The 113,936-nt window shown below is 48.8% G+C and carries 117 protein-coding genes, 5 pseudogenes and 1 other annotated feature (2 of these 123 running past the window's edge); of the genes and pseudogenes, 50 read left to right on the top strand and 72 right to left on the bottom strand.

The window, feature by feature from the left end; all coding sequences use genetic code 11:
* The 11 genes from btuD to thrS all read right to left on the bottom strand — a co-directional run.
* A protein-coding gene (gene btuD / locus OGY01_RS22520; RefSeq protein WP_225760838.1) for a vitamin B12 ABC transporter ATP-binding protein BtuD crosses the window boundary here: on the bottom strand, nt 1-412 show its 5' portion. Its footprint begins 338 nt before the window's first position; 412 of the gene's 750 nt are visible here — the first part of the coding sequence; its start codon is at nt 410-412; its stop codon lies beyond the left edge, outside the window.
* Nucleotides 412-963 (bottom strand): glutathione peroxidase, encoded by a 552-nt coding sequence (locus OGY01_RS22515; protein WP_048221591.1) that lies wholly within the window; start codon nt 961-963, stop codon nt 412-414. Before OGY01_RS22515 ends, btuD begins: the two co-directional genes overlap by 1 nt.
* A gap of 74 nt (nt 964-1,037) precedes the next feature.
* A complete protein-coding gene (btuC, locus tag OGY01_RS22510; protein WP_045442126.1) occupies nt 1,038-2,018 on the bottom strand; it encodes a vitamin B12 ABC transporter permease BtuC in 981 nt (326 codons plus the stop codon).
* Nucleotides 2,019-2,240: 222 nt separating this feature from the next.
* Nucleotides 2,241-2,540, bottom strand: coding sequence for an integration host factor subunit alpha (gene ihfA / locus OGY01_RS22505; protein ID WP_003030571.1), 300 nt, complete (start codon nt 2,538-2,540; stop codon nt 2,241-2,243).
* A 4-nt stretch (nt 2,541-2,544) separates the two neighbouring features.
* The gene (gene pheT / locus OGY01_RS22500) at nt 2,545-4,932 is read right to left on the bottom strand and encodes a phenylalanine--tRNA ligase subunit beta (protein ID WP_286493737.1); all 2,388 of its coding nucleotides are present in this window, start codon (nt 4,930-4,932) and stop codon (nt 2,545-2,547) included.
* 15 nt (nt 4,933-4,947) lie between these two features.
* Nucleotides 4,948-5,931 (bottom strand): phenylalanine--tRNA ligase subunit alpha, encoded by a 984-nt coding sequence (gene pheS / locus OGY01_RS22495; protein WP_045442121.1) that lies wholly within the window; start codon nt 5,929-5,931, stop codon nt 4,948-4,950.
* A 165-nt stretch (nt 5,932-6,096) separates the two neighbouring features.
* Nucleotides 6,097-6,221 (bottom strand) — a sequence feature (Phe leader region).
* A complete protein-coding gene (pheM, locus tag OGY01_RS22490) occupies nt 6,172-6,216 on the bottom strand; it encodes a pheST operon leader peptide PheM (protein ID WP_001386830.1) in 45 nt (14 codons plus the stop codon). (Overlaps the previous feature by 45 nt.)
* A 120-nt stretch (nt 6,222-6,341) precedes the next feature.
* A complete protein-coding gene (gene rplT / locus OGY01_RS22485) occupies nt 6,342-6,698 on the bottom strand; it encodes a 50S ribosomal protein L20 (RefSeq protein ID WP_045442118.1) in 357 nt (118 codons plus the stop codon).
* 55 nt (nt 6,699-6,753) lie between these two features.
* A complete protein-coding gene (gene rpmI / locus OGY01_RS22480; protein WP_003030583.1) occupies nt 6,754-6,951 on the bottom strand; it encodes a 50S ribosomal protein L35 in 198 nt (65 codons plus the stop codon).
* Nucleotides 6,952-7,047: 96 nt separating this feature from the next.
* The gene (infC, locus tag OGY01_RS22475) at nt 7,048-7,590 is read right to left on the bottom strand and encodes a translation initiation factor IF-3 (RefSeq protein WP_071828920.1); all 543 of its coding nucleotides are present in this window, start codon (nt 7,588-7,590) and stop codon (nt 7,048-7,050) included.
* A gap of 3 nt (nt 7,591-7,593) precedes the next feature.
* Nucleotides 7,594-9,522 (bottom strand): threonine--tRNA ligase, encoded by a 1,929-nt coding sequence (thrS, locus tag OGY01_RS22470; RefSeq protein ID WP_045442112.1) that lies wholly within the window; start codon nt 9,520-9,522, stop codon nt 7,594-7,596.
* A 305-nt stretch (nt 9,523-9,827) separates the two neighbouring features.
* Between thrS and yniD the strand changes: the two genes are divergently transcribed.
* Nucleotides 9,828-9,935, top strand: coding sequence for a small membrane protein YniD (yniD, locus tag OGY01_RS22465; RefSeq protein ID WP_136345516.1), 108 nt, complete (start codon nt 9,828-9,830; stop codon nt 9,933-9,935).
* 132 nt (nt 9,936-10,067) lie between these two features.
* Here yniD and OGY01_RS22460 read toward each other — a convergent pair whose 3' ends face one another.
* Nucleotides 10,068-10,826: a DUF481 domain-containing protein gene (locus OGY01_RS22460; RefSeq protein WP_045442110.1), complete on the bottom strand. Its 759-nt coding sequence runs from the start codon at nt 10,824-10,826 to the stop codon at nt 10,068-10,070.
* A gap of 287 nt (nt 10,827-11,113) precedes the next feature.
* On the opposite strand from OGY01_RS22460, the gene pfkB reads away from it, so the two are divergent.
* Both pfkB and OGY01_RS22450 read left to right on the top strand, forming a co-directional pair.
* Nucleotides 11,114-12,043, top strand: a complete 930-nt coding sequence (gene pfkB / locus OGY01_RS22455) for a 6-phosphofructokinase II (protein WP_045442107.1) — start codon at nt 11,114-11,116, stop codon at nt 12,041-12,043.
* Nucleotides 12,044-12,313: 270 nt separating this feature from the next.
* On the top strand, nt 12,314-13,174 hold the full coding sequence (locus tag OGY01_RS22450) for a fructosamine kinase family protein (RefSeq protein ID WP_048221595.1): 861 nt from the start codon (nt 12,314-12,316) through the stop codon (nt 13,172-13,174).
* Nucleotides 13,175-13,249: 75 nt separating this feature from the next.
* Here the strand turns inward: OGY01_RS22450 and OGY01_RS22445 are convergent, their stop codons facing one another.
* Nucleotides 13,250-13,786: a YniB family protein gene (locus OGY01_RS22445; RefSeq protein ID WP_048221596.1), complete on the bottom strand. Its 537-nt coding sequence runs from the start codon at nt 13,784-13,786 to the stop codon at nt 13,250-13,252.
* A gap of 169 nt (nt 13,787-13,955) precedes the next feature.
* Here OGY01_RS22445 and hxpB point away from each other — a divergent pair, with 169 nt between their 5' ends.
* The 3 genes from hxpB to tcyP all read left to right on the top strand — a co-directional run bounded on the left by hxpB (nt 13,956) and on the right by tcyP (nt 16,896).
* Nucleotides 13,956-14,624 carry a hexitol phosphatase HxpB gene (gene hxpB, locus OGY01_RS22440; RefSeq protein ID WP_286493736.1) on the top strand — a complete coding sequence of 223 codons (669 nt, stop codon included), beginning with the start codon at nt 13,956-13,958 and terminating at the stop codon, nt 14,622-14,624.
* Between the two features lie 145 nt (nt 14,625-14,769).
* Entirely contained in the window at nt 14,770-15,369 is a 600-nt protein-coding gene (locus OGY01_RS22435; protein WP_136345517.1) for a metal-dependent hydrolase, read from the top strand.
* Nucleotides 15,370-15,504: 135 nt separating this feature from the next.
* A complete protein-coding gene (tcyP, locus tag OGY01_RS22430) occupies nt 15,505-16,896 on the top strand; it encodes a cystine/sulfocysteine:cation symporter (protein ID WP_048221597.1) in 1,392 nt (463 codons plus the stop codon).
* A gap of 64 nt (nt 16,897-16,960) precedes the next feature.
* On the opposite strand, the gene cedA is transcribed toward tcyP, so the two are convergent.
* The 8 genes from cedA to osmE all read right to left on the bottom strand — a co-directional run bounded on the left by cedA (nt 16,961) and on the right by osmE (nt 23,300).
* Nucleotides 16,961-17,224 (bottom strand): cell division activator CedA, encoded by a 264-nt coding sequence (gene cedA, locus OGY01_RS22425; protein ID WP_071667549.1) that lies wholly within the window; start codon nt 17,222-17,224, stop codon nt 16,961-16,963.
* A gap of 166 nt (nt 17,225-17,390) precedes the next feature.
* Nucleotides 17,391-18,149, bottom strand: a complete 759-nt coding sequence (gene chbG / locus OGY01_RS22420) for a chitin disaccharide deacetylase (RefSeq protein ID WP_286493735.1) — start codon at nt 18,147-18,149, stop codon at nt 17,391-17,393.
* A gap of 12 nt (nt 18,150-18,161) precedes the next feature.
* Nucleotides 18,162-19,517 carry a 6-phospho-beta-glucosidase gene (locus OGY01_RS22415; RefSeq protein ID WP_286493734.1) on the bottom strand — a complete coding sequence of 452 codons (1,356 nt, stop codon included), beginning with the start codon at nt 19,515-19,517 and terminating at the stop codon, nt 18,162-18,164.
* 122 nt (nt 19,518-19,639) lie between these two features.
* The gene (gene chbR / locus OGY01_RS22410) at nt 19,640-20,482 is read right to left on the bottom strand and encodes a transcriptional regulator ChbR (RefSeq protein WP_136345518.1); all 843 of its coding nucleotides are present in this window, start codon (nt 20,480-20,482) and stop codon (nt 19,640-19,642) included.
* A gap of 10 nt (nt 20,483-20,492) precedes the next feature.
* On the bottom strand, nt 20,493-20,840 hold the full coding sequence (gene chbA / locus OGY01_RS22405; protein ID WP_045442078.1) for a PTS N,N'-diacetylchitobiose transporter subunit IIA: 348 nt from the start codon (nt 20,838-20,840) through the stop codon (nt 20,493-20,495).
* Between the two features lie 54 nt (nt 20,841-20,894).
* Complete coding sequence (gene chbC, locus OGY01_RS22400) at nt 20,895-22,253, bottom strand: PTS N,N'-diacetylchitobiose transporter subunit IIC (protein ID WP_045442068.1); 1,359 nt, start codon at nt 22,251-22,253, stop codon at nt 20,895-20,897.
* A gap of 86 nt (nt 22,254-22,339) precedes the next feature.
* Nucleotides 22,340-22,660 carry a PTS N,N'-diacetylchitobiose transporter subunit IIB gene (chbB, locus tag OGY01_RS22395; protein WP_003832547.1) on the bottom strand — a complete coding sequence of 107 codons (321 nt, stop codon included), beginning with the start codon at nt 22,658-22,660 and terminating at the stop codon, nt 22,340-22,342.
* Between the two features lie 298 nt (nt 22,661-22,958).
* Complete coding sequence (gene osmE / locus OGY01_RS22390) at nt 22,959-23,300, bottom strand: osmotically-inducible lipoprotein OsmE (protein WP_045442064.1); 342 nt, start codon at nt 23,298-23,300, stop codon at nt 22,959-22,961.
* A gap of 336 nt (nt 23,301-23,636) precedes the next feature.
* Here osmE and nadE point away from each other — a divergent pair, with 336 nt between their 5' ends.
* Nucleotides 23,637-24,467, top strand: coding sequence for an NAD(+) synthase (gene nadE / locus OGY01_RS22385; RefSeq protein ID WP_048221600.1), 831 nt, complete (start codon nt 23,637-23,639; stop codon nt 24,465-24,467).
* A gap of 139 nt (nt 24,468-24,606) precedes the next feature.
* The gene (cho, locus tag OGY01_RS22380) at nt 24,607-25,494 is read left to right on the top strand and encodes an excinuclease Cho (RefSeq protein ID WP_286493733.1); all 888 of its coding nucleotides are present in this window, start codon (nt 24,607-24,609) and stop codon (nt 25,492-25,494) included.
* Here cho and ves read toward each other — a convergent pair.
* The 7 genes from ves to astC form a co-directional block, all read right to left on the bottom strand.
* A complete protein-coding gene (ves, locus tag OGY01_RS22375) occupies nt 25,454-26,029 on the bottom strand; it encodes an environmental stress-induced protein Ves (RefSeq protein ID WP_045442055.1) in 576 nt (191 codons plus the stop codon). The genes cho and ves overlap by 41 nt on opposite strands.
* Nucleotides 26,030-26,371: 342 nt before the next feature.
* Nucleotides 26,372-26,857 (bottom strand): ATP-independent periplasmic protein-refolding chaperone Spy, encoded by a 486-nt coding sequence (gene spy / locus OGY01_RS22370; RefSeq protein WP_136345519.1) that lies wholly within the window; start codon nt 26,855-26,857, stop codon nt 26,372-26,374.
* A 366-nt stretch (nt 26,858-27,223) separates the two neighbouring features.
* Nucleotides 27,224-28,189 (bottom strand): succinylglutamate desuccinylase, encoded by a 966-nt coding sequence (gene astE, locus OGY01_RS22365; RefSeq protein ID WP_286493732.1) that lies wholly within the window; start codon nt 28,187-28,189, stop codon nt 27,224-27,226.
* Between the two features lie 3 nt (nt 28,190-28,192).
* Nucleotides 28,193-29,524 carry an N-succinylarginine dihydrolase gene (gene astB, locus OGY01_RS22360; RefSeq protein ID WP_286493731.1) on the bottom strand — a complete coding sequence of 444 codons (1,332 nt, stop codon included), beginning with the start codon at nt 29,522-29,524 and terminating at the stop codon, nt 28,193-28,195.
* Nucleotides 29,521-30,999: a succinylglutamate-semialdehyde dehydrogenase gene (gene astD, locus OGY01_RS22355; protein ID WP_286493730.1), complete on the bottom strand. Its 1,479-nt coding sequence runs from the start codon at nt 30,997-30,999 to the stop codon at nt 29,521-29,523. The genes astB and astD overlap by 4 nt, the downstream gene beginning before the upstream one ends.
* Entirely contained in the window at nt 30,996-32,030 is a 1,035-nt protein-coding gene (astA, locus tag OGY01_RS22350; protein WP_045442043.1) for an arginine N-succinyltransferase, read from the bottom strand. Before astA ends, astD begins: the two co-directional genes overlap by 4 nt.
* Entirely contained in the window at nt 32,027-33,247 is a 1,221-nt protein-coding gene (gene astC / locus OGY01_RS22345; protein WP_286493729.1) for a succinylornithine/acetylornithine transaminase, read from the bottom strand. The genes astA and astC overlap by 4 nt, the downstream gene beginning before the upstream one ends.
* Before the next feature lie 444 nt (nt 33,248-33,691).
* On the opposite strand from astC, the gene xthA reads away from it, so the two are divergent.
* The 7 genes from xthA to OGY01_RS22310 all read left to right on the top strand — a co-directional run bounded on the left by xthA (nt 33,692) and on the right by OGY01_RS22310 (nt 40,824).
* Nucleotides 33,692-34,498 (top strand): exodeoxyribonuclease III, encoded by an 807-nt coding sequence (gene xthA / locus OGY01_RS22340; RefSeq protein ID WP_045442034.1) that lies wholly within the window; start codon nt 33,692-33,694, stop codon nt 34,496-34,498.
* Nucleotides 34,499-34,708: 210 nt separating this feature from the next.
* Nucleotides 34,709-35,380 carry a TVP38/TMEM64 family protein gene (locus OGY01_RS22335; RefSeq protein WP_286493806.1) on the top strand — a complete coding sequence of 224 codons (672 nt, stop codon included), beginning with the start codon at nt 34,709-34,711 and terminating at the stop codon, nt 35,378-35,380.
* Nucleotides 35,380-36,087 (top strand): TVP38/TMEM64 family protein, encoded by a 708-nt coding sequence (locus OGY01_RS22330; protein WP_413814480.1) that lies wholly within the window; start codon nt 35,380-35,382, stop codon nt 36,085-36,087. Before OGY01_RS22335 ends, OGY01_RS22330 begins: the two co-directional genes overlap by 1 nt.
* A gap of 32 nt (nt 36,088-36,119) precedes the next feature.
* Complete coding sequence (locus OGY01_RS22325) at nt 36,120-37,289, top strand: ABC transporter substrate-binding protein (protein ID WP_286493727.1); 1,170 nt, start codon at nt 36,120-36,122, stop codon at nt 37,287-37,289.
* Nucleotides 37,262-38,797 carry an ABC transporter permease family protein gene (locus tag OGY01_RS22320; RefSeq protein ID WP_286493725.1) on the top strand — a complete coding sequence of 512 codons (1,536 nt, stop codon included), beginning with the start codon at nt 37,262-37,264 and terminating at the stop codon, nt 38,795-38,797. The genes OGY01_RS22325 and OGY01_RS22320 overlap by 28 nt, the downstream gene beginning before the upstream one ends.
* On the top strand, nt 38,797-39,429 hold the full coding sequence (locus tag OGY01_RS22315) for an ATP-binding cassette domain-containing protein (RefSeq protein WP_286493723.1): 633 nt from the start codon (nt 38,797-38,799) through the stop codon (nt 39,427-39,429). Before OGY01_RS22320 ends, OGY01_RS22315 begins: the two co-directional genes overlap by 1 nt.
* Before the next feature lie 87 nt (nt 39,430-39,516).
* Nucleotides 39,517-40,824 (top strand): sulfurtransferase, encoded by a 1,308-nt coding sequence (locus OGY01_RS22310; protein ID WP_048222712.1) that lies wholly within the window; start codon nt 39,517-39,519, stop codon nt 40,822-40,824.
* A 7-nt stretch (nt 40,825-40,831) separates the two neighbouring features.
* Here OGY01_RS22310 and OGY01_RS22305 read toward each other — a convergent pair whose 3' ends face one another.
* Together OGY01_RS22305 and OGY01_RS22300 are read right to left on the bottom strand one after the other, a co-directional pair.
* On the bottom strand, nt 40,832-41,455 hold the full coding sequence (locus OGY01_RS22305; RefSeq protein WP_045442017.1) for a CDP-alcohol phosphatidyltransferase family protein: 624 nt from the start codon (nt 41,453-41,455) through the stop codon (nt 40,832-40,834).
* Nucleotides 41,448-42,017, bottom strand: coding sequence for a carboxymuconolactone decarboxylase family protein (locus tag OGY01_RS22300; protein ID WP_045442014.1), 570 nt, complete (start codon nt 42,015-42,017; stop codon nt 41,448-41,450). The genes OGY01_RS22305 and OGY01_RS22300 overlap by 8 nt, the downstream gene beginning before the upstream one ends.
* Before the next feature lie 76 nt (nt 42,018-42,093).
* Between OGY01_RS22300 and OGY01_RS22295 the strand changes: the two genes are divergently transcribed.
* Entirely contained in the window at nt 42,094-42,510 is a 417-nt protein-coding gene (locus tag OGY01_RS22295; protein ID WP_286493804.1) for a pyrimidine (deoxy)nucleoside triphosphate diphosphatase, read from the top strand.
* On the opposite strand, the gene OGY01_RS22290 is transcribed toward OGY01_RS22295, so the two are convergent.
* Nucleotides 42,470-42,745 carry a YnjH family protein gene (locus tag OGY01_RS22290; protein WP_045442011.1) on the bottom strand — a complete coding sequence of 92 codons (276 nt, stop codon included), beginning with the start codon at nt 42,743-42,745 and terminating at the stop codon, nt 42,470-42,472. The two genes, OGY01_RS22295 and OGY01_RS22290, sit on opposite strands and share 41 nt — an antisense overlap.
* Before the next feature lie 237 nt (nt 42,746-42,982).
* Here OGY01_RS22290 and gdhA point away from each other — a divergent pair, with 237 nt between their 5' ends.
* The gene (gene gdhA / locus OGY01_RS22285) at nt 42,983-44,326 is read left to right on the top strand and encodes an NADP-specific glutamate dehydrogenase (protein ID WP_045442009.1); all 1,344 of its coding nucleotides are present in this window, start codon (nt 42,983-42,985) and stop codon (nt 44,324-44,326) included.
* Between the two features lie 39 nt (nt 44,327-44,365).
* Here gdhA and topB read toward each other — a convergent pair whose 3' ends face one another.
* From topB to OGY01_RS22270, 3 genes are all read right to left on the bottom strand, one after another.
* Nucleotides 44,366-46,315 (bottom strand): DNA topoisomerase III, encoded by a 1,950-nt coding sequence (gene topB / locus OGY01_RS22280; RefSeq protein ID WP_045442006.1) that lies wholly within the window; start codon nt 46,313-46,315, stop codon nt 44,366-44,368.
* Nucleotides 46,316-46,319: 4 nt separating this feature from the next.
* Complete coding sequence (selD, locus tag OGY01_RS22275) at nt 46,320-47,363, bottom strand: selenide, water dikinase SelD (protein ID WP_045442004.1); 1,044 nt, start codon at nt 47,361-47,363, stop codon at nt 46,320-46,322.
* A 116-nt stretch (nt 47,364-47,479) separates the two neighbouring features.
* Nucleotides 47,480-48,031, bottom strand: a complete 552-nt coding sequence (locus OGY01_RS22270; protein ID WP_048221610.1) for an NAD(P)H nitroreductase — start codon at nt 48,029-48,031, stop codon at nt 47,480-47,482.
* A gap of 175 nt (nt 48,032-48,206) precedes the next feature.
* Here OGY01_RS22270 and sppA point away from each other — a divergent pair, with 175 nt between their 5' ends.
* From sppA to yajD, 5 genes are all read left to right on the top strand, one after another.
* Nucleotides 48,207-50,063 (top strand): signal peptide peptidase SppA, encoded by a 1,857-nt coding sequence (sppA, locus tag OGY01_RS22265; RefSeq protein ID WP_286493721.1) that lies wholly within the window; start codon nt 48,207-48,209, stop codon nt 50,061-50,063.
* Nucleotides 50,064-50,120: 57 nt separating this feature from the next.
* Nucleotides 50,121-51,137, top strand: a complete 1,017-nt coding sequence (gene ansA / locus OGY01_RS22260) for an asparaginase (protein WP_048221612.1) — start codon at nt 50,121-50,123, stop codon at nt 51,135-51,137.
* Between the two features lie 14 nt (nt 51,138-51,151).
* Entirely contained in the window at nt 51,152-51,790 is a 639-nt protein-coding gene (gene pncA, locus OGY01_RS22255) for a bifunctional nicotinamidase/pyrazinamidase (RefSeq protein WP_370637081.1), read from the top strand.
* Between the two features lie 232 nt (nt 51,791-52,022).
* Nucleotides 52,023-53,276: a chitinase ChiD gene (chiD, locus tag OGY01_RS22250; protein ID WP_286493720.1), complete on the top strand. Its 1,254-nt coding sequence runs from the start codon at nt 52,023-52,025 to the stop codon at nt 53,274-53,276.
* Nucleotides 53,277-53,373: 97 nt separating this feature from the next.
* The gene (yajD, locus tag OGY01_RS22245) at nt 53,374-53,718 is read left to right on the top strand and encodes an HNH nuclease YajD (RefSeq protein WP_003832478.1); all 345 of its coding nucleotides are present in this window, start codon (nt 53,374-53,376) and stop codon (nt 53,716-53,718) included.
* A gap of 43 nt (nt 53,719-53,761) precedes the next feature.
* Here the strand turns inward: yajD and OGY01_RS22240 are convergent, their stop codons facing one another.
* Together OGY01_RS22240 and msrB are read right to left on the bottom strand one after the other, a co-directional pair.
* On the bottom strand, nt 53,762-54,037 hold the full coding sequence (locus OGY01_RS22240) for a YeaC family protein (protein WP_045441989.1): 276 nt from the start codon (nt 54,035-54,037) through the stop codon (nt 53,762-53,764).
* 41 nt (nt 54,038-54,078) lie between these two features.
* Complete coding sequence (gene msrB / locus OGY01_RS22235; protein WP_286493718.1) at nt 54,079-54,492, bottom strand: peptide-methionine (R)-S-oxide reductase MsrB; 414 nt, start codon at nt 54,490-54,492, stop codon at nt 54,079-54,081.
* Nucleotides 54,493-54,833: 341 nt separating this feature from the next.
* Between msrB and gapA the strand changes: the two genes are divergently transcribed.
* Nucleotides 54,834-55,829: a glyceraldehyde-3-phosphate dehydrogenase gene (gene gapA / locus OGY01_RS22230; protein WP_045441983.1), complete on the top strand. Its 996-nt coding sequence runs from the start codon at nt 54,834-54,836 to the stop codon at nt 55,827-55,829.
* A 268-nt stretch (nt 55,830-56,097) separates the two neighbouring features.
* Complete coding sequence (locus OGY01_RS22225; protein WP_045441980.1) at nt 56,098-56,982, top strand: D-hexose-6-phosphate mutarotase; 885 nt, start codon at nt 56,098-56,100, stop codon at nt 56,980-56,982.
* A 58-nt stretch (nt 56,983-57,040) separates the two neighbouring features.
* Here OGY01_RS22225 and OGY01_RS22220 read toward each other — a convergent pair whose 3' ends face one another.
* Nucleotides 57,041-57,895: an aldo/keto reductase gene (locus tag OGY01_RS22220; protein WP_045441977.1), complete on the bottom strand. Its 855-nt coding sequence runs from the start codon at nt 57,893-57,895 to the stop codon at nt 57,041-57,043.
* A gap of 291 nt (nt 57,896-58,186) precedes the next feature.
* On the bottom strand, nt 58,187-58,930 hold the full coding sequence (locus OGY01_RS22215; RefSeq protein ID WP_045441974.1) for a MipA/OmpV family protein: 744 nt from the start codon (nt 58,928-58,930) through the stop codon (nt 58,187-58,189).
* A 433-nt stretch (nt 58,931-59,363) separates the two neighbouring features.
* On the opposite strand from OGY01_RS22215, the gene yeaG reads away from it, so the two are divergent.
* Nucleotides 59,364-61,298 carry a protein kinase YeaG gene (yeaG, locus tag OGY01_RS22210; protein WP_045441971.1) on the top strand — a complete coding sequence of 645 codons (1,935 nt, stop codon included), beginning with the start codon at nt 59,364-59,366 and terminating at the stop codon, nt 61,296-61,298.
* 123 nt (nt 61,299-61,421) lie between these two features.
* Entirely contained in the window at nt 61,422-62,705 is a 1,284-nt protein-coding gene (locus OGY01_RS22205; protein ID WP_045441968.1) for a YeaH/YhbH family protein, read from the top strand.
* Nucleotides 62,706-62,744: 39 nt separating this feature from the next.
* Here the strand turns inward: OGY01_RS22205 and OGY01_RS22200 are convergent, their stop codons facing one another.
* On the bottom strand, nt 62,745-63,515 hold the full coding sequence (locus tag OGY01_RS22200; protein WP_045441965.1) for a class I SAM-dependent methyltransferase: 771 nt from the start codon (nt 63,513-63,515) through the stop codon (nt 62,745-62,747).
* A gap of 175 nt (nt 63,516-63,690) precedes the next feature.
* Here OGY01_RS22200 and dgcJ point away from each other — a divergent pair, with 175 nt between their 5' ends.
* From dgcJ to OGY01_RS22185, 3 genes are all read left to right on the top strand, one after another.
* Nucleotides 63,691-65,181, top strand: coding sequence for a diguanylate cyclase DgcJ (dgcJ, locus tag OGY01_RS22195; protein WP_045441963.1), 1,491 nt, complete (start codon nt 63,691-63,693; stop codon nt 65,179-65,181).
* A gap of 45 nt (nt 65,182-65,226) precedes the next feature.
* Nucleotides 65,227-65,730 (top strand): YbaK/prolyl-tRNA synthetase associated domain-containing protein, encoded by a 504-nt coding sequence (locus OGY01_RS22190; RefSeq protein ID WP_045441960.1) that lies wholly within the window; start codon nt 65,227-65,229, stop codon nt 65,728-65,730.
* Between the two features lie 148 nt (nt 65,731-65,878).
* Entirely contained in the window at nt 65,879-66,325 is a 447-nt protein-coding gene (locus tag OGY01_RS22185; RefSeq protein WP_045441958.1) for a DUF441 domain-containing protein, read from the top strand.
* Here OGY01_RS22185 and OGY01_RS22180 read toward each other — a convergent pair.
* Nucleotides 66,254-67,100: pseudogene (locus OGY01_RS22180) on the bottom strand (AraC family transcriptional regulator). The gene OGY01_RS22185 and the pseudogene OGY01_RS22180 overlap by 72 nt on opposite strands.
* A gap of 99 nt (nt 67,101-67,199) precedes the next feature.
* Between OGY01_RS22180 and OGY01_RS22175 the strand changes: the two are divergent.
* Nucleotides 67,200-68,387 (top strand): CynX/NimT family MFS transporter, encoded by a 1,188-nt coding sequence (locus tag OGY01_RS22175; protein ID WP_045441954.1) that lies wholly within the window; start codon nt 67,200-67,202, stop codon nt 68,385-68,387.
* Nucleotides 68,388-68,423: 36 nt separating this feature from the next.
* On the opposite strand, the gene OGY01_RS22170 is transcribed toward OGY01_RS22175, so the two are convergent.
* Nucleotides 68,424-69,131: a CTP synthase C-terminal region-related (seleno)protein gene (locus tag OGY01_RS22170; RefSeq protein WP_286493717.1), complete on the bottom strand. Its 708-nt coding sequence runs from the start codon at nt 69,129-69,131 to the stop codon at nt 68,424-68,426.
* Between the two features lie 210 nt (nt 69,132-69,341).
* Between OGY01_RS22170 and OGY01_RS22165 the strand changes: the two genes are divergently transcribed.
* A complete protein-coding gene (locus OGY01_RS22165; protein ID WP_045441950.1) occupies nt 69,342-69,689 on the top strand; it encodes a DUF488 domain-containing protein in 348 nt (115 codons plus the stop codon).
* A gap of 7 nt (nt 69,690-69,696) precedes the next feature.
* Here the strand turns inward: OGY01_RS22165 and OGY01_RS22160 are convergent, their stop codons facing one another.
* On the bottom strand, nt 69,697-69,945 hold the full coding sequence (locus OGY01_RS22160; protein WP_045441944.1) for a putative hemolysin: 249 nt from the start codon (nt 69,943-69,945) through the stop codon (nt 69,697-69,699).
* Nucleotides 69,946-70,132: 187 nt separating this feature from the next.
* Here OGY01_RS22160 and OGY01_RS22155 point away from each other — a divergent pair, with 187 nt between their 5' ends.
* Genes OGY01_RS22155 through yoaJ form a run of 3 tightly spaced genes read left to right on the top strand, consistent with a single transcriptional unit; the run spans nt 70,133 to nt 71,381 of the window.
* Nucleotides 70,133-71,158: a sensor domain-containing diguanylate cyclase gene (locus OGY01_RS22155; RefSeq protein ID WP_286493716.1), complete on the top strand. Its 1,026-nt coding sequence runs from the start codon at nt 70,133-70,135 to the stop codon at nt 71,156-71,158.
* Between the two features lie 47 nt (nt 71,159-71,205).
* The gene (locus OGY01_RS22150) at nt 71,206-71,307 is read left to right on the top strand and encodes a YoaK family small membrane protein (RefSeq protein WP_144243066.1); all 102 of its coding nucleotides are present in this window, start codon (nt 71,206-71,208) and stop codon (nt 71,305-71,307) included.
* Complete coding sequence (yoaJ, locus tag OGY01_RS22145) at nt 71,307-71,381, top strand: protein YoaJ (RefSeq protein ID WP_099530266.1); 75 nt, start codon at nt 71,307-71,309, stop codon at nt 71,379-71,381. The genes OGY01_RS22150 and yoaJ overlap by 1 nt, the downstream gene beginning before the upstream one ends.
* Nucleotides 71,382-71,430: 49 nt before the next feature.
* On the opposite strand, the gene OGY01_RS22140 is transcribed toward yoaJ, so the two are convergent.
* Nucleotides 71,431-71,679, bottom strand: a complete 249-nt coding sequence (locus tag OGY01_RS22140) for a GlsB/YeaQ/YmgE family stress response membrane protein (protein ID WP_045441938.1) — start codon at nt 71,677-71,679, stop codon at nt 71,431-71,433.
* Between the two features lie 360 nt (nt 71,680-72,039).
* Here OGY01_RS22140 and fdhF point away from each other — a divergent pair, with 360 nt between their 5' ends.
* A complete protein-coding gene (gene fdhF / locus OGY01_RS22135; protein ID WP_286493714.1) occupies nt 72,040-74,187 on the top strand; it encodes a formate dehydrogenase subunit alpha in 2,148 nt (715 codons plus the stop codon).
* A 54-nt stretch (nt 74,188-74,241) separates the two neighbouring features.
* Here fdhF and OGY01_RS22130 read toward each other — a convergent pair whose 3' ends face one another.
* The 4 genes from OGY01_RS22130 to leuE all read right to left on the bottom strand — a co-directional run bounded on the left by OGY01_RS22130 (nt 74,242) and on the right by leuE (nt 76,475).
* On the bottom strand, nt 74,242-74,886 hold the full coding sequence (locus tag OGY01_RS22130) for a hypothetical protein (protein ID WP_045441932.1): 645 nt from the start codon (nt 74,884-74,886) through the stop codon (nt 74,242-74,244).
* Between the two features lie 226 nt (nt 74,887-75,112).
* Nucleotides 75,113-75,295, bottom strand: a complete 183-nt coding sequence (locus OGY01_RS22125) for a DUF1869 domain-containing protein (protein WP_045441929.1) — start codon at nt 75,293-75,295, stop codon at nt 75,113-75,115.
* A gap of 3 nt (nt 75,296-75,298) precedes the next feature.
* Nucleotides 75,299-75,661 (bottom strand): DUF1971 domain-containing protein YeaR, encoded by a 363-nt coding sequence (gene yeaR, locus OGY01_RS22120; protein ID WP_045441926.1) that lies wholly within the window; start codon nt 75,659-75,661, stop codon nt 75,299-75,301.
* A gap of 175 nt (nt 75,662-75,836) precedes the next feature.
* A complete protein-coding gene (leuE, locus tag OGY01_RS22115) occupies nt 75,837-76,475 on the bottom strand; it encodes a leucine efflux protein LeuE (RefSeq protein ID WP_045441923.1) in 639 nt (212 codons plus the stop codon).
* A 250-nt stretch (nt 76,476-76,725) separates the two neighbouring features.
* On the opposite strand from leuE, the gene ycaC reads away from it, so the two are divergent.
* Entirely contained in the window at nt 76,726-77,352 is a 627-nt protein-coding gene (gene ycaC / locus OGY01_RS22110; RefSeq protein ID WP_045441920.1) for an isochorismate family cysteine hydrolase YcaC, read from the top strand.
* 70 nt (nt 77,353-77,422) lie between these two features.
* Here ycaC and zinT read toward each other — a convergent pair whose 3' ends face one another.
* The 7 genes from zinT to OGY01_RS22075 form a co-directional block, all read right to left on the bottom strand.
* The gene (gene zinT / locus OGY01_RS22105) at nt 77,423-78,067 is read right to left on the bottom strand and encodes a metal-binding protein ZinT (RefSeq protein WP_502873423.1); all 645 of its coding nucleotides are present in this window, start codon (nt 78,065-78,067) and stop codon (nt 77,423-77,425) included.
* Between the two features lie 83 nt (nt 78,068-78,150).
* Entirely contained in the window at nt 78,151-78,660 is a 510-nt protein-coding gene (locus OGY01_RS22100; protein WP_404842361.1) for a phospholipase D family nuclease, read from the bottom strand.
* Between the two features lie 59 nt (nt 78,661-78,719).
* Complete coding sequence (locus OGY01_RS22095) at nt 78,720-79,325, bottom strand: ATP-binding cassette domain-containing protein (RefSeq protein WP_200011563.1); 606 nt, start codon at nt 79,323-79,325, stop codon at nt 78,720-78,722.
* On the bottom strand, nt 79,309-80,103 hold the full coding sequence (locus OGY01_RS22090) for an ATP-binding cassette domain-containing protein (RefSeq protein ID WP_200011552.1): 795 nt from the start codon (nt 80,101-80,103) through the stop codon (nt 79,309-79,311). Before OGY01_RS22090 ends, OGY01_RS22095 begins: the two co-directional genes overlap by 17 nt.
* Nucleotides 80,097-80,909 (bottom strand): ABC transporter permease, encoded by an 813-nt coding sequence (locus OGY01_RS22085; RefSeq protein ID WP_286493710.1) that lies wholly within the window; start codon nt 80,907-80,909, stop codon nt 80,097-80,099. Before OGY01_RS22085 ends, OGY01_RS22090 begins: the two co-directional genes overlap by 7 nt.
* Nucleotides 80,899-81,873, bottom strand: coding sequence for an ABC transporter permease (locus OGY01_RS22080; protein WP_286493708.1), 975 nt, complete (start codon nt 81,871-81,873; stop codon nt 80,899-80,901). The genes OGY01_RS22085 and OGY01_RS22080 overlap by 11 nt, the downstream gene beginning before the upstream one ends.
* Nucleotides 81,873-83,459, bottom strand: coding sequence for an ABC transporter substrate-binding protein (locus OGY01_RS22075; protein ID WP_286493706.1), 1,587 nt, complete (start codon nt 83,457-83,459; stop codon nt 81,873-81,875). The genes OGY01_RS22080 and OGY01_RS22075 overlap by 1 nt, the downstream gene beginning before the upstream one ends.
* 434 nt (nt 83,460-83,893) lie before the next feature.
* On the opposite strand from OGY01_RS22075, the gene OGY01_RS22070 reads away from it, so the two are divergent.
* Entirely contained in the window at nt 83,894-85,981 is a 2,088-nt protein-coding gene (locus OGY01_RS22070) for a TonB-dependent receptor (protein WP_048221626.1), read from the top strand.
* 88 nt (nt 85,982-86,069) lie between these two features.
* Here the strand turns inward: OGY01_RS22070 and OGY01_RS22065 are convergent, their stop codons facing one another.
* The 10 genes and pseudogenes from OGY01_RS22065 to OGY01_RS22025 form a co-directional block, all read right to left on the bottom strand.
* The gene (locus OGY01_RS22065) at nt 86,070-86,372 is read right to left on the bottom strand and encodes a putative quinol monooxygenase (protein ID WP_045441902.1); all 303 of its coding nucleotides are present in this window, start codon (nt 86,370-86,372) and stop codon (nt 86,070-86,072) included.
* Between the two features lie 178 nt (nt 86,373-86,550).
* Nucleotides 86,551-86,724, bottom strand: coding sequence for a GnsA/GnsB family addiction module toxin (locus OGY01_RS22060; RefSeq protein WP_045441900.1), 174 nt, complete (start codon nt 86,722-86,724; stop codon nt 86,551-86,553).
* Between the two features lie 332 nt (nt 86,725-87,056).
* A complete protein-coding gene (locus OGY01_RS22055) occupies nt 87,057-87,284 on the bottom strand; it encodes a hypothetical protein (protein WP_045441897.1) in 228 nt (75 codons plus the stop codon).
* Nucleotides 87,285-87,361: 77 nt separating this feature from the next.
* A complete protein-coding gene (gene ymcF, locus OGY01_RS22050) occupies nt 87,362-87,550 on the bottom strand; it encodes a cold shock small protein YmcF (protein WP_071829076.1) in 189 nt (62 codons plus the stop codon).
* Nucleotides 87,551-87,560: 10 nt separating this feature from the next.
* Nucleotides 87,561-87,773 carry a transcription antiterminator/RNA stability regulator CspE gene (gene cspE, locus OGY01_RS22045; protein ID WP_045441895.1) on the bottom strand — a complete coding sequence of 71 codons (213 nt, stop codon included), beginning with the start codon at nt 87,771-87,773 and terminating at the stop codon, nt 87,561-87,563.
* 494 nt (nt 87,774-88,267) lie between these two features.
* The gene (locus OGY01_RS22040) at nt 88,268-88,522 is read right to left on the bottom strand and encodes a membrane lipoprotein lipid attachment site-containing protein (protein ID WP_045441892.1); all 255 of its coding nucleotides are present in this window, start codon (nt 88,520-88,522) and stop codon (nt 88,268-88,270) included.
* A 24-nt stretch (nt 88,523-88,546) separates the two neighbouring features.
* Nucleotides 88,547-88,927 carry a hypothetical protein gene (locus OGY01_RS22035; RefSeq protein ID WP_045441890.1) on the bottom strand — a complete coding sequence of 127 codons (381 nt, stop codon included), beginning with the start codon at nt 88,925-88,927 and terminating at the stop codon, nt 88,547-88,549.
* A 728-nt stretch (nt 88,928-89,655) separates the two neighbouring features.
* A pseudogene (locus OGY01_RS23820) lies at nt 89,656-89,769 on the bottom strand (hypothetical protein); the annotation flags it as partial.
* A 133-nt stretch (nt 89,770-89,902) separates the two neighbouring features.
* Nucleotides 89,903-90,619, bottom strand: a complete 717-nt coding sequence (locus OGY01_RS22030; RefSeq protein WP_045441888.1) for a YebC/PmpR family DNA-binding transcriptional regulator — start codon at nt 90,617-90,619, stop codon at nt 89,903-89,905.
* A gap of 313 nt (nt 90,620-90,932) precedes the next feature.
* Nucleotides 90,933-91,874 (bottom strand): LysR family transcriptional regulator, encoded by a 942-nt coding sequence (locus tag OGY01_RS22025; protein ID WP_045441878.1) that lies wholly within the window; start codon nt 91,872-91,874, stop codon nt 90,933-90,935.
* A 136-nt stretch (nt 91,875-92,010) separates the two neighbouring features.
* Between OGY01_RS22025 and OGY01_RS22020 the strand changes: the two genes are divergently transcribed.
* Nucleotides 92,011-93,441, top strand: coding sequence for an aspartate ammonia-lyase (locus tag OGY01_RS22020; protein ID WP_045441875.1), 1,431 nt, complete (start codon nt 92,011-92,013; stop codon nt 93,439-93,441).
* A 107-nt stretch (nt 93,442-93,548) separates the two neighbouring features.
* Nucleotides 93,549-94,847, top strand: a complete 1,299-nt coding sequence (locus tag OGY01_RS22015; RefSeq protein ID WP_286493705.1) for an anaerobic C4-dicarboxylate transporter — start codon at nt 93,549-93,551, stop codon at nt 94,845-94,847.
* Nucleotides 94,848-95,179: 332 nt separating this feature from the next.
* Here OGY01_RS22015 and OGY01_RS23815 read toward each other — a convergent pair.
* Nucleotides 95,180-95,335 (bottom strand): annotated as a pseudogene (locus tag OGY01_RS23815) (NADP-dependent isocitrate dehydrogenase); the annotation flags it as partial.
* A gap of 404 nt (nt 95,336-95,739) precedes the next feature.
* Nucleotides 95,740-96,720 carry a Rossmann-fold NAD(P)-binding domain-containing protein gene (locus OGY01_RS22005; RefSeq protein ID WP_156184445.1) on the bottom strand — a complete coding sequence of 327 codons (981 nt, stop codon included), beginning with the start codon at nt 96,718-96,720 and terminating at the stop codon, nt 95,740-95,742.
* A 98-nt stretch (nt 96,721-96,818) separates the two neighbouring features.
* Here OGY01_RS22005 and OGY01_RS22000 point away from each other — a divergent pair, with 98 nt between their 5' ends.
* Nucleotides 96,819-97,706, top strand: a complete 888-nt coding sequence (locus OGY01_RS22000; RefSeq protein ID WP_045441863.1) for a LysR family transcriptional regulator — start codon at nt 96,819-96,821, stop codon at nt 97,704-97,706.
* Nucleotides 97,707-98,015: 309 nt separating this feature from the next.
* On the opposite strand, the pseudogene OGY01_RS21995 reads toward OGY01_RS22000, so the two are convergent.
* The 3 genes and pseudogenes from OGY01_RS21995 to OGY01_RS21985 form a co-directional block, all read right to left on the bottom strand.
* Nucleotides 98,016-98,189 (bottom strand): annotated as a pseudogene (locus OGY01_RS21995) (isocitrate/isopropylmalate family dehydrogenase); the annotation flags it as partial.
* A 550-nt stretch (nt 98,190-98,739) separates the two neighbouring features.
* Nucleotides 98,740-99,375, bottom strand: coding sequence for a transglycosylase domain-containing protein (locus OGY01_RS21990; protein WP_286493704.1), 636 nt, complete (start codon nt 99,373-99,375; stop codon nt 98,740-98,742).
* A complete protein-coding gene (locus OGY01_RS21985) occupies nt 99,354-99,902 on the bottom strand; it encodes a hypothetical protein (RefSeq protein ID WP_286493703.1) in 549 nt (182 codons plus the stop codon). The genes OGY01_RS21990 and OGY01_RS21985 overlap by 22 nt, the downstream gene beginning before the upstream one ends.
* 531 nt (nt 99,903-100,433) lie before the next feature.
* Between OGY01_RS21985 and OGY01_RS21980 the strand changes: the two are divergent.
* Nucleotides 100,434-101,225 (top strand): annotated as a pseudogene (locus OGY01_RS21980) (tyrosine-type recombinase/integrase); the annotation flags it as partial.
* Nucleotides 101,226-101,271: 46 nt separating this feature from the next.
* Here OGY01_RS21980 and OGY01_RS21975 read toward each other — a convergent pair.
* The gene (locus OGY01_RS21975) at nt 101,272-102,234 is read right to left on the bottom strand and encodes a hypothetical protein (protein WP_286493702.1); all 963 of its coding nucleotides are present in this window, start codon (nt 102,232-102,234) and stop codon (nt 101,272-101,274) included.
* Between the two features lie 258 nt (nt 102,235-102,492).
* Nucleotides 102,493-103,743, bottom strand: coding sequence for an NADP-dependent isocitrate dehydrogenase (icd, locus tag OGY01_RS21970; RefSeq protein WP_198904455.1), 1,251 nt, complete (start codon nt 103,741-103,743; stop codon nt 102,493-102,495).
* 201 nt (nt 103,744-103,944) lie between these two features.
* Here icd and rluE point away from each other — a divergent pair, with 201 nt between their 5' ends.
* The 9 genes from rluE (at nt 103,945) to roxA (ending at nt 112,750) form a co-directional block, all read left to right on the top strand.
* Nucleotides 103,945-104,568 carry a 23S rRNA pseudouridine(2457) synthase RluE gene (rluE, locus tag OGY01_RS21965; RefSeq protein ID WP_286493701.1) on the top strand — a complete coding sequence of 208 codons (624 nt, stop codon included), beginning with the start codon at nt 103,945-103,947 and terminating at the stop codon, nt 104,566-104,568.
* A gap of 43 nt (nt 104,569-104,611) precedes the next feature.
* Complete coding sequence (locus OGY01_RS21960) at nt 104,612-105,541, top strand: hypothetical protein (protein WP_286493700.1); 930 nt, start codon at nt 104,612-104,614, stop codon at nt 105,539-105,541.
* A 10-nt stretch (nt 105,542-105,551) separates the two neighbouring features.
* Entirely contained in the window at nt 105,552-106,013 is a 462-nt protein-coding gene (locus OGY01_RS21955) for an NUDIX hydrolase (RefSeq protein WP_225760774.1), read from the top strand.
* A gap of 53 nt (nt 106,014-106,066) precedes the next feature.
* The gene (gene mnmA / locus OGY01_RS21950) at nt 106,067-107,173 is read left to right on the top strand and encodes a tRNA 2-thiouridine(34) synthase MnmA (RefSeq protein ID WP_045441850.1); all 1,107 of its coding nucleotides are present in this window, start codon (nt 106,067-106,069) and stop codon (nt 107,171-107,173) included.
* A 35-nt stretch (nt 107,174-107,208) separates the two neighbouring features.
* Nucleotides 107,209-107,850, top strand: a complete 642-nt coding sequence (gene hflD, locus OGY01_RS21945) for a high frequency lysogenization protein HflD (RefSeq protein ID WP_045449571.1) — start codon at nt 107,209-107,211, stop codon at nt 107,848-107,850.
* A gap of 3 nt (nt 107,851-107,853) precedes the next feature.
* Nucleotides 107,854-109,224, top strand: coding sequence for an adenylosuccinate lyase (purB, locus tag OGY01_RS21940; RefSeq protein ID WP_045441847.1), 1,371 nt, complete (start codon nt 107,854-107,856; stop codon nt 109,222-109,224).
* Between the two features lie 181 nt (nt 109,225-109,405).
* Nucleotides 109,406-110,077: a two-component system response regulator PhoP gene (gene phoP, locus OGY01_RS21935; RefSeq protein WP_045449570.1), complete on the top strand. Its 672-nt coding sequence runs from the start codon at nt 109,406-109,408 to the stop codon at nt 110,075-110,077.
* On the top strand, nt 110,077-111,540 hold the full coding sequence (gene phoQ, locus OGY01_RS21930) for a two-component system sensor histidine kinase PhoQ (protein ID WP_045441845.1): 1,464 nt from the start codon (nt 110,077-110,079) through the stop codon (nt 111,538-111,540). Before phoP ends, phoQ begins: the two co-directional genes overlap by 1 nt.
* Nucleotides 111,541-111,628: 88 nt before the next feature.
* On the top strand, nt 111,629-112,750 hold the full coding sequence (gene roxA, locus OGY01_RS21925) for a [50S ribosomal protein L16]-arginine 3-hydroxylase (protein ID WP_286493699.1): 1,122 nt from the start codon (nt 111,629-111,631) through the stop codon (nt 112,748-112,750).
* A 56-nt stretch (nt 112,751-112,806) separates the two neighbouring features.
* Here the strand turns inward: roxA and pepT are convergent, their stop codons facing one another.
* Nucleotides 112,807-113,936, bottom strand: partial view of a peptidase T gene (pepT, locus tag OGY01_RS21920; RefSeq protein ID WP_045441840.1) — the 3' portion only. 97 nt of this gene lie beyond the right edge of the window; only the last 1,130 of its 1,227 coding nucleotides appear in the window; its start codon lies off the right edge, out of view — the gene reads right to left on this strand; its stop codon occupies nt 112,807-112,809.

Here is a 113,936-nt window from a genome sequence, read left to right as displayed (position 1 = left end):
CAAGACGCACGCGCTGCCATTCACCACCTGAAAGCTGGTTAACACCGCGTCCTAACTTATCTCCCAGTCCAAGCGCATCTGCTATCTCTTGTAACTGGTCAGTACGCGATTTGTCGGGCTGATGCAGCGTCAGAAAATGCCAGACCGGCATCGCAAACGGCGGGTTTTGTTGCTGCGCAAGATAAGCGCGGTATCGCGCCAGTTTTGCTGCGGGCCAGTCATCAAGCGCCATATCACCAAAGGTGATGGTTCCCTCTCCACTGGTTAAACCCGCCATACGCGCCAATAACGTGCTCTTACCGGCACCGTTTGGCCCCACTAAGTGCAGGATCTCCCCCGCTCTTACTTCACCGGATAGTGGGCCGAGCCGGGTCGATTCCGCCACATCCTGTAGCTGCATCAATAGAGACATTATTTTGCCAGCGCCGTCTTAATACTTTGCACAAGGACCGGATCATCAGGCTTCATATCCGGTGAAAAACGGTGCAGCACCTGTCCATCTCGCCCGACTAAAAACTTCTCAAAATTCCACAGGACATCGCCCGGGTGGAGCAGAGCGCGGCCTTTACTCACCATACGCGCCAAAAAACTGCTGTCAGCAGGTGCAGTAGCTGTCGGTATAGCGTCAATCAGCTTCTGATACAGCGGATGGCGCGCTTTGCCATTGACGTCGATCTTACTGAACATTGGGAAAGTAACGCCCCACGTGGTCGTGCACCAGGTCTTAATTTCTTCTTCGCTGCCAGGCTCCTGCCCAAGAAACTGATTGCAGGGAAAACCCAGTACGGTGAATCCCTGTTCATGCCAGGCTTTCTGGAGATTCTCCAGTTGCTCATACTGCGGCGTTAATCCACATTTCGAAGCAACATTGACAATTAATAACACTTTTCCGGCATACGCCTGCAATGTGATAACTTCCCCATCGATGGTCGTCACTTCTGTATTGAAAATAGTATTTTGCATAGCCTCTCCAGAACAACAGGTGGATAGTAAGCGTTCAATTTTCAGTTTTTAATCATAGACCGAACTGGGGCATTCTAGCGCCCGGACTTTAACAATAGCCAGATGAAAACAGGCGCCCCCATGGTGGCTGTCACTACGCCGATAGGCAGCTCGGCTGAAGCCAGCACCAAACGAGCAACAACATCCGCTAGCAGTAACGCTATCGCCCCTGCCAGCGCGCAGCCAGGCAGTAAAACACGGTGATCGGTCAGCCCACACAGTCGCAGAATATGAGGGATGACAAGCCCGATAAAACCAATCGCGCCGGCAAGCGCCACGCTGACACCCACCATCCAGCCTGTCGCGACCACCAGCAGGTTACGCCAGAACCATAAAGGCAGTCCCAGTTGTCGCGCAGAAGTCTCGCCCAGCGCCAGCATATTCATTGGCTGCGACTGACAGCAAATCCACAGCAAAACAGGGAGCAATGCAATCATCAGCCAGGTCTGTTGCCAGTCTACGCCGCCGAAGCCCCCCATCATCCAGTACATGAGCTGGCGCAGGTCAAAAGAGGTGGAAAAGTAGATAGCCCATGTCATCAGTGCACTACAGATAATACCCAGCGCCACGCCCGCAAGCAGCAGACGACTGGTGGACAGATGACGACGGGCAAAACGCAGAAGAATGAGCGTGATAATCAACGCCCCCGCAATCGCACATAAGCCCAATGCCCATCCAGGAAGCTGCCCCTGCCCCAGTAACACCGCAGCAATTAGCCCAACCCCTGCACCGTTAGACACACCCAGTAAGCCTGGCTCCGCGAGCGGGTTTTCAAATAGCGCCTGCATCACCGCGCCGGATAGCGCCAGCGCAGCACCTACCAGTAAAACAGCAAGCGTGCGGGGAAGCCGAATCTGCCAGACAAACAGATCGCCACGAGCGCTAAACCAATCGCCGGGAGCGATCCATTGTTCTCCTGCGCACAAGCTTAGAATTGTTGCCAGCAACATCAGTACTGACAGAGACAGTATCCAGCGCACATTTCGTCGCTGTTGTTGATGAGCGAAAGTCAGCATGTTTTCCATTCTGCTGAAAAAAGATGGGGATGATTCTACGGTGCCGATTCGGCAGTGGAAAGGAAAAAGGCCGCATAGCGGCCTTTTTAGTTATACGCGTCATCCTTTATGCCGCTTCTTTGGTAGCTACGTTCAGCCCCCCGGTCACATAGCACGCTATGCTTCCGGGGTTTCCTCACCTGTCACCGCGATGCAGCACAAATAATCTAGCGTATAGTTAAATTACTCTTCTTTGGGCGTTGCGTTTTCGACCCGACTCTTTAACTTCTGCCCGGGTCTGAAGGTCACCACGCGCCGTGCTGTAATGGGAATATCTTCGCCCGTTTTCGGGTTACGGCCCGGACGTTGATTCTTATCACGCAGATCGAAGTTACCAAAACCAGAGAGTTTTACCTGCTCACCATTTTCCAGAGCACGACGGATCTCTTCGAAAAACAGCTCGACCAGTTCTTTGGCATCCCGCTTGCTAAGCCCAAGCTTATCAAACAGATATTCTGACATTTCAGCTTTTGTAAGCGCCATAGGTTCAATCCCTCAATGATGCCTGGAATCGCTCTTTTAATGCCTCTACACATTTGGCAACGGTAGCGGCAATCTCCTCTTCTTCAAGTGTACGGCTGGTATCCTGAAGGATCAGGCTGATAGCGAGGCTCTTATAACCCTCCGCAACACCCTTACCGCGGTACACGTCAAACAAGTTTACGCCAACTACCTGATTTACGCCAACTTTCTTACATTCGGATAAAATATCCGCAGCGGGAACGTTTTCTGCCACAACGACTGCGATGTCACGGCGGTTCGCCGGGAAGCGAGAAATTTCACGCGCTTGAGGCACCACGCGGTCTGCGAGCTTATTCCACTCCAGTTCAAACACCAGAGTGCGACCGTTCAGATCCAGTTTACGTTCCAGCTCAGGATGAACAACCCCAATGAAACCAATACGTTCACCTTTCAGATAAATCGCCGCAGACTGACCCGGATGCAGAGCTGAATTGGCTTCAGCTTTAAACTGAATGTCACCCAACTTGCCGGTCAGGTCGAGAACCGCTTCCAGATCACCTTTTAGATCATAGAAATCAACAGTCTCTTTTGCCAGGTTCCAGTGTTCATCATAGCGGTTACCGCAGATAACGCCTGCCAGCATCAGATCCTGACGGATCCCCAGGTTAGCCTGTGTATCGGGAACAAAACGTAAACCCGTTTCGAAAATACGTACGCGGTTCTGCTGGCGATTCTGGTTATAAACTACCGTTGACAGCAGCCCCGTCCACAGCGACAGACGCATTGCCGACATATCAATAGAGATTGGGCTTGGCAGCAGTAGTGCTTCTTCGCCTGGGTGCAGCAGTGACTGGATTTTCGGATCAACAAAGCTATAGGTGATAACTTCCTGGTAGCCTTTGTCATTCAACATGGTTTTAACACGTTTCAGGGATAAATCCGCTTCGCGGTGTGTACCCATGACCAGACCCGCCTGAATTGGCATATTCGGGATATTGTCATAACCGTATACGCGAGCAATTTCTTCGACCAGGTCTTCTTCGATTGAAATATCGAAACGCCAGCTCGGCGCTACCGCTTTCCACTCACCCTGACCCTCTGTCACTTCACAGCCCAGACGACGCAGAATATCGCTCACCTGCTCATCAGCAATATGGTGTCCGATCAGACGATCCAGTTTGCTACGACGCAGAGTAATGGTTGCACGCTCTGGCAGAGTGGCTTCGTTTGTAACATCGATAACCGGGCCAGCTTCCCCACCGCAGATATCAATCAGCAGGCGCGTAGCACGCTCCATCGCTTTGTACTGCAGTGCCGGATCGACACCACGCTCATAGCGGTGAGAGGCATCGGTGTGCAGACCGTGACGACGTGCTCGACCGGTAATTGACAGCGGGCTGAAAAACGCACATTCCAGCAGAACGTTTTGCGTTTCGTCATTCACGCCAGAGTGTTCACCACCAAAAATACCACCCATTGCCAGCGCTTTATTGTGGTCAGCGATGACCAGCGTATCCGCATTCAGTTTCGCTTCGGAGCCGTCCAGCAATACCAGGGTTTCCCCCTCTTTTGCCATACGCACCACAATTCCGCCCTCGATGCGATCTTTGTCGAATGCGTGCATCGGCTGACCCAGTTCAAGCAGCACATAGTTGGTTACATCAACCACGGCATCAATGGAACGGATCCCGCAACGGCGCAGTTTCTCTTTCATCCACAACGGCGTTGGCGCTTTAACGTTAATGCCTTTTACCACACGGCCAAGATAGCGTGGGCACGCTTCAACAGCTTCGACGGTAATTGGCAGTGTGTCGTTAATGGTTGCAGCAACCGGCGCGATTTCTGGCTCTACCAGAGGAGCTTTGTTCAGTACAGCGACATCACGCGCCACACCGATGATGCCTAAGCAGTCTGCACGGTTCGGCGTTACGCTAATTTCGATAGTGTTATCATCAAGCTTCAGGTATTCACGGATATCAGTACCAATCGGTGCATCCGCAGGCAGCTCGATAATACCGTTATGATCGTCAGAAATACCCAGCTCAGAGAAAGAGCACAACATCCCTTCTGACGGTTCACCACGCAGCTTCGCGGCTTTGATTTTGAAATCACCCGGCAAAACGGCGCCAATAGTAGCCACCGCGACTTTCAGCCCCTGGCGGCAGTTAGGTGCGCCACAGACGATATCAAGCAGACGCTCACCGCCTACATTCACCTTTGTGACGCGCAGTTTATCTGCGTTAGGGTGCTGACCGCACTCAACTACTTCACCAACGACAACGCCGTTAAATTCACCAGCGACGGCGTCAACGCCATCGACTTCCAGACCAGCCATAGTGATTTGGTTTGACAACGCATCGCTATCAATCGCCGGGTTAACCCATTCGCGTAACCACAGTTCACTGAATTTCATTGTTTTATCCTGCCTTTATTTAAACTGTTTGAGGAAACGCAGATCGTTTTCAAAGAAAGAACGCAGATCGGTCACGCCGTAACGCAGCATGGTCAGACGTTCCATACCCATGCCAAATGCAAAGCCAGAGTAAATCTCCGGATCAATGCCCACATTACGCAGCACATTCGGGTGGACCATACCGCAACCCAGCACTTCCAGCCATTTGCCGTTTTTACCCATTACATCGACTTCCGCAGAAGGCTCCGTGAACGGGAAGTAGGACGGACGGAAACGAACCTGAAGATCCTCTTCAAAGAAGTTACGCAGGAAATCGTGCAGCGTACCTTTCAGGTTGGTGAAGTTAATATTGGTATCAACAATCAGCCCTTCCATCTGATGGAACATTGGCGTGTGCGTCTGATCGTAGTCGTTACGATACACTCGGCCCGGAGCGATAATACGGATTGGTGGCTGTTTTTCTTTCATGGTACGGATCTGCACGCCAGAGGTCTGGGTACGCAGCAGACGCGTGGCGTCAAACCAGAAAGTGTCGTGGTCAGCGCGCGCCGGGTGATGGCCAGGAATATTCAGGGCATCGAAGTTATGATAGTCGTCTTCGATTTCCGGCCCCGTCGCCACGGTAAAGCCCAGCTCACCGAAGAAACTTTCAATACGATCAATAGTACGCGTTACCGGGTGCAGCCCGCCGTTTTCGATACGACGCCCTGGAAGGGAGATATCGATGGTTTCTTCAGCCAGACGTGCATTCAGCGCTGCATTTTCTAAATCAGCTTTACGCGCGTTTAGCGCCTGCTGTACTTGTTCTTTTGCTTCGTTGATAACCGCACCTGCTGCCGGACGCTCTTCTGGCGGCAGTTCGCGCAGGGTAGTCATTTGAAGGGTCAGGTGCCCTTTCTTGCCCAAATATTCGACGCGGACATTGTCTAACGCGGCAACATCTGAAGCCTGGTTTATGGCGGCCGTTGCACTGGCAACCAGCTCTGCGAGATGTGACATGGTTTTCCTCGTTATGTGGCGATATTCATTAGTCGCACGTATATACACAAAATCATTCAACTTGCATCAAGGCTGCAAGAGAGCAAATCCTCAGAAGCGTACATAGGTACGTGACTGAGATAAACGAATGCAGCCAACGCAAAGGCAGCGTGAAGGATGACGTGTATAAAAAAAGCCTCCACCAGGGAGGCTTTTAGGCGCTGTTTTCCGTTTCTTCTTTCACGCGCTAGCCTCCTGGAATCAGGTGCTAAAGTAAAAAAAGAAGCGGAAAATAGCAGCATTCATGCTTGCGTTACCTTGTGTGGTAAAAACCGTACAACCTTTATTGAAAAGGCTTACGGGTAAATTGTCAACCAATTGATTGGATTACAAATAAAAGAGAGGGAGCCAGGCTCCCTCTTTTCACCGGCTTATGCCAGAGCTGCTTTCGCTTTTTCGACCAGAGCGGAGAACGCTACTTTGTCGAATACTGCGATGTCAGCCAGGATCTTACGGTCGATTTCAACAGAGGCTTTTTTCAGGCCGTTGATGAATTTGCTGTAAGAAATACCGTTCTGACGTGCTGCTGCGTTGATACGCGCAATCCACAGTTGACGGAACTGACGCTTTTTCTGACGACGGTCACGATAAGCGTACTGACCAGCTTTGATAACAGCCTGGAAGGCAACGCGGTATACGCGAGAACGCGCACCGTAGTAGCCTTTAGCTTGTTTCAAAATTTTCTTGTGACGTGCACGGGCAACTACACCACGTTTTACGCGAGCCATATGTGCTCTCCTGTATCTATATTCTTAGTAAAAAAATTAATTAAACGTTAACGGCTTATGCGTACGGCAGGCACGCGATAACCAGACCCAGATCGCCTTTAGAAACGAGGCCTTTTGGACGCAGGTGACGTTTACGCTTAGTAGATTTTTTGGTCAGAATATGACGCAGGTTTGCGTGCTTACGCTTAAATCCACCACCACCGGTTTTTTTGAAGCGCTTAGCAGCACCGCGTACGGTCTTAATTTTCGGCATTTTAATAACTTCCACTTCGCATTGTTAATAAACGAAACGTAGGCGAACAACGGCTGTGGAACCCGTAGGCTCCACAGACATTGCTACTTGAAGGCCTTACTGTTTCTTCTTAGGAGCGAGCACCATGATCATCTGGCGGCCTTCGATCTTCGTAGGGAAGGATTCGACTACTGCCAGTTCACTCAGATCGTCACGGACGCGCGTCAGCACTTCCATACCGATCTGTTGGTGGGCCATCTCACGACCGCGGAAACGCAGCGTGATCTTAGCCTTATCGCCATCTTCCAGAAAGCGTACCAGGCTGCGGAGTTTTACCTGGTAATCGCCATCGTCGGTGCCAGGACGGAATTTAATTTCCTTAACCTGGATAACTTTTTGCTTTTTCTTCTGTTCCTTAGAAGACTTACTCTTTTCATAAAGGAACTTGCCGTAGTCCATAATACGACAAACTGGCGGTTCGGCGTTAGGGCTGATTTCAACTAAATCTACTCCAGCTTCTTCAGCTTTTTCGATAGCTTCTCTCAGACTCACAATACCCAAAGCTTCGCCTTCCAGACCTGTTAAGCGAACTTCCAGGGCGCGAATCTCGCCATTGATACGATTCGGACGTGCCGTTTGAACTCGTTTTCCGCCTTTAATACCTTATTCCTCCAGTTGTTGAAGACTGCGGCTGCGAATCTCTTGTTGCAGCTTCTCGATAACTTCATTTACGTCCAGGCTGCCCAAGTCTTTGCCACGACGGGTACGCACGGCAACTTTGCCTGCTTCTACCTCTTTGTCGCCACAGACCAACATGTAAGGGACACGACGTAAAGTGTGCTCGCGGATTTTAAAGCCTATCTTCTCATTTCTCAAGTCTGCTTTTACACGAATACCCGCATTTTGTAGTTTCTGCGTTAATTCGTTAACGTATTCAGACTGCGAATCGGTAATGTTCATGACCACAACCTGAACTGGCGCAAGCCAAGTCGGGAAGAAGCCAGCGAACTCTTCAGTCAGGATACCGATAAAACGTTCCATCGACCCAAGAATTGCGCGGTGAATCATAACCGGCACCTGACGCTCGTTGTTTTCGCCAACATAAGAGGCGCTCAGACGGGACGGCAGGGAGAAGTCCAGCTGTACAGTACCGCACTGCCATGCACGATCGAGGCAGTCATACAGGGTAAATTCAATTTTCGGACCGTAGAATGCGCCCTCACCCAGTTGATATTCAAACGGGATGTTGTTTTCTTCCAGCGCAACGGCTAAGTCCGCTTCAGCACGGTCCCACATTTCATCGCTACCGATACGTTTTTCGGGGCGAGTGGACAGTTTGACGACGATTTTCTCGAAGCCAAAAGTGCTATACATATCGTAGACCATACGGATGCAGGCGTTAACTTCATCACGGATCTGCTCTTCAGTACAGAAGATGTGTGCATCATCCTGCGTGAAACCACGTACACGCATCAGACCGTGCAGCGCACCAGATGGTTCGTTACGGTGGCAGCTACCAAACTCAGCCATACGCAGCGGCAGGTCACGATAGGATTTCAGACCTTGATTGAAGATCTGTACATGACCTGGGCAGTTCATTGGCTTGATGCAGTATTCACGGTTCTCAGAAGAGGTAGTGAACATCGCATCTTTGTAGTTGTCCCAGTGTCCTGTTTTTTCCCACAGTACACGGTCCATCATAAACGGACCTTTAACTTCCTGATACTGGTATTCTTTCAGTTTCGAACGAACAAAGACTTCCAGTTCACGGAAAATAGTCCAACCATCGTTATGCCAGAACACCATACCCGGTGCTTCTTCCTGCATATGATACAGGTCAAGCTGCTTACCAATTTTACGGTGGTCGCGTTTGGCCGCTTCTTCCAGACGTTGCAGGTAGGCGCTCAGGGCTTTTTTATCTGCCCATGCAGTACCATAAATACGCTGCAGCATCTTGTTGTTGCTATCACCGCGCCAGTACGCCCCAGCGGTCTTCATCAGTTTAAAGTGATGGCAGAAACGCATATTTGGCACGTGCGGGCCACGGCACATATCGACATATTCTTCATGATGGTACAAGCCTGGCTTGTCATCATGGGCGATGTTTTCATCAAGAATAGAGACTTTGTAGGTCTCGCCACGCTTCACGAACGTTTCACGCGCTTCGTACCAGCTGACTTTCTTCTTAATGACATCGTAGTTCTTCTCAGCGAGCTCGTGCATCCGCTTTTCGAGCGCGTCGACGTCTTCCTGAGTTAACGTACGGTCAAGATCGATATCGTAGTAAAAACCGTTGTCAACAACCGGTCCGATCGCCATTTTGGTGTGCGGCCAGAGTTGTTTGATCGCGTGCCCTAACAGGTGCGCACAGGAGTGACGAATGATCTCCAGACCTTCTTCATCCTTAGCGGTGATGATAGAGAGCTTCGCATCATGTTCAATCAGATCGGAAGCATCAACCAGTTCACCATTTACACGGCCTGCGATGGTGGCTTTCGCCAGACCTGGACCGATGTCCAGCGCAACATCCATGGGGCTTACAGCGTGGTCGTAATGGCGTTGGCTGCCATCAGGAAGAGTAATAACAGGCATGTTATATCCTTATTTGCAGTGGTGACCCACACGTAAGATCACATACAAAGTTTCAATATTTAAAATTACCAAAAAGGTGTGGGCTGATTCCCGCTTCACTCTGCGAAATATGTCACGTATCACCGGACTGGCAACAACGTAACCTACACCCGCTTTTTGATAACACCGTCTGACAGTGTACACGGCATTACGAGCCGTTCAAAGCAGCAATCAACGCGCCATCTATGATTTAAATCAATTCACTGACGACCTGCAGCCTTTGTTACACTGTGCAGTAATAGTCTGATCTGAGCAGGAAAAGAACCATGCCAACAAATCGCTCTGCAAAAAAACACTGGAAAATGGTTGTGGTATTGCTCGTAATTTGTGCGGCAATGTTGATGTTACGCTGGGCGGCAATAATTTGGGGCTAGTTTGAAAAACGTTACTGACATTCGCCAGGCGTTTTCATTTTTTTATAAGTTAAAGTAGAAAGTATATTTAAAGAGTCATTACGCTCAATAATAAAAAGAAAAGCCAGGTCATTTAATTGACCTGGCCTATTACTACATACGATAGCCGAGAGAAACAGTTGTACGACGATCGGTATGTTCCGGCGCTGTTGCCGGCGGTTCAGAGTTCCAGGTAACGTTATAAGCCACCTTCAACCCGAAGTGTTCATTGATAGCAACATTTAAGGCTGATTCAGAGTTGAGCGTTGTATCATCAGCACCAAACACCGATACACCCTGAGTAAACTTGGTGTTGTCCGTCATCTGCCACGCATAGGCGCCAGACGCATAACCCAACGGCTGAGTTTCAGTCTTACCGTCAGTGTGCTCGTCATAGCGTACGCCAGGACCAAATTCAAAACGGAAGCTATGCACCGGTCCACTGAGGAACTGACGACCATAACCTGCGGTCAGCACGTCACGCTCATGATAGCCGTTATAACGGTCTGTCAACCAGCTCGCCTGCCCAAACAAGTAATCATAGTCGGTCATGTTGAAACGGCTACGACCGCCCGCGGCATATTTCTCCGAAGAGCGCTCATCATTCGAGGAGGTATTGCTGGCATTACCCCACAGAGACCACGCCGTGGTTTCACCGTACCAGGTCATGGTGGTATCTGCAGTTAAAGAAGAACTTTTTGTGTTGCCTGACTGGGCGAGGTATCCCGCGTTCAGGTTACCTTCAAAAGGTTTTTTCGCGCTGGAAGGGTCATCCATGACAGTAAAAACGGAATCATCGGCGGCGGCATGCATTGACGCAAACACGCACCCCGTCAGCACGAATGCTGCGGGTACTGTCTTCAAAAGCTTCATTTATAAAGAGTCCGTACAACAAAAAAAGAGACCATTACGGTCTCGGAAACTTTCATATGGATCAATGACAAAAGACCCAGGAAAGGTAACAAATTATAAAAAGACTCGAATAACATAGCAATATATTCTTATTTCATTTTTTGAATAAGAGCGTTCTTAAACCATAATTTTATTTATATATAAATAGAGGGATAATTTTAAATAAAGATGCGATAAATCATGTTGTTAATTGCTTCACTTTCGTGACGTTAAGTGCCAGACTGAGGTCAGCCTAACAGGAGGTAAAGATGGTACGTATCTATACGTTAACACTCGCGCCCTCTCTCGATAGCGCAACGATCACCCCACAAATCTACCCCGAAGGTAAACTTCGCTGCACCTCGCCAGTTTTTGAACCTGGTGGTGGCGGCATCAATGTGGCTCGCGCCATCGCGCATCTTGGCGGTAGCGCAACAGCGATTTTCCCGGCTGGCGGCGCCACTGGTGAACACCTGGTGTCGTTACTCGCTGATGAAAATGTTCCAGTATCGACGATAGAAGCCAAAGACTGGACCCGACAAAATCTTCATGTCCATGTGGAGTCCAGCGGCGAACAATATCGTTTTGTTATGCCCGGCGCTGCGCTCACTGATGACGAATTTCACCAGCTTCAGGATCAGGTACTGGAAATTGAATCAGGTGCGCTACTGGTCATTAGCGGTAGCCTGCCCCCCGGTGTAAAACTTGAGAAATTAACCCGACTGGTCACCACGGCACAAAAGCAGGGTATCCGTTGCATCATCGATAGCTCCGGTGACGCACTAACAGCGGCGTTAGCTATTGGCAATATCGAACTGGTCAAACCCAATCTTAAAGAACTGAGCGCCCTGGTTAATCGTGAACTCACGCAGCCTGATGATGTCCGTAAAGCCGCACAGGAAATAGTGCAAAGTGGTAAAGCCCATCGCGTAGTGGTCTCTCTTGGCCCACAAGGGGCATTAGGCGTTGATCGTGAAACCTGCGTTCAGGTGGTTCCGCCTCCGGTGAAAAGTCAAAGTACCGTTGGCGCGGGCGACAGTATGGTCGGCGCCATGACGCTTAAACTGGCTGAAAACGCGCCATTTGAGGATATTGTTCGTTTTGGCGTAGCTGCAGGCAGCGCAGCGACGCTAAATCAGGGCACACGACTGTGCTCTTTAAACGATGCGCAAAAAATATATTCGTATCTTTCTCAATGATAGCCCTCTCCCCCTTATAGAAAATAAGGGGGATTTACCCACAAAGCTGTCAGCATACGTGTTATACGTCTATGATAAAAAATCACGTGATTACAAAGAAGTGAATCACGTGAAGCCGAAAGTCGCCCTATCTCAGGGAGGTGTGGAAGAACGACAAACATTAAGTGCCTTTCCAGTAATGACGCGTTCAGGGTGTGCGTCAGTTCGTGTTTTTTTTCCGCATTATTGCGCTAACCTTATGATCTGGCAGACAACATGGGGAGAGACATCATGTGGCAGGCAATCAGTCGTCTTTTAAGCGAGCAATTAGGTGAAGGCGAAATCGAGCTGCGTAATGAACTGCCTGGCGGAGAGATCCACGCCGCATGGCATTTACGCTATGCGGGGCGCGATTTTTTCGTCAAATGCGATGAAAGGGAGCTATTATCCGGCTTTACGGCGGAAGCCGATCAACTGGAACTGCTCTCCCGGAGTAATACTGTTTCAGTCCCAAAAGTCTGGGCGGTAGGTGCAGACAGAGACTACAGTTTTCTGGTGATGGATTTCCTTCCTCCGCGCCCACTTGATGCTCACAACGCCTTTATTCTGGGACAACAGCTGGCACATCTGCATGAATGGAGCGATCAACCGCAGTTCGGTCTCGACTTCGATAACGCACTCTCCACCACTCCGCAACCCAATACCTGGCAACGTCGCTGGTCAACCTTTTTTGCAGAACAACGTATTGGCTGGCAACTGGAACTGGCCGCTGAAAAAGGCATTGCGTTTGGCAACATTGACGCAATTGTAGAACATGTTCAACAGCGACTCTCCTCACATCAGCCGCAGCCCTCACTGCTACATGGCGATCTTTGGTCAGGAAACTGTGCTCTCGGCCCCAACGGCCCTTACATTTTTGATCCCGCCTGTTATTGGGGGGACAGAGAATGCGATCTGGCGATGCTGCCGTTACATACCGATCAACCGCCGCAGATTTATGATGGCTATCAGTCTGTCTCGCCTTTGCCGCTGGATTTTCTGGATCGTCAGCCCATCTACCAGTTGTACACGCTGCTCAACCGGGCGATTTTGTTCGGTGGTCAGCATCTTGTAGTCGCGCAAAAAGCGATGGAACGGTTACTGGCTGCTTAAAACAATTGCCTGTTGGCACTCTGCTTATCAGGCCTACAGTCCCACGCCAGAACTGTAGGCCTGATAAGACATTACTTACAAAAAGCCCAGTAACGAAAAGAAGAAATAGCCGATTACGATGACAATCACCGGCAAAATATAGAGCGGGAAGATTTGTAGAAAGATCGTATGGTGCGGTACGACAATACGCGATTCAATTTGCTCACGTGACAGCCCCTCACTTCCTTTAGCCTGTTCCAGAATCAGTTGGTCTTCAACGCCTTCACGCAGAAAGCGCGCCTGGCGGCTCATCCTGGCACCAGAATCCTGCAACGCCAGGCCGATAAAGATAAGAATAAAAATTAGCCAGAAAACGAGGTTCATGCCGCTTTGAAAATCTGGCGTCGGCGAGTTATACCAAAACACATTAAGAAATGGTGTATTCACCCGCATCATGTCAATCATAACGTGAGCAAAATCGAGCATTACGGCGTTAATGCCTTCCTGTTTTTCACTGTGCGCATACATAAACTTCAGTACTGAAACCAGCGTTGAAATCAGCGCCGGGATAAAGATTATCCACCCCACCAGCCTTTTCAAGACAGCAATGCGTCCAGCTTGTTGATACGTCATGAGTTCCCCTTGATTAAGACGTGTCATTTTGGCCTAAGTTTACCCGTTGATAACTGTTTTCGCCTGATCTTTAAAGGCGATATAATAAAGGATTAGCCATAATGAACGCTTAGAGCGAGTTCAGTTACGCTCTTAATCCCGCTGTTTAATTCTCAAAGGAGAGGTTGTGATGTCAACCCCGCGTCAAATTCTTGCTGCAATTTTCGATATGGATGGATTACTGGTCGATTCAGAGCCACTCTGGGATCAGGCCGAACTGGATGTCATCGCAAGTTTAGGCGTAGATATCACTCGCCGCCATGAGCTTCCGGATACACTGGGATTGCGTATCGACATGGTTGTTGATCTCTGGTTTGCCCAGCAACCATGGAACGGCCCCTCACGCCAGGAAGTCACGGATCGTATCATCACCCGGGCTATTTCGCTGGTTGAAGAGACCCGGCCTCTGTTACCCGGCGTACGTGAAGCTGTCGCGCTGTGTAAATCCCAGGGGCTGCTGGTTGGGCTTGCGTCTGCCTCACCGCTGCACATGCTGGAAAAAGTGCTGGCAATGTTTGATCTCCGCGACAGCTTCGATGCGCTGGCCTCTGCTGAAAAACTGCCCTACAGCAAACCGCATCCCCAGGTTTACCTCGACTGCGCAACCAAGCTGGGCGTTGATCCATTATGCTGTGTGGCACTGGAAGACTCCGTGAACGGCATGATCGCCTCCAGAGCGGCACGAATGCGCTCCATTGTCGTACCGGCGCATGAGAATCAGGACGATCCGCGATTTGTTCTTGCCGACGTCAAACTGACATCACTGACCGAACTTACCGCCGTGCATCTGCACGAGTAATCATCCAACGGGCAATGGCAGCATTGCCCGCAGATTGTCGATCGTGTTCCAGCGCACGCTGAGAGCATAATTGTGACAAAGGGTTACAACGTCACCTCTTCCGCCTACTGTATAAAACCCCTATACTGTATGAATTGACAGTTTATTGGGTTTTATCATGACGGCGGAAGGCCACCTTCTTTTTTCTATAGCCTGTGCGGTATTTGCCAAAAATGCCGAGCTGACGCCCGTTCTCGCTCAGGGTGACTGGTGGCATATTGTTCCTTCAGCAATTTTGACGTGCCTGCTGCCCGATATTGATCATCCTAAATCTCTGCTTGGTCAGCGTCTGAAATGGATATCAAAACCTATTGCCCGGGCGTTTGGCCACCGTGGATTTACACACAGCCTGCTGGCAGTCTTTGCACTGTTGACAACATTTTATCTGAAAGTACCCGATACCTGGATAATCCCGGCTGATGCATTACAAGGGATGGTACTTGGTTATCTCAGCCACATTGTGGCGGATATGTTGACGCCCGCCGGTGTTCCCCTGCTCTGGCCTTGCCGTTGGCGCTTTCGCTTGCCGATCCTCGTGCCGCAAAAAGGTAATCAACTGGAGCGTTTTTTATGCATGGCGCTGTTCGCATGGTCTATCTGGATGCCACAAACAATGCCAGAGAATAGTGCCGTACGCTGGTCATCGCAGATGATTAACACGCTGCAAATGCAATTTAATCGGTTTATAAAACACCAGGCTGATTAATAATTCAGCCAAAATGTCATTTCGGAATAAACAATTCCATTTGAATATAAGAGGCACATCACAGATTCTGCTAATCTTGCGCCAACAGAATCACTGTAGCACGGTGATATATATAAAAAGATCAGGAGAACGGGGATGAACTTTCCATTAATCGCGAACATTATCGTGTTCGCCATACTGCTGTTACTGCTGGCGCAAACCCGTCACAAACAGTGGAGTCTGGCCAAAAAAGTACTGGTTGGTCTTGTCATGGGCGTGGTTTTTGGCCTTGCCCTGCACACCATCTACGGCTCTGACAGCCAGGTGCTGAAAGATTCCGTACAGTGGTTCAACATTGTCGGCAATGGCTATGTCCAACTACTGCAAATGATTGTTATGCCGCTGGTGTTTGCCTCTATCCTTAGCGCCGTTGCACGTCTGCATAACGCTTCCCAACTGGGTAAAATTAGCTTCCTGACTATCGGAACGTTATTGTTTACCACGCTGATAGCTGCTCTGGTGGGGGTGCTGGTCACCAACCTGTTCGGCCTGACGGCAGAAGGTCTGGTGCAGGGCGGTGCTGAAACCGCACGTCTGAACGCCATTGAAACCAATTATGCTGGCAAAGTCGCTGACCTCAGCGTTCCGCAACTGGTGCTGTCGTTCATCCCGAAAAACCCGTTTGCCGATCTGACCGGTGCTAACCCGACTTCGATTATCAGCGTGGTTATTTTCGCGGCATTCCTCGGTGTTGCAGCGCTTAAACTGCTGAAAGATGATGCCCCGAAAGGCGAACGAGTATTAACCGCTATCGATACCTTGCAAAGCTGGGTGATGAAACTGGTTCGTCTGGTTATGCAACTGACGCCGTACGGTGTGCTGGCACTGATGACCAAAGTCGTTGCGGGTTCAAACCTGCAGGACATCATTAAGCTCGGTAGCTTTGTCGTGGCCTCTTATCTCGGCCTGGGTATTATGTTCGTGGTTCACGGTATCCTGCTGGGCATTAACGGTGTTAGCCCACTGAAATATTTCCGTAAAGTCTGGCCTGTACTGACTTTCGCATTCACCAGCCGTTCCAGCGCCGCGTCTATTCCGCTGAACGTTGAAGCACAAACTCGTCGTCTGGGTGTACCGGAGTCCATTGCAAGCTTTGCGGCTTCTTTTGGCGCAACGATTGGGCAAAACGGTTGTGCCGGCCTGTATCCTGCCATGCTGGCCGTGATGGTTGCACCGACTGTCGGTATTAATCCGCTGGATCCAATATGGATTGCGACGCTGGTAGGTATCGTCACCGTCAGCTCCGCAGGTGTGGCTGGTGTGGGCGGTGGCGCAACCTTTGCCGCGCTGATTGTGCTGCCTGCGATGGGCCTGCCGGTGACACTGGTCGCTCTGCTGATCTCCGTTGAACCACTGATCGATATGGGCCGTACCGCGTTGAACGTCAGCGGTTCCATGACCGCCGGTACGCTCACCAGCCAATGGCTGAAGCAAACCGATAAAACGATTCTGGATAACGACGATAATGCCGAACTGGCACACCGCTAACCCTGTTGCCTGAAATGTAAAAAACCGCCGGAGAGTAATGCTCCGGCGGTTTTTTTATGTCCGGTTAATCGCTCAGTTCATTTTCCTGGCGAACCTGGTTCGCCCAGCGTTGTGCCGACTCCGGCACTGTAAACGCAGGCGACCGTTGAAACGCCTCCCCCATTAAGACAAAAGCGACATATTTCCCGCGCAGTATCCATACGTCACGAAACGCATCCATTTTGATCGCATGTTCAGGTGGTGCAGGCTCCACACGCGGAACATAGCTGATAACCGGACGATTTTGTTGGCGAAGAGGTTTCATAATCAGTTGCTTCACTAAAGACAAATTCTAAAAAACTGAAAAGCGCTATCTTAGCTGATTTTCTTATCGGGCGTTGTAAAAACAGTTTGTTCGCTAAAATAATGGCAAATCGAGGATTACGGGCAGGTTGCCGGGGCTGGAATGATAGACAAAAAAAGTGCGGCGCATCTCAGCGCCGCAAACTCAGGAATTACACGTTCAGAAAACTGCCAAGACGATAACCGCGCTCCGCAATAGCATATTTCAATGACGAAGACGTCAGCACATCGAGTTCAGTTAAACGGGGGTAACAATAGGCGCTTTGCCGAATAATATTATCGATAAAGGCCGGATGACACATCACTTCCAGCGAAGACTCCCCTCTTTCAGCAGATGCATCCAGAGCCTGTAAAAACAGCGCCTCAGAGATAGTTTCGCCATAAAACTCGCTGCTGAACCCCTGGGGGGTACGCAACGTTACCGGTATGTCAGACGCCTGAATCACCGTCTGGCGATCAATACGCAGCGCAATGCCCCGTTGCGCTGCGAAATTAGCTACGATTGGGAAGATCTGCGGGAACATATGCACATGGTGGTGACTATCCAGATGCGTCGGCTCCCGCCCAAACAGGTTAATAAAACGCTGATACTGAGCGGTCAGCTCTTGTGAAATTTCATCCCGCGGCAAAGTATCTTCCTCAGCCATCTGCCAGATCCATTTCCCCAAAAGCCCGTCACGAGTCAACCCCGGCATAAGCGTCAACGGTTTTCCCAGCGTCAGAACAAAGTGCATTCCCACAGCCAGTTCGGGTAAATCGCGGCTGAGCTGCTCCGCGTGGTTAATCGCTTCGCCATTGACCAGCGCCGTTGTCGAGGTCACAACACCATTGCGACAGGCTTCCACAATGCCGTAGTTTTGTCCTTTACTCAGGCCAAAATCATCAGCATTAACTATCAGTACGCGTTCCATAGCCAACCTCGATTAATGTTGTTCGCTTTTGAGTTTCTCGATACAACCGGCAAAGTTAGGCAGCCATTTCTCGTGTGCGAGAATTAATTCCCGAGCCAGAATTTCGGCATCATGGTCAGAATGTACTAATGGACTAAGGTTTAGCGCCAACAGCACATCATTCATCTCACCACTCAGCGCCGCCTGACTCGCCGCCACTTCAAAGCCTTTAATGGTATAGATAAGGCCGAGGACTTTCTCGTCAAAATGGGTAATTCTCGGGTGCGGTGTCGCACCGTTACGTCCCAGCGTACAGGTCATTTCAACCGCCCAGTCTGCGGGAATATTATCGACATGCCCATGATGAGGGATGTTGACATAGTGCTCGGTCTGTTTGTCGTTGTAGATGGCGTTAATCACTTCGCAAGCCGCATCGGAGTAATAGGCCCCACCGCGCTGCTCAAGCTCCTTCGGCTTAACATTCAGCTCAGGGTTTTTGTAGAGTTCAAACAGCTGTTTCTCAACTTTCTGCACCACCTGAGCACGTGCACCGCCCTTATAGTATTCACCCATTTCAATCGCCAGCATCTCTTTTGGCTTGAAGTAATACAGCAAGTAAGAGCAAGGTAAGAGTTTCAGTGAGCGAATCAGTCCTTCGCTAAACGGCAGATCGAAAATGTTCTTCACCGAAGAGGCTTTAAGCTGACCAGAAGCCACGCCGTCCAGAAGTTCATCAAAACGCGACTCCCCATTCACCAGTACGTCTTTAATAAAGACCATATGATTCAGGCCAAACAGATCGATGGATAAATCATCGCTCTCTTTCAGCGCCAGCACATCGCTGATAAACATTTTCATGCCGATGGGAATATTACACACGCCAATAAATTTCTTGAAATTAGTGTGGCGATAAACCGCTTCAGTCACCATCCCGGCCGGGTTAGTAAAGTTAATCACCCATGCGTTCGGACACAGTTCCTCCACATCCTTCACGATGTCAAAAATGACCGGAATAGTACGTAAACCTTTAAACAGGCCGCCAGCACCGTTAGTTTCCTGTCCCAGATAACCATGACTTAACGGAATTCGCTCATCCTTTTCGCGCGCTTTCAACTGACCAACTCGCAGCTGTGTTGTGACAAAATCAGCGTCTTTCAGGGCTTCACGGCGATCCAGCGTTTTATACAGCTTCATCGGCACGCCAGCTTTGTCGATCATTCGCTGGCACAGGTCAAAAATAATATCCAGCTTCTCTTTTCCACCATCGACATCCACCAGCCATAGTTCAGAAACCGGCAATTCATGATAACGCTTAATAAAGCCTTCAAGTAACTCAGGAGTGTAGCTGCTTCCGCCACCAATAGTGACGACTTTTAATTTCTGATTCATAATTTCTCCCTTCAGTGTAAAAACACTGACGTGTATTACGCCCTGCCCGTTCGTCAGGAATAACGCGGCAGTCCCGGCATTATTTAGGGCAAGCGTTAAAATTAGTAATTGATGAATATTATTTACTGATTAAATTCAGTTAATTTCTTTCGATAGCTATTAGGTGTAAACGACGTCAGTTTTTTAAACGTTTTAATAAACAGGCTAGGACTGCTGTAACCAGACTCATATGCAATATCGGTTACCGAGTAGTTAGTCATCTCCAGCTGTTTCTTAGCAAAGTTAATGCGGATTTCATTAATAATCTGCATAGGTGTTTTACTGTAAAAACGCTGGGTAGCGCGGGTCAGATACTCCTGAGACTTTGCGGACAGGCGAACCATGTTTTCCAGCGCGTTTTCACTAAACTGCCTTTTGTCATGCATAGTCTCCACGGTGGTTTTAAGCCATTGTGGAATATCATCCAGCACTTGCTCTTCACGATGATGCCGTAACCGATTAATAATATAGAAGGTGACCACTTCTACAAATTCATCCAGACCACTCTCGCGAAAATTCAACGATGCAATAACCGTTTCAATGTAGGTGAGAAATGAGTTATTAGCCCGATACACCTGTGAAGCAACAAAACAAAACGGTAATAAAGGATGATAATGCTGTTCGAAAAAACGTTTACTAATACCGACGTTAAGGATCCGTGTCGCGCCGAAATCATAGAAACTTTGGTGATGCGATCCCAGAGGGATAAAAACAAAATCTCCACGTTCGAGCAGTACGCGCTTCCCGTTGATTTCCTGATAATAACGCCCGGTTAATACCAGGGTAAATTCGTAGTAATCGTGCTGATGCAGTCCACTGATACTCTCAGTTTTGTTATAGATAAACACATGGAAATTTTTGCCATTAAAAAGCTGCTGCTCATAGACGGTCTTGATTTCCGGTGCGTTAATCTGTAGTTGCATCATGCACTCCTCACTATTTCAGCTTCTCGTGAAGCTCAATCAGTTCTGTAATCAATTCGCGCGCCAGCATTGACGTCATCAGATGATCTTGCGCGTGAACCAGAACCAGGCTGACCTTCATTTTACCTTCACCCTGATCGCCTTCAATCAGTTTCGTTTGTACGAGATGCGCCTCGTTAAGCGCCATGCGAGACTGTTCCATCATCGTCTTCGCCGACTCAAAATCCCCCTGCTTGGCCATTTTGAGCGCACCATATGCCAGACTACGGGCCTGACCTGAATTGATGATAAGTCCCATCACCACTTCTTCCAGCTCTTCAGCCTCTGACGGCGTACCTACGATGTTTTCGATATCCAACATACTCTTTTCCTCTGGTTCAGTCCGGCATGCCTGGGTAGACATGCCGGATTAAATTTAGAATTTCAATGCGTTAGCGATATCTTCTTCGCTTTCTTCCTGGTCAATAACGTTCTGCGCTTTGTTGGCAACAACCACGAAAGGCAGATACACCAGCGTTGCAATCCCAAGGTTGAACAGTGCGACTAACAACGCGGCGACGCTGCCGTTAGTGTTGAAGAAAGCACCCAACCCGGTTGGCATGGTCCACGGTGCAATATTGGTAACCGGTGGAATAATGCCTGTGTAATAGGCGGCCAACATAATCGCTGCCAGAATTGGTTGAACCAGAATGAACGGGATAAACATCACCGGGTTCATGATAATTGGCAGGCCGAACAGGATAGGCTCGTTAATCTGGAAGATGCCTGACGGCAGTGCCAGTTTTGCCACCTGACGATAGTCCGGACGGCGGGATGCCAGGAAGATAGCAATAATCAGACCCAGCGTTGCTCCGCTACCCCCAAGGAAAATATAGGAGTCAAGCATTGGCTTTGCCCAGACATGGAACGTTTTACCGGCTTCCAGTGCAGCGTCGACAGAACCAAACTGCTGGTAAATCGCGATGTTTTCCAGCGCCCATGGCGTCATGATACCGCTATCCAACGCAGTCAGCGCCAGTGAACCGTGAATACCAAAGAACCACAGCAGCGGGACAAAAATCACGTAGGCCCAGCCCACCACGCTGCCCAGTGATGCCAGCGGAGTAGAAATTGAGTCCATGATGATCTGGTGGAAGTTCGTGCCGAAAGTCGTCAACGCCCAGGCAATAATCCCCATAACGGAGAGGATAAGAAAGCCCGGTATCAATGCAGAGAATGAGCGCGAAACGGATGTCGGCACGCTATCAGGTAATTTAATCACCCAATTACGACGGACAACAAAGGTAAACATTTCCGCGACAACCAAACCGATAATAATACCGGATATAATATTCGCACCACCCAACCAGTTTGCACCAACGGCATAGGCTTCGCCCACGCTATATGGAGTTACGGTCATAAATGCTGCAACAGATAACAGTCCGGCCGCCAGTGAATCGACTTTGCGTTCTTCCGCTAGCGCCATACCTATAAAGAATGGCGCCATCAATGACATAATACCCAGCGTACCGTTATAGACGTTTCCACCAATGCCTTTTAAACTATTGAGACTCTCAATAGTAGAAGCATCAAGCCGAATGCCCATTGAATAAAAAAAGGACCCCTCCCCAAAGCTCAGGAAAACGTTATTTATTAATACAAACATGGCCCCTGCGAGGGTTAACGGCATTAAACGAATAAAACCGTTTTTGATTGCATTAACGTGTGGCTGCTTTCCAATTTTTACAGCAAAAGGAAGGAGTACCTTTTCAAGTGAAGCAATAGCGTTACTCATAGAAAAATACCCTTAAATACCGCAATAAAAAATTGCGGTGAATGTTAATGAAATAACTCTTTGACGGGAAAATTAAAATAAAATAATTAATTTGCTGCGGCTTTTTTAATTGCTGCAACAGCAGCTTTAAGCACGCCTAAACCATCGACTTTGCCATACAACAGCGAGTCAATCACTTCAACAGGCTTGTTTGGTAACAAACGCTGAATTTCGGGTAACATATAAGCAATTTGTGGGCCTAATAAAACGACATCGGCCACGGGACCTTTTTCTCCGGCCAGCGTTTCAGGAAACGCTTCAATAATAACCGGTACTTCGTATTTTTCAGCCTGCGCGCGCATTTTCGATACTAGCAAGGAAGTCGACATGCCCGCAGAACAAAACAGATAAATGTGTTTCTTTTCCATAAAAACGATCCTCATATGCGATTATCTGTCAACCAGACAGTCCGCAAGCCATAACCTGCATCCATGCTCTGGGTAACTTGCGTCAGCTAAATTACTTTTTTAGGTGGCTGAAATGAGTATACGGGATTGCACTGGAGGATGGTATTTCCTTGACCAACAAAATTGCTTCTCCTTGACCTGTCGTTATGACACCCCTCACATTTCGGGCAAATAATTCGCGACAATAATTAAGATCGCTAGAGACAAAAAAACCGGCGCGATGGCCGGTTCTCCAGAACGCACAGGCAATATACAGTTGTTACTTCTTCGCCGCCTGTGGGTCTGTGTCGTACTCTGCACATGTCTGATAGCCAGAATTAATCACGTGTCCAGTATCATCCAATGCAACAAAATAGGTCTCAGCTTTACCATCTCGTTGACCCAGGATGTAAGTCTGACAAGTTCCACGCGCATGAATCATGCTCACTTCAGATGAAGGCTTACCAGCAATCTGCGCAACCTGCGCCCGGCTCATCCCTTTCTTCACATCTTTCACCACGGGCTGGACAAATTGGTCTTTCGTACGGTCGTAGGCCGTACAACCTGCCAGCATAGTCATTACCGCCGCTGCACCCAGAATTCCTGTTAGATTCTTGTTCATTTTTTCTTCCTCTTGTTGGTACACAATATCATTCAAAATACATCGAAGCGGCAACTGAGCAAATCTTCAGGAGCTTACATCAGTAAGTGACTGAGGTGAGCAAAGGCAGCCAGCAAAGAGACGATTTGAATGATGCCGTATATTTCAGCGTGTTATATAAGCCTGGAGCACAACAACTCATTTTTCAAGCTGACAGTTGATACTTAAGCCCTTTCGGAAAATTCTATTAAAACAAAATGATGTTATATCCGGCCGCATCCCTTGTCGTTTGGGCGTCAACGCGTTAGCTTTAACACATCATTATTTTTGATCATTTTATTTTTCGGAGGGGGTTAAATGACTCTGCAACAAGAGATAATCCAGGCGCTTGGCGCCAAACCGCACATTAATGCAGAAGAGGAAATTCGCCGCAGCGTGGATTTTCTGAAATCGTACCTGCAAACCTACCCCTTTCTGAAATCACTGGTGTTAGGGATTAGCGGTGGCCAGGACTCAACCCTGGCCGGAAAATTATGCCAAATGGCGATTTCTGAACTGCGTGAAGAAACCGGCAACGACGCACTGCAGTTTATTGCCGTTCGTCTGCCTTACGGCGTTCAGGCCGATGAACAGGACTGCCAGGATGCGATAGCATTCATCCAGCCGGATCGCGTGTTAACCGTTAATATAAAGGGCGCGGTACTTGCCAGTGAGCAGGCATTACGTGAAGCGGGTATCGAACTAAGTGATTTTGTGCGAGGTAATGAGAAAGCCCGTGAACGTATGAAGGCACAGTACAGTATCGCTGGGATGACCAGCGGTGTTGTCGTTGGTACCGATCACGCGGCAGAAGCTATCACCGGATTCTTCACCAAATATGGCGATGGCGGCACCGACATTAACCCTATTTTCCGCCTCAACAAGCGTCAGGGGAAACAGCTTCTTGCCGCGCTGGGTTGCCCTGAGCATCTCTATCAGAAAGCACCAACCGCCGATCTCGAGGACGATCGTCCTTCTCTGCCTGATGAAGCCGCATTAGGCGTGACGTACGACAACATCGATGATTACCTGGAAGGGAAAACACTGGATGCCGCGGTGGCAAATAAAATCGAAGGCTGGTATGTGAAGACAGAGCATAAACGTCGCCCACCAATTACGGTGTTTGACGACTTCTGGAAAAAGCCGTAACTCACTTCTTCCAGCATGATGCCGGATAGCGACAATTTATGTCCTGTCCGGCACAAGAACTGGAAACATCATCCCAGCCTCTTTTTTGAGCGAAACACTTTTGTTACACTGGATGAATAACCAGCATCCGGAGTTACAAGTGGTACGGCGTCAATCAGCACCTCGTCTTTCGTTTGAACCAGCAGCAATCTATGAATACCCCGAGCACTTGCGCCCGTTTCTGCGCGAGCTGCCAGCGGTACCTGGCGTTTATCTGTTTCACAGCGATAGCGATACGATGCCGCTTTATATCGGCAAAAGTGTGAATATTCGCAGCCGGGTGTTATCGCATCTGCGTACAGCCGACGAAGCGGCAATGTTGCGCCAGTCCCGACGTATTACCTGGATTTGTACAGCCGGGGAAATCGGCGCGCTCCTGCTGGAAGCCCGGCTGATCAAAGAGCAACAACCCCTGTTTAACAAACGACTGCGGCGTACGCGCCAGCTCTGTTCCCTGCGATTAACCGACCGAACTGTTCAAGTTGTCTATGCACGCGAAGTTGATTTCTCACAAACGCCCCATCTGTTCGGCCTGTTTGCTCATCGCCGCGCCGCGCTACAGGCGCTGCAAAGCCTCGCTGATGAACAGAAGCTTTGCTACGGTTTACTCGGGCTGGAACCGCTGAGTCGCGGACGAGCCTGCTTCCGTTCAGCGCTTAAACGCTGCGCCGGAGCATGTTGCGGAAAGGAGAGTCCCGAGGCGCATCAGTTGCGACTACAGGAAGCGCTGGAAAGACTACGCGTAATCTGCTGGCCGTGGAAAAGTGCAATTGCACTGAAAGAGAGCACGGCGGAACTGACGCAGTACCACATCATCAATAACTGGCTGTGGCTCGGCGCTGTGTCAACACTGGATGAGGCCACAACGCTGGCACGCATGCCTGCCGGCTTTGATCATGATGGTTATAAAATCCTCTGCCGGCCGGTCATGTCAGGGCAATATGAAATTATTGAACTGGATCCGGAGAATGCCCCGGCATCCAGTTAATCTCACTAAATAACAGCTTCCCTTCCGCTTTTAGTAGTCGCAACGTGTGCTTGCCATCGTGCCAGCATGCGCCCTGGTCAACTGTCAGCAATTTATCTCCCAGTTGCCAGGCTCCGCTAATCACAAACACAACGCCGCCACGCGAACCAAAGGTTGTAAAAGTACGATCAGCAACTCTGACTTTCGCCTGACAGACATCACGACGCGTCATGATATTGAAATCCATCGACATCTGTCCCTCTGTCAGCCTGGCTTTTACCACCCTGTCCCCCGCGAAGGTAAACGGTTGATGCTGCTTGAGCGTATGCGTGAAAGCATTCACGCCTTCCAGAGTGACTTCCCCCCCTTCCAGCAGCGTAATCACGCGTTCGACCCCAGGGAAAAGTGAAAATTCGCCGTTCGCGGCAATAGAGGCAATACTCGCCCGCCAGTGGAAATCACGTGTTGCAGGCGGAAAACAACAAATCTCACGCGTTTCTCCCGCACCATTACGCCAAAGATTGACCGGCATTTTGCGGATATCAAAGTATTCCATCATCTCTCCAGAAAGGCGCAGTACGCCAGTATGCCGCACACAGGCACCCTAATCATCGTAGTTATCATTCACCCTGCACATTGTTGTTATCGGCAGCAGAGTTGATTTGCCTTAGCGATGAACCTGGCGTTTTACAAAAAAGATTAACGCGCTGATCCAGGTAGAATTTTCGCGGGCTTCAGGAGAATAGCGTGTCGGTTGCGAGGTGCAATAGGCAGTAAAGAAAAAACCGCCGATCCTGCCCACCTCGTTAAACGTGTTGTGGACAAGACCGGCGGTCTTGAGTTTTTATTCGCGCCGTATCAGACACAACGCGAATGATTTAGTGTAGACGCTGATCGATTACTCAGCAGCCTTTGGCATTTTACCTTTCTGCGCTTCACGTTCTGTCAGACGCTTCTCAAAATTGGCATTAAACTGTTTTTTCTGTTCCGGCGTCAGAATGTTGTAGATCTTGTTCTGGGTTTCCATGTGCGCCAGCATGTTGGCTTTACGCTGTTCTTCCATCTTCGCAATTTGCGCTTCAGCTTTCGCTTTATCGAAGCTATCGCTGGCGATGATATCGTGCATTGCACGGCGTTCTTCCAGCGGCGGACGTTTCATCTGATCGCGCTGACCTTTCATAATGTCGCGGATCTGTTGTTTCTGTGCATCGGTCAGATTGAGGTCTTTAAACATCATGTCGTGATGTGGGCCAAACTTACCGTTGTGGTGCATCATAGGTTTGGCAGTTGCCGGTGCAGCAGTTGTAGTATCAGCAGCATGTGCCAGGTTCGCGGCGCCCAGCGCCAGGGTAGAGGCAACAAACAAAGCAGTCAGTTTACGCATAATTTCTGTCCTTCCTTTCAGTTATTCTTACGACACTCATGCAATGTGATGTCGTGTTGACGAGACTAACTTTACCGGCTTTAGCGTCAATTAATCAGAGCAACGGTAAAACAATGAAAGTGTAAAAAACAAACTTTCATCAATTATGAAGAAAAAAAGAATAAATTGCGGAGAGTTGAAATAAAAAATTACAACAAGATGATTTTGAAAGGATTATGAAGAACTATACCTGAACTCTGATTATTAAGAAAGCAACTTACCAGGAATAATCTGTAATATATCCTTTATCTTCCAAATTATATTTTTGTAGCTGCTCTGGCTTACCCCAGTTACCTGATTATCTGGTTCCTGGGGCGAATATTTCAGTCACAACCTTTCCAGCATCAACCCGGCACGTAAGCCACAAGCCACATTGGGGTTTGGAAAGAGAACATATTCAACATCGTGGGTGACAATAAAACGCTCATCGCCATCCTGTGCCAGCAACGTCCCCTCCCTGAATGGCGTAAAGTTCAGCGTCTGGTTATCCATATGCAAAATAAAATCGTCGCTACGCCGTGTAATTTGCGACACCACGCGATAGCGCACCGGGAATGTGTCCTCTGCACCACTACATTCCCCCTTCAGCAAACAGGCCAGCGCATCTGCTGTCTGCGCAAATTGAGTCAGATCGTTTTGTCCAAACGGCAATGCTTTACCCAGTTCCAGCGTACAAGCCAGCGCACCAAAATGCTCTCCGCTAAAGTGAGTGAACGTTCCGCCCGGCGCCTGATGGAAAACCAGCGCCTCCAGCCCCGCATCCCCCAACCAGGACAGAAACCCTTCGTCCCACGGCACGTTGCGCTGCGGCAATACACCGAAGCGCAGATGATGTGAACCACGAATAGCGGTATGGAGATCCAGATGCCAACGCACCGTCTCTGTTGCACTTGAATAAAAATCCTCCAGACACAGCTCCAGCTCACGGGCTCGCAGCGTTTCACCACTTGCGGCAAATATCTGCCATCGACCGCCAAACATGCGATTCAGATCGCTATGACAATAGCGCTTACCCGCAGTCAGCGCCTGCGGATTACCCAGTATCACCAACATTCGCCAGGTTAAAGTCAGCTTGCCGCTAAACAATCCTGACAACAACACATCAAGCATTTCTACCGGTGCAGTTTCATTGCCATGTATACCAGCGGAAAGCACCAGCGAACGTTCAACCGGAGCAAGAGGCGTAAGTTCCAGAATGCCATGTCCGCGCCACTGCCAGTTAAAACCATGTGCTTTACCCTGGATAGTATCCGGCGCAGTACCCGCGAGCGTCAGGGCAAGAAAATTTTCCATAACTCACAGCTCCTGCTGGAAGGGGTAAACAGAACCGAGGTTCAGTAATTGTGTCAGCGAATCCAGCGCTTCGCGGCCTTCACGCAGCAGTTGCGGGTCGGCGAGATCAGCGGCGGTCAGACGATCCCGGTAGTAACGGTCGACCCAGTTATTCAACGTATTGAATAACGTATCATTCATGATAACCGCCGGATTAACAGCTTGTAGCTCTTGTGGGGTTAATACTACCCGTAAGCGCAGACAAGCAGGACCACCGCCGTTAGACATACTTTCCCGCAGATCAAATACCCGCAGATCGTTGATCGGGTTATCACCTTCCAGCACATGGTGCAGATAACGCCATACGCCAGCATGTTCCCGGCACTCCTGCGGTAAAATCAGCATCATCGAGCCATCATCACAACTCAACAACTGGCTGTTAAACAGGTATGTCGCTACCGCATCCTGCACTGAAACTTCCGCTGAGGGCACTTCCAGCGCAGTAAATCCAGCCACCTGTGTACGTAGCTGACTCAATAACGCTTGCTGTCTGGCAAACGCCAGCTCATGGCAAAACAACACCTGACGATTCGACACCGCAATAACATCGTTATGGAAGACTCCGAGATCGATGACATCCGGGTTTTGTTGGGCAAAAATTAGCTGATGCGGGTTAACCTGATTCAACCGCGCCACGGCTTCGCTGGCCTCGCGGGATTGCCGCGCCGGATAGCGCTTCGGTTGCGTTGCATTTCCCTCTTCGCGGCCATAAACAAACAGCTGTACACCAGGCCCGCCGTAGTCACCACCGAGACGGTTATGGTTCGCCGCCCCTTCATCGCCCAGCAACGCGACCTGCGGCAGCGCACCGTGAACCGCAAAGGTTTTCTCATCGCGGAAAATCGCCCGCAACAGCGATTCAGTGGTCGGTGCTTCCAGCGAACGGTGGAATTTATTATTCAGGTTGGCAACCGTCAGATGCACTTTCCCATCCAGCGAATCAGCAGAAGGACAAACCGTTGCCGCATTCGCCACCCACATTGGCGATGCGGAGCTGACGCTGGAGAGCCAGTGAGGCGCCTGGCGCGCCACCTTTTCCAGCACCTGCTCGTCGCTGCCGCTGAACCCAAGCTGGCGCAGCGCCGGAATAAACGGACGTTCATGGGGAGGGATCACCGCCTGAGGAAATCCCGCATCCGCCAGCGCTTTCATCTTTAACAGACCCTGCTTTGCCGCCAGACGGGGATTCGACACCTGAAAACGGTGTTGCGTCGAAGCCTCATTGCCAAATGACAACCCAGCATAGTGATGCGTCAGCCCTACCAGCCCGTCGAAATTGACCTCACGCGCTTTCATATTTTACCCTCGCGTGAAAAATCCAGTCCCGGACTAAGGGCTGCAGGCAGCGTTAATAGCGGTGACTCCAGACTTGCCATCGGCCAGGCGCAATAATCTGCGGCATACCAGGCACTGGCGCGATGGTTCCCGGATGCGCCTACCCCACCAAATGGCGCAGTGCTTGCCGCACCGGTCAAGGGTTTATTCCAGTTGACAATTCCGGCCCGCGCTTCCAACAGGAGCTGATCAAACTGAACGCGATCCGGCGACACCAGCCCACACGACAGACCAAATCGGGTATTGTTGGCCAGATGAATGGCGTCGTCGAAGTTGTCGTAACGCCACACGCCGAGCAGCGGACCGAAGACTTCCTCATCCGGCACGTTTGCCACATCGGTCAGTTCGATTATCCCCGGTGCCAGCAGGGAGGTACCCACTTGCACTCGCCGTGGAGCCAGCAAAGTGCGACCGCCAAGGGCTTCAAGACGTTGCCAGGCATCATATACGTGCTGTGCCGCTTGTTGGGAAATAAGCCCGCCGATAAAGGGTTGCGGCTCGTCATCCCAGTTTCCCGGAACCAGACGCTGACTGACTTCAACCAGGCGCGCCAGGAATGCATCCCCCTGCGCCCCTTTTTTTACCAGCAGCCGACGAGCGCAGGTGCAACGTTGCCCGGCGGTGACAAACGCCGACTGAATAGTCAGATGCACTGCCGCATCAATATCTTCCGGATTTTCAATAATCAGCGGGTTGTTGCCCCCCATCTCCAGCGCGAGGATTTTTTCCGGCTGCCCGGATAACTGGCGATGCAACTGATAGCCCGTATTGGCGCTACCGGTAAACAGCAGGCCGTCAAGGTCTTCCAGCGCACTCAACGCCTGCCCCGTTTCGCGCCCGCCCTGCACCAGATTCAGCACGCCTGGCGGTAATCCTGCCTGCTCCCACAATTTTACTACTGCCTCACCGGTCCACGGGGTCAGTTCACTGGGTTTGAAAATCAGTGTATTACCCGCCAGCAGAGCCGGAACAATATGACCGTTGGGCAAATGACCGGGGAAGTTATACGGACCAAAAACCGCCAGCACGCCGTGGGGACGGTGACGCAACGTCGCAGCACCATCTGGCAACTCATTATGTTGCTCACCGGTACGTACATGATAGGCTTTTACGGAGATAGCGATTTTATTGATCATCGCCGTCAATTCTGTCGCGGCCTCCCAGCGTGGTTTGCTGGTTTCCTGTGCAATAATCGCTGTGAGTTCTGTTTTATTGCTCTCCAGCAAGGCGGCGAATTTCTCCACAACCGCCTGACGTGCGGCAAAAGGCTGTTTTGCCCAACCAGGGAAAGCTGCACGCGCTGCATGACATGCCTGGGCCACCTGCGAGGCATCAGCATCATTTCCTTGCCACAGGGTATCGCCACTCACCGGATTGGTTTTCACCCGACGTTCACCCAGACCCGTTACCCAATCGCCATTTATCCATAATGTCATGCTGTTTTCTCCTCTGCACAAAGACGAACTAAACGGACCTTGTCGCCCGCGTGGCACTTCAGGGCATCCAACTGCGCCGCCGTTAACACCAGGCGCTGAGTATGCGGATCGGCGCGAACCAGCATGACGCGGAAGTTGTGATAGTTTTCATTGGCAACCAGACAGGCCGGATATTCGCCTGGTGCCGGTTGTCCTTCAACAACCTCCACCAACCTGCTTTTGCGAATCGCCCGAACCCGGTCGATATCGCATTCCAGCGTCGGCCCACCGTCGAAAATGTCAATATAGTTACGATAGCGAAACCCTTCCTTCTCCAGCACCGCGCGGGCAGGTGCGGTTTGCGGATGCACTTCGCCAATCACGCTTTGCGCTTCGTCCGACAAGAAATGGGTATAAATAGGATGCTTGGGCATCAATTCAGCAATAAATGCTTTTTGCCCTGTTCCACACAGAAAATCAGCCCTGCTGAACTCCATTGAGAAAAAGCGCTTCCCAAGGCTTTGCCAGAACGGGGAGTAACCGTGTTCATCGATCACTCCGCGCATTTCTGCCACTACTTTTTCGTTAAACCGGTCACGGAAGGCGGCCATAAACATAAAACGCGATTTCGACAGTAAATAGCCGTTGCCTTCTTTTCGCCAGTCCGGATCGAGGAACAGGGTACACAGCTCACTGCTTCCCGTATGATCGTTACTGAGAAACAGCGTCGGCAGCGCGTTATAAACGTTCAGCTCTTTCGAGGCATGCACCAGGGTACCCACCCGATAGTTATACCAGGGATCATTAAGTCCAACCGCCACTTCGATTGCGCAAATTCCTGCTACCGTACCTGTGGCGCTGTCTTCGAGCACAAAAACATACCCCTGCTCGCTTTTCGGCAACTTGCCCTGCCAGGTTTGCAGCGAACGTTCAATTCTCGCCATAAGAGTGGCTTCATTCGCCGGAAGCGACGTCAATCCGCCGCCGGTCTTACTGGCAAGTTGCATTAACGCCGTAATATCTGCGCGTTCAATGGGACGGATCACCATCATGATGAACCTCCTGCTGTAATGCGTTCACAGGCCAGTGCAAAGCGATCCAGTCCGGTGGCAACTTCTTCTTCGCTGACGTTCAACGCTGGCGCAAAACGCACTACGTTCCCACCAGCAATCAGCACCATCACCCCTGCACAGGCGGCTTCTTGCGAGATCAGTTTGGCTTTCCCGGCAAACTCTTCATTCAGTACGCAGCCGATTAACAGGCCAAGTCCACGAATTTCACTAAATAATCCAAAACGTTCGTTAATGGCGTTGATACGCTCCACAAACCAGTCGTGACGCTGTTTGACGCCATTCAATACTTCCTGCGTGTTAACAATTTCCAGCACTTTCCCGGCCACCGCAGAGGCCAGCGGATTTCCGCCGTAAGTGGTACCGTGTGTGCCCACCGTCATCACACTGGCGCATTGCTCAGTCGTCAATAACGCGCCAACAGGAAAACCACCGCCCAACGCTTTGGCCGTCGTCAGCAGATCCGGCGTCACGCCGTAATGCATATAGGCATACAGCTCGCCAGTACGGCCGACTCCGGTCTGCACTTCATCGAAAATAAGCAGCGCATTGTGTCGATCGCATAATTCACGCAGCCCCTGTAAAAATGCTTTCGTTGCCGGTATCACGCCACCCTCGCCCTGGACTGGTTCCACGATAACCGCGCAAGTTGCGTCATTAATCAACTGGCTGGCAGAATCCAGATCGTTATACACGGCATGGCGGATATCCGGCGGCAACGGTGCAAAATCCTGCGAATAGGCTGGCTGCCCCCCGGCGCTTACGGTAAACAGCGTGCGACCGTGGAAGGCATTTTTAAAGGCCACGATGCCACTTTTCTGGCTACCGAAACGATCGTGAGCATATTTACGCGCCAGTTTTAGTGCGGCCTCGTTAGCTTCCGCACCAGAGTTACAAAAGAAAACGCGCTCGGCAAAAGTTGCATCAATCAGTTGTTTCGCCAACCGCAGTACCGGCTCGTTGGTATAGCCATTTCCGGTATGCCAGAATTTACTCGCCTGATCGTTTAATGCTTCACGTAACGCCGGATGTGCGTGCCCCAGCGCATTAACCGCAATGCCTCCCGCGAAATCGATATACTCTTTACCCTGCTGATCCCACAGACGCGAGCCTTCACCACGAACCGGAATAAAAGGCGCCGGAGCGTATACGGGCATCATCCATTCATCAAAATTTTCACGCGTAACTGACAGAGACATAGCGACCTCAACGGTAAATAAAAAGTTATTTATATGTTAAATAATATAGTGTTTGCGCTGTAAATGTAGATTGCAGGGTTCGTGCCAGCCAGCGAAAAAAATGCATAAACGGAGTGAGGGAACGGAATATCAACAGGTTACAACCCAGCGATATTCACTGTACGTGCATATAAAGTGAATATGTTTGCGCACTGGGCGACTAAACAGAGGAAAAAGCGAAATATTATTCAGTTGCCAAATATAATTCTGGAATTGTGATCATATACGAAATTTATCGGAAATTATTGCTCTATTCTGACGCACTCCGCGCCAAAACAGTGCAGTTTTTGCCCCATCGTTAACACCTTTAGCAGTCATTGTTGGAATCAGGTGACAAGTGGCAGTCAGCCAGCAGAAATTCTGCTACCATCCTTGCACTATTCACCTTGCAAAGTGGCAGCGACTATGAAATTTGTCTCTTTTAATATCAACGGCCTGCGCGCCCGTCCTCATCAACTGGCAGCTATTGTCGAAAAACACCAACCCGATGTTATTGGCCTGCAGGAGACAAAAGTTCATGATGATATGTTCCCTCTCGAAGAGGTAGCAAAGCTGGGTTACAACGTTTTCTATCACGGTCAGAAAGGACATTACGGCGTTGCGTTACTGACGAAAGAAACCCCGGTGTCTGTACGTCGTGGCTTCCCGAACGATGACGAAGAAGCCCAGCGCCGTATTATCATGGCGGAAATTCCTTCATCTCTGGGTAACATCACCGTCATCAACGGCTATTTCCCTCAGGGTGAAAGCCGTGACCATGAAACCAAATTCCCGGCCAAAGCAGCGTTCTATCAGAACCTGCAAAACTATCTGGATACCGAACTGAAGCGCGACAATCCAGTGCTGATCATGGGAGACATGAATATCAGCCCAACCGATCTTGATATCGGCATCGGTGAAGAGAACCGCAAGCGCTGGCTGCGTACCGGAAAATGCTCTTTCCTGCCGGAAGAGCGTGAATGGATGGAGCGCCTGCTGGGTTGGGGGTTGGTGGACACCTTCCGTCATGCTCATCCGGAAACAAACGACCAGTATTCGTGGTTTGATTACCGTTCAAAAGGCTTCGACGACAACCGTGGCCTGCGTATCGACCTGCTGCTGGCAAGCACTCCGCTGGCAGAGCGCTGCGAAGAAACCGGGATCGACTATGAGATCCGCAGCATGGAAAAACCATCCGACCACGCACCGGTGTGGGCAAAATTCCGCGTGTAATCCATACCATCGCCTTTTCTCCAGAGCATCGCCGCTCTGGAGAGCGGATATATCCTGAGCAAAATCAATAAAATAACGGTAATACATTGTTACGTCCGGGAATTTATTATATCTTCCGCCCACTTTTCGCTTGCGAAAACGCGTCATCGCACATGGTTTACAGGAGTGCCCCTATGAAAAAGAAGTTCGCATAAGGCAGAATACAGGCTACTGATTGTCGCCGCATTATTCTGCGCTCTGACGGGAGCTGTCCATTATTACGGTCTGACTGACCTGATAACTAATTTCCATCATCTACAAGACGCCATCCGTCAGAGCGGTATCTTTGGCTACACGTTATATATCCTGCTTTTTATCGTGGCGGCGCTATGTCTGATCCCCGGCAGTATTCTGGTGATCGTCGGCGGGATCCTCTTTGGCCCACTGGTTGGCACCCTTATTTCCCTGGTAGCGGCCACCGTAGCCTCGGCGTTGTCGTTTCTACTGGCCCGCTGGCTTGGCCGCGATCTGCTGCTGAAATATGCCGGTCATACCACCACCTTTCAGGCAATCGAAAAAGGCATTGCCCATAGTGGGATTGACTTTTTGATCCTCACCCGGCTCGTTCCGCTATTTCCATATAATATTCAAAATTATGCTTACGGGTTGACCGCAATCTCTTTCTGGTCGTTTACTTTTACTTCAGCAGTTACCACCTTGCCCGGTATCTTTATCTATACCCTGATGTCGCACGAGCTTGCCCAGGAAGGCATCACCCTGGCATTTATCATTAAACTCAGTGGGGCAGGCATTGCATTATTCGCCCTGGTACAGGCGGCAAAAGCCTGGGCCCGGTGTAAACGTGTCGATCCCTCTGCCCATCGTGAGCAAACAGGTAAATGATGAAGCGAAATAAAGCGCACCTCATAAAGTTTTGCCGGATCGGGCTGATTATACTGCTGCTGTTGGCGCTGATGGCGTGGGTATGGATACCTGCCGTAAGCGACTTTCTCCGACAAAGCCTGGCGGCATTTGCCACGGTTGATCAGCATGCGCTTGAGAATTTCATTCGTTCCTGGGGTACTCAGGCAGCAGTAGTTTCCTTCTTTTTGATGATCTTGCAGGCAATTATCGCCCCGCTTCCGGCCTTCCTGATCACATTTGCGAACGCATCACTGTTCGGCGCATTCTGGGGAGGCGTACTGTCCTGGACCAGTGCCATGGCGGGTGCGACGTTATGCTTTTTTATTGCCCGTATTTTAGGCCGTAGTGCGGTGGAAAAATTGACCGGAAAAACGGTGCTGAAAAATATGGATGCCTTTTTTGAGCGTTACGGCAAACATACTATTCTCGTGTGCCGCCTCCTCCCTTTCGTCCCTTTTGACCCGATAAGCTATGCCGCGGGCCTGACATCGATCCGCTTTCGCCACTTTTTCCTCGCCACCGGCATTGGTCAGTTGCCCGCTACCATCGTCTATTCATGGGCCGGGAGCCTGTTAACCGGAGGCGCATTTTGGTTTGTTACCGGGCTGTTTGTGCTTTTTGCGCTGACCGTGGTTATCCCGGTCGCGCGAAGCCTCTATCTTGAGCGGCAGAGGAAACAGTCCTGAAGCCTGCATTCACTCATTATCAAGGAAATATTATGCGTTACTGCTTATTGTGCCTTGGTTTACTGCTCTTCCCCCTGGCAACTTTTGCGCAGGATGCGAACTGGCAGCAGATCAAAAACGAAGCCCGAGGGCAAACGGTTTGGTTTAACGCCTGGGGAGGCGATAACGCGGTTAACCAGTATCTCGACTGGGTTAGCGGTGAGATGAAAACACATTATGCTATTAACCTGAAAATCGTACGTCTGGCAGATGCAGCCGATGCCGTTAAACGCATTCAAACGGAAGCCGCTTCCGGGCGTAAAACCGGCGGCTCAGTCGATTTGCTGTGGGTTAACGGCGAAAATTTCCGTACGCTAAAAGAGGCTAATCTGCTACAAACGTACTGGGCGCAAACGCTGCCCAACTGGCGCTACGTTGATACCCTGAAGCCTGTGAGCGAAGATTTCTCCATCCCGACTGACGGGGCTGAATCGCCGTGGGGCGGCGCGCAGTTAACCTTTATCGCCAATCGCGATGTTAGCAAACAACCACCACAAACCCCGCAGGCATTACTGGAGTTTGCTAAAGCCTATCCCGGTACGGTGACCTATCCGCGTCCCCCTGATTTTACCGGTACAGCATTTCTCGAACAGTTGTTAATTATGCTCACCACTCAGCCACAAGCGCTGAAAATTGCGCCCGAACCTGCGACGTTTGCCGACGTTACCGCCCCATTGTGGCAGTATCTTGATACATTACATCCCATGTTATGGCGTGAAGGTAAAGACTTTCCTCCCACTCCTGCGCGCATGGATGCACTATTGAATAGCGGAGCGCTGCGTTTGTCGTTGACCTTTAATCCCGCGCACGCCCAGCAAAAAGTGGCCAGCGGTGAATTGCCTCAAAACAGCTACAGTTTTGGCTTTTCACAAGGGATGATTGGCAATGTGCATTTTGTCACTATTCCGGCTAACGCACGGGCCAGAGCCGGGGCGCAAGTCGTCGCTAATTTCCTGCTCTCTCCCGAAGCGCAACTGCGTAAGGCCGATCCCACTTACTGGGGCGATCCTTCGGTGCTTGACCCGCAAAAACTACCCGCTGAGCAGCGTGAAGCGCTACTGGCACGGACCCCAAAAGGCCTGCCCGCTGTACTTCCTGAACCCCATGCAGCCTGGGTAAACGCACTGGAACAAGAATGGCTACGCCGTTACGGTACGCATTAATCCTGTTGATATGGGGCATCATGGCGGCAATCTATTTGCCGCTAGTGCCCGCTGCTTTCGATCTCATCACACCTGCGCTTACCAGCCTCAACTGGCTGGTGCTTTTTGCCGATCCACAGTTACCGCAGGCACTACTGGCGACGCTGGTTTCCGTTACCCTGGCAGCCACTGTTGCGCTGGTCATTGCACTGATGGCGCTCCTCGCATTGTGGCCCGGCGCGGGCTGGGCTCGTCTGTGTACCCGACTCCCCTGGTTGCTGGCCATTCCACACGTGGCATTTGCCACCAGCGTCCTGTTACTATTTGCTGAGGGCGGTATGTTCTATCGCGCACTGCCCTTTCTTACCCCGCAGACCGACCGCTACGGAATTGGCCTTGGCATTGCGCTGGCGGTTAAAGAGAGCGCCTTTGTATTATGGATCCTCTCCGCTCTGTTGAGCGAAAAACAGCTCTCGCAGCAGGTTATCGTCCTGGACTCACTGGGCTATAGCCGACTGCAATGCCTGAACTGGCTGGTATTGCCCTCCATCGCCCCGGCATTAGGTAAAGTTATGCTGGCCGTAGTTGCCTGGTCGTTGTCCGTCGTTGATGTGGCGATAATCCTCGGTCCTGGCAATCCGCCGACGCTTGCTGTATTGAGCTGGCAATGGCTCAGTCAGGGAGACAGCGACCAGCAGACGAAAGGTGCGCTTGCCAGTTTTCTGCTGGTGCTGTTACTGGCCATTTTCGCACTGATCGGTTTTCTTTTCTGGCGATGCTGGCAACGAGCAATCCCGGCGATAAGCGGAGTACGTCAACGTTTGTCCTCCTGTTCATCCGGGCGCTCACTGGCACAACTACTACCCGTTAGCGGTGTGTTATGTGCAGGGATTCTGGTATGGGTTGCAGACTTCTCTTCGGTGGTTCCTGAGACACTATTGACCAGCCTGCAGATGGGATTAATCTCCAGTGTACTGGCATTAATAACACTTTTCTTATGGCTGGAATGGGGACCACAAAGTGGGAATAATTGGGTGTGGCTGCCGATTATCCTGCCTGCGCTACCCCTGGTCACCGGGCAATATACGCTGGCTCTACACGCGGAGCTGGATGGTCTGTTCCTGACGGTTATCTGGGGGCATCTGCTGTGGGTAACGCCATGGATGCTGTTTGTGCTCAAACCGGCGTGGCAGCGTATTGATCCACGACTGATTTTGATCGCCCAAACTCTTGGCTGGACGCAGGGCCGCATCTTCTTGCAGGTAAAATGCCCGCTGTTATTGCGCCCGGCGCTGATTGCCTTATCAGTAGGATTCTCCGTCAGCATCGCCCAGTACATGCCCACCCTGTGGTTAGGCGCCGGGCGTTTTCCCACGCTCACTTCCGAAGCTGTGGCATTGAGCAGCGGCGGTAGCACCGCTATGCTTGCAACACAGGCGTTATGGCAGCTTCTGTTGCCTCTGTTGGTTTTCGCACTGGCGGCATTAATCTCTGCGTGGATTGGCCGCTTACGACAAGGACTCCGTTAATGCTTATCGTGAAAAACGTTTCACTATGTCAGGGTGCGAACGTGCTGCTAAAAGCAGTCAATTTCCAGGTTAAGAAAGGTGACATTGTCACTATTATGGGCCCATCGGGCAGCGGCAAGTCGTCGCTGTTTTCATGGATGGTTGGAGCCCTTTCGCCTCAACTTCAGGCGTCTGGCGAACTGTGGCTCAACGATAAACGCATTGATTCACTGCCCACAGCACAACGTCAGATTGGCATCCTGTTCCAGGATGCACTGCTGTTCGACCACTTCAGCGTTGGGCAAAATTTAATGCTGGCATTACCGGCTTCCCTGAAAGGCTCCGCCAGACGCGATGAAGTTGAACACGCTCTTAAACGTGCAGATTTGGCCGGTTTTTTTCACCGCGATCCGGCGTCATTGTCCGGGGGACAGCGCTCGCGTATCGCGCTGCTGCGCGCGCTGCTAGCACAGCCACAGGCGCTACTACTGGACGAACCGTTCAGTCGCCTGGATACGTCGCTTCGCGACACATTTCGTCAGTGGGTGTTTAACGAAGTTCATCAGCAGGGTATTCCCGTGGTACAGGTTACCCATGACGCGCAGGACGTGCCGCCTGGGGGTTCTGTTTTGCAGATGGTGCAGTGGACGTGAATGTGGCGATATGCTGCGTTAACGCAAGGATTTTACTTAACTGGCGGCACAGAATGTCGTCTTCTTTTTTCAACGTCGGGCTATTCGATGAAACGTGTTTCTCAAATGACCGCGCTGGCACTGGCTTTAGGGCTGGCTTGCGCTTCTTCCTGGGCTGCTGAAACCGCGCAGACGCTCACCTTCAACCAGTTACAGCAAAAACAAGGCGCGGCAATCGATACCCGTCAGAGCGCTTATTATAACGGCTGGCCGCAATCGCTTAATGGCCCTTCTGGACATGAACCTTCCGCCCTGAATCTGTCTGCCGCATGGCTCGACAAGATGAATGATGAGCAACTCTCCGCCTGGGTTCATCAACATCAGTTAAAAACCGATGCCCCGGTTGCACTCTATGGCAACGACACTGATATGCAGGCCGTCAAAAATCGCCTGCAAAAGGCCGGCTTTAGCCATATTTCAACGCTCAGCGATGCGCTGCAGGATCCAGCTCGCCTGCAACGCCTGCCGCACTTCGAACAACTGGTCTATCCGCAGTGGCTGCACGACCTTCAACAGGGTAAAGAGGTCACAGCTAAACCGGCTGGCGACTGGAAAGTGATCGAGGCCGCCTGGGGGGCGCCGAAACTCTATCTGCTCAGCCACATCCCGGGAGCCGGATACATTGATACTAACGAAGTCGAAAGCGAACCGCTGTGGAATAAAGTCTCGGACGCTCAGCTAAAAGCGATGCTGGCAAAACATGGAATTCGCCACGACACAACGGTCATTCTGTATGGCCGCGATGTTTACGCCGCAGCACGTGTCGCACAAATCATGCTGTACGCGGGTGTAAAAGACGTTCGCCTGCTCGACGGTGGCTGGCAAACCTGGTCCGATGCAGGATTACCGGTTGAACGCGGTACTGCGCCAACGGTGAAACCAGAACCGAATTTCGGCGTAACGATCCCTGCCCAACCGCAGCTGATGCTGGATATGGAACAGGCGCGTGGCCTGCTGCACCGCCAGGACGCGTCGCTGGTCAGCATCCGCTCGTGGCCAGAGTTTGTCGGCACCACCAGCGGATACAGCTACATTAAGCCAAAAGGTGAGATTGCAGGCGCTCGTTGGGGCCACGCAGGGAGCGACTCCACGCATATGGAAGATTTCCATAACCCGGACGGCACCATGCGTAGCGCGGATGACATCGCCGCAATGTGGAAGCAGTGGAATATCCTGCCGGATCAGCAGGTCTCTTTCTATTGCGGCACCGGCTGGCGCGCCTCTGAGACGTTTATGTATGCCCGCGCGATGGGCTGGAAAAACGTCTCCGTCTATGACGGCGGCTGGTACGAGTGGAGCAGCCATCCGAAAAACCCGGTCGCCAGCGGTGAACGCGGCCCGGAAAGCAGTCAGTAACCTCTCGCTAGCCCTGACGCTGAAGTGACTTCAGCGTCAGGTAGCCACTCCAGATCCGCGTAAAGGTTGTCATCCAGCACAGCGCGCCAAACACCCAGGCCATCACTGCAAAATATCCAGGGAAAAGGCAGCCCAGAACAAACAACATAATTGTCTCAGTGCCTTCGGTCAGTCCACCCAGATAATAAAATGATTTATGTGCATAGCCAGGGTTATCAATCTGGTGTTTCGCTGCCAGTGCCGCAAAGGCCAGGAAACTGCTGCCGGTGCCAATAAAAGCAAATAGCAACCAGCCACCCGCCAGCGCATTTTGCTCCGGTGCCGCCAGAATAAAGCCAAACGGTACTAAGGCGTAAAACAGGAAGTCGAGCGCAATGTCGAGGAATCCCCCCGCATCGGTTAATCCTCTGCGACGCGCCAGCGCCCCATCCAGACCATCAAACAGACGATTGAGCACAATGGCCACCAGCGCGGCCAGATACCAGCCTGATGCCAGAAATGGCAAAGCCAGCACGCCAATAGCGAAACCGACCAGCGTCAGGCCATCCGGCGTGATAGCGGGTGTATCAATAACCCGTACGCACTGGTGCAGAAGTGGTTTTAATCGCGGGTGAAGATGACGGTCAAGCATGCGGGTGTCCTTTCAAATTGTCGCATAATCCTTGTGAGGGTATATCCAGCGCGGCATTGAAGCGCGCCGAGAGATTTTGAAAGGCGATTAGCGCAGTCATTTCGGTAATCGTGTCGTCGGTAAAATACTGCTTCATTTGCGCCTTCAGTCCATCATCAATCTGTGGCGGCGTGGCGGTAACCGCATCCGCATAGGCCAGTGCCACACGCTCTTCTTCGCTGAACAGCGTTGACGCTTGCCAGTCTGCGACCTGCAACACTTTATCCAGGGCGCCACAACGTTCGGCGAGACGTAAACTGTTGGCATCAATGCAAAAAGCGCAGTGGCACGCCTGAGAAACCCGTGTCATCAATAGCGCCCGCATCACCGGCGTTAATCGCGAGCGTTTTCGCTCCAGAAATCCGACAAACAACGCTACCAACCAGAACAGAAACGGCACCCGCCCCCACCATCGCGTGGGATGTAATACATCGCCATAGTGTTTTTTCTGTGTGGCCACAAGCGGTTTTAAACTGGAAGGGATACGCGTTAACGGCTTTACCCACGACTGAGGATCGTTCAACGGTGACTCCTGAATACTTCAGATAAAACAAAGATAGCGATAGTATGTCATCTTCTGATGTTGAATCTTGATGAATATGATGAAAACCCTCGACGTTGTCGCCGCTATTATTGAACATGATTGCAATATTTTACTCGCTCAACGCCCGGAGCATGCCGACCAATCAGGAATGTGGGAGTTTGCCGGCGGTAAGGTTGAGCCAGGAGAAAGCCAACCGCAGGCGCTGATTCGTGAACTGCGGGAGGAGCTGGGTATCGAGGCAGTCATTGGGCAATACGTTGCCAGCCATCAGCGCCAAGTATCAGGCCGGTTGATACATCTGCATGCCTGGCATGTTCCGGCTTATCAGGGCGAACTGAAGGCTCATGAGCATCAGGATTTGGTCTGGTGTACGCCAGAGGACGCGCTGCGTTATCCGCTGGCGCCTGCTGACATTCCGTTGTTGGAGGCGTTTATCCTTTTACGCGACGCCAGACAAGCGGATTCGTGCTGATGGTTTTCTCGTCGCGCTGACACTGTAACAGTACACCATCGGCTTTTATCACCGCCCCTTCTGAGTAATTCTGATCCTGATAAATACAGCACTGATTACAGGGTTGTGCACGTTGTCCGCTGGAGCTAAACACCTCTGGCGGAACATTCACTTGCACATCCGGACGATATAACTGATTTGCCAGTGTCGCGCTGGATAACATCACCAGCACTCCAGCCATAATAAGACGGCGCATACTCTTTCCTTTTAAACTGACATCAATGCTCAGTATAACGGTAGATACCGGCAGAAACTTTAGTCCCTTCCATCATCGTTTTTGGTTATGACCCACGCCGCAATATTAATTTCCTTAGCGGGGTTAATTTTTTCTTGCGTTTCGTCACATGGCTGATGGTATAGTCAAAAACTGCAAAACACTTAACACAAATATCAAAAATATAACCATATCAATACATAAGAGGTTTTTATATCTATGGATCAGACACGTTCTCTGGAGTCATTTCTCAACCATGTACAAAAGCGCGACCCGAATCAAACGGAGTTCGCGCAAGCCGTTCGTGAAGTAATGACCACGCTGTGGCCATTTCTTGAACAAAACCCGCGCTATCGTCAAATGTCATTGCTGGAACGTCTGGTTGAGCCTGAGCGCGTGATTCAGTTCCGCGTAGTCTGGCTGGACGATCGGAATCAGGTACAGGTAAACCGTGCGTGGCGCGTGCAGTTTAGTTCTGCAATTGGTCCTTACAAAGGCGGCATGCGTTTCCATCCGTCGGTAAACCTGTCGATCCTGAAATTCCTCGGCTTCGAGCAGACCTTTAAAAACGCCCTCACCACGCTGCCGATGGGCGGTGGTAAAGGCGGGAGCGATTTCGATCCAAAAGGCAAAAGTGAAGGCGAAGTGATGCGTTTTTGCCAGGCACTGATGACCGAGCTGTTCCGCCACTTAGGGCCAGATACCGACGTGCCTGCGGGCGATATAGGCGTAGGCGGTCGTGAAGTTGGCTTTATGGCCGGGATGATGAAAAAACTGTCCAACAACAGCGCCTGCGTCTTTACCGGTAAAGGTCTCTCCTTTGGCGGCAGCCTGATCCGCCCGGAAGCGACCGGTTACGGTCTGGTGTACTTTACCGAAGCCATGCTTAAACGTCATGGCCTGGGTTTTGAAGGCATGCGTGTCGCCGTCTCGGGTTCCGGTAACGTGGCGCAATTCGCCATTGAAAAAGCGATGGAGTTCGGGGCTCGAGTGGTTACTGCCTCTGACTCCAGCGGCACCGTGGTAGATGAAAGCGGCTTCACCAAAGAAAAACTGGCACGTCTGTGCGCGATCAAAGACAGTCGTGACGGACGCGTGGCGGATTACGCCCGTGAATTTGGTCTGACTTATCTGGAAGGCAAGCAGCCGTGGTCTGTGCCGGTAGATATCGCTCTGCCGTGCGCCACACAGAACGAACTTGATGTCGACGCCGCTCGCGTGCTGATCGCTAACGGTGTGAAAGCCGTCGCTGAAGGCGCAAATATGCCGACCACAATCGAAGCAACCGATCTGTTCCTCGAATCGGGCGTATTATTTGCACCGGGTAAAGCGGCCAACGCTGGCGGTGTGGCGACGTCAGGTCTGGAAATGGCTCAGAACGCTGCGCGTCTTGGCTGGAAAGCAGAGAAAGTTGATGCGCGCCTGCACCACATCATGCTGGATATTCACCATGCCTGCGTCGAGTACGGTGGCGAGAGCAAACAAACCAACTACGTGCGCGGTGCCAACATCGCGGGCTTTGTGAAAGTTGCCGACGCGATGTTGGGTCAGGGTGTTATCTGATCTTGCCCCTTCTGCCTGATGATGCTGAGCTCATCAGGCTTACGCAGTATCTCCGCCCGCCTCAACTGATGGCGGGCTTTTTTTCGCCGAGCGTTTGCGCGGCGCACTCTTTTTCTTCTCACCACCACCCGGAGCGGTAATCCCGCGGAACTGGCGCACCGGCGTACGTTTAGCCTGATCGATAAGCTGATACAACGTCCCTACCAGCGGCTGCATAAAATCCTGATAACGACACTGTTTTTCACTGATTTGTGTCAGAATCGACTCCCAGTGCGCAGTCATATCCGGGCGCGTCGCCATTTCAGGAAGCGAATGGAACAGCGCTTTTCCGGCGTCCGTTGAGTGTATATAACGGCCCTTTTTCACCAAAAATCCGCGCTTAAACAGCAGTTCAATAATCCCAGCGCGCGTGGCTTCCGTTCCTAAACCGTCGGTTGCACGAAGGATCTTTTTCAGATCTTTATCCTGCACAAACCGCGCAATCCCGGTCATCGCCGACAGCAACGTAGCATCGGTAAAGTGGCGCGGCGGCTGGGTTTGGCGTTCAACGACTTCGCCTTTTTCGCACAGCAACTCATCATCTTTTGCCACTACCGGCAGCGGCGTGCCATCGTTGTCTTCATCGCGTTCTTTGTTGCCGAGCAACGTACGCCATCCTGCTTCGGCGAGGAAACGCGCTTTGGCAACAAATTTCCCTTTCGCGATGTCCAGTTCAATGACGCACTTACGGAATACTGCATCTGCGCAGAACTGCATCAGATACTGACGCGCAATCAGGTTATACACCTTCGCTTCGTTGTCATTCAGATTGATGGATGAACTGCGCGCTGTGGGAATAATGGCGTGGTGCGCATCCACCTTTTTATCGTCCCAGCAGCGATTACGCGTATCGGGGTTGACCGCTGGCTGCGGTAACAAATCCGGCGCATGAACGCTGATAGCGTTCATTACCGCATGACGTCCGGCAAAGTGCTCTTCCGGCAGATAGCGGCTATCGGAACGTGGATAGGTAATCAGCTTGTGGGTTTCGTACAGTTTCTGGCAGATATCCAGCACATTTTGCGCACTTAAACCGAAGCGTTTAGCCGCTTCAATCTGCAACGCCGATAACGAAAACGGCAACGGTGCGGATTCTGATTCCCGTTTATCGTTATAGCTGGTGACAATTGCAGGCTGGCCGTTGATACGATTTACCACGTGTTCTGCCAGCGTGCGGTGAAGCAAACGTCCTTCTTCATCCTGATACGGCTCACACGCTTCGCTGGGTTGCCAGATAGCGGTGAACCGCTCATCGGCAGGCGTCACGATATGTGCTTTCACTTCAAAGAAATCTTTTGCGACGAAGTTTTCAATCTCTTCATCACGGCGAACCACCAGTCCGAGAACCGGTGTTTGTACGCGACCAACGGAGAGCACCCCCTGATAGCCCGCGTTACGCCCAAGAATGGTGTAGGCTCGCGTCATATTGATGCCATACAGCCAGTCCGCACGCGCACGCGCCAGCGCCGACACGCATAGCGGGATAAACTCACTGTTAGCGCGCAGGCGGGAAATCGCCCGCTCTACCGCCTGTGGGTTAAGATCGTTGATCAGGCAACGTTGTACCTGCTGACGTTTCTCTGGGGCGAGTTGCAGGTAATCAAGCACTTCATCCACCAGCAGTTGCCCTTCACGATCGGGGTCTCCCGCGTGAATAACTTCACTTGCTTCATGTAAAAAGCGCTTAATCACGTTGAGCTGTTTGGTCACCGAGGGACGCGGCTGTAGCTGCCACTTTTCCGGGACAATCGGCAAGTCGACCAGACTCCAGCGAGCATAGCGACTGTCATAGGCATCTGGCTGCGCCTGTTCAAGCAGATGACCGATGCACCAGGTCACCACTTGCCCATTTCCGCATTCAATAAAACCATCACCTTTGCGATGCGGTTTAGGTAGCACATCTGCAATCGCGCGAGCCAGACTCGGTTTTTCGGCAATAAACAACCGCATCAAGTTAACGGATCTCAACCATGGCGCGACCGCCACGAGCTTCCACCAGTTCACCAATCGCAGTGAGTTCAATACCGAACTGCGCAGCCGCCGCCTTGACTTCGGCTTCGGCCTCCGGCGTTACCGCCAGCAACAAACCACCCGAAGTTTGCGGATCGCACAACAGGTCACGTACCGACTTCGGCATTTCGCCCATCAGATGCCCATAGCTGGCATAATTACGTTGCGTACCACCCGGTACTGCGCCCTGCGCAATGTATTCTTCAACGCCAGGGAGCTTTGGAATGTCCTGATAAACGATCTGCGCCTGGATACCCGCGCCCTGACACATCTCACTCAGATGTCCCAGCAGACCAAAACCGGTCACGTCGGTCATGGCTTTCACGCCCTCAATATCCGCAAACGCTGCACCCGCGACGTTCATGCGACACATCACTTCCGTTGCCAGCCCAATATGTTCAGGCTTGAGCAGCGATTTTTTCTCTGCGGTAGTCAGCACACCAATTCCCAAAGGCTTGGTGAGGAACAGTTTGCATCCCGCCTCGGCGGTGCTGTTTTTCTTCACGCGTTCGGTAGGAACGACGCCTGTAACCGCAAGACCAAAAATCGGCTCCGGAGCATCAATAGAGTGACCGCCCGCCAGGGCAATACCCGCCTGACGACAGGCGAAGCGTCCGCCTTCGGTGACTTCACGGGCAATTTCCGGTGCCAGCTTATCGAGAGGCCAGCCCAGAATAGCGATTGCCATAATCGGTTTGCCGCCCATCGCGAAGATATCGCTGATAGCGTTGGTCGCAGCGATACGGCCAAAATCAAACGGATTATCGACAATCGGCATAAAGAAATCGGTGGTACTGATAACGCTGGTGCCATTTCCCAGATCGTACACTGCTGCATCATCGCGGGTTTCATTACCCACGAGTAAGTTCGGATCGACGAACTTCGCCTGCTCACTGTGCAGGATGGTTTCCAGCACTTTGGGGGAAATTTTACAACCGCAACCGGCTCCGTGGCTGTATTGCGTTAAACGAATAGCTTGCTCGCTCATGGACATCTCCTGTCATTGCAATCCGGATATGGTAGCGCTCATTCCATGATGTGGTAAGAGTGACTGTCTGAATTAGGGTGTCTTTGCTCATAATCCAGACAGTTTTGCCGTTGATATCAGAAATAACGGACGAATGAGGTCGGATCGGCAAGGCTAATCGAGGTGGAAGCTTTTAGCTGCGGTGTACCCAGATAGAGGAAACCAACAATTTTATCCTGTGGTCGACAGTCAAAAGCCTCACGCACTTCCGCGCTTTCCGTTAACGCACCGCTACGCCAGATCCCGCCAAAGCCTTGTGCAATCGCCGCCATCTGCATAGCCATTACCGCACAACCGGCTGACATTTCCTGCTCCCAGAGAGGAACCTTGCCGTTTTCTTCGCATTTTGCCACTACTGCAATAATTAGCGGTGCACGAAACGGCGCGCTACGCGCTTTTTCTACCGCTTTTTCGTCACCCTGTGCGGCAATCGCACCTTTTTCCAGCGCAACGCTAAAACGCTCGCGACCATCGCCTTCTATCACAAAAAAACGCCATGGCTGCAAAGATTTGTGGTCAGGCGCACGCATCCCCGCCCGCAGAATGTTTTGTAACTGCTCCCCCGTCGGGGCCGGTTCGACAAGGCGAGAAGCGCTACGACGAGTTAAAAGTAATTCGAGTGCATCCATTTGCTTAACTCCAACAATGAAATTTGTTCACAAAATTAACACGTGAGTGGATTTTGTTACAGCACAGGCGGTGATTCCTGCTGACAAGTGCCTGTCGGGTCATTACGATAGCCACATCTTAACGCCTTTCTCCCATCTAACGGGGAGGCGTGTTGTTAATCTGTAGGGAGAATACATGCGAACCCTGTGGCGATTCATTGCCGGATTTTTTAAATGGACGTGGCGATTACTGAATTTCGTCCGTGAATTTGTGCTTAACCTGTTCTTTATCTTTCTGGTGCTGGTTGGCGTCGGTATCTGGATGCAGGTCAGTAGCACTAATACCAGCGAACAGGCCGGACGTGGCGCATTGCTGCTCGATATCTCAGGGGTGATTGTCGACAAGCCCTCAAGTACCAGTCGCTTAAGCGTCATTGGTCGCCAGCTGTTTGGCGCCAGCTCGGATCGTCTACAGGAAAACTCTCTGTTCGACATCGTGAATACCATTCGCCAGGCGAAAGATGACCGCAACATTACCGGCATCGTAATGGATTTGAAAAACTTTGCCGGGGCCGATCAGCCTTCCATGCAGTACATCGGTAAAGCGCTGCGTGAATTCCGCGACAGCGGGAAACCCGTTTTTGCCATCGGCGATAACTTCAGCCAGGGTCAGTATTACCTCGCCAGTTTTGCCAACAAAATTTGGCTCTCCCCACAAGGTTCGGTTGACTTGCACGGCTTTGCTACCAATGGCCTGTATTACAAGTCACTGCTGGATAAGCTGAAAGTCTCCACCCACGTATTCCGTGTCGGGACCTATAAATCCGCCGTTGAGCCGTTTATTCGTGACGATATGTCCCCGGCCGCACGTGAAGCCGACAGCCGCTGGATTGGCGAGTTATGGCAAAACTATCTCGACACCGTTGCGGCCAATCGCCAGATCCCGGCCCAGCAGGTGTTCCCGGGCGCGCAGGCGATGCTGGACGATCTGACGAAAGTGGATGGCGATACCGCGAAGTATGCCCTCGATAACAAACTTGTCGACGCCCTCGCCTCCAGCGCCGAAGTCGAAAAACTGCTGACTAAACAGTTTGGCTGGAGCAAAGCGGACAAAAATTACCGCGCCGTCAGCTATTACGATTACTCGCTGAAAACCCCGGCTGAGACCGGCGACAGCATAGGCGTGGTCTTCGCCAATGGCGCAATTATGGACGGGGAAGAAACACCAGGGAACGTAGGCGGCGACACCACTGCCGCACAGATCCGTGAAGCACGCCTCGATCCAAAAGTGAAAGCGATTGTTCTGCGCGTTAACAGTCCTGGCGGTAGCGTCAGCGCCTCTGAAGTGATTCGCTCTGAACTGGCTGCAGCTAAGGCTGCGGGTAAACCGGTGGTCGTTTCTATGGGCGGTATGGCGGCTTCAGGGGGTTACTGGATCTCCACACCGGCAAGCTACATTGTGGCGAACCCCAGTACTCTGACTGGTTCAATCGGTATTTTTGGCGTTATCAACACCGTTGAAAACAGCCTGGATTCCATTGGCATCCATACTGATGGCGTTTCAACCTCGCCGCTGGCTGATATTTCTATCACCAAAGCGTTACCGCCAGAAGTCCAGCAGATGATGCAACTGAGCATTGAGAATGGCTATAAGCGCTTTATCACGCTGGTTGCGGATGCACGTAAGACTACGCCAGAGCAGATTGATAAGATTGCTCAGGGCCACGTCTGGACCGGTCAGGATGCGAAAGCTAACGGTCTGGTGGACAGTCTGGGCGACTTTGACGATGCGGTGACAAAAGCGGCAGAGCTTGCCAAACTGAAACAATGGCACATTGAGTATTATCAGGACGAACCGACATTCGTCGATATGGTTATGGACAGTATGTCGGGTTCAGTTCGCGCCATGCTGCCACAAGCCATCCAGGCAATGCTTCCGGCACCGCTGGCCTCTGCTGCCAGTGCGGTAAAAGCCGAAGGCGATAAGCTGGCGGCGTTTAACGATCCGCAGAACCGTTATGCGTTTTGTCTGACCTGCGCCAACGTTCGCTAACTCTTGACCCCTCTTCGGGATGAAGAGGGGTTTTTCTTTGAGACAGAAGAAAAAGTCATGCAGAAGAAATCGATTTACGTTGCCTATACCGGCGGTACTATTGGTATGCAGCGCTCAGAACAAGGTTATATTCCGGTCTCCGGCCATCTTCAGCGCCAACTGGCATTGATGCCTGAATTCCACCGACCCGAGATGCCTGATTTCACTATCCACGAATACGTCCCGCTGATGGATTCATCCGATATGACGCCAGAAGACTGGCAGCATATTGCTGAAGACATTAAAACGCACTACGACGATTACGATGGTTTTGTGATCCTTCATGGCACCGACACCATGGCGTTTACTGCCTCAGCGCTCTCTTTTATGCTGGAGAATCTGGGTAAACCGGTAATTGTGACAGGGTCACAAATACCGCTGGCAGAGCTTCGTTCTGACGGACAAATCAATTTGCTGAATGCGCTATACGTCGCAGCGAATTACCCCATCAACGAAGTTACCCTGTTTTTCAACAATCGACTGTTTCGCGGTAACCGTACAACCAAAGCCCATGCCGACGGTTTTGACGCCTTCGCCTCACCAAACCTTGCCCCGTTGCTGGAAGCCGGGATCCATATCCGCCGCCTGGGAACGCCACCAGCGCCACACGGGGCAGGCGAACTGATTGTTCACCCTATCACCCCGCAGCCGATTGGCGTCGTCACTATTTACCCTGGCATTTCCGCTGACGTGGTGCGCAATTTCCTGCGCCAGCCGGTAAAAGCATTAATTCTTCGCTCCTACGGTGTGGGCAATGCGCCGCAAAATAAAGAGTTCCTGAAAGAGCTTGAAGATGCGAGCTCGCGTGGCATTGTGGTGGTTAACCTCACCCAGTGTATGTCCGGCAAGGTGAACATGGGCGGTTACGCAACGGGGAATGCGCTGGCGCATGCCGGGGTTATTGGTGGCGCGGATATGACCGTTGAAGCAACGCTCACCAAGCTGCATTACTTGCTGAGCCAGGGGCTGGATACGCAGGCCATTCGCACGGCGATGACGCAAAACCTGCGTGGTGAGCTCACGCCGGACGAATAGAGGAGTAAACGATAATGGCCAGAGCATTACTGCTGGTTGACTTACAAAACGACTTTTGTGCAGGCGGTGCTCTCGCCGTCCCTGAGGGAGATAGCACCGTGGATGTCGCCAATCGTCTTATTGACTGGTGTACATCGCGTGGTGACGTGATAGTTGCCAGTCTGGACTGGCACCCGGCAAATCACGGTAGTTTTGCCAGCCAGCATCATGTCACGCCTTACAGTCAGGGACAACTTGACGGTCTGCCGCAGACATTCTGGCCGGATCACTGTGTTCAGAACACTGAGGGTGCAGCCCTGCATCCGTTGCTGAACCAACTCGCAATTAATAAGACCTTTTGTAAGGGCGAGAACCCGCTGGTCGACAGCTACAGCGCGTTTTTTGATAACGGCCGTCGACAGGCAACTGCGCTGAATGCGTGGCTACTGGAGAATCGTATTGCTGAACTCATCATCATGGGCCTGGCAACTGATTATTGCGTTAAATTTACTGTTCTTGATGCGCTGGATCTTGGCTATACCGTCAACGTCATTACTGATGGCTGTCGTGGTGTGAACATTCAGCCGCAAGATAGCGCGCATGCTTTTATGGAAATGGCGGCAGCGGGTGCAACGCTGTACACGCTGACAGACTGGGAAGAAACCCAGCGTTAAACCATGCCTGGTGGCGGAACTTATGTCGTCACCAGGTCCCCTGTTAACTTCCCCTCTCGGCCTTCTCTGGTATCCCCGCGAGACCCGACACATCGCTTTCGCCGCTTCGCCAGCATGGCGTGAACAGCTTCGCATTTTTCCTTTTTTTAAACTGTTAGTCTGCAAGAGCTGTTTTTTTCGCCACCCACTGGCGTGGCGTGTTTGCTTTTTTAAATGTCAAAGAGGAACACCGATGAAACTATTGTCTTTGTTGGCAGCATTACCCCTGCTTTGTGCAAGCGTTGTTTCCGCAAACTCTCTGATGTCTGTCGGCTACTTTAACGGCGGTGGCGATGTTACTGCCGGCCCTGGCGGTGATATCAATAAGCTGGATGTCCGCCAGATAACCCATCTCAACTATTCGTTTGGTCTTGTCTACAACAATGAAAAAGACGAAACCAATGACGCCCTGAAAGACGCCAGCAAGCTACACCAGATTTGGCTGTCAGAAAAAGTACAGGCTGATTTGCAAAAAATTCCGGTGCTACGCAAGCAAAACCCAAACCTTAAAGTTCTGCTTTCTGTTGGGGGTTGGGGGGCGCGCGGATTTTCTGGCGCGGCGGCTACGCAGGAATCCCGCACGGTGTTTATTCAGTCTGCACAGGCGATTGTTGAGAAATATGGCCTGGATGGCATCGATCTCGACTGGGAATATCCGGTCAACGGCGCATGGGGGCTGGTCGAAAGCCAACCGGCTGACCGCGATAACTTTACCGCGTTACTGAAAGAGCTACGCGCCACATTTGGCCATAATAAGCTGGTCACTATCGCCGTTGGAGCGAACGCTGAAAGTCCGAAAAGCTGGGTAGATGTGAAAGCGATTGCCCCGTTGCTCGATTATATCAACCTGATGACCTACGACATGGCTTACGGTACTCAGTACTTCAACTCAAACCTGTATGATTCGACCCAGTGGCCAACGGTGGCTGCAGCAGATAAATACAGCGCCGATTTTGTGGTCAATAACTATCTCGCCGCAGGATTAAAACCAGGTCAGATGAATCTCGGGATTGGCTTCTACGGCCGGGTACCAAAACGCGCCATCGAACCTGGTATTGACTGGAGCAAACCTGATGCCCAGAAAAATCCGGCAACCCAGCCCTACTTCGAACCACAACACATTGAGTTGTTCAAATCGTTGGGGGTTGATCTGAGCAAAGATACCTATGTGAAGTACAACGATATCGTGGCTAAGTTAATCAACGATCCACAAAAGCGCTTTAGTCAGCATTGGGATGATGAGGCCAAAGTGCCGTGGTTGTCAGTACAGTCTGCCAACGGTAAAGCACTTTTCGCCCTCTCTTTTGAAAACCCGCGTTCGGTCGCCATCAAAGCGGACTATATCAAGAGCAAGGGGTTGGGAGGGGCAATGTTCTGGGAGTACGGCGCAGATGATAAAAATCAGTTAGCGAAGCAGCTGGCCGAGTCGTTAGGGATTAAACACTGATCCCAACGCCTGGCACAATAGGTTATGATTATCACAATCCGCTGCACCAGGCTGCTCTGGTGCGGCTTTTTATTTTCTACAGGAGGCATGAAGCGTTATGGCTTTTATCCCTAAAAATTATGCCCGTCTGGAAGTCGGATACCGGGAAAAGGCACTTAAACTCTTCCCCTGGGTTTGCGGACGCTGTTCCCGTGAGTTTGTCTATTCCAACCTGCGTGAATTGACAGTGCACCATATCGATCACGATCACTCCAATAACCCGGAAGATGGTAGCAACTGGGAGATGTTGTGCCTGTATTGCCACGATCATGAGCATTCCAAATATACGGAAGCGGACCAGTATGGTTCAACGGTGGTTGCGGGTGAAGATGCGCAAAAAGCGGTTGGCGAGGCGAAATATAACCCGTTTGCCGATCTTAAAGCGATGATGAACAAGAAATAACAAATACAGCAGGCCCGGCGTGATGTGCTACCGGGCCTGTGACTCAGGATTTGAACGTCGCAATGGGCTCTGGCGTAATACCAAACTCAACTTTCAGCTGTTGCTTACTCTTCATCACCATCTCACCCTTCGTGTCGATAGTCATATGTTGCGCATCAACATTGTGACGTGCCTGCCATAGCATCACCAACTGCAAACTGTTCTCTTTTTGTTCTGCCGTCAGCGCGACGCCATCCGGCCATTTTCCCAGCTCAACGGCAGTAGATAAGCGCTGATACACTTCCGGCGTCATGCTGTTGATCATCTCATCAAGATTCATGTTAAATCCATTCCCGTAGAATAATTTGCTGAATCGTTTCCTCAGCCTTTGATTTGTTCACCATTTTCATCATCGGTGAAGTTCAAAGACGCCGAATTTACGCAGTAACGTTCCCCGGTAGGTTTTGGACCATCAGGGAAGACATGTCCGAGGTGTGCATCACAGTTTCCGCAGCGGATTTCGATGCGCTGCATACCGTGTGACGTATCTTTTATGTAACGAATGGCCTCTTCGCTAACAGGCTCGTAAAAACTGGGCCAGCCGCAGCCGGAATCGTATTTAGTATCTGAACGAAACAGCGGTTTGTCGCAGATCAGGCAATGGTAGATGCCATCACGTTTATTGTGCAGCAGACGCCCGGTAAATGGCGGTTCTGTCCCATGATTTTGCGTCACGTAGAACTGCATTTCGGACAAATTTTTTTTCAGTTCTTCTGGAGAAGGTTGATTAGCCATTTGCTCACATCTCACTTTATCTATACTCACATCGCGAGACAGATTCTAACAAAACATTAACACCGTAGTGCGAACTTTTGTTCTAAACTTGATACTTGCGAAATGGCAGCCTGTTAATCGTGATCACAATCACGTTTTTATCTTGATTGCCCTTTAAAATTCGGGCCGCCGCCCCCATGTGGTTTCAAGCCCAAAGGAAGAGTGAGGCGAGTCAGTTGCGCAAAGCTTAGGCAGCAGATTGATTTGTCGCAATGATTGACACGATTCCGCTTGACGCTGCGTAAGGTTTTTGTAATTTTACAGGCAACCTTTTATTCACTAACAAATAGCTGGTGGAATATATGACTATCAAAGTAGGTATCAACGGTTTTGGCCGTATCGGTCGCATTGTTTTCCGTGCTGCTCAAGAACGCTCTGACATCGAGATCGTTGCAATCAACGACCTGTTAGACGCTGACTACATGGCTTACATGCTGAAATATGACTCCACTCACGGCCGTTTCAACGGTTCCGTTGAAGTGAAAGACGGTCATCTGATCGTAAACGGTAAAAAAATCCGTGTTACCGCTGAACGTGATCCGGCTAACCTGAAATGGGACGAAGTTGGTGTTGACGTAGTAGCTGAAGCTACTGGCCTGTTCCTGACAGACGAAACCGCTCGTAAGCACATCACTGCTGGCGCGAAAAAAGTGGTTCTGACTGGTCCGTCCAAAGATAACACTCCGATGTTTGTTAAAGGCGCTAACTTTGACAAATACGAAGGTCAGGACATCGTTTCTAACGCATCCTGCACCACTAACTGCCTGGCTCCGCTGGCTAAAGTTATCAACGACAACTTCGGCATTATCGAAGGTCTGATGACTACCGTTCACGCAACCACCGCTACTCAGAAAACCGTTGATGGCCCGTCTCACAAAGACTGGCGCGGCGGCCGTGGCGCAGCTCAGAACATCATCCCGTCCTCTACCGGCGCTGCTAAAGCTGTAGGTAAAGTACTGCCAGAACTGAATGGCAAACTGACTGGTATGGCGTTCCGCGTTCCTACTCCGAACGTATCCGTTGTTGACCTGACCGTACGTCTGGAAAAAGCTGCTTCTTACGAAGAAATTAAGAAAGCAATCAAAGCTGCTTCCGAAGGCCCGATGAAAGGCGTTCTGGGTTACACCGAAGACGACGTTGTTTCTACCGATTTCAACGGTGAAGTTTGCACTTCTGTGTTCGATGCTAAAGCTGGTATCGCACTGAACGACAACTTCGTGAAACTGGTATCCTGGTACGACAACGAAACCGGTTACTCCAACAAGGTTCTGGATCTGATTGCTCACATCTCCAAATAAGTTGAGATGAGACAGTAATCTGTAAGAGCGACTCAGGTCGCTCTTTTTTTTGCCTGAAGATATACCCGCCATACTTCAACTTGCAGGTGTGTTGGCTACGTTATCTCCCCCTGTTCGCTTACAACAGTAAGCTCATCGGGATGAATCAGGGGCATTCATGTCCTGGCCGAAGGTTGCCTTCGGTTGTTCAAATTCGTTCCTGACGAATTTGTCGTTCACTTGCCACTTCCTGTAATTCGAATTATTCAGGGTAAAAAAGGATTGCGTAATGATTAATAAAATTTTTGCACTTCCGGTAATCGAGCAAATTACCCCTGTCCTCTCTCGTCGCCAGCTTGATGATCTTGAAATCATTGTTGTCGATCACCCGCAGGTTAAAGCCTCTTTCGCGCTGCAGGGCGCTCATCTCCTCTCCTGGAAACCAAACGGCGAAGAAGAAGTCCTCTGGCTCAGCAACAACACACCGTTTAAGACGGGCGTCGCATTGCGTGGCGGTGTTCCAATTTGCTGGCCGTGGTTCGGTCCGGCTGCCCAGCAGGGTCTACCTTCTCACGGCTTTGCCCGTAACCTGCCCTGGACGCTGAAAGCGCACAATGAAGATGACAACGGCGCTGTTCTGACATTTGAATTGCAAAGCAATGCTGAAACGCGTCAGCTTTGGCCGCATGAGTTTACGCTGTTAGCACGCTTCAAAGTGGGTAAAACCTGTGAGATCGAGCTGGAAGCCCATGGTGAGTTTGAAACCACTTCTGCACTCCACACCTACTTTAATGTAGGAGATATCGCAGCGGTGAAAGTAAGTGGCCTTGGCGACCGCCTGATCGATAAAGTTAACGATGCAAAAGAAGATGTACTGGCTGATGGTATCCAGACGTTCCCGGACCGTACCGATCGTGTGTATCTGAACCCGGAAGCATGCAGCGTCATTCACGATGATTCACTGAACCGCAATATCGACGTTGTGCATCACCACCATCTGAATGTAGTCGGCTGGAACCCAGGCCCGGCGCTGTCTGTCAGCATGGGAGATATGCCGGATGATGGTTACAAAACGTTTGTTTGCGTAGAAACTGCTTACGCCACCGAAACGCAGAAAACAACGGCAGAGAAACCTTCTCGTCTGGCGCAAACTATTCGTGTTGCTAAACGATAAGCGATAATTAATACCGGATGATTGACCGAAAAAGTGTGCGGACAACCATCCGGTAAAATCAGGCCATATCCAACGCAGTTTTACCTTTCGGGGCAGGATATGCCTTATCCAGCAATTTCAGCTCGTCGGCGGACAGCGTAATCGCGAGCGCGGCTGCATTCTGCTCCACATGTGCCACGTTTGCCGCTTTTGGAATCGCCATTACCCCCTGATGACGAATAACCCACGCCAGCAAAATCTGAGCGGCGCTGACATTGCGAGCTCTCGCGATATCGTTAACCACGGTGTTCGTGAGCACATCACTGCGTAAACGCCCTGCCTGGGCCAGCGGGCTGTAGGCCATGACCGGCATCTGCTGTTGCTGACACCAGGGGAGTAAATCATACTCAATACCCCGCGATGCCACATGATACAGCACCTGATTAGTGGCACACTGTTGCCCACCCGTAACCTGCCATAACGCCTGCATGTCATCGTAATCTAGATTAGAGACTCCCCAGCGACGGATTTTCCCCTGCGCAATCAATGTTTCCATTGCACTCACGGTCTCTTCAAATGAGTAATCCCCCATCCAGTGCAATAAATAGAGATCCAGATAGTCAGTGTTCAGCCGACGCAGACTCCCTTCACAGGCCGCAATCATTTTTTGGCCGCCCGCATTCCATGGGTAAACTTTTGACACTAAAAACGCATGTTCGCGTCGCCCCGTCAATGCCTCGCCAACGATTTCTTCCGCTGCACCATCAGCGTACATTTCGGCCGTATCAATAAGCTGTAAACCAAGATCCAGCCCTGCCCGCAGCGCATTTACTTCATCACGACGGCGGCTGGCATTCTCGCCCATATACCATGTACCCTGCCCGATAGCCGGAAGCGCAATCTGCTGAGCAAAAATCACCTGCTTGTTTGTCATCACCCCCTCCTGTGTTTATGCACCACAGTAAAGCAAAACAACGCGGGTGTGTCCTGTAATGGTGCACAAATTGCACCATCATAGTTTGGACTGATTTTTACGCGGATCATGAGTGACAAGATGTCTGCAGCCAGATACAGAATATGCGTTAATAGTGTGATTCACGCGCAGTGAATAAAAGACAACTTTCCTCGTTTAAAAATAAGTATCGGAGCTTACCCATGGTGATAAAACAGAAAGCCCGCATTTCTGCGGGCTTCCATGTAATCATCTGTTCTTCATTTAGTGAAATCAGAATTTATAAGTAATACCGGTTGAGATCAGACCCGTCCAGGATTTGTCCACCATCGGGCTGTCGGTAATTTCATCAGACAGACGGGTATAACGCGCAGTGGCGTACATGCTCCAGTCGCCAAGGAAATTGTAGTTTGCGCTTAATTCAAGGTACGGGTTCCAGCTGCTGTTAGGATCGTAGCTGCGCAAACCACTGCGGGAAGATTCGTGACGCGATACACCGTAGTAGTAATCGTTCTGGTTTTCGCTGTTCCACTCAACACCAATACCTGGTGTCAGCGTCAGACCACCGTTGGTGTAACGGTACAACCACGCCAGATCCCATACGATACCATTACTGTTGTCCAGCGTGTCTCCCGCCAGGCTGGTGCGCAGGAAACCATATTGCGTATTGTGAACGTAAGACAGACCAGCCATCATGGTGCTCTTACGCTTATCAAGGCTGCGCAGGCGGCTGTCATCGCTGTCGCCCGGCTTAAAGTACATTGGCGACCAGTACGCCATGACTGATAATTTATCTGTGTTGTCATTCCACAGGTAGTAGCCACCGCCCAGACCACGGAACCAGAAGTTCTCGCTTTCGTAGGTCACGACAGGAACGGGATAAACGTCAGTATCATAATCTTTGTAGGGGTGTTCAACCACACCAACGCCTGCGCCCAGCGTCAGGTTGCTTTCTGCTTGCGCAACAGAGGAAGTGGCGATAAGCACGCCAAGTGCCAGAAGTTTGAGTTTGGTCACAATCCATAATTCCTTATTCAAATGTATAGCAACAGAAGTGTAACCGTCATTACGTTACAGCCCAACTATTTTACGTATTAGCCACGTAATGTAACCCCCTAATTTCTCTGCGAGTGATGACATTTTGCTTGCAGAACGATGAATACCGCATGAATCCAACCCTATTTCTTTACATAAGATGTGCTTTTTTTGCTGATGAGTTATTGATATGCCATTGAAATTCGTTTGCGCACACAGGCAAGTTTTGCAAATGCCATCTACGCTTAATTTTAGAAGGTGTATCACCGAATACGTTGATCTCCTGACCACCAAAATGGCATGAGAGTTGCTTATTTCTTCAGCAGCGACGTCGTTCAGTTTACCTCTTCAGGGGCCTCTACTATTCATATGAACGGCTCTTAACATGTGCTAAAAAACGAAAGGACGGCATACCATGAATATATTCGATCACTATCGCCAGCGTTATGAAGCTGCCAAGGACGAAGAGTTCACGCTGCAGGAGTTTCTTACCACTTGTCGGCAAGATCGCAGTGCTTATGCCAACGCGGCAGAGCGGCTATTAATGGCTATTGGTGAGCCTGTCATGGTCGATACTGCCCATGAACCTCGACTTTCTCGACTCTTTTCTAACCGGGTGATCGCTCGTTATCCCGCGTTTGAAGAGTTTTACGGCATGGAAGACGCGATTGAACAGATTGTCTCTTATCTGAAACACGCGGCTCAGGGGCTGGAAGAGAAGAAACAGATTTTGTATCTGTTGGGGCCTGTTGGGGGTGGGAAATCGTCTCTTGCCGAGCGGCTGAAATCGCTGATGCAAAGAGTACCGATTTATGTCCTGAGTGCTAACGGCGAGCGGAGTCCGGTCAACGACCATCCGTTATGCCTGTTTAATCCACAGGAAGATGCCCAGATCCTGGAAAAAGAGTATGGGATCCCGCGTCGCTATCTCGGTACGATCATGTCGCCATGGGCGGCAAAACGTTTACATGATTTCGGCGGGGACATTACTAAATTCCGCGTCGTCAAAGTCTGGCCGTCTATTCTGGAGCAAATTGCTATCGCCAAAACAGAACCTGGCGACGAAAATAACCAGGATATCTCCGCCCTGGTCGGGAAAGTGGATATTCGTAAACTCGAACACCACGCCCAAAACGATCCTGATGCCTACGGTTACTCAGGCGCACTGTGCCGTTCTAACCAGGGGATCATGGAATTCGTTGAGATGTTTAAAGCACCGATTAAAGTGCTGCATCCTCTGTTGACCGCGACTCAGGAAGGAAACTACAACGGCACAGAAGGTATCTCTGCCCTGCCGTTTAACGGCATCATTCTTGCGCACTCGAACGAATCCGAATGGGTAACGTTCCGCAATAACAAGAATAACGAAGCCTTCCTCGACCGTGTTTACATCGTGAAGGTACCGTATTGCTTACGCATTTCCGAAGAGATCAAGATCTACGAGAAATTGCTTAACCACAGTGAGTTGACCCACGCGCCTTGCGCACCAGGCACGCTGGAAACGCTCTCTCGCTTTACTATTCTTTCGCGCCTGAAAGAACCGGAAAACTCGAGCATTTACTCGAAGATGCGTGTTTACGATGGCGAAAGTCTGAAAGATACCGATCCAAAAGCGAAATCCTACCAGGAATATCGGGATTACGCCGGGGTTGATGAGGGCATGAACGGCCTGTCCACGCGTTTTGCGTTTAAGATCCTCTCCCGCGTGTTTAACTTTGACCACGCCGAAGTGGCGGCCAACCCGGTACACCTGTTCTATGTTCTTGAACAGCAAATCGAGCGCGAACAGTTCCCGCAGGAGCAGTCAGAACGTTATCTGGAGTTCCTGAAAGGCTATCTGATCCCGAAATACGCCGAATTTATTGGCAAAGAGATCCAGACGGCTTATCTGGAATCCTATTCCGAATACGGGCAGAACATTTTTGACCGTTATGTCACCTATGCGGACTTCTGGATTCAGGATCAAGAGTATCGCGATCCGGATACTGGCCAACTGTTTGACCGTGAGTCGCTCAACTCAGAGCTGGAGAAAATTGAGAAGCCAGCAGGCATCAGTAACCCGAAAGATTTCCGTAACGAGATCGTCAACTTCGTTCTGCGCGCCAGAGCGAATAACAGCGGTCGCAATCCAAACTGGACCAGTTACGAAAAACTGCGCACGGTTATCGAGAAAAAAATGTTCTCGAATACCGAGGAACTGCTGCCGGTCATATCCTTTAACGCTAAAACCTCGACTGACGAGCAGAAAAAGCACGACGATTTTGTCGACCGTATGATGGAAAAAGGCTACACGCGTAAACAGGTGCGTTTATTGTGCGAATGGTATTTGCGCGTGCGTAAATCATCGTGATGCAAATGCCCGGTGGTGCCTGCACTTACCGGGCCTACAAAAACATGCAGCGTAGGCCGGACGCGCGTAAGCGACTTCCGGCACTATGCACACTGCGAAAAGTTGGCAGCACGGGAGGAGCTTATGACCTGGTTTATTGACCGGCGTCTTAACGGCAAAAACAAGAGCACGGTTAACCGTCAGCGCTTCTTACGCCGTTATAAATCGCAAATTAAGCAGTCTATCTCCGAGGCCATTAACAAGCGTTCGGTGACTGATGTCGATAGTGGCGAATCTGTCTCTATCCCGACCGATGATATTAGCGAACCGATGTTTCATCAGGGGCGCGGGGGGCTGCGCCATCGTGTACATCCGGGTAACGACCATTTTGTCCAGAATGACCGTATTGAACGTCCTCAGGGCGGCGGCGGTGGTTCTGGCAGCGGACAAGGCCAGGCCAGCCAGGATGGAGAGGGCCAGGATGAGTTCGTGTTTCAGATTTCTAAAGATGAATATCTGGATCTGCTCTTTGAGGATTTGGCCCTCCCTAATCTGAAGCAAAATCAGCAGCGTCAGTTAACGGAGTACAAAACGCATCGTGCAGGTTTTACCTCTAATGGTGTGCCAGCCAACATCAGCGTGGTGCGATCCCTGCAAAACTCACTGGCGCGCCGTACGGCAATGACAGCGGGTAAGCGTCGGGAGTTACACGCCCTTGAAGCCGATCTGGAGACCATCACCAAAAGTGAACCCGTTCAGCTGCTGGAAGAAGAACGATTACGTAAAGAGATTGCCGAACTACGGGCAAAAATCGAACGCGTACCGTTTATCGATACCTTTGATTTACGTTACAAGAATTATGAAAAACGCCCCGATCCCTCCAGCCAGGCGGTTATGTTCTGCCTGATGGATGTCTCCGGTTCAATGGACCAGTCGACAAAAGATATGGCAAAGCGTTTTTATATTCTGCTGTATCTTTTTTTAAGCCGGACTTACAAGAACGTAGAAGTGGTCTATATTCGCCACCACACTCAGGCGAAAGAGGTAGATGAGCACGAGTTCTTCTACTCTCAGGAAACCGGGGGGACGATTGTCTCCAGCGCCCTAAAATTGATGGATGAAGTGGTGAAAGACCGCTACGATCCTGCCCAATGGAATATCTACGCGGCGCAGGCATCGGATGGAGATAACTGGGCTGATGATTCGCCGCTGTGCCATGAGATTCTGGCGAAAAAGCTGCTGCCGGTGGTGCGATATTATAGCTATATCGAAATCACCCGTCGTGCGCACCAAACCTTATGGCGTGAGTACGAACATTTGCAATCGACCTTTGAAAACTTTGCTATGCAACATATTCGTGACCAGGATGATATTTACCCGGTATTCCGCGAGTTGTTCCATAAGCAGAGTACCACCAGCAATAATTAGATATCGCTAACAGGCCAGAACATACGTTCTGGCCTGTTTTTATTTTCCCTTCACCGAACAGCAAGCGATGTAATTTAATTGATGTCGCTGGGATTTAAAAAAGCGAAACATTTTAAGGAACCGACGCCGATTTTCATGCGTACGTAAGCCGTTAAATGCAATTTTGAGTGCGCCACCTAACCCCTCATCACGAATTAATCCGCGAGGCGACATTAACGACATTTCGCCATTTTTCTGCATAACATGCTCAAACCCGGCATTCAGGAAGAGTTCACTCCAGCCCTGCCGGGTCATCGGGCTTACGTTTGACTTCACCACCTGCATTAGCTGACTTTGATCGCCCTCACCCAGTTTTTGGCTGGTGAACATAATATCGTGAGTTAATAACCGTCCCCCGGGTTTCAGCACCCGATGGTATTCCGCAATCAGCTTCGCCTTGGCTTTGTCGGCATACATTGTCAACATGGCTTCGTTAATCACAACGTCAAAACTGTTATCAGCAAAAGGGAGAGTGCTCGCGTTAGCAGCCATTACATGGATGTGATTTTCCAGCCCATGAACAGCCACATTACTTCTCGCTCTGGCGAGCGCGTCCTTATCCATATCAATGGCATAAACCGTACAGCCAAAGCGCTGAACCAGCTCTATCGCCGTCGTCGCCATATTGCATGCCACCTCAAGTACCTGGCAATCAGGCGTCAGTTGTGACTGGTTGAACAACCAGTCAGTTGCTTCAATTCCGCCTGGGCGTAGACGGGTTTTACCCAGGCTGGCTAAAAATGTATGGCCCGCTTTTTCAGTCGTGCTCATTTGCCTGTCTCCTTTTTCATAAGTTGCATTATAAATACAACATTAAGATTCAAAGGTGAAGTGTGCGAATGATTTTTATTACAAAATAGACCTCTGCGACAATTCCCATACCGTTAGAGCGGACGTATAGCGTGTGATAGACTGAAGTATCTGACTTACAGGGCTGTAAATCATTATGAAATTGCAACATAAAGCGCTCAGGCACTTTATCTCCGTAAGCGTTATTGTTCTGACATCGACCTTTCTGGTTTACGAACTTGTTGCCAGCGATCGGGCAATGAGCGCGTATATGCGGTATATCATTGAGAAAGCAGATTCATCATTTCTCTATGATAAGTATACAAATCAGAGCATCGCAGCCCATCTTATGCGCCGTTTTTCATCCCCCAAAGAGAGTATTTCACCCGAGCAACGAAAAGCGCTGTGCAACGCTTTCGAGAGCGTTAACGGCACGCATGGACTCAACCTCACCAACCATAACTATCTTCCATTACGCGGTACATTGCAGACCCATTCCGGTAATTGCGTCGAACAACTTGATGACATATTCCTGCTGCCGGCCTTCGACCAGGCGGTAAATGTGAATCGTGAGCTGGTCGATTACGGTCAGGGGTTAGGAACGCTGGAATACAAGTTTCGTTATTACATTGACCTAAAAAATAATTACATCTATTTCTACAATCTCGTTAACTCACTCCAGTTCACCATGAACCATTGGTCCTTTTTGCAAAAAGGCACCCTGGGAATTAATCAGAATGATATTGACGATGTATTTACTGGCCGAACCGTCATTTCCAGTATTTACGAAGATGACCTCACGCAAGAAAAAGTCATGAGCTTTTTAACGCCAGTCTATTCAGACGGCAAACTAAAAGGCGTGGTCATGGTGGATGTGAACAAAGAGAATTTGAAACATATTTTTTATACCAACGACCGTCCTCTTGTATGGCGTTATCTTAACGTCACCCTGTCTGATATCAGCTCGGGAAAGGAGATTATCGTTAACCAAAGCGAGAGCAATCTGTTTCAGTATGTGCATTATATCAATGACATACCCGGTGGAATACGCATCACGTTATCGCTTGATTTCATGTACTTTATTGTCTCGTCATGGAAGATATTCGCCTTTTATCTCTTGGCAACGGTACTCCTTTTGAATATGGTCAGGATGCATTTCCGTTTGTATCACAACGTAACTCGCGAAAATATCAGTGACGCGATGACCGGTCTCTATAACCGCAAAATTTTAACCCCTACGCTTGAACAGCGGTTGCAGCAACTGGTCAATGCAGGAACACTGGTGACATTTATCGCTATTGATTGCGACAAACTGAAAACAATTAATGACACGTTGGGGCACCAGGAAGGCGATCGCGTTATCACCATTCTGGCAAAAGCTATTCAGTCATCTATTCGCAAAAGTGACTATGCGATTCGCCTCGGTGGGGACGAGTTCTGTATTATTCTCATCGATTACGCCACCGAACTTACACCTCGCCTGCTGGAACGCATTAGCCATAACTTACAAATTATTGCGCCGGATAAATCAGTCAGCTTTTCCGCAGGGATATACAATATGCAACCAAACGACACCATTAATGATGCCTATAAAGCATCTGATGCTCAGCTCTATCTTAATAAACAGAAAAAACACCTTCGTTCGTGAAAATTTTTCTGCGCAGGATTTTTATCGTTGTACCAGGAGTAAGAAATGACGGAAGTGAATAAAGGTAATGAGACCCATCAACGTTTGATTTCATTGTTGTCAGAGCAAGGCGCCACGTACCGCGTAATCAGCCATGAAGCAGTCGGCAAGTGCGAAGCCGTGTCAGAGATCCGCGGCACTGCGCTGGGTCAGGGGGCAAAAGCTCTGGTATGCAAAGTGAAAGGCAATGGCGTCAATCAGCATGTGCTGGCTATTCTGTCCGCTGACCAACAGGCCGACCTGAGTCAGCTAGCCAGCCATCTCGGCGGTTTAAGAGCTTCTCTTGCCAGCCCGGCAGAAGTGGATGAGCTAACAGGTTGTGTGTTTGGCGCCATCCCCCCCTTCAGTTTTCATCCTAATCTCAAACTGGTCGCCGATCCGCTTTTATTCGAGCGCTTTAATGAGATTGCGTTTAATGCCGGGATGCTGGAAAAATCGGTCATCATGGATACTAAAGATTATTTGCGCATAGCCCGACCAGAATTAGTCCAGTTCCGCCGCGCACAATAGCCAGAAATAGTGACCGGTTTATCGGCATAAAAACGCGATCTTATGCGTTCGCCTAAAAATTGTCTTTATCAATAAAAAAAGCCTGTTCCGTCACGCGTTTGCGCGTACAGTAAGCAGGCTTATCTTTTTTTTTGGCAAGGAAACTACGATGTTTGATGTCACTCTGCTGATCCTGCTCGGACTGGCAGCTCTGGGCTTTGTCAGCCATAACACCACTGTCGCCGTTTCAATTCTGGTGCTGATTATAGTCCGTGTTACGCCTCTGAATACCTTCTTCCCGTGGATTGAAAAACAGGGCCTGACCGTCGGGATTATCATTCTGACCATCGGCGTGATGGCGCCAATCGCCAGCGGTACGCTCCCCCCTTCCACGCTCATCCATTCATTTGTGAACTGGAAGTCGCTGGTGGCCATTGCTATCGGCGTATTTGTTTCCTGGCTTGGTGGGCGCGGTGTCACACTGATGGGTAATCAGCCGCAGCTGGTCGCCGGGCTGCTGGTGGGAACTGTGCTGGGCGTGGCTTTATTTCGCGGCGTACCGGTTGGACCACTCATTGCGGCGGGTCTGGTCTCGTTGATTGTTGGGAAGCAGTAGTCAACCCTGTCAGATAACGGCCTGGCGTCTGGCCCAGGCCTTTTTTGAACATGGTGATAAATGCGGTAGTCGAATCGTAACCCAGCATCTGAGCGACCTGCTGTACGTTTCGCCCCTCTATCAACGCCTGTAATGCCAGGATCAGCTGTAGCTGGTGACGCCAGCGACGAAAACTCAGCCCAGTCTCTTTGACCACCAGCCGGGCAAGATTACGTTCACTCATAGCAAATACACTGGCCCACTGGCCCAGGGTTTGCCATTGCGCTGGCTCCTGCGCCATCGTCGCCACCATCTTACGAATTTTTGGGTGGTCGGATACCGGCAACTGCATTTGCTCCTGCGGCTGCTGCGGTAGCTCATCAAATAATACCTGCGTAAGACGTTGTGTTGACGGATCCATCCGCTGAGCATCGGTTTTCGATGCCAGCGAGAGAATGAGTTCCCGACACAATGGCGCAATTTTCAGCGTGCAGCAGCGTTCCGGCATCACCACTGCATTCGGTTCAATAAACAGAAAGCATAAGCCGGCACCAACAGTAACGTGATTACTGTGTGGAATTTCACCAGGGATCCAAACCGCATACTGAGGAGGAACCATCCACATAGCATTTTCCACTTCACACGTAATCGCGCCGTGCAACGCCAGAATCAACTGACCCTTTCGGTGCTGATGCAGTGGGCTAAAGAGTTCGTCTTCCCGGGCCTGAATACAAAAAGCCACAGCGGCGTCGTGATACAGGTCGGGTTGATATCCATCCAGCCTCAGTCCCAACATAATAATGTCCGATTTTAGCGATAAACTGTCATTTTAGCTTGATTCATCCATCATGTAAAAACGGTAAGGTATCGCCTCGCCTGACGACATGAGAAAACAATGACACATTACTCTTCCCCCCACGGCAAACAGGGTGCTTTGCTTATCGCGGGTATCCTGATGATCGCAACCACGCTACGCGTGACCTTTACCGGCGTAGCCCCACTGCTGGATGCTATCCGGGCTGATTACGGGTTAACCACCGCCCAGACAGGACTCCTGACAACACTTCCCCTTCTCGCTTTTGCGCTGGTTTCGCCTCTGGCTGCGGCCGTTGCACGTCGATGGGGAATTGAACGCAGCTTATTTGCAGCCATGCTGCTGATTTGCGCAGGTATTGGTATACGATCTTTATCCTCACCACTGTTCCTTTTTGGCGGAACCACCCTCATTGGCTGCGGAATAGCATTAGGAAACGTTCTGCTACCAGGGCTAATCAAGCGCGATTTTTCGCAGCATGTAGCGAAACTCACCGGCGCATACTCACTGACGATGGGCGCAGCGGCAGCAATTGGTTCAGCAATCGTGGTACCACTGGCGCTTAACGGATTCGGCTGGCGTGGCGCGTTGTTGATGTTAATGGCCTTTCCTCTGCTGGCTCTGTTTATCTGGCTGCCGCAGTGGCGCCAGAAAGCCCATGCCACGATGAGTAACTCACGTGCGCTGCATTCCCGCGCTATCTGGCGCTCCCGTCTTGCCTGGCAGGTAACTCTGTTTCTGGGGATCAACTCACTTATCTATTACGTGGTAATTGGCTGGTTACCCGCCATTTTGATTAGCCATGGCTACAGTGAAGCTCAGGCCGGATCGCTGCACGGTTTACTGCAATTAGCCACCGCCGCGCCGGGAATACTGATCCCCCTGATCCTGTACAGATTTAAAGATCAGCGGGCCATCGCCGCCCTGGTCGCCCTAATGTGCGCTATCGGTGCTGCTGGTTTCTGGTTGATGCCCGACCGGGCGGTGCTATGGACCCTTCTGTTTGGCTTTGGGTCAGGGGCATCGATGATTCTGGGATTAACTTTCATCGGCCTGCGTGCAAGTTCAGCACATCAGGCTGCTGCCTTATCCGGCATGGCGCAATCTGTTGGGTATTTACTGGCCGCATGCGGACCGCCCCTGATGGGCAAAATTCACGACCTCAACGGTAACTGGCAAATACCGTTGATCGGCGTCGCCCTGTTAGCAACAGTGATGGCTGTGTTTGGATTTTGTGCTGGTAGCAATCGGGAGATAGCTACCTCATAACGCAGCGGGCAGGTTAATGTTAAACCTGCCCTCCTTTTACTCGCGAGCCGCGCGCAGCATCGCCTGGACAAGTGGAACCGGTTTTCCCACCAGCGCTCCGCGTTCATGCTGAAAAAGCGTGCCAACATAAAAAGGATGCGTCACTAACTCAATAGCACGAATATCACCGGCTTCATCCCAGCCCGTCACACGAAAATCACCTCGTTCAAGCTCGACGGCAAATGCCTGAGATACGCCATAATTGCAGTGATATCCCTCAGAGATAATATCTTGTCCGTAGGCTTTTGCGATCAGCGTATTTGCCCGCAGTTCAATATCGTCGGTCTTTTCAACCAGTGAGCAAGCTAACGGTGCGATCACCATGCGACCTTCAGTATCGGTTTCTGCATGGGCGGCATCGCTCCAGCCCAAAACGTTACGGGCATACTCGATAATAGCATGCTGAAAACCGCCGCAGGTTCCAAGAAAAGGGATGCTGTTTTCACGAGCGTAGCGAATCGCAATCAACGCGCCTTCAGGGTGTTTGTACGGGCTACCGGGTACGACCCAGATAGCATCATAGCCGACCAGATCTTCGCTACTACTGATATCAGCGGTAGTTAACCAGTCATAATCAGCCATCAATTCGAGAACAGCGGCAGCATCATCGATTGCAAGGGGAATAGCCTGATGCGCCACATTTTCAGGGCTGTAATCGCCCACCAGCGCAATACGAAGCGTATCTTTCACAGGAGACATTTCCATAAGAAATTCCTTATGTCAGAGCAATAAGGGACAACATAAGGAGCCTCAGCCTACTGATTTTTTGTTGTTATCACAATCCCTTAAATTGGGAGTGTGCATATTCAAAATGCTATAATGCTCACGTTTTAGTGATCTTATCTGACCGTAACAAACAGCCAGAAAATGACAAGCGCGGTTTCTTAACAGACTGTATTGCGTAGAGGGAAACAGATGAATATTCAGTGTAAACGCGTCTATGATCCGGCAGAAAAGAGTGATGGCTATCGAGTTCTGGTGGATAAATTGTGGCCGCGCGGGATAAAAAAAACCGATCTGGCCTTCAACGAGTGGAATAAACTTCTCACTCCATCATCAGACTTACGTAAAGCGTTCCACGCAGAGTTGATTGATTTTGAACACTTTTCCGAGCAATACCGCGCAGAACTCGCCCGGCAACAGCAGGAAGGCCAGCGACTCGCTGCGATTGCGCGTCAGCAAACCTTAACCCTGCTGTATGCAGCAAAAAACACGCAGCAAAACCACGCGCTCGTCCTTGCTGAGTGGCTACGTCAATGGTGACTGGCCATCACTGCCCGGCAGTCGGATGATCCCTGCGCCAGAGCGCCCATTCATCAATGACTTCCCCGCCGGGTAATTTACAGTCAGACCGTACTCCTTGCGGAGTCTGAACTGCAATCAGCGAGCCGCCTTTTTGTTCGCAGTACACAGAAGCAGGATTTGCCATGCCAATTTTCGGTGGGGTTGGCGCTTCAGGCTGCGTTTTACATCCAGCCAGTACCAGAATACCTGCCAATACGATAAACCCGGATTTCATGTTAACTCCTGTTCAGAATGTTATCCCGGCAGATTACCCCTACTTCCAGTCCATCTCCATGTTTTACTGAACTGTTTCAATCTGATGTTTGCATTATGACCAGTGTGGCATGTTTCATCTTTCACAGTGATGTTTTATCATGCAGACCAATATCGCCCTTATCAGTACCCAGGAGTACTTAGATCTCATGTCGGACATGATCCTCGCCCGAGTCTCACAATCTTTAGCCACTGAGCAGTCTGTTGAGAGTCTGGTTCGGCAACTTCTGGAAATGCTGGAAGTGGTGACTGACATGGAATCGACCTATTTAACTAAAGTCGATTTAGATGCCCGCCTGCAGCATATTCTGTATGCGCGTAACAGCAAGCAGATGCAGATCCCCGAAGGGCTATCCGTGCCGTGGGATGAAACATTGTGCAAACGTGCTATAGAAGAAAACTGCCTGTACAGCGATAACGTGCCAGCACGCTGGCCTGACTGTAGCGCAGCTCGGGCTCTGGAGATCACCACTTTTTTGAGCACCCCGGTTCATCTGCCGGATGGCACGTTCTACGGTACGCTTTGCGCCACCAGCCGACAACAGCAGACGCTAAGCCAACGTGGTGAACAAGTGCTGCATCTGTTTGCCGGTCTTATCGCCCAGTCTATTCAAAAAGAATCACTGGTTGCTCAACTGCGTGAAGCAAACGCCGCGCTGATTGCGCACTCCTATACTGACGCATTAACCGGGTTACCTAATCGTCGGGCTATTTTTGAAAATATGGAAACCCTCTTTTCACTTGCCCGTCATCTGAAACACAAGGTTGTCGTTGCCTATATCGATTTAGATGATTTCAAACTCATCAATGACCGGTTTGGACATGAAGTTGGCGATCAGTTTCTGATCCAGGTCGGTCGACGCTTGCGTCTTGGATGTTGTGAGAATGATATTCTCGGTCGGCTTGGCGGTGACGAGTTTTTGGTTGCCGGGATGTCACAAGAAGATGAAATAGAACAACGTGACCGTCTGCAGAGAGTGAAGGATCATTTACGACAGCAAATTTGCGGCGACTACCATTTGGGGAATATCCAGCTGTTCTATCCTGGTGCCAGCCTGGGCGTTGTGGAAATAGACCCACAGGAGACCGACGTGAACTGCGCGCTACACATTGCAGACGGCGCAATGTACCAGGATAAAAAGCGTCAGGATAAAACCACTTTTGTCACGCATTAAGCCCTGCTATTCTGGCTCATCTTTAAATAACTCTGGCAGATAAGAGCATGCGACTCGGTATTATATTCCCCATTATCATTTTCATTTCCGCGGTCGTTTTCTTATCCTGGTTTTTTATTGGCGGCTATGCTGCACCGGGAGCATCTTGATGAAAAAAACAACGCTCATTATGATTGGGGTAGCCATTATTGTGGTGCTGGGGACGGAACTGGGCTGGTGGTAACACAGAATAAAGGCCACCGATATGTGGCCTTTGTTGTCTGTTTCTTAACCTAGCTTTTGATTTTTCTGTAGATAAACAAAACAACGATCGCACCGATAACCGCAACGACAAAACTACCAAAGTTGAAGCCATCAACTTTACCAAAACCGAAGAGTGTACTGATCCACCCACCAACAACAGCACCGATAATCCCTAAGATAATGGTCATAAAGAACCCGCCGCCATCTTTACCCGGCATAATCCATTTTGCCAAAATCCCAGCGATAAGACCGAAAATAATCCATGAAATAATACCCATTTGTTTTCCTCACTTATGTTTTTACGTGAACGATTTACTCGCCGTATAAAAGCATAGCATAGACCTGAAAAATTAAAATTTGTGATCTTAATCACTTTTGATTTTCATCTTTTTCTTATGTTTCACCGGTTTAAACAGTCAGATCCACTGTTTTTTATCTGACGTTTATCGTCATTAATGTCGAATCGACTGTCATTTTCATCCAATTTTCGGAGCCAGCCCTTGCCGTAACTGCGTTTTCACTTATGGCACACTTTATGCTTATACAGCCCGTCGCTACGACAAATCGTAGTCCGCGATGCAATCGCGTGGCTTCGTCTACAATTCGCGCTATTTCAGCTTTTAACAGGTCTGTTATTGATGAAAAAAATCACCAGTGTTTGCCCATACTGTGGGGCCGGGTGCAAGCTCAAGCTTGTTGTTGAAAATAACAAAATCATCCGCGCCGAAGCCGCAGAGGGTGTAACAAATCAAAATCAGTTATGCCTGAAAGGCTACTATGGTTGGGATTTCCTTAACGACACTCGCCTTCTGACCCCCCGTCTGACTCGCCCGATGATCCGCTATGAAAAAGGTGGAAAATTCACGCCCGTTAGTTGGGATGAAGCCATTCGTTACACCGCCAAACGCTTATCCGAAATCAAAAACGCCTATGGTCCCCGCGCCATTATGACAACGGGCTCTTCCCGTGGTACCGGGAATGAAACCAATTATGTGATGCAAAAATTCGCCCGCGGCGTGCTCCATACCAACAATGTCGATTGCTGTGCCCGCGTCTGCCACGGCCCTTCCGTCGCCGGCCTGCAAGAAACGTTAGGCAATGGTGCAATGAGTAACTCCATCAGCGACATTGAAAACTCCAAATGCCTGCTCATCTTTGGTTATAACTGCGCAGATTCTCACCCGATTGTGGCCCGCAGGGTTATCAAAGCGCGTCAGAATGGCGCTAAAATTATTGTGTGCGACCCTCGCCGTATTGAAACAGCACGTATTGCAGACCAGCATCTTCAATTGAAAAACGGCTGTAATATGGCGCTGGTAAATGCCTTCGGCCATGTTCTCATTGAAGAGCAACTCTACGATCGTGAGTATGTGCAAAAACATGCTGAGGGTCTGGAAACCTACTGGGAAACCGTTAAGGATTATGCCCCGGAATCCGTTGAGCACTTAACTGGCGTTCCTGCACAACAGGTGCGTCAGGCGATGCGCACATTTGCATCAGCCCCTTCTGCCACCGTCATGTGGGGGATGGGAGTAACGCAATTTGGGCAGGCCGTTGACGTTGTACGTGGACTATCATCCCTGGCGCTACTGACCGGGAACCTGGGACGTCCCAATGTTGGCGTCGGTCCGGTGCGTGGACAAAATAACGTCCAGGGCGCGTGTGACATGGGGGTTCTGCCTAACCAGTTCCCGGGTTACCAGGACGTGACCGATTTTGCAGTAAGGGCGAAATTTGCCAAAGCATGGGGTATTGACGTCAATCTGATGGATGACAAGGTCGGTACACGAATCACTGAAGTCCCACACCTGGCAATAGAAGGCAAAGTCAAAGCCTACTACATCATGGGGGAAGATCCGCTGCAGACCGAAGCCGATTTGGGTCTGGTTCGCGAAGGGTTCAACGCACTCGATTTTGTCGTTGTGCAGGATATCTTTATGACCAAGACGGCGGAAATGGCTGACGTTATTTTGCCTGCTACCTCATGGGGTGAACATGGTGGTGTTTTCACTTGTGCTGACCGTGGCTTCCAGCGTTTTGAAAAAGCCATAGAACCAGGCGGAGATGTGAAACGCGACTGGGAAATTATCAGTCTGCTGGCTAGCGAAATGGGCTATCCAATGCACTATCAAAATAACCAGCAAATCTGGGATGAGATGCGCGAACTGTGCCCATTGTTCTACGGTGTTACCTACGAAAAAATGGGCGATATGGGACACGTCCAGTGGCCTTGCCCGGATCTCGATCATCCAGGCACCCCCTATCTGTACGAAAACAGCCAGTTTGATACCGCCAACGGCAAAGGCAAACTGTTTGCCGCACAATGGCGGGCGCCGGCAGAAGTCCCTGATGAAAAATATCCGATGGTGTTATGTACCGTGCGAGAAGTCGGGCATTATTCCTGTCGTTCTATGACAGGTAACTGCGCGGCACTTCAAGCGCTGGCAGATGAGCCTGGCTATGTACAGATCAATGCCAGTGACGCAGAAAAACACGGGATCCGTCATCGCGATCTGGTATGGGTCAGTTCTCGTCGCGGGAAAGTGATCAGCCGGGCGGATGTCTCAGAGCGCATCAATCGCGGAACGGTTTATATGACCTATCAATGGTGGATTGGCGCATGTAACGAGCTGACGCAGGATAACCTGGATCCTATCTCTAAAACGCCGGAAACCAAATATTGTGCGGTGAATATTGAACACATTGCCGATCAAAGTTGGGCGGAGAACTACGCAGCGCAATCGTACAGCGAAATGAAGTCACGTCTGTGCGAAGCCATTGAGTAAGCGGTAGTAAAACCAGCCTGAGTCTTACTTTCCGGACTCAGGCTGCATGTCCTGTCACTCGGCCAGTTGCGCTTTGCCTACGTGAACAGACGCATACTCTTCCTGCTTATCACGGTGCATAAAGCCGAAGTTAATAAAAAATAACCCCACCATAAACGGCATTTCATACAGTTCTTCAATAAGATCGCCATAATGCGCATTGTGCAGGAATAGCGGTGCCAGCAGACGATGGTGCTCCACGGTGTCGGAAATCAAAAACGCACATACCGTAATCACCAGCAACCAGATCGGCAGCGGTTCCTCACGAAAGCGTCGCGCGATTTCCTGACGTAAGCGTTTCGAGATCAGTACGGGTAGTATAATCATGGCGATTAGAACCACAGAGATGGCGCGGAATACAAGCTTTGGATATTCAGGAAAGTAATCACGTCCCCAACTGGTACTTCTTCCCAGCAATACTAACCACCACACCGTCGCCCATAACCAAAATTGCTTCCCACCTTCAGGACGGGATAAGGGCCGAATGTACAGTGCGGTAAATACAGCACCAAACAGCAACCATAACGCTTGCCCGTTCTCAATGCTTCGGACAACAAGGCCGTTAAGCAGAGGCAGATTCCAGTTTGCGGTGAACGGGATCGCCACGACAATCAGTCCAAGAATGATTGAAGGTAATGTAAGTCGGGTATCAAATTTCATAAGCGCAGTGTTCTTTTCAGTGTCTGGCTTACGATCATAACCCTTGTGAATAGTTGGCTATTAGCAATGAATGCGTATTTCTTAAGGTTTTCTTAATGTTGTTTCATAAATAACCAATGATGGAACTGGTTAATTTATAAAGACAAAAAGCCGCAACACGCTCTCACAACGCGTTGCGGCTTTACAGAAAGGACCACAAAATTAACCAGTAACAGTATGTGTAATGTTACCAGCCACAGACTTCATGCTCATTTTCGGTATCGTATGAACGTACGGTATTCACCAGGTCTTTGACGACTTCAGCTGCCACATCTGGGATCAGCAACGTCATCGGTGTCTCAGTTTCATAATCAACAGAAACGCCATTGCTGTTGTTAGTGACGGTGACGGTATAGGTTGCTTTACCCATGATTTACTCCTTACCGGTACGCACGACTTTTCGTTGATTAGCACTCTCCATCAGGACTTCAGGCGCAACAAAAAAATCGATATTAAAATAGGTGTCGTCGGTCATTACTTCGATGTTGTGCCATTTTTCCGGCGGAAAAACGCCAAACTGACCGGCTTCAATAATCATCACTTCTTCTGGCTCCGGGCTGTGCTCATCCGCGAATCCGAGATATTTGACCGCCCCCTGCATAACCGAAAGTCGAGGATATACCCCGGCACGGGTTCCCTTATCAAGGTGGCGTTCGAAAATTCCGGCAGGCGCGGTCTCTTTGTTCCAGAACGGAGTTGAACGTGTATGGATATGATTCTGTGGAATTTGAAGCATTTTTCTTCCCTTTTCCAGTCGACAACCAGCGACCTTTATTGAATCGCTGCTGTGAACAGGGTACGCCTCAAAATATATATTTAAAATACCATTTATTGGTTACTGCGGGTTTTCACAATTAATAAGCAGGAGCGGGGAATTTTGAAAGCCCGCCGCCAACAGCGGGCCAGTGGCATTATGACTGAAGCGTAGCCAGACGCGCAGCAAAACCGACAAAAATCAAACCGATAAGAGAGTTGCCAATCTTAGCCAGTTTTTTCTTCGTGCGAATATATTGCGTCACAAACGCGCCAGAGAAAATAAGGAAGCTCAGATAGAAAAAGCTCACTATCTCAAGCGTGATGGCCAAAATAAAAAATGACAGCCCTGAGTGCGGCGCATTGACATCAATAAACTGCACGAAAAACGAAACATAAAACAATATCGCTTTAGGGTTTGTCAGGCTCAGAATTAATGCACGCTTGAAAATCGCGCCAAACGGAACTTCTTCCGCCGCCGCATTACCATTTTTCGATTTCAATGTTGCATAGAGGATCTTCGCGCCGAGATACAGCAGATAAAAAGCGCCGAGATAACGGACGATATTAAACAAAACAGGCGTTGTTTTGATCAGTGCAGCGACACCTGCATAAGCCAAAAACATCAATACAGCATCGCCGATAAACACACCGCTTGCTGCAAGATATCCCCCCTTTACTCCACGTCCGACGCTGTTCTTCAGCACAAATATCGTATTGGGTCCCGGCACCAGCACGATAAAAATAGCACCGACCAGATACGTCCAGTAATTCAGAACTCCATACTCTGCGAACACGTTAACCTCTTCCTGAAAAAACACATGCACTTACTGCGAGACAATATGCTAACGAATGCGCCGTGCGATGGAAAGGAATGGTTGAGAATAATGCTCTCTGTTGCAGCTATATTGCAGCATTATTTTTCTCGTTCCAGATTTGCAACGATGAAACTCATTTTTGCGCCTACCCAATACCCAGCTCAGCCACTAATGTTTATCCATAACTCAAGCCTTCCGAGGCGCCCTTTCATCACCTGGAGAAAGAAAAATGACTATTGCTTATAAACGTCTTGATAAAGATCAGGCTGCCGTACTGCTGGTTGATCACCAAACGGGTTTGCTGTCTCTGGTTCGTGACATAGATCCAGACAAATTCAAAAACAACGTACTGGCTTTGGCCGATCTGGCGAAATACTTCAAGCTACCCACCATTCTGACCACCAGCTTTGAAACAGGCCCTAACGGGCCACTGGTACCCGAGCTGAAGGCGCTGTTCCCTGAAGCCCCTTACATCGCTCGTCCAGGGCAGATTAACGCCTGGGATAATGAAGATTTTGTCAAAGCGATTAAAGCGACGGGCAAAAAGCAGTTGATCATTGCCGGGGTTGTAACGGAAGTGTGCGTTGCGTTTCCTGCGCTGTCCGCAATTGAAGCGGGATTTGATGTATTTGTGGTCACTGACGCGTCTGGCACGTTTAATCCTTTGACCCGTGACTCCGCATGGAATCGTATGTCTTCCGCCGGCGTCCAACTGATGACCTGGTTCGGTCTGGCCTGTGAACTACACCGCGACTGGCGTAATGATATTGAAGGGTTGGGAACCCTGTTCTCCAACCATATTCCTGACTACCGCAACCTCATGACCAGCTATACCACGCTGACATCCGAAAAATAATTCGCAAGTGACACTTTTTATACAAAACCCGCCATTGTCGGCGGGTTTAAATAAATGGTCGTCGCGCAAATTAATGATGCAGCATCTCGTCAACGACCTCTGCCGCTTTTAGCTGATACGGATAATACGTCGGCCAGTTGTCCATCTCTTCAAGCAAAGCCGCCTGTGAGGTATTACCGGTAAATATGTGGAAATGGCTCGACTTGCGCGGTGCGATAATATGATCGCTGAACTGAACATACTTTGGTGCTTTACTGCCGGCATCTTTGCATTCAAACAGGTAGCGAACGCCTTTCTTACCTGACTGATAAGTCAATATTTTATATCCGGCATAATCATACTTGCACGATTCAACCTGATTACCGGTATGAAATTCCATCACCCCATCCTCAATGCCGATGGTGTCCACATTGGTTACATAACCTTTACGGTAATAGGCTTTAATCTCATCCGCCGTTTTGCTTTTGTCCTTCTCCGCTTTCTTTTTGAATACCGGATCAAGTTCACCGCTAACCAGATATGGGTATACAGACTGCCACATGCCATCCCAGTCGCTCAGCGACCTGTCCTTGACATTTTTATCATCGAAAACACCTTCTGACGCTTTTTGCTCTATTTCTGTCATCGGTGCACCGTGGGAATGGTGACCATGAGCTAGAGCCTGACCACTGGCTAAAAGCATCCCCAGAACGACTGCCAGTTTTTCAAAACGAATAGCCAAAATTTCACCCTCAAAATGTTTGCGAGCGAATTGTTATAATATAACATCACAAAATAATCAACACTGATGTTATAAATTCAACCTTGCTGGTGGGCGATTTTCCAGCGGCTGTCAAAATGGGCCTGATACTGTGCCACAACGGCAGGCTCTCCCCTGATAACCAGAACATTCTCAGAATTCTCAAACTCTGCAGATTTGGCAAAATTGAAAGATCCGGTCTCCAGCGTATCGCCATCAATAATCATCACTTTGTCGTGCTGTATGTGGTAATGACCGTCCAGTTGAACATCAATCCCATTGGCAGTGGCAAAAGTGATAGCTTTCTGACTGACCTTGCCCTGGTTGCGTTTTTTATCAACCACGGCCCGCACCACTACGCCTCGTTTTTCCGCATTCACCAGCGCCTTTACAATGTCTGCTGACTGGAAGGAATAAGCCATCATATCGATGGTGTGTTCTGCATGGTTAATTGAATCCAGTACTAATGCCCGAGCAGAGCCTTCCGGAGAAAAACCCACCTGTATCGAGGCATTAGCCTGCGGGATCACTGACCCAAATAAAATGGCAGCAGCAACAATATGTTTCATACTCACTTTCATGTATTACCGGGAGAAGAAGAAACGCCGAAGCAAACCCGACGGCAAATTCAGATTAAGGTGGATGTCGGACAGAGTAACGCCTGGGGGCAAATCTGAGCAAGCAATGCCTGCTGATGGCTGATCACAAGCATACCTAATGGGCGGCGCTGGCATTCCTCAAGGAGCAACATCCATATATCTCTTTGAATGGAAGGATCGAGCTGGGCAGTGATTTCATCTGCGATCAGAAAACGCGTACGCGGATCGAGCGCACGGAGTATTGCAATACGGGCCAGTTCACCGCCTGAAAGCTGCCTGGGCCGGCGGGTTAGCCATTCAGGGTTGATATGCAGACGGGCAAGCATGTCAGCATCTGGCTGCCACGCATCTCGTACCGCATCACCGGTGCTTCGCCAGGGGTTAAAAGTTAGCTCAGGGTGTTGTGGGACAAGTTGCACCGGGCAATATTGATGAGTTGGCAACGGTGAATCATCCACCAGTACTTCGCCTGATGTCGGTTTTTGCCAGCCAGCGAGAACGCGTCCCAGCGTTGTTTTCCCAGTCCCGCTGGGCGCGCAAATTCCCATGCGTTCCCCGGCAACAAGCGAGAAGTTCAGGTTTTGCCACAGCACTTTCCCTCCCTGGCGAATCACAACATCACGACAGCACAGCATTCAGCTCTCCAAAAAGTTGATTTTGTTCAGGTAATGCTTGCCATTGTCGCTGCAAATGTTCACTAATATCACCTCGCAGAAGCTGTTTCCGGCTCACGTTATCCGATACCCGCCCCTGATGCAGCGCGACAATCCGGTCGGCATGTCGCGCTGCCAGCGTAAGATCGTGTGTCACCCATAAAACGCCACGGCCTTGCTCGCAAAGACCACGCAACTGCTCAAGCAACTGATTCGCCAATGGGGCATCAAGCCAGGCGGTAATTTCGTCAGCAAGGATATAACGAGCCTGACTGAGCGACGCGTGACACGCCAGGACACGTTTCGCCATCCCGCCGGAAAGCTGGCGCGGAAATGCTTCCAGCACGCTTGACTCAAGTTCGCTACGCTGGAGCAAATGCTCTATTTCCTCCGTTTTCCATGCCTGACCGGAGAGCTGACTTACCCTTTTCAGATGTTTTTTAACAGTCAGCAGCGGATTAAGCGCCTGCACACCTTGTGGCACATAGCTGAAGGTATTACCGCGAAACGCCCGGATGTCATTGCGCTCCAGCTTCTTACCATCCAAAGTAATGGTCCCCTGAAAGCGCAAGTTTTCCGGCAAAAGATCAAGCAGGCATTGTAACAGCAGGCTCTTACCTTCTCCGCTTCCTCCGACTAACGCCACCATCTGACCAGGGGCAACATCAAAAGAGATATCTTGCAGCAGCGATGACCAATTTCTCGCGCCGTACCAGCGATAACGAGCCACCTCCAGCGAGGCCTGCTTCAAACTCAACATGCATTACCCCTTAGCCACAAACGATGCACTGCCCTGGCGAACTGGTCAAATAACATCACCAGGCTGAACAACATTAGCCCCGGAAACAACACCAACCACCAGTTACCATGACTGATAAACCGCAGGGCGTCCGCCAGCAACAAACCCAGTGAAGGTTCATGCGGTGCCAGCCCAAACCCAAGGAAGCTCAGCGCCGCGCTATGTAACACCGCATGAGGGAACATCAGCAGCGTGCCTGTCAACCATTGAGGCAATAACGCCGGGAAATAGTGATGGCGCCAACAGTAAAAATGACCGTGTCCCAACCGCCAGGTCAGTGTCAGGTAGTCACTATGTGCAACGCGTTCCGCTTCAGCACGCAGGATCAATGCCAGACGCGGCCAGTGGGTTAGCGCAACCGCCATAATCACCCCGCTTTTTCCACCGCCCAGCGTAAAACAAATCAGGATCAGCAACAGCAGATGCGGCATCGACAACATAGCATCGGTTATTAACCGCATAAGAACATCCAAACGCGGATGCAAACGCGAAACGGCAGCCATCAACAAGGCAATCAAACCGCTGCACAACGCTGCGCCAATCCCAATTTGCAGGCTGGTTAACGCCCCCTGAAAACATCGAAGCCATAAATCACGCCCAAGATTATCCGTACCAAACCAGTGCAGCGCATCCGGAGGCAAGTGCCGGGCAAGAAGATTGACGTTTACTGGATTATCCAGCGAAACTGAGCCATACACGGCAATAAAGAATAAACAGCCTACGGACAGCAAAAGACGAATTAACGTTGGTGTCGGGTTATAGAGCATCAGGACGCTCCAGTGCACGATTCAGAAAATGGACAAGCCAGGTTGAAACGGAGTTGCCGATGAACACCAGCACGGTACTAAACAAGACGATCCCCATTAGCAACGGCACATCACCACGTAATCCGGCATCAATCGTAGCCTGACCCAGTCCGGGATAAGCAAAGACTTTTTCAGCCAGTAATGCGCCGCCAAACAGTTCGCCGAGCGAAGCAAATTGCAGGCACAGCGCAGGCGTAATGGCATGACGCAGTACCTGGTGGCGTAAAAGCGACCATCCTCTGTCCCCCTGAGAACGGGCAAAACGGACAAATTCACTTTTCATCACGCTGGCGATACTTTCTCGCGTGTGGAGCGTAATCTGCCCCAGTCCCAGCAAGCTGAGGGCACATACGGGAAGCACCAGATGACGAAGACGTTCAGCAAACGTCGCCATTTCACCATTATTGCCCGGCTCCCATGCGCAGCAGACGGGCAACACAGGCCAGTGCACCGCGAATACTGCCAGCAATAGCATGCCGATCCAAAAGGTCGGTAAGGAAGAAAGCAGATAACTGAGTCGGCAAATAGCTCGGTCTGGCCAGCGGTTCAGGAAACGTCCGGCGACAAATCCCATTGCTGTTCCCAGCAAACCTGACATCAACCATGCCCCGCCAAGCAGTGCAAAGGACGTCGTAAAACGCTCTTTGATCACGCAGGCTACCGGCGCATTAAACAACATGGAATAGCCGAGATCGCCCTGTAGCACGCGCAAAAACCAGTGTCCAAAGCGCTCCCACAGCGGCTGATCCAGCCCCCAGCGAGCAGCAATTCGCCCATATTGCTCGGGTGGAACGTGCAGGAGATCGTTGCCAATGTAGGCACGAATGGGATCGACCGGTGAAAAGCTGAGTAAGATGAAGGTGCCAGCAGCTACCAGCACCAACAAAACGGCCAACCGAAGAACATACGCCAAAGCAAACTTCATTAACGGCAGGTCCAGGTCCATTCATCAAGATTATTGAGTAGTGACCAGCTACCGTGAATTTCCGGAGCACCAGAGCCTAAGTCAATACACGGATTTGCCAGATAGGTGTGCTGAATATTTAGCAACCATGCCCATGCAGCATCGCCCTGTACGCCAGCGCCGTGTTTCCCATCCCACTCCACCTGTTGCCAGAAAGGTAACGCATGCTGCCAGTCCGGGGCATCAATGGCCTGTTTGAGATGTTGCTCCACCACAGGGTTACTGTAGTAACCGGGATTGTAATACTCCACACCCGCAGCCTGCCCGCTGTAATGATGGAAAAGCTCCATCGGATCCAGGTTCCCCCATCCAAATAGCGTCGGGTTAGCATGCATATTGCGCTCAACGGTTTCCCAACTTCCTGATTGCAGGGATACTGCAATACCGACAGGTTCCAGCATTGAACGAACGGCTTCAGCGAGATCCCGACGAGTACTGTCGCCACTCGTATACCATAAGGTCAGACGGGCTTCTTTGCCGTCTTTCACGCGTACACCATCTTTACCCACTTTCCAGCCGGACTCTTCCAGGATAGTCCGTGCTTTTTCACTGTCGCCATCTTTGAAAGTGACGGATTTGCTCTGCCATGGAAGCCCCTGAACCGCGCTAAAAGCAGGGATAGCGTGCCCTTCCATAACCTGATCAGCTAATTGCTGCCGATTGATGGCGTAGTTAATGGCCCGTCTGATAGCAACATCGGCCGTGATATCGTTACCGACAGGATAGCCATTGGCATCTTTTTTACCTGCCGGAACCATTGGGAACACAATTCCCCGGTTTTCTACACTGTTGCGAACCCAGAGTTTGAGATCCTTCTGCTGTGGTGCTACGGCCATCGATGGCGCTATACGTACCAGGCCCAGTTGACCACTACGCGCGGCTGCGTAAGCGTTGTCTTCATCCAGGAAAACAAATACCAGCCGATTAAAATCATTTTTCTTGCCAACATACCAGGGGTTAGCCTCCACGATCAGTTGCTGCCCCGGCTGAAAACTCACCAGCCGATACGGGCCTGCACCAATCGGGTTTTTGGCGAATGTTTTTTCGTCATACAGTTTTGCCGGCACAATACCTAAAGAACCGAGTACGTTGACAAAGGTACTCTGCGGGCTACGAAGCGTAATTTCCACCGTGCGACTGTCGAGAAGCCGGGCATGGGTGAAATTACCCATGTCAATTTTCCCACCGCTTTGAGCTGCTTTGTTATAGGTAAACACCACATCTTCAGCCGTTAGCGCTGAACCATCGGAGAATTTAAGATCAGGTTTTAGCGTTAACGTCCAGGTTTTACCATCGGCACTGGTCACCACTTTCTCTGCCAGCAGGTTACCCCAGCTCATATCTGCATTTTGTTTTAATAGTGGTGCATGCAGAAGAAGATAACTGCCGTGGCTCCAGCCCAGCATCGGGTCAAACCCTTCCGTTGGTTCGGATCCAATAGCCAGCTTTAATGTCTGACCGTCGACCGCCTTTTGCGCAGCGATAAGTGGTGAGGTAAATGCGAGAGTCAATGCGCACGTAAGCAGCGCCAGCTTGCCTTTAATCATTATCTTATCCAGATTTTGTGTTTTTTTATGCCACACAACAACCCGCTGTCGTTGGGCGACTTCCTGGGGAAAGGATTATGGCGGACAGTATCGACGAAAAAAATGATACAGCGCAGAAAAGTATGACGATTTTAAAAAAACATCATACGACTTTCTAATATTCAGCAAGCGACATGACATTCTTTGCTGAAAGCATGTTTTAACAACATCTGATTTATTCAATTCGATATTAAATGAATGTCAATAATTACAAAGATAACTACTGGCTGATTTTGTCGTCCTTTCTGACTCGAACTTATGACAATTTATGTATATTTATTCAAGAAAGACACCAGAAGTGACAATTTATGTAAATTAATAATGATAATTATTTGTATTATCATTACCATCATTTATCTTACTTCCTTCTAATTTTTAACAAAGGAAGTTTGACTATGCGTTTAAAGCCCGTTGCTTCTGTCGTTCTGTCCTGTATTGGATTCAGCTGTACTAATGCCTTCGCAGAAGACGTTATGGTCGTGACCGCTTCCGGTTACGAAAAAAAGATCACCAACGCTGCTGCCAGCGTTTCCGTTATTTCACAGCAAGAATTACAAACCAATAAATATAATGACTTAGGCGAAGCCCTGCGCTCAGTTGAAGGGGTAGATGTTGAAAGCAGTACCGGTAAAACCGGTGGTCTGGAGATTAGTATCCGTGGTATGCCCGCCAGCTATACCCTGATTTTGATAGACGGTATTCGTCAAAACGGAAGCAGCGACGTTACACCAAACGGTTTCTCTGCCATGAACACCAGCTTTATGCCGCCACTGGCGGCGATTGATCATATTGAAGTGATCCGCGGTCCCATGTCTACGCTTTACGGCTCTGACGCAATTGGTGGTGTTGTTAATATCATTACCAAAAAAAGCACCGATAAATGGAGTACTTCCATCAATACCGGCGTGAACCTGCAAGAAAGTAATAAATGGGGTAACAGCACTGTCGCCAACTTTTGGTCAAGCGGTCCTTTAATCGCAGGCGTCCTGGATATGCAGGTTCGCGGCAGCACGACTCAACGGCAAGGCTCAAGCATCACTTCCCTGAGCGATACATCTTCGACACGTGTGCCCTACCCAACTGAATCTGAAAACTACAATATCGGTACTCGACTGGACTGGAAAACCAGCGAAAACAATACACTCTGGATGGATCTCGACTCAGCCAGACAGCGTTACGATAACGTTGACGGACAGCTTGGTAGCCTGACCGGGGGTTATGACAAGACGCTGCGCTATGAGCGTAACAAAGTGACCCTCGGCCACGATACCGCATTAACATTCGGAACCTGGAAGTCATCCCTGGGCTGGAATGAAACCGAGAATAAAGGCCGACAACTGGTCTCTTCCGCGCTCACACCAGAAAATGCTGGCCGGGCCGGTGATGCCCGTGAACTGAAAAATACCAACGTCATTCTGGACTCTCTGCTGCTGACACCATTAGGTGATTCGCACCTCTTAACCCTCGGGGGAGAATACTGGGATGCGCGTATGAAAGACGGTGTTGTTTTGGCCAATACTGGCGAAACATTCCACCAGAAAACATGGGCTGCCTACGCTGAAGATGAGTGGCACATTCTCGACTCACTGGCATTAACCGCAGGGACACGCTACGAACATAACGATGTCTTTGGCGGTCATCTCAGCCCTCGCGCCTACCTGGTCTGGGATGTATCTGAAGAATGGACGTTGAAAGGCGGCGTCACGACAGGATATAAAGCCCCGTCACTCAGCCAATTACACAATGGTATCAGTGGTGTTACCGCCCAGGGAACCGTCAATACGGTCGGCAACCCGGACCTTAAGCCCGAAGAGAGCACCAGCTATGAAACCGGACTGTATTATGAAAACGATACGGGACTGAACGCTAACATTACCGGCTTCTATACCGAATATAAGAATAAAATTGTCTCGTACTCTATTGATGATTATACCAATAGCTACACCAACAGCGGCAAAGCAAGAACTGATGGTGTTGAATTCGCCAGCACCTTCCCTCTTTGGTCGGACGTGCTGAGTTTATCCCTCAACTACACCTACACTCAGAGCAAACAAAAAGATGGCGATAATAAAGGCGCGCCATTGAGCTACACACCTAAACATATGGCTAACGCACGTTTGAACTGGCAGGCTACGGAAGATATGAATGCCTGGCTGAGCGCACGTTATCGCGGTAAAGCCCCACGTTTTACCGAGAATTACGACAATCTCAGCGCGGTACAAAAGAAAGTATATGACGACAAAGGCGCTAATTTAAAAGCCTGGACCGTTCTGGACATGGGACTGTCCTATAAACTGACCAAAGAACTGACGCTGAATACGGCAGTTAATAACGTACTGGATAAAGACTTTAGCGACGTCACACTGTATCAGGTAGGCCGCAATAGTACCTACGCGGGTGATTACTTCCAGACAGCGCAATCCACGACCGGCTATGTGATACCTGGCCGTAACTACTGGGTTTCATTGAACTATCAGTTCTAATTTTTGACAATTTATCATCCCGGGCTATTACTTATAGCCCGGACTCAACTGGAAAATAATGTTAATTTAGCATAATACCGTATCAGATTTACGAGCCATCTGCGCTCACTAAGTAATTCATAAGAATATAACGAGCATCCTGCCGCTTATGTTGATCAATTAATGGCACAAGCCTTCTGAAATGTTCACTTGCACAGTGTTCGTCGAGTGCTGCATGGTCCGGCCATTCTTCGATAAAAATAAAGTGTCCCGGATCCTTTTCATCAATATACAAATCATAAGAAATGCAGAGAGTTTCTTTTTTCGTTGCCGATACCAACTCATGATACAGAGGGATAACGATATCAACACACTCAACTTTTATGAAATCTTCGGCAATAACTTTTAACATTCGAACCTCCAGGCTAAATCTGACTACACACTATGTGTGAAAGAACCGTTTTAAACAAGATGGACTGACCTGGCGGTTGAACTGATAGGATAAAATTCACTGCAGTTTTTCATGGACAAAAAAGCATCACATCTTATGGATGATGATGCTTTTGATAATGTTGAATTGCTTTGGGGAACTAGATCAATTTAATCTTAATATCATAACTTTCAAGACCCGTCATTTTCTCACGAGCAATAAACTGAATGTCAGAAACTTCTTTTCCTGTCTTTTTTTTGAGCTCAGCTATTTTCTTTGTGATAAATTCAGATATATCTGTTTCAGTTTTACGTTTCAAATCTTCGACGTTCACTATGCACCTCTTCTGGTCTGTAACGGCATCAACGCGCCAGTAGGTATGATTCAGTATAACTATACTCTAAATAAATCGAGTTGCAGGAAGACAGCCAGCGAGACGATCTCGGGGACCTGACTCCGGTAAGTGATCCGGATGGACAAGCACAGCCAGCATATATGCAACCTGAAGTACGACGAGTATATGCAACCGTTGATATCTATAGACTATTCAGTAAGAAGATTCAATAACCACAGAGTTACTGTCTATTAGTTAGACAAAAATTGTTCATAGATGAAACAACAGCAGAAGAGTTTATACAACTTGGTAGTAAAAACGCCCGACAGCCATTACAACAACTTCGATGCAGCCTCAAGAATCTCATCAGAACTAACATCACGATCAGAGGCAACATAGACCACTTTATGATCTCCTGTTAGTGAAGGGAAGCCAGCTGACATCACGGTTAGGTGAGCTTTCTCACCATTTGGATACTCACGTAATATCGTGGTGATGCCTTCCATCAATGACACAGTAACCGCTGGTTCTGTGTTAAAAAAAACAATCACTTTTTTCATAACCGCACCATGATGCTCCTGACTGGAACACCTTTTAACAGGTTGAAAAAAAGGCCCCATAAAGGAGCCCAATATAATTATTTCCTGAAATCCAATGGAGCCTGGCCGGAACGAATGTACAGTGCAATATTATCAAATGTAATCATTGTAGATTTGCAAAAAATACATTTTGCCCCGAAAGGATTTCTGTCAGTAACATCGAAAGTCGATGTTCTGTATTGAGAACCATGACAACATGGACACCGGAAGTGAATATGATTAGTAATAACAGTTACCTTAAAGTGTCACGACATTAACTGCCGATGGGCCTTTGGGTCCCTGTTCCACACCAAACTCGACTTCCTGATTTTCATTCAGAGTTTTAAAATCGGTTCCCTGAATGGCAGAAAAATGGACAAACACATCTTTACTACCGTCTTTAGGAGTAATGAATCCAAATCCTTTCTCAGGATTGAACCACTTAACTAAACCAGTCATTTTATTAGACATCACTATTACCTTTATGAGTAAGCCCTTAGGCAGAATGGTCCGAAAAAAATTTATCAGAAAAAACCAAAAGGATTCTTAAGAGGTGAAAGTGAAGAGAAATACTTCAATAACTACTTCAGATAATTTTGTATCAAACCGCACAACCATTAACGCATGGTTAACCAAACATCGCAAGCTTTAGTTTCATCCTGACTCATTACTTCTTCCAACACACAGAAGAACAAGTGAAGTTTCCCAATAAAAAGAGGATGAAATTTATTGTAAGCCACTGCAAATCATACAGTAAATTTGGCTGATAATCTTATATCAAAATATTAAAGCCCTATTAGTGAAAGAAAGAAAATGCTGTCATCGATCAACGTCATTATCTGGGGGGATTTTGCGCCAAGGGTTCTCCGATGGCGCAGGAGGCTCAGGTTGTACAAACCGGAGATTGAAATCTTAAAGAATGATGAATCTGCGAGATAGCGGTTCTGAGTATAAAAATGGCTGTCTTACTTATACCAGCATCGTCCACCATTATCTGCCTGACTCGCATCCGGCAGTTCCTCGCAATCAGGAAGAGTTACTCCGTGTCTCGTAACCATGCGATATCCATCGGAACTGGTGTAATCGTCGTTCTGATGTTCATGATGGTGATGTTCCTTACGCTCCTGGTCACGCTTTGCGTCAGCATAACGTTGTGCGAAGTCCGCAGAACAGCCAGACAATAAAGTTGTGAATACAATAAATGTGATTAACTTTTTCATGTGTTGTGTCTCTTTTATTATAAATTAGCGAACAACTACCGATGCAACAGCATCATCCTGTCCCCAAACCAGAGTCGCATAACGGTCATCCTTACGATATTTACTACCGTCCTGAGAGATACGTGTCCACCCATCAGACTCCATTACATCAACAGCTTCCCCACGAAAGGATCCCACAACCATCTGATTTAAATGCGCGCGGATTACATCCGGAGAATTATATCCTCCGTGACGACGAGCATTTCGCTCATTCTGCTCTGCAGTTTTGTGAATATTACAAGTGGTACCTGCATTCATTTCAGTACAACCGGAACGCTCAAGCTGAGCGCGGTATTGAGCATTAATAGCTAAAGCCGGTGATGTATGAATTACAGCAACAATAGCCACAGCAATTAACTTCTTCATAATATTACCTCTTAAATATTTTCAGCGGTATCAAAGCCCGCACGACATGCTTCAAGTTTTCTGTCAGCACAAACTATTTCATCTGATATTGGACGCCCTTTAATCCCGGCCCTTTCTCAATGGAAGCTCTTCATTCAGTAACCTGAAACACTCTGGCAATATAGACATTAACTCCGTAAAAAATAACAACTTCACAATGATAAACCGCATATTTTACTTTCATTCACAAGTCGAATTTAACATCTTAATAAATATAGACTTCTGACTCACGATGGAATCAATGTTGACATTTATTTGCATGACGGCAGATTACTAACGACAAAAACATGGCATTTAGTTTATCTTAAACATGCTATTAACACGCAAACCAAATGCATCTTTGCTGTATTAATAAATATCACCATGCATATCAGATATGCAAACAGTTTTTACAACCCACCCCTTAATGGGATTATTCTGACTGCGAGTATTGCGCATGAAATAATGTAGACATTCATTTGCAAAGCACCTGCTCTAAACATTGCCCGACACAGAACGTTGCAAAAATGTATAAGTTTATTAGTCAATATATAACAAAATATTGTAACCGAAGTTATTTCAATAATATTTCACATATAAAAGTTGGATGTTGATAAACTTATCATCGTGCAGGCCATAAACGATAAGGATCGACAGGCAAAAAAACGGGAACCGTTCGGTTCCCGTTCTCCCACAACCCAGAATCTGGATTACATGTTTTCGATGATCACGTCGCCAAACTCTGAACATTCCAGCGGGTTAGCACCGCCCATCAGACGTTCGAAATCATAACTTACGGTTTTGGCGTTGATTGCGTCTTCCATTAATGGAATTTCTTTTGGAAGATAGCAGTTTTTATCTATTTGTCATCATTAATATATCTGGCTAGATATGTTTTTTATACAAATTTATGAAATTAAAAAATCTGCCATAATGACAGATTCCTTTAATTTATAATTAGAGATTTGCAACGTTATGGTATACTTTTTGTACATCATCGTCATCTTCAAGGGCATCAACAAGTCCTGCAAAGATTTCTAAATCTTCTGGTGAAAGTTCAACTTCTGATTGAGCAATCATTTCTAATTCTGTTGTTGAGAATTCAGTAATTCCAGCTGCTTTTAGAGCTGCAATTCCTTTGTGAAGATCTGTAGGTTCAGTATAAATAACGATGTTTCCTTCTTCTTCGGTTACATCACGAACATCAACTTCAGCATCAAGCAAAATTTCAAAAATATGGTCAGGGTCTGTGCCTTCAAATACAATCACGCCAGTATTGTCAAACATATAGCTGACAGCACCTGCCGCTCCGATATTCCCGCCTTTTTTATTGAAAATAGTGCGGACATTAGCAATCGTACGGTTAACATTTGATGTCAAGGTTTCAGCGATAATCATTGAACCATTTGGCCCAAAGCCTTCATAACGCCCTTGCACGAACGTTTCATCTCCGCCACCTTTGGCTTTATCAATGGCTTTATCAATAACATGCTTTGGAACTTGTGCTTGTTTTGCACGTTCAATAACGAATTTTAAAGATGAGTTTGATTCTGGATCTGGTTCGCCTTGTTTAGCAGCAGCATAGATTTCCACACCGAACTTTGCATATACTTTTGACGTTGCACCGTCTTTAGCCGTTTTTTTAGCAACAATATTGGCCCATTTACGTCCCACTGGAATGCTCTCCTCGACAATTTATTTACATTACTGGCAGGTTAATAACCTGCCAGTTTTTTTCCGTCATATTATATCATAATATGTAAATACTCGTCTATGAGAAATAAAACATCCAAACTTTACGAAATGTTACTTTGATTTTATCAATAGCTAATATTGTAGATAAGCTACTTCCGAACTTCCTTCTGGTTCTTTTGTTTTTTCTTAATAATTGATCTGCAGCAATAATACATAAGGCAAGAGAAACAAAAGTGATAATCCAGACAAAAACACCTACTGTGTCGGAGAGATGCTATGTTCGTATACATATTTATGATGGCAAATTAGCATCCAAATCCACCTGGTTATAAAACTCCTGCTCCAGTTTCGTTTCCAGTATCGAACGAATCTCAAATGCCAGATTTTTATAAAAAACCGAAAACTCGTCATTTTTGCACAACAGAACAATTTTGCGACGCTCTTTACGTTTTTTGATCCGGATGATCTTTAGCGAGTCAGAAAAAGCTGGAATAGTGGTAATAAACAGCGGTGTAGTTAACGTCCACCCGTAACCACAGGCTATCAGTTTCAAAATCTCATCAGCATTGTCCATTTCAAACTGAATGGCAGGAGAAAAGTTTTGCCATTTTAGCCAGTTGAGTGTCTGGATTCCCGTTGGCGTATTTTGGGTATAAGCAATGTAGTTCCGCTGCTTACATAATTCTTCCAGCTCTGTTTCCGGCCATGTTTTGGGACAAATACATAGAAACTCTTCCTCAATCAACGGGTACATTCTAACATTGGGCGGCATTTCAGTATGTAACATGGTTACAGCCAGATTAATATCCCCCTTATTAAGCGCCTGGAGCAATCCAGATGCTGTGCCTGTCACCTGAAAAATATGCTTCACCTGTGGTTGCAGAAACTTAAGGATATCCAGGCCAACGGTTTTACTAATTGAATCCACAAAACCAATTTTCAGATTCGAAATATGTCCGTCGCTTATTGCATTGATATGTTCTTGCAGGTGAACACCGTTATCAATAATTTTTTTTCCTAGCGGGTAGAGTGCTTGCCCGGCAATTGTCATCTGGATTGGTCGCTGTGAACGGTTGACCAGAGCAGTATTTAATCCTACCTCAAGGTTTGCAACCTGCTGCGAAATTGATGACTGAGTCACGTTGAGTTTCCTGGCTGCAGCTGTAAATGAGCCTGTGTCTATCACGGCTAAAAATGCCTGTAATTGCTTAAAATCGAAGTTAATATCCTTCATCCCCATCCCTTAGCATTACATTTTTTAATAGTATCTATCTAACTTTTAAATGGTATTTTTTCTTTGAGCTACTTCAAACTATCTGTCACATCACTAAATTAAGGTATAGCCACCTTAATACACAAGAGAAACAGAAATGCGTGAAGAGAAGGATTTATTAGGAACTTTAATGGTGCCAGATGAAGCTTACTACGGTATTCAAACACAACGTGCGGTGCTGAATTTCTCAGTATCGGGCAAAACAGCAGGAGAAATCCCACACTTTTTATGGTCTATCGCCGCAATCAAGCAAGCGGCAGCACAGGCGAACAGACAAATTGGTGCGCTGGATCAGCAGAAAGCGTCGGCCATCGTTACAGCATTGAAGGAGGTAATGGCCGGTGATTTTGATGCCCATTTCCCCATTGATGTTTTTCAGGGAGGCGGCGGCACTTCAACCAACATGAACATGAATGAAGTGGTCGCAAACCGTGCTAATGAGCTAATAACCGGCAAACGTGGTTATGATGAGATTCACCCGAATACCCACGTTAATATGGGACAGTCAACGAATGACGTCATCCCTGCGGCGATGAAAATGACCAGCCGCATGAATATAGATCAATTGTTAGTCCAATTGGAAAAACTGGAAGCAGTGTTAACAGAAAAAAGTTGCCTGTTTGCTGACAAGGTGAAATTAGGGAGAACCTGCTTACAAGATGCAGTGCCGATGACGTTTGGCCAGCAATTTGGCGCTTATCGCACGCAGGTAAGCAGACTTAAAGCAAAAATGGTGGAAGTCAGAGAAGAAGCATTATTTTTACCGTTGGGAGCGACAGCTATAGGTACGGGATTGTCCACTCACGAAGGATATATCCCGGCAGTTTATCAGTGGCTGGAAATTATTACTGGTGATAAATATACCCCGGAAGAAGATTTCTTTGATGGTCTCCAGCACGGTGACTTTTATATTGAATTTTCCGCACAGCTTAAAAAAATAGCTGCGTTTCTCTCCAAAATGGCTACCGATTTTCGTATTCAGGGTTCAGGACCAAGAGCTGGCTTTAATGAAATTATTGTCCCTGCGGTGCAACCGGGCTCTTCAATTATGCCAGGCAAAATTAATCCTGTAATGCCCGAACTGATAAATCAAATTGCGTATCAGGTGATTGGCAATGACCTAACTGTGACGATGGCTGTTGAGGGTGGTGAACTTGATCTGAACGTGTGGGAACCGGTGCTGTTGAAAGCGCTCTTTGAATCCTGCTCGTTATTGACTAAAGGGATACCTTTATTTATTGACAAGTGCCTGAAGGATATCGCGATCAATGAAGAAGTGAGCGCTCGTTATGCAGAGGAAAGTACAGCGCTTGCGACCATTATCGCAACACTGTTTGGCTATCAGGTTGGCTCTCGAATTGCCAAGGCTGCGTTTCAGCAACGGACCAGTGTAAAGCAGGTCGTGTTAGCAGAAAAGCTGCTGACGCCAGTACAGGCAGATTATTTGCTTGATCCAATGAATATGACCGATCCACAAAAAAGTACAGCAGTGATTAAACGCTATCAAAAAGAAATGAATATTTCGTAGTTTATCAATTAAATAAATAATCAGTTTTAACTGGAGGTAATGAATATTTATATTCATTACCTAACCATCCTTTTTGCGAGAATTATAAATAAAAACAGGTCAATTTTATGGTGATGTTACATATCGTGTTATTGCTGGGAACTATCATGCTTGCCGCCCGTTGGGGGGGAATTGGCGTAGGGTTTGCTGGCGGGATCGGATTAGCAATTTCAGTTTTTATTTTTGATGTTCCGGCTGGTGCTCCACCTGTCGACGTCATGCTCATTATTCTGTCTACTATTGTTGCGCTCTCTGCAATGCAACAGGCTGGTGGAATGGATTATTTAGTAACTCTGACAGAGAAATTATTACGCAATAACCCAGGTTACCTAAATATTCTCGCGCCAACAGTGACCTTTATCCTGACTGTACTTTCCGGTACGGGGTATACCGCCATGTCGGTCATGAATGTGATTCAGGAAGTTGCAAAAGATAACGGCATTAGACCCAGCCAACCATTAAGCTCTGCCGTTGTAGCTTCACAGCTAGGTATTACAGCCTCACCAATCTCTGCAGCCACGGCAATTATGTATGGCACCGTGGAGATAATGGGAGTCAGTTTTGGTGATGCTATGTTGATTGTTTTTCCCACCGCTTTTTTTGCTATGTTGGTCGCAGCTTTCATCGCCAGCAGACAAGGTGAAAGTCTGGCTAACGATCCCGTTTGCCTAAAAATCATGCAGGAAAATAAAGTCGTTATAAATAAACATACCAGCTGTAAAATCCCCGCCAGTGCTAAATCCTCGGTAGTAATATTCCTGGTAGGTGTTGTATTTGTTGTTTGCATGTTGATGTTTAAATCGGTTATCGGACATACAATTAACTCCCGTGATTTAATAATCATTACCATGTTTATAGTTTCCACGCTAATTATTTTTATCTGTAAACTAGACATGAAAGAACTGAAGAACTCACCTATATTTAAATCTGGTGCTGAATCACTGGTTGTGGTGTTAGGTATTGTATGGTTAAGCAGCACGCTTATTGGCGCCCATATCGACGAGATAAAAATACAAGCTAGTGATATGTTACGTATGTATCCAGGACTACTGGCGGTAGTTTTTTTCTGTACCAGCGCAATGTTGTTCAGCCAGGGTGCTACATGTGCTTTATTAATGCCCATTGCTGCTTCTATTGGCATTAGCGCTGACGCAATATTAGCTAGTTTCGTCGCTGTTAGCGCGCTTTATCTCACTAATATTTACCCAACAACTGCATTTGCAATTGCAACTGATGATACAGGATCTTTTTTAAGTAATCGGTGGAATGGATCTAAGATAATTAATCATCCATTCTTTTTGCCAGGCTGTATTTCTATATTGACTGCAGTCCCAGTAGGTTTCGCTTTGGCAAAAGTTATTCTTTAATTTATATCATTACTAAGTAAGTATAGGAAATAGTAAGAAACAACCCAAAATATGTTGTCATTCACAGATAAACGACAATTCATTTCTTGCAAAACTATCAAAAACAACGTCCGCTCCAGGCAATAATGGAGCTGAATATTAACGAACATCCACCAGTAATAACCGCAAAAAAAATTGAGGTATATCTAACTGAAACCTGGCGGTATAACTACCATCTGACCATCCAACCTCCCCCAAACTACTGCAGGGGTTTGATAACTTATTTTGATAACCGTTGGCAGCCTAACCAAAAACAACGGGAGCGTTACGCTCCCGTTAGTAAATTTAACAAATTATCGCATTACATGTTTTTCGATGATCCCGTCACCAAACTCGAACATTTCAGCAGCTTAGCTGCCGTCCATCAGACATTCGAAATTATAGGTTATAGATTTCGCGTTAATCGCGCCTTCCATACCCTTAACGATCAGGTCAGCCACTTCTACCCATATGTCGGTGAAGTAGTTAGATCGTTCAATCACAACAATCTGATATTAAAGTATAATTTAACCAATTCTCATATATCTCACTGACTATTGGGACTCCCATAACCCACTGATGATCAATATATGTTTTAGGGTTTTGATAACCGTTTTTGGGTAAATACAACCACCCGACCATTCAAAATGGTTACCGCTAATGGCAACTCTCAATGCCTACCATGCTAAAGCCATACAGCCGTATAGATCCGCTATGAGCGAGAAGCATACGTTGAATAAAGTCCTATCGGGGGATATAAGTTACTTCTGGTAAGTACGACTTACTTGAAGTGTTTTTACTGGCATCAATCCCCGTAGGTATGAGTTTGTCTTTGTACGAATCAAAACTCATAAATGACGAGTACGAAAACTGGTTAGGCCGTAATCAATACGACACCTGCATCCTGCATCGCTGTGAGGGCCGCCTCTTGATCCATTATTTGCTCTGGCAACATAAAACCGGTCAATGGGCTTTTGAGTAGCGCTTCGATGACGATAGTAACGCCAAGGGCTGTGAAATGCGCCTGTCCTTGTGGGTCTGAAGCGATAATTCGTTTGGACTCTGAAGCGCCTGACACGTTAACACCCTGTATATCAACATACAGTTCTACCGACGCTTGAGTGGCATTTCTCTTACCCTCTGAAGTCCCCACGGCGACATCAAGCCTGATATTGTCAGCACGAGTCATTGCCGCAATAGCGCTGACATCCAGGATACCAAACGGCGTAGTCTCGACACATTCACCACTGATAAGACAAATGTTACTCTGCTCAGCGGTATAACCCCAGATACCATCTTCCCGTACAAATGCAGGAGCTATCGCCTGATTAAGCTCTTTTTCAGTGACTTTACCTATAGGATCTTCTGGGTCGTGCACTGCGGTCAGCTGTACACGTTTAACAGAATTAAACTGGCTGGCAAGTTTATCAACCAGCGGTAAAAACATTCCCGCCTCATAGTAACCTAATGGTACGATCGGCGAAGTCGCATGATGGAGCAGCGCCATGTTCAGTAGAGGTGCATAGCCGTCGGCAGTCCCTACCGTAATATCAATAAAAGCAATATTGTTGCGAATAGCGTATTCACCTAGTGTATGTTTTGGATCGGGTACGGCGCTGATAATAAGCTGTGAAGTCGATACAAGCGGCGGAAGCTCCCCGCTCATCAAATCAAGACAAACAGTCATGGCGTTTCCCAACTGGGCCGCAAGTTTTTCGCCATTTTGCGGCGAGCGGCCTGCCAGGATTAATTTCGCATCCGGAAAACGCGTCCGCAGCTGGGTGGCCAGATTACTGCCTATCATCCCATATCCGCCGGCAATAAAAATCTGCTGTGTCAGTTTGAAATTCATCATATTTCCTCATTTAACGTTGCTGATGAGGTGACTTTAGAACACAAATAAACTTTAATTAAGCTCATTAATTTTTATGAGTTAGTGAGTTTAAATCAGCAATGAATGTTAAAATTTCCGATTTTGAACCCTTTATCGCAGTAGCAACTTTTCGTAGTTTCCGGTTGGCAGCAGAAGCCGCAGGCGTGACATCTTCGGCAATGAGTCATTCGATCCGCCAGCTCGAGGAACGATTAAAGGTACGATTATTTAATCGCACGACTCGCAGCGTATCTCTAACGGATGCCGGGCATAAATTATTTGAATCGCTTTCCCCACTTTTCAATCATGCGATGGATGCCATTGAAGCAATAAATGATTATCGTGCCACACCCATAGGCACGCTACGCATTAACGCGGTCAGGCTGGGGGGGCGTTACCGACTCGCCCCTTTGGTTGCTGGGTTTAACAAAGACTATCCCGACGTCAGAGTGGAAATAATTCAGGACGATAATCTGGTTGATATTGTGAGTAGTGAATACGACGCCGGAGTGAGGCTGAGTGATATCATCGAAAAAGACATGATTTCTATCCCACTTGGTCAGCCTGTTCGTTACGCCGTTGTGGCAAGCCCAGAATACCTCCAAACGCATACCAGCCCAAAGCAGCCTCAGGATCTTCTGAATCACTCCTGTATCCAGTTTCGCTATCCTGGTGGGCGCAGCTATCAGTGGCAATTTGGTCGAGATAACGAGCGCATTGAGATTAATGTGAAGGGAATGCTTGAAGTAAATGACCTCGATGTTGCACTAAGTCTCGCACTGAATGGCGCTGGTATCAGCTACGTGTTGTATGAAATGGCTGAACCCCATATACACAGTCGCAAACTCGTTTCATTACTTGAGGATTGGCTGACAGATCTTCCCGGCTTCTATCTTTATTATTCCAATCGAAAATATGCCTCCGCAGCATTTCAGGCTTTTGTTGAGTATATAAAAAATCATCACTAATACCTGCAACGTCAGGGGAATGCCCGTAATAAGTACTCCTCGTTTTATAGAACATATGAATGTCATTAACGTCCGCACCTGGCACAGAACGGACCTAAATATTAACAGGCGTCCACCAGAAATAATAAAAAGCTTAGGAATGCCTAATGGGAACCTGGCAATAGAACTTCCATCTGACCGACCAACCTCCCCCAAACTACCAGGGGGTTTTGATAACTTATTTTGATAAAATTTTGATAACCGTTAGCAGCCTAACAAAAAACAACGGGAGCATTACGCTCCCGTTAATGAATTTAACAAATTACCGCATTACATGTTTTCGATGATCGCGTCACCAAACTCTGAACATTTCAGCAGCTTAGCGCCGTCCATCAGACGTTCGAAATCGTAAGTTACGGTCTTGGCGTTAATCGCGCCTTCCATACCTTTAACGATCAGGTCAGCCGCTTCAACCCAACCCATGTGGCGCAGCATTACATTGCTAAAATCATAGCAACCATCTGATAAAGCTGAAGTTATCATGTTTTCCATGTTCAAAAACAGCCAATAGCTACCTTTTACAACTCGTTGATTATCTGAGCTTTGATTTTAGTTTTGGGGAAGAGTTTTCACCAAGAATCCAAGTTTTTCACGCCAGCACATTCAACACGCTACCGCTGCTGGCAAACCTCGATGATAAAGCAGTTACTGCCACTGAGGTCCGATTTGAGCGAAAACCGGACATGTACATATCTGTCAAAAAAGCAATTTTTAGCTGCCACTTCCAGTGGATGGCGGTCGGTCAGGAGATAATAGAAACAAAACATAATCATTAAATGACTGAAAAATGAAAATTGTATAAACATTCATCTTAGATGACAATTTCAAATGCATCTCTATAATTTCCCCTAGTTCAAACCAGACAGAATCTAACCACTGCAAGTAGTTTTAAAATCATAGGAAAATAACGTGCATCAGCAGAAGCATATGGAAAATACACAACACATTTCAAAAATACATACTTTTAAAATTTTCATTGACTGATATTTTTAATTTATTTTCGTAAAAAAATCGACGCCCTATCCGGGTTTACTTTACATAGATGAGAAAGATATAGCGCCCTTCGATTAAATTTGCCTTCAGTAAGGTCATCAATGTTTTTCCTGAATGGGTACTTAATCCGTGCAGCTATGTCAAAGTCACTAATGCTTGCATGAGCTTTGGTAAGTTTAGCTATCCCATAAGTGCCATAGCCAAAGTAGCAACAGGATATATATGCTATGCAGATAGCATCTGCTGTTGTTGCTTTCCTGATAAGAATGGCTAATATTTGCTCTCTTATTTTTCTTCGAACTGTTTTCTCATATCTCTTAGTTATTGTTCTAACAAACTGTTGGTCTATAGTACTTGCGCCTTGATGAATGTTTTTAAATAATCTCAGATATATAGTTCTTAAAATAGCAACTGGATCAACTCCCCTGTGTAATAGTTGCCGATGATCCTCAGCCACTCTTAATATATCAATTAAAGATAAAGATATAGATCTTTCACTTATCGAACTAAGCCTTATATAATCAATACATTTATAATAATCTTCCATAATACTTTTAACCCTGAATTTAAAAACCATTTCTGCCAATAGCAAGTATGGCAATGACAGTAAGGTAATCAAAAAGCGCTTCGCTGCCATTTCACGTCTCCTGATGAATCTGCAGCGGTGGACCAAAATTTGCCATGCATAGCATCTGCATTCACCTTTTGGAAATACAGCAAAATGGTATAACTCCTTAACTCACCTTCCATTTTTATATTCAATGAGGCATGATTTTTCCTTAAGTAATTTCTCTTAATCACCCCTCGAACCTCTCCAATACTTCTATGCTTACCAGTGTATGGTCTTATATTATTATTGTTTTCAACGTCTTTTGTTTTCTCAATAAACCCTTCAATATTATTGTTGTCACATATTAAAGTCAGTGTATAAAACGTTTTTAAATTCAAGTAAGGATTATACGCAGATTTTAGTGTTTTACATTCAAGTTCAAAGACGCCCGAAAAATTTGGTGGCGGTTTAATATATTCTTTGAATATAAAAATCAATACAGCCGCAATAAGAGTAGCAAAAGCACCACTTAAGATTTGATTTGTGGAAATAAAGGTTAGAGATGGCTCAAGCCATTCCCAAAATATGTTGAAAAAATCAGTAAATTTATTCATAAATTTCTTTTGACAGTATGTTTTTTATATGATGTTACATTTTTGAGAAAAAAGCAACTTCGCCGATTAAAAACTATCTCGCTGGAATTTATGGGCATCATGTTATGAATACATTCTTATCCCATAGGGAATAAAACCCTATCTATAGAATAAAAATCCAAATTTTATCTTAATAAATCAGATAAAAGATACTTATACTACAAAGGTACTTGTGTAAGATCAAACTTTTAATCCTATAAGTTATAGATTGAAGCAACTGTGACTTATAGTGCGCACACTTAAGAATCTCCGATGACGATGGTAGCAGGAGACAACTTTTGACAACTCACTCCTATTACCAACTTACTGACTTGCTCCGCGTTGAGAGATTTATAGTTATGCCAGCACTGTCCGCTTCTGGCACGGAGCGGACGAGTTAACGAAGATGAAGGTCCGCTGTGAGCGAGGATCGGAAGTTAGCCTCGCAAGCACAAAAGCAGTCTGTCGGAAGCTCTATAAAAGTGAATGGTTCGTTTTGCAGGGATACTTACAAGATTATTCAGGGAGCATTGCGGAATGCAACACCTCAAGGATATTTCAACGCTGGACATTGCGGAGATAACTGATGCGATAAAGGCCGAAGGGCATAACAGAATGGCTCAGGTCGTTCGTATGGTGTTGATCGATGTTTTCAAAGAAGCTCAACATTCAGGTCACGTTCCACCTGGATATAACCCAGCAATAGCCAGCAAGCAGCCCAGATATAAAGTTACCAGGCAGAGACTGTCATTTGATGAATGGACCAAAATCTACGAAGCAGCCGAAAATCAGCAGCCTTATTTACAATGTGGGATGTTACTGGCGTTAGTCACCGACCAGAGATTGGGAGATATTTGCAAAATGAAATTCTCCGACGTATGGGATGATATGCTACATATAGAGCAAGAAAAGACAGGATCTCGGCTGGCATTACCACTTAATCTAAAATGTGAAATTCTGGGATTAACTCTACGTGAGGTGATCTCAAAATGTCGTGATGCTGTAGTGAGCAAATATCTTGTTCACTATCACCATACTACCTCGCAAGCAACCAGAGGTGATGGCGTTTCATCAAATAGCCTGACTACAACATTTAAGAAAGCCAGAGACAAATGCGGCATTGAGTGGGAAACAGGAACCGCCCCCACCTTTCATGAACAGCGATCATTGTCAGAAAGAATATACAGAGAACAAGGAATTGATACACAGAAACTGTTGGGACACAAATCAAGAAAAATGACAGACAAGTACAATGATGACAGAGGCAAGGATTGGATAATTGTTACTCTAACTGCAAGTTCATAACTGGCAGTATTGCCAGTTATATTTTTATAAGACAATGGAGGATGTCTTATTGACTTGTTCTTTTTTCACATAATTTAGCCAAGTCCCAGCGGGTTTTGACTTTTGATAAATTAGGTTTAAATTCAATCCAATTGCTATTCGAAAGATTAGTTAATTTTTGGCTTTCCCCTAACATTACAGATGCAACGCCAAACCCATAGTTCACACCTGGAATCAAACTGAACAAAGAACATATTTTACCAAGTGTTTGCATATAAGAATTAACACTCTCATTCCTTGAGTTTTTTAAGTTACTTTCTTGAGCTAATATTGCATAATCATATACACTACTATTCTTGTCACGCAAAAGCTTGGCAACGCTTTTACCGTACAATCGAGTGTTTTTATCATTTTTTATATCATTAAGAAAATCAATCGTATTAATTTCAAAATCAGGAAGAATAAAATCAACATTTGCCGAATTCAACAATGATGGTTCTAAAATCATAGGTTCTACATTTTTAAATTGGCTATCTAAATTACACAACCTTCTCATTAAAGCTCGCCTGCCACTAGATGAAATAACTTCAGCCCCATGAAGCATAGACAATTCGATATCACAAACCGCTTGCTGTATTATTATTCTTTTGGCAAAACCTGGAACTTTTGACAAAAGCCTTTTAATAGCGCCATCAGTCATCACCCAATTAAAATAATCGTCACTTAAATAAGTAGACTCTCCCAAAAAATCTATGCTCATAGGCATTCTCAAACCGAAATCTTTATTATAATACTCATTGTTAGATATTGAGGATGTAAAATCAGGAAGTGGATTATCTACTGGGGAAAAAATAATTTCGTCATAAATAGTGAATAATGTCAAAGAGATTTTTGTTATTTCATCATTCCTATTCCCCCATAACGTTTTATAATAAGTGTGGTTTTTCCCATAATCTTTATGAGTCAATTCTTTCGCAAAAAACTCTTGCAACGCACCAGAATAAGGATAGCTTAAAATTGCTTTTGACATTTACCCCCCTAATTGTTTTTAATATTATTAAATTCAAATAATTAAATATACTATATAAGCTGTATTATGCTTTTATTTTCATTAATTTCAATAATATTATTCAGAAAAATCATGTACGTCTTTAAGCAAATCTAAAATGACATCTATTTGCAGGAATTTTGGGGAAACGTTTTGGGGAGAGTTTTGGGGAAACAGTGTTGCAGGCACAAAAAAACGGGAACCAATCGGCTCCCGTTCTCATAGAACCCAGAATCTGGATTACATGTTTTCGATGATCGCGTCACCAAACTCTGAACATTTCAGCAGCTTAGCGCCGTCCATCAGACGTTCGAAGTCATAGGTTACGGTCTTGGCGTTAATCGCGCCTTCCATACCTTTAACAATCAGGTCAGCCGCTTCAACCCAACCCATGTGGCGCAGCATCATTTCAGCAGACAGGATGATTGAACCTGGGTTCACTTTATCCTGGCCTGCATACTTCGGAGCGGTACCATGGGTTGCTTCGAACAGTGCGCATTCGTCACCGATGTTTGCACCCGGAGCGATACCGATACCACCAACCTGTGCAGCCAGTGCATCGGAGATATAGTCACCATTCAGGTTCATACAGGCGATAACGTCATACTCAGCCGGACGCAGCAGGATCTGTTGCAGGAACGCATCTGCGATAACGTCCTTAACCACGATCTCTTTACCAGTTTTCGGGTTCTTAATTTTAACCCACGGGCCACCGTCGATCAGTTCACCACCGAACTCTTCACGCGCTAACTGGTAACCCCAGTCTTTGAACGCGCCTTCGGTGAACTTCATAATGTTACCTTTGTGTACCAGGGTAACAGAATCACGGTCGTTTGCGATGGCGTATTCAATCGCTGCACGAACCAGACGTTTGGTTCCTTCTTCAGAACACGGCTTGATACCAATGCCGCAATGTTCCGGGAAGCGAATTTTCTTCACGCCCATCTCTTCGCGCAGGAATTTAATCACTTTCTCAGCATCAGCCGAGTCAGCTTTCCACTCGATACCTGCGTAGATGTCTTCAGAGTTTTCACGGAAAATGACCATATCGGTCAGTTCAGGATGCTTAACTGGGCTTGGGGTGCCCTGGTAGTAACGTACCGGGCGCAGGCAAACGTACAGGTCAAGTTCCTGGCGCAGTGCTACGTTCAGAGAGCGAATACCGCCGCCAACTGGCGTAGTCAGTGGGCCTTTGATGGCAACACGGTAGTCACGAATCAGATCAAGGGTTTCAGCAGGCAGCCAAACATCCTGGCCGTAGACCTGGGTGGATTTCTCGCCGGTGTAGATTTCCATCCACGAGATTTTACGCTCGCCTTTATAGGCTTTCTCGACAGCAGCATCGACTACTTTAATCATCGGTGGGGTTACATCAACGCCGATACCGTCGCCTTCAATGAACGGGATAATCGGATTTTCAGGAACGTTGAGTTTGCCGTTTTGCAGGGTGATCTTCTTACCTTCCGCCGGAACAACTACTTTGCTTTCCATTCACCTCTCCTTCGAGCGCTTCTGGTTCTGCTCGTCTGTCATCACGCTGCATGTGCGTTTGCGTCCTGCTACACGGATGCGTTAGAGCAACTTTTGTTAATGATTTGTAATGAGCGTGTCAATACTACCCTATTGTTCGCCGCCATGAAAGACACTCGTTCTTAGGCTATAATGCGGCAATTGATATAATCTGAAAATACCATGCAAAAAACTTCTTTTAGAAATCACCGGGTTGAGCGATTCAGCTCACGACAAGTCACTAAACAGCGTAAAGAAAACCAGCCAAAACGCGTGGTTTTGTTCAATAAACCCTACGATGTTTTGCCGCAATTTACTGACGAAGCGGGCCGAAGAACGTTAAAAGATTTTATTCCTGTACAGGGTGTCTATGCCGCTGGCCGTTTAGATCGGGACAGCGAAGGACTTTTAGTGCTAACTAATGATGGAGCACTACAGGCCCGTCTGACACAACCGGGCAAGCGCACCGGAAAAATCTATTACGTCCAGGTAGAAGGTGAACCAACACCGGAAGCCCTGGAGGCCCTGCGTAATGGTGTGACGCTCAACGATGGTCCAACGCTACCTGCGGGCATTGAGATTGTTGAAGAACCAGAGTGGTTGTGGCCAAGAAATCCGCCTATACGCGAGCGAAAAAATATTCCCACCAGTTGGTTGAAAGTCACTTTGTATGAAGGTCGTAACCGCCAGGTGAGGCGTATGACGGCGCACGTTGGTTTCCCCACGCTGCGTCTGATCCGTTATGCGATGGGCAACTACACCCTGGAAAGCCTTGCTAACGGTGAATGGCGGGAAGTGCAGCCATAGCATCGTCTCTTAATGCAACCATTAACAGGGAAGAAACAACATCATGGATAAACGGATCATTGCAACGTTGATGCTGTACGGCATATCACCATTTTGCTATGCAAAGCAGGATTGTGAAGGAATAGCCGGAATCGCGGCAGGAGAGGCAAATTATCTTTACGCCTCTGCTAAAGTGGACACTGGGTCCAGGCTGCATTTCTACTCCGCTCCAGCCAGCAAATGCCAGCTTCCCGCTTTTTTGGTCAATAGCGACACAGTAGAGGTGCTGAGAAGTTCGCAGCGTTATGAAAGCACAGGCATGCTTTCCAAAGACGAACCCTTTCGTTATGTCCGTTATCGGGACACAAACGGCACCTTCGCTACCGGTTGGGTCACAGTAGATGGGCTCGCACCGTTAACTAATCCGCTACCTGTGAGCCCAGCATGTGAGGCGTGGGCAAATAAAGCGATGTCACAGCGCGAAAAGATGCCCCCAGCCCCAAGTAACCTTTATCAGATAAACGGCAGCACGCGCGCAGGATTCTATTCGATGCCGGATGAGCAGTGTCGGAGCCGCTCCACCTTCCTGGTTCCCGGCGATATCGTTTCTGCTCAGGAAGAGTCAAAAGATGATTTTATTGAAGTAGTCTACTACACCGCCGATCGCCATATCGTACGCGGCTGGTTAAAAAAATCACAGCTGCAACCTTTAAACAAGGGTGACCGCTATCGTGACGACATTAATCCATTATCTACGGATAAAGCGACACGAGTCGCTACCCTCGATTTGCGCCATGACTATCAATGTGTTTTTTATGAGAGCTGGAATGCTAAGAACGCAATTGAGATTATCGTTCGCGAAGACCATCAAACGGAGTTATGCCGAGGTGCAGCCGATCCACAAACATCCCCTCCGATGGCCTATATCAGTATCGATAAAGCCACTGGCGAAATTAGCTGGCCAGATGTAGCTGAAGGCTTTAAAGAAGAATAAGAGGTGAACCATGTTTAAACCGCACGTCACCGTAGCCTGTATTGTGCATGCAGAAGATAAATTTTTAGTCGTTGAGGAGACCATCAACGGTAAAGCGTTGTGGAACCAACCAGCCGGACATCTGGAGGCGGATGAAACCCTGGTACAAGCTGCCGCGCGCGAGCTGTGGGAGGAAACCGGCATTCAGGCACAGCCGCAACACTTCATTCGCATGCATCAGTGGATCGCGCCTGACAAAACACCCTTTTTGCGTTTTCTGTTCGCTATTGAGCTTGCCAATATGTGCGCTACTGAACCTCATGACAGCGATATAGACTGCTGTCGCTGGGTGAGCGCGGAAGAGATCATCACTGCGCCAAACCTGCGGTCTCCGTTGGTTGCTGAGAGTATCCGCTGTTATCAGAGCGGACAACGGTACCCACTAACAATGATCGGTGAATTTAACTGGCCGTTTACAGAGGGTGTCAAGTAAAGGGCTGCGTGCTAGAATATGCCGCCTTGAAGTTCAATGTCGTGAGTATTCCTATGTCTGAAAGCCCAAAAAAAGTGATCGTCGGCATGTCCGGCGGTGTCGACTCCTCCGTTTCTGCCTGGCTGTTGCAACAACAGGGTTATCAGGTAGAAGGCCTGTTCATGAAGAACTGGGAAGAGGACGATGGTGAGGAATACTGTACAGCGGCCGCCGATCTTGCGGATGCACAGGCTGTCTGTGACAAACTCGGCATTGAGTTGCATACCGTAAACTTTGCTGCAGAATATTGGGACAACGTCTTTGAGTTGTTTCTTGAGGAGTACAAAGCGGGTCGTACACCGAATCCGGATATTCTGTGCAACAAAGAAATTAAGTTTAAAGCCTTCCTGGAATTTGCCGCTGAAGATTTAGGTGCTGACTACATCGCCACCGGTCACTACGTTCGCCGCGCGGATGTGGACGGCAAAAGCCGCCTGCTGCGTGGCCTCGACGGTAATAAAGACCAGAGCTATTTCCTCTATACTCTCGGTTATGAGCAAATTGCACAAAGCCTGTTCCCGGTTGGCGAACTGTCCAAGCCGCAGGTGCGTAAAATTGCCGAAGATCTCGGTTTGATTACCGCGAAGAAAAAAGACTCTACTGGTATCTGTTTTATTGGCGAACGTAAATTCCGCGAATTTCTCGGTCGTTACCTTCCTGCTCAGCCAGGAAAAATCATCACCGTTGATGGTGAAGAAATTGGCCAGCACCAGGGGCTGATGTACCACACCCTGGGCCAGCGTAAAGGTCTCGGCATCGGCGGTACGAAAGAAGGTACCGAAGATCCATGGTATGTGGTCGACAAAGACGTTGAGAACAATATCCTCATTGTCGCGCAGGGCCATGAACACCCACGTCTGATGTCCGTTGGCCTTATCGCACAGCAATTACACTGGGTCGACCGCGAACCGTTTACCGGCACAATGCGCTGTACGGTGAAAACCCGCTATCGCCAGACAGACATTCCGTGCACCGTTAAAGCACTGGATGACGAACGTATTGAAGTTATTTTTGATGAGCCGGTAGCAGCGGTAACCCCGGGTCAGTCAGCCGTCTTTTACAACGGTGAAGTGTGCCTCGGCGGCGGTATTATCGAGCAGCGCTTGCCTCTGCCGGTATAATTATTTTATTGGTTTAATACAAGGAAGCAGTGAACGTGGCAAAGAATTATTATGACATCACCCTCGCCCTGGCAGGCATTTGCCAGTCAGCACGCCTGGTGCAACAACTGGCACACCAGGGGCACTGTGATGCCGATGCCCTACACGTTTCACTGAACAGTGTTATCGATATGAACCCCAGCTCTACGCTGGGCGTATTTGGTGGTAGCGAAGCCAATTTACGTCTCGGACTGGAAACACTGCTTGGCGTACTTAATGCCAGCAGCCGTCAGGGGCTGAATGCGGAACTCACTCGCTACACACTAAGCCTGATGGTGCTGGAGCGTAAGCTGTCAGCAGCCAAAGGCGCAATGGACACGCTGGGAGACCGTATCAACGGCTTGCAACGCCAGTTAGACCATTTTGATTTGCAGTCAGAAACGTTAATGAGTGCAATGGCGGGTATCTACGTTGACGTCATCAGCCCACTCGGTCCGCGTATTCAGGTAACAGGTTCGCCAGCCATCCTCCAGAGCCCGCAGGTACAGGCAAAAGTACGCGCTTCGCTTCTGGCTGGCATTCGTGCCGCTGTGCTCTGGCATCAGGTTGGTGGAGGCCGTCTGCAACTCATGTTTTCTCGTAATCGCCTGACCACTCAGGCAAAACAAATTCTTGCTCATTTAACCCCGGAGTTGTGATCTATGGAATTATCCTCACTGACCGCCGTTTCCCCTGTCGATGGACGCTACGGCGATAAAGTCAGCGCGCTGCGCGGGATTTTCAGCGAATACGGTTTGCTGAAATTCCGTGTACAAGTTGAAGTACGCTGGCTGCAAAAACTGGCCGCGCACGCAGCGATCAAGGAAGTTCCTGCTTTTGCTGCCGACGCAATCGGTTTCCTTGATACGATCGTCGCTAACTTCAATGAAGAAGATGCCGCGCGTATCAAAACCATTGAGCGTACGACCAATCACGATGTGAAGGCAGTTGAGTATTTCCTGAAAGAAAAAGTGGCTGATATCCCGGAACTGCACGCAGTTGCCGAATTTATCCACTTCGCCTGTACTTCTGAAGACATCAATAACCTGTCTCATGCGCTGATGCTGAAAACCGCTCGCGACGAAGTGATCCTGCCTTACTGGCGCAAACTTATCGACGCAGTGAAAGATCTCGCAGTGCAGTATCGCGACATTCCCCTGCTCTCCCGTACCCACGGTCAGCCCGCCACACCATCTACGCTGGGCAAAGAAATGGCTAACGTGGCCTACCGTATGGAACGCCAGTATCGCCAGTTAAATCAGGTGGAAATTCTCGGTAAAATCAACGGTGCAGTCGGCAACTATAACGCCCACATCGCCGCCTACCCGGAAGTTGACTGGCATCAGTTCAGTGAAGAATTTGTCACCTCTCTGGGCATTCAGTGGAACCCGTATACCACACAGATTGAACCGCACGACTACATTGCCGAACTGTTCGATTGCGTGGCGCGTTTTAACACCATCCTGATCGATTTTGATCGTGACGTCTGGGGCTATGTCGCGCTGAACCACTTCAAACAGAAAACCATCGCTGGCGAAATTGGTTCATCCACCATGCCACACAAGGTTAACCCAATCGACTTCGAAAACTCCGAAGGAAATCTGGGCCTGTCTAATGCGGTACTTCAGCACCTGGCCAGTAAACTGCCGGTTTCCCGCTGGCAGCGTGACCTGACGGACTCAACCGTCCTGCGTAATCTGGGTGTGGGTATTGGCTATGCGCTCATCGCTTATCAGTCCACGCTGAAGGGTGTGAGTAAACTCGAAGTGAACCGTGACCACCTGCTGGACGAACTGGATCATAACTGGGAAGTACTGGCAGAGCCAATTCAGACCGTAATGCGCCGCTACGGCATTGAAAAACCATACGAAAAACTGAAAGAATTGACCCGAGGCAAGCGTGTTGACGCCGAAGGCATGAAACAGTTTATTGATGGTCTGGCACTGCCAGAAGAAGAGAAAACTCGTCTGAAAGCGATGACGCCTGCCAACTATATTGGTCGCGCTATCACCATGGTTGATGAGCTGAAATAATCTCTCCTGCGCCGGATGACGCTTATGTTTATCCGGCCTGTCTGCCTCCCCCGGATGCCGGATAAGCTTTCCCTGCCGCCATCCGGCGCTTCACATCCCTTCTGGTTTATTAAATGTTTATCCCCACAGCACCATAATCAGCGTTAAACTATTCATACCGTTAATTAATGGAGCAGCGATGATGCGCGTACTGGTTGTTGAGGATAATGCATTATTACGTCACCACCTGAAAGTTCAGTTACAGGATTTAGGCCACCAGGTTGATGACGCAGAGGATGCAAAGGAAGCAGACTATTATCTTAACGAGCACCTGCCAGATATTGCGATCGTCGATTTAGGGCTTCCTGATGAAGATGGCTTGTCGCTGATCCGCCGCTGGCGCAGCAGTGAAGTCTCCCTTCCCATTCTTGTATTAACCGCCCGGGAAGGCTGGCAGGACAAAGTGGAAGTGCTCAGCGCAGGCGCTGACGACTATGTGACCAAGCCATTTCACATTGAAGAGGTAATGGCGCGAATGCAGGCGTTGATGCGCCGCAACAGCGGTCTGGCGTCACAAATTATCTCCCTTCCGCCTTTTCAGGTTGATCTCTCACGTCGTGAATTGTCTGTCAATGACGAAGTCATTAAGCTCACGGCTTTCGAATACACCATTATGGAAACGCTGATCCGTAATAACGGCAAAGTGGTCAGTAAAGATTCGCTGATGTTGCAGCTTTATCCGGATGCCGAGCTGCGCGAGAGCCACACCATCGATGTTCTGATGGGACGTCTGCGCAAAAAAATTCAGGCTCAATATCCGAATGAAGTGATCACCACCGTACGTGGTCAGGGATACCTTTTCGAACTGCGCTAATGAATAAATTCTTGCGACATTTTTTCCCGCTATCGCTGCGTGTACGCTTTTTGCTGGCTACTGCAGGCGTGGTACTGGTGCTATCTCTGGCCTATGGCATGGTCGCTTTAGTTGGTTACAGCCTGAGCTTTGATAAGACAACCTTCCGCCTGTTGCGCGGTGAAAGTAACCTGTTCTACACCCTTGCGAAATGGGAAAACGGTAAGATAAACGTCGAACTGCCTGAAAATCTCGATATGCAAAGCCCTACAATGTCGCTGATTTATAATGAAAACGGCAAGTTGCTATGGGCGCAACGCGATGTCCCCTGGCTGATACAAAGCATTCGTCCTGACTGGTTAAAAACCAATGGCTTCCATGAGATTGAAGCCAACGTCAATGCGACCAGCACGTTACTCAGCGAGGATCATTCAGCACAGCAGCAGCTTAAAGAAGTCCGGGAAGATGACGACGACGCCGAAATGACCCACTCCGTCGCAGTAAACGTTTATCCTGCCACGGCCAGAATGCCCCAGCTTACTATTGTCGTTGTCGATACCATCCCTATTGAGCTGAAGCGCTCGTATATGGTCTGGAGTTGGTTTATCTACGTACTGGTAGCCAACCTGTTATTAGTCATACCGCTATTATGGGTCGCCGCCTGGTGGAGCTTACGTCCCATTGAATCACTGGCCCGCGAGGTCCGTGAACTCGAAGAGCACCATCGTGAGATGCTTAACCCCGCAACCACGCGCGAGCTTACCAGTCTGGTACGCAACCTCAATCGGTTGCTGAAAAGCGAACGTGAACGTTACGATAAGTACCGCACTACCTTAACCGACCTCACGCATAGTCTGAAAACACCGCTGGCCGTATTGCAAAGTACATTGCGCTCTATGCGTAGTGAAAAGATGAGCATGAGTGATGCGGAACCCCTTATGCTGGAACAGATCAGCCGTATTTCTCAGCAAATTGGCTATTACCTGCATCGCGCCAGTATGCGAGGCAGTAGCGCTCTCCTCAGCCGCGAACTGCACCCTGTTGCCCCTTTACTGGATAAACTGACATCCGCCCTCAATAAGGTGTATCAGCGCAAAGGCGTCAATATCAGTCTCGATATCTCACCCGAAATCAGCTTTGTTGGCGAGCAGAATGATTTTGTCGAAGTGATGGGTAACGTCCTGGATAACGCCTGTAAATACTGCCTGGAGTTCGTCGAAATTTCAGCGCAACTGTCGGAAGACCGCCTGCATATTCTGGTTGAAGACGACGGTCCAGGAATACCACAAAGCAAGCGTGAAATCGTATTTGATCGCGGTCAGCGTGTTGATACGTTACGACCAGGTCAGGGCGTGGGGTTGGCGGTAGCCCGTGAAATTACCGAACAATATGACGGACAAATTATCGCCGGAGACAGCCTGTTAGGCGGTGCACGAATGGAAGTTATTTTTGGCCGTCAGCATCCGGGGCAAAACGACGAGTAAGCTGTTTGTAATATTTATGTGCAGACATCACTTATCTGGTTAAGCATCCGTTATAATCGGAGCAACTAACAGCCTGCGGATGCTCATTATGGAATACCAATTAAACCTCAACTGGCCCGATTTTCTTGAACGCCACTGGCAAAAGCGCCCTGTGGTCTTAAAGCGTGGTTTTAACAATTTTATTGATCCGCTCTCCCCTGACGAACTGGCTGGCCTGGCAATGGAAAGCGAAGTAGACAGTCGACTTGTCAGCCATCAGGACGGTAAATGGCAGGTTAGCCACGGTCCTTTTGAGAGCTATGACCACCTTGGCGAAAACAACTGGTCGCTACTGGTGCAGGCTGTCAATCACTGGCACGAACCCACCGCTGCGCTAATGCGCCCTTTCCGGGAGTTACCGGACTGGCGTATCGACGATCTGATGATCTCCTTTTCGGTACCTGGTGGCGGCGTGGGCCCGCACCTGGATCAGTATGATGTATTTATTATTCAGGGTACCGGTCGCCGTCGCTGGCGTGTGGGTGAAAAACTCCAGCTCAAGCAACATTGTCCGCACCCGGACCTGCTACAGGTCGACCCGTTTGAAGCCATTATTGATGAAGAGCTGGAGCCTGGCGATATTCTGTATATTCCACCAGGATTCCCGCACGAAGGTTATGCGCTGGAAAACGCGATGAATTATTCGGTAGGTTTTCGCGCGCCCAATACCCGGGAGCTTATCAGCGGATTTGCTGATTACGTTCTGCAACGCGAGCTGGGTAGCACTTACTACAGCGACCCGGATCTGCCAGCCCGTGATCATCCGGCGGATGTTCTGCCGCAGGAAATGGACAAACTGCGCGAAATGATGCTTGGGCTGATTAACCAGCCTGAACATTTTAAACAGTGGTTTGGCGAGTTTATTTCCCAGTCTCGTCACGAGCTGGATATCGCCCCACCAGAGCCGCCTTATCAGCCAGACGAAATCTATGATGCCCTGAAACAGGGTGATGTGCTGGTGCGTCTCGGTGGATTGCGCGTATTACATGTAGGTGATGATGTCTACGCTAACGGTGAAAAAATTGACTCTCCGCATCGACCTGCCCTTGAGGCGCTGGCCAACCATATTGTGCTGACAGCCGAAAACTTCGATGATGCGCTGGAAGATCCCTCTTTCCTTGCAATGCTTGCCGCACTGGTAAACAGCGGGTACTGGTTCTTCGAAGGATAATTGTTGTCGTTATGCCGGATGAGGCGTCAGCCGTCATCCGGCATCTACAGATAAACTTACTTCTGTTTTGCGGTCAATTCCGCAATACGCACGATCACCTGCACTGCTTTTTCCATTCCCTCCAGCGTCACAAACTCATGTTTACCATGATAGTTGTAGCCGCCAGTAAACAGATTCGGACATGGTAATCCCATAAACGACAGCTGCGCGCCGTCGGTGCCGCCACGAATGGGTTTCAACACCGGCTGAATATCACAATCACGCATCGCCTGCTGTGCAATATCCAGAACATGTGGATGTTCAACGACTTTTTCGCGCATATTGTAGTAACTGTCTTCTATCACCAGTTCAATATAGCAATCCGGGTGTAACCCCTTGCCGACTTTTTTGGCGATATCCATAATTTTACGTTTACGTGCTTCAAACTGTTTGCGGTCGAAATCACGGATGATGTAGTGCATATCCGCCCGATCAACCGTACCTTTCATGCTTGCCAGGTGATAAAAACCTTCATAACCCTCAGTGGTTTCCGGGCTTTCATCGGCTGGAACTTCAGCATGAATGCGGGCTGCCAGCGACAGCGCATTCACCATTACCCCTTTTGCCGTGCCAGGATGCACATTATTGCCGACGATCTTGATATTGACCGATGCCGCATTGAAGTTTTCAAACTCCAGCTCACCCACGCCACCACCGTCAACGGTATAAGCCCATTTCGCATCAAAGGCTGCAACATCAAAATGCTTTGCCCCTTTGCCAACCTCTTCGTCAGGCGTAAAGGCCACACGAATATCACCATGCGGAATGTTTTTCTGTATCAATACGGCCAGCGCAGTCATGATTTCCGCCACGCCCGCTTTGTCATCAGCTCCCAGTAACGTTTTGCCGTCTGTGGTAATCAACGTCTGCCCAAGAAGTTGATGCAGCACCGGGAACATCACCGGCGACAGAACCTCATCACCAATACCTAGCGCAATATCGCCGCCACGGTAGTTTTCAACGATTTGCGGATTGACGTTTTTGCCACTGAAATCCGGTGAGGTATCCACATGGGAAATGAAACCGATAGCGGGAATATTACCTGCCACGTTAGCGGGCAACGTTGCCATCAACGTTCCCTTGTCGCTCAATGCAACGTTAATCAGCCCCATCTCTTCGAGTTGCTGCTTAAGCAACTGCAATAACT

Origin of the sequence: Citrobacter sp. Cm038 (assembly GCF_030333105.1) — a bacterium.
GTDB lineage: Bacteria > Pseudomonadota > Gammaproteobacteria > Enterobacterales > Enterobacteriaceae > Citrobacter > Citrobacter murliniae.
This window is presented reverse-complemented; position numbering and strand designations above follow the sequence as displayed.

What these genes read in the sequence shown, in the direction of transcription:
- OGY01_RS22205 (WP_045441968.1), top strand. Translation starts at nt 61,422, where the DNA reads ATGACCTGGTTTATTGACCGGCGTCTTAACGGCAAAAACAAGAGCACG.
- cspE (WP_045441895.1), bottom strand. Translation starts at nt 87,773, where the DNA reads ATGTCTAATAAAATGACTGGTTTAGTTAAGTGGTTCAATCCTGAGAAA.
- OGY01_RS21975 (WP_286493702.1), bottom strand. Translation starts at nt 102,234, where the DNA reads ATGTCAAAAGCAATTTTAAGCTATCCTTATTCTGGTGCGTTGCAAGAG.
- OGY01_RS22085 (WP_286493710.1), bottom strand. Translation starts at nt 80,909, where the DNA reads ATGCTCTATAACCCGACACCAACGTTAATTCGTCTTTTGCTGTCCGTA.
- OGY01_RS22185 (WP_045441958.1), top strand. Translation starts at nt 65,879, where the DNA reads ATGTTTGATGTCACTCTGCTGATCCTGCTCGGACTGGCAGCTCTGGGC.
- OGY01_RS22020 (WP_045441875.1), top strand. Translation starts at nt 92,011, where the DNA reads ATGCGTGAAGAGAAGGATTTATTAGGAACTTTAATGGTGCCAGATGAA.
- OGY01_RS22170 (WP_286493717.1), bottom strand. Translation starts at nt 69,131, where the DNA reads ATGGAAATGTCTCCTGTGAAAGATACGCTTCGTATTGCGCTGGTGGGC.
- nadE (WP_048221600.1), top strand. Translation starts at nt 23,637, where the DNA reads ATGACTCTGCAACAAGAGATAATCCAGGCGCTTGGCGCCAAACCGCAC.
- OGY01_RS22315 (WP_286493723.1), top strand. Translation starts at nt 38,797, where the DNA reads ATGCTTATCGTGAAAAACGTTTCACTATGTCAGGGTGCGAACGTGCTG.
- mnmA (WP_045441850.1), top strand. Translation starts at nt 106,067, where the DNA reads ATGTCTGAAAGCCCAAAAAAAGTGATCGTCGGCATGTCCGGCGGTGTC.
- OGY01_RS22100 (WP_404842361.1), bottom strand. Translation starts at nt 78,660, where the DNA reads ATGAAACATATTGTTGCTGCTGCCATTTTATTTGGGTCAGTGATCCCG.
- OGY01_RS22015 (WP_286493705.1), top strand. Translation starts at nt 93,549, where the DNA reads ATGGTGATGTTACATATCGTGTTATTGCTGGGAACTATCATGCTTGCC.
- gdhA (WP_045442009.1), top strand. Translation starts at nt 42,983, where the DNA reads ATGGATCAGACACGTTCTCTGGAGTCATTTCTCAACCATGTACAAAAG.
- ves (WP_045442055.1), bottom strand. Translation starts at nt 26,029, where the DNA reads ATGGAATACTTTGATATCCGCAAAATGCCGGTCAATCTTTGGCGTAAT.
- ihfA (WP_003030571.1), bottom strand. Translation starts at nt 2,540, where the DNA reads ATGGCGCTTACAAAAGCTGAAATGTCAGAATATCTGTTTGATAAGCTT.
- yniD (WP_136345516.1), top strand. Translation starts at nt 9,828, where the DNA reads ATGCCAACAAATCGCTCTGCAAAAAAACACTGGAAAATGGTTGTGGTA.
- rplT (WP_045442118.1), bottom strand. Translation starts at nt 6,698, where the DNA reads ATGGCTCGCGTAAAACGTGGTGTAGTTGCCCGTGCACGTCACAAGAAA.
- chbA (WP_045442078.1), bottom strand. Translation starts at nt 20,840, where the DNA reads ATGTTGGATATCGAAAACATCGTAGGTACGCCGTCAGAGGCTGAAGAG.
- pncA (WP_370637081.1), top strand. Translation starts at nt 51,152, where the DNA reads ATGGCCAGAGCATTACTGCTGGTTGACTTACAAAACGACTTTTGTGCA.
- chbC (WP_045442068.1), bottom strand. Translation starts at nt 22,253, where the DNA reads ATGAGTAACGCTATTGCTTCACTTGAAAAGGTACTCCTTCCTTTTGCT.
- OGY01_RS22325 (WP_286493727.1), top strand. Translation starts at nt 36,120, where the DNA reads ATGCGTTACTGCTTATTGTGCCTTGGTTTACTGCTCTTCCCCCTGGCA.
- OGY01_RS22320 (WP_286493725.1), top strand. Translation starts at nt 37,262, where the DNA reads ATGGCTACGCCGTTACGGTACGCATTAATCCTGTTGATATGGGGCATC.
- OGY01_RS21990 (WP_286493704.1), bottom strand. Translation starts at nt 99,375, where the DNA reads ATGGCAGCGAAGCGCTTTTTGATTACCTTACTGTCATTGCCATACTTG.
- OGY01_RS22070 (WP_048221626.1), top strand. Translation starts at nt 83,894, where the DNA reads ATGCGTTTAAAGCCCGTTGCTTCTGTCGTTCTGTCCTGTATTGGATTC.
- OGY01_RS22075 (WP_286493706.1), bottom strand. Translation starts at nt 83,459, where the DNA reads ATGATTAAAGGCAAGCTGGCGCTGCTTACGTGCGCATTGACTCTCGCA.
- xthA (WP_045442034.1), top strand. Translation starts at nt 33,692, where the DNA reads ATGAAATTTGTCTCTTTTAATATCAACGGCCTGCGCGCCCGTCCTCAT.
- OGY01_RS22445 (WP_048221596.1), bottom strand. Translation starts at nt 13,786, where the DNA reads ATGACGTATCAACAAGCTGGACGCATTGCTGTCTTGAAAAGGCTGGTG.
- fdhF (WP_286493714.1), top strand. Translation starts at nt 72,040, where the DNA reads ATGAAAAAAATCACCAGTGTTTGCCCATACTGTGGGGCCGGGTGCAAG.
- purB (WP_045441847.1), top strand. Translation starts at nt 107,854, where the DNA reads ATGGAATTATCCTCACTGACCGCCGTTTCCCCTGTCGATGGACGCTAC.
- yajD (WP_003832478.1), top strand. Translation starts at nt 53,374, where the DNA reads ATGGCTTTTATCCCTAAAAATTATGCCCGTCTGGAAGTCGGATACCGG.
- OGY01_RS22225 (WP_045441980.1), top strand. Translation starts at nt 56,098, where the DNA reads ATGATTAATAAAATTTTTGCACTTCCGGTAATCGAGCAAATTACCCCT.
- chbG (WP_286493735.1), bottom strand. Translation starts at nt 18,149, where the DNA reads ATGGAACGCGTACTGATAGTTAATGCTGATGATTTTGGCCTGAGTAAA.
- astC (WP_286493729.1), bottom strand. Translation starts at nt 33,247, where the DNA reads ATGTCTCTGTCAGTTACGCGTGAAAATTTTGATGAATGGATGATGCCC.
- pheS (WP_045442121.1), bottom strand. Translation starts at nt 5,931, where the DNA reads ATGTCACATCTCGCAGAGCTGGTTGCCAGTGCAACGGCCGCCATAAAC.
- OGY01_RS22000 (WP_045441863.1), top strand. Translation starts at nt 96,819, where the DNA reads ATGAATGTTAAAATTTCCGATTTTGAACCCTTTATCGCAGTAGCAACT.
- phoP (WP_045449570.1), top strand. Translation starts at nt 109,406, where the DNA reads ATGCGCGTACTGGTTGTTGAGGATAATGCATTATTACGTCACCACCTG.
- osmE (WP_045442064.1), bottom strand. Translation starts at nt 23,300, where the DNA reads ATGAACAAGAATCTAACAGGAATTCTGGGTGCAGCGGCGGTAATGACT.
- ycaC (WP_045441920.1), top strand. Translation starts at nt 76,726, where the DNA reads ATGACTATTGCTTATAAACGTCTTGATAAAGATCAGGCTGCCGTACTG.
- OGY01_RS22025 (WP_045441878.1), bottom strand. Translation starts at nt 91,874, where the DNA reads ATGAAGGATATTAACTTCGATTTTAAGCAATTACAGGCATTTTTAGCC.
- OGY01_RS22175 (WP_045441954.1), top strand. Translation starts at nt 67,200, where the DNA reads ATGACACATTACTCTTCCCCCCACGGCAAACAGGGTGCTTTGCTTATC.
- spy (WP_136345519.1), bottom strand. Translation starts at nt 26,857, where the DNA reads ATGCGTAAACTGACTGCTTTGTTTGTTGCCTCTACCCTGGCGCTGGGC.
- OGY01_RS22130 (WP_045441932.1), bottom strand. Translation starts at nt 74,886, where the DNA reads ATGAAATTTGATACCCGACTTACATTACCTTCAATCATTCTTGGACTG.
- OGY01_RS22305 (WP_045442017.1), bottom strand. Translation starts at nt 41,455, where the DNA reads ATGCTTGACCGTCATCTTCACCCGCGATTAAAACCACTTCTGCACCAG.
- topB (WP_045442006.1), bottom strand. Translation starts at nt 46,315, where the DNA reads ATGCGGTTGTTTATTGCCGAAAAACCGAGTCTGGCTCGCGCGATTGCA.
- thrS (WP_045442112.1), bottom strand. Translation starts at nt 9,522, where the DNA reads ATGCCTGTTATTACTCTTCCTGATGGCAGCCAACGCCATTACGACCAC.
- OGY01_RS22515 (WP_048221591.1), bottom strand. Translation starts at nt 963, where the DNA reads ATGCAAAATACTATTTTCAATACAGAAGTGACGACCATCGATGGGGAA.
- OGY01_RS22450 (WP_048221595.1), top strand. Translation starts at nt 12,314, where the DNA reads ATGTGGCAGGCAATCAGTCGTCTTTTAAGCGAGCAATTAGGTGAAGGC.
- OGY01_RS21985 (WP_286493703.1), bottom strand. Translation starts at nt 99,902, where the DNA reads ATGAATAAATTTACTGATTTTTTCAACATATTTTGGGAATGGCTTGAG.
- astA (WP_045442043.1), bottom strand. Translation starts at nt 32,030, where the DNA reads ATGATGGTGATCCGTCCCATTGAACGCGCAGATATTACGGCGTTAATG.
- OGY01_RS22270 (WP_048221610.1), bottom strand. Translation starts at nt 48,031, where the DNA reads ATGGATGCACTCGAATTACTTTTAACTCGTCGTAGCGCTTCTCGCCTT.
- OGY01_RS22190 (WP_045441960.1), top strand. Translation starts at nt 65,227, where the DNA reads ATGACGGAAGTGAATAAAGGTAATGAGACCCATCAACGTTTGATTTCA.
- OGY01_RS22240 (WP_045441989.1), bottom strand. Translation starts at nt 54,037, where the DNA reads ATGAATCTTGATGAGATGATCAACAGCATGACGCCGGAAGTGTATCAG.
- dgcJ (WP_045441963.1), top strand. Translation starts at nt 63,691, where the DNA reads ATGAAATTGCAACATAAAGCGCTCAGGCACTTTATCTCCGTAAGCGTT.
- pfkB (WP_045442107.1), top strand. Translation starts at nt 11,114, where the DNA reads ATGGTACGTATCTATACGTTAACACTCGCGCCCTCTCTCGATAGCGCA.
- OGY01_RS22155 (WP_286493716.1), top strand. Translation starts at nt 70,133, where the DNA reads ATGTCGGACATGATCCTCGCCCGAGTCTCACAATCTTTAGCCACTGAG.
- icd (WP_198904455.1), bottom strand. Translation starts at nt 103,743, where the DNA reads ATGGAAAGCAAAGTAGTTGTTCCGGCGGAAGGTAAGAAGATCACCCTG.
- selD (WP_045442004.1), bottom strand. Translation starts at nt 47,363, where the DNA reads ATGAGCGAGCAAGCTATTCGTTTAACGCAATACAGCCACGGAGCCGGT.
- OGY01_RS22200 (WP_045441965.1), bottom strand. Translation starts at nt 63,515, where the DNA reads ATGAGCACGACTGAAAAAGCGGGCCATACATTTTTAGCCAGCCTGGGT.
- OGY01_RS22040 (WP_045441892.1), bottom strand. Translation starts at nt 88,522, where the DNA reads ATGAAAAAGTTAATCACATTTATTGTATTCACAACTTTATTGTCTGGC.
- OGY01_RS22310 (WP_048222712.1), top strand. Translation starts at nt 39,517, where the DNA reads ATGAAACGTGTTTCTCAAATGACCGCGCTGGCACTGGCTTTAGGGCTG.
- gapA (WP_045441983.1), top strand. Translation starts at nt 54,834, where the DNA reads ATGACTATCAAAGTAGGTATCAACGGTTTTGGCCGTATCGGTCGCATT.
- OGY01_RS21960 (WP_286493700.1), top strand. Translation starts at nt 104,612, where the DNA reads ATGGATAAACGGATCATTGCAACGTTGATGCTGTACGGCATATCACCA.
- astD (WP_286493730.1), bottom strand. Translation starts at nt 30,999, where the DNA reads ATGACATTATGGATAAATGGCGATTGGGTAACGGGTCTGGGTGAACGT.
- OGY01_RS22005 (WP_156184445.1), bottom strand. Translation starts at nt 96,720, where the DNA reads ATGATGAATTTCAAACTGACACAGCAGATTTTTATTGCCGGCGGATAT.
- pheT (WP_286493737.1), bottom strand. Translation starts at nt 4,932, where the DNA reads ATGAAATTCAGTGAACTGTGGTTACGCGAATGGGTTAACCCGGCGATT.
- OGY01_RS22460 (WP_045442110.1), bottom strand. Translation starts at nt 10,826, where the DNA reads ATGAAGCTTTTGAAGACAGTACCCGCAGCATTCGTGCTGACGGGGTGC.
- roxA (WP_286493699.1), top strand. Translation starts at nt 111,629, where the DNA reads ATGGAATACCAATTAAACCTCAACTGGCCCGATTTTCTTGAACGCCAC.
- ansA (WP_048221612.1), top strand. Translation starts at nt 50,121, where the DNA reads ATGCAGAAGAAATCGATTTACGTTGCCTATACCGGCGGTACTATTGGT.
- chbR (WP_136345518.1), bottom strand. Translation starts at nt 20,482, where the DNA reads ATGATGCAACTACAGATTAACGCACCGGAAATCAAGACCGTCTATGAG.
- tcyP (WP_048221597.1), top strand. Translation starts at nt 15,505, where the DNA reads ATGAACTTTCCATTAATCGCGAACATTATCGTGTTCGCCATACTGCTG.
- OGY01_RS22095 (WP_200011563.1), bottom strand. Translation starts at nt 79,325, where the DNA reads ATGCTGTGCTGTCGTGATGTTGTGATTCGCCAGGGAGGGAAAGTGCTG.
- OGY01_RS22330 (WP_413814480.1), top strand. Translation starts at nt 35,380, where the DNA reads ATGAAGCGAAATAAAGCGCACCTCATAAAGTTTTGCCGGATCGGGCTG.
- OGY01_RS22125 (WP_045441929.1), bottom strand. Translation starts at nt 75,295, where the DNA reads ATGGGTAAAGCAACCTATACCGTCACCGTCACTAACAACAGCAATGGC.
- OGY01_RS22055 (WP_045441897.1), bottom strand. Translation starts at nt 87,284, where the DNA reads ATGAAAAAAGTGATTGTTTTTTTTAACACAGAACCAGCGGTTACTGTG.
- sppA (WP_286493721.1), top strand. Translation starts at nt 48,207, where the DNA reads ATGCGAACCCTGTGGCGATTCATTGCCGGATTTTTTAAATGGACGTGG.
- OGY01_RS22220 (WP_045441977.1), bottom strand. Translation starts at nt 57,895, where the DNA reads ATGACAAACAAGCAGGTGATTTTTGCTCAGCAGATTGCGCTTCCGGCT.
- OGY01_RS22160 (WP_045441944.1), bottom strand. Translation starts at nt 69,945, where the DNA reads ATGAAATCCGGGTTTATCGTATTGGCAGGTATTCTGGTACTGGCTGGA.
- OGY01_RS22290 (WP_045442011.1), bottom strand. Translation starts at nt 42,745, where the DNA reads ATGCGCCGTCTTATTATGGCTGGAGTGCTGGTGATGTTATCCAGCGCG.
- msrB (WP_286493718.1), bottom strand. Translation starts at nt 54,492, where the DNA reads ATGGCTAATCAACCTTCTCCAGAAGAACTGAAAAAAAATTTGTCCGAA.
- OGY01_RS22080 (WP_286493708.1), bottom strand. Translation starts at nt 81,873, where the DNA reads ATGAAGTTTGCTTTGGCGTATGTTCTTCGGTTGGCCGTTTTGTTGGTG.
- OGY01_RS21955 (WP_225760774.1), top strand. Translation starts at nt 105,552, where the DNA reads ATGTTTAAACCGCACGTCACCGTAGCCTGTATTGTGCATGCAGAAGAT.
- yeaR (WP_045441926.1), bottom strand. Translation starts at nt 75,661, where the DNA reads ATGCTTCAAATTCCACAGAATCATATCCATACACGTTCAACTCCGTTC.
- chbB (WP_003832547.1), bottom strand. Translation starts at nt 22,660, where the DNA reads ATGGAAAAGAAACACATTTATCTGTTTTGTTCTGCGGGCATGTCGACT.
- astE (WP_286493732.1), bottom strand. Translation starts at nt 28,189, where the DNA reads ATGGAAAATTTTCTTGCCCTGACGCTCGCGGGTACTGCGCCGGATACT.
- OGY01_RS22090 (WP_200011552.1), bottom strand. Translation starts at nt 80,103, where the DNA reads ATGTTGAGTTTGAAGCAGGCCTCGCTGGAGGTGGCTCGTTATCGCTGG.
- phoQ (WP_045441845.1), top strand. Translation starts at nt 110,077, where the DNA reads ATGAATAAATTCTTGCGACATTTTTTCCCGCTATCGCTGCGTGTACGC.
- chiD (WP_286493720.1), top strand. Translation starts at nt 52,023, where the DNA reads ATGAAACTATTGTCTTTGTTGGCAGCATTACCCCTGCTTTGTGCAAGC.
- hxpB (WP_286493736.1), top strand. Translation starts at nt 13,956, where the DNA reads ATGTCAACCCCGCGTCAAATTCTTGCTGCAATTTTCGATATGGATGGA.
- rpmI (WP_003030583.1), bottom strand. Translation starts at nt 6,951, where the DNA reads ATGCCGAAAATTAAGACCGTACGCGGTGCTGCTAAGCGCTTCAAAAAA.
- OGY01_RS22165 (WP_045441950.1), top strand. Translation starts at nt 69,342, where the DNA reads ATGAATATTCAGTGTAAACGCGTCTATGATCCGGCAGAAAAGAGTGAT.
- yeaG (WP_045441971.1), top strand. Translation starts at nt 59,364, where the DNA reads ATGAATATATTCGATCACTATCGCCAGCGTTATGAAGCTGCCAAGGAC.
- OGY01_RS22295 (WP_286493804.1), top strand. Translation starts at nt 42,094, where the DNA reads ATGATGAAAACCCTCGACGTTGTCGCCGCTATTATTGAACATGATTGC.
- OGY01_RS22035 (WP_045441890.1), bottom strand. Translation starts at nt 88,927, where the DNA reads ATGAAGAAGTTAATTGCTGTGGCTATTGTTGCTGTAATTCATACATCA.
- OGY01_RS22415 (WP_286493734.1), bottom strand. Translation starts at nt 19,517, where the DNA reads ATGAATCAGAAATTAAAAGTCGTCACTATTGGTGGCGGAAGCAGCTAC.
- OGY01_RS22140 (WP_045441938.1), bottom strand. Translation starts at nt 71,679, where the DNA reads ATGGGTATTATTTCATGGATTATTTTCGGTCTTATCGCTGGGATTTTG.
- OGY01_RS22150 (WP_144243066.1), top strand. Translation starts at nt 71,206, where the DNA reads ATGCGACTCGGTATTATATTCCCCATTATCATTTTCATTTCCGCGGTC.
- astB (WP_286493731.1), bottom strand. Translation starts at nt 29,524, where the DNA reads ATGAAAGCGCGTGAGGTCAATTTCGACGGGCTGGTAGGGCTGACGCAT.
- rluE (WP_286493701.1), top strand. Translation starts at nt 103,945, where the DNA reads ATGCAAAAAACTTCTTTTAGAAATCACCGGGTTGAGCGATTCAGCTCA.
- OGY01_RS22065 (WP_045441902.1), bottom strand. Translation starts at nt 86,372, where the DNA reads ATGTTAAAAGTTATTGCCGAAGATTTCATAAAAGTTGAGTGTGTTGAT.
- btuC (WP_045442126.1), bottom strand. Translation starts at nt 2,018, where the DNA reads ATGCTGACTTTCGCTCATCAACAACAGCGACGAAATGTGCGCTGGATA.